General features: G+C 43.7%; 97 protein-coding genes, 9 tRNA genes, 3 rRNA genes and 2 other annotated features (1 of these 111 running past the window's edge). Of the genes, 100 read left to right on the top strand and 9 right to left on the bottom strand.

Features of this window, described 5'->3' with window-relative positions; translation table 11 throughout:
- The 21 genes from NSS87_RS24915 to NSS87_RS24815 all read left to right on the top strand — a co-directional run.
- On the top strand, nucleotides 1-269 hold the 3' portion of the coding sequence (locus NSS87_RS24915; RefSeq protein ID WP_076300707.1) for a CpsB/CapC family capsule biosynthesis tyrosine phosphatase. 514 nt of this gene lie to the left of the window's left edge; the window shows 269 of its 783 coding nt (coding positions 515-783); the start codon falls outside the window, past its left edge; its stop codon occupies nucleotides 267-269.
- Between the two features lie 136 nt (nucleotides 270-405).
- Nucleotides 406-2,385, top strand: coding sequence for an S-layer homology domain-containing protein (locus NSS87_RS24910; RefSeq protein ID WP_339243318.1), 1,980 nt, complete (start codon nucleotides 406-408; stop codon nucleotides 2,383-2,385).
- Between the two features lie 125 nt (nucleotides 2,386-2,510).
- A complete protein-coding gene (locus NSS87_RS24905) occupies nucleotides 2,511-3,290 on the top strand; it encodes a Wzz/FepE/Etk N-terminal domain-containing protein (RefSeq protein WP_339243317.1) in 780 nt (259 codons plus the stop codon).
- The gene (locus NSS87_RS24900) at nucleotides 3,271-3,957 is read left to right on the top strand and encodes a CpsD/CapB family tyrosine-protein kinase (RefSeq protein ID WP_339243316.1); all 687 of its coding nucleotides are present in this window, start codon (nucleotides 3,271-3,273) and stop codon (nucleotides 3,955-3,957) included. The genes NSS87_RS24905 and NSS87_RS24900 overlap by 20 nt, the downstream gene beginning before the upstream one ends.
- A 41-nt stretch (nucleotides 3,958-3,998) precedes the next feature.
- Complete coding sequence (locus NSS87_RS24895) at nucleotides 3,999-5,831, top strand: nucleoside-diphosphate sugar epimerase/dehydratase (protein ID WP_339243315.1); 1,833 nt, start codon at nucleotides 3,999-4,001, stop codon at nucleotides 5,829-5,831.
- 24 nt (nucleotides 5,832-5,855) lie between these two features.
- Entirely contained in the window at nucleotides 5,856-6,536 is a 681-nt protein-coding gene (locus tag NSS87_RS24890) for a hypothetical protein (protein WP_339243314.1), read from the top strand.
- Nucleotides 6,537-6,538: 2 nt separating this feature from the next.
- Nucleotides 6,539-7,543, top strand: a complete 1,005-nt coding sequence (locus NSS87_RS24885; RefSeq protein WP_339243313.1) for a stalk domain-containing protein — start codon at nucleotides 6,539-6,541, stop codon at nucleotides 7,541-7,543.
- 96 nt (nucleotides 7,544-7,639) lie between these two features.
- Nucleotides 7,640-8,266 (top strand): sugar transferase, encoded by a 627-nt coding sequence (locus NSS87_RS24880; RefSeq protein WP_076300713.1) that lies wholly within the window; start codon nucleotides 7,640-7,642, stop codon nucleotides 8,264-8,266.
- A 1-nt stretch (nucleotide 8,267) separates the two neighbouring features.
- Nucleotides 8,268-9,146 (top strand): NAD-dependent epimerase/dehydratase family protein, encoded by an 879-nt coding sequence (locus tag NSS87_RS24875; RefSeq protein ID WP_339243312.1) that lies wholly within the window; start codon nucleotides 8,268-8,270, stop codon nucleotides 9,144-9,146.
- Nucleotides 9,147-9,148: 2 nt separating this feature from the next.
- On the top strand, nucleotides 9,149-10,243 hold the full coding sequence (locus NSS87_RS24870) for a glycosyltransferase family 4 protein (RefSeq protein ID WP_076286470.1): 1,095 nt from the start codon (nucleotides 9,149-9,151) through the stop codon (nucleotides 10,241-10,243).
- 6 nt (nucleotides 10,244-10,249) lie between these two features.
- The gene (locus NSS87_RS24865; protein ID WP_339243311.1) at nucleotides 10,250-11,149 is read left to right on the top strand and encodes an ATP-grasp fold amidoligase family protein; all 900 of its coding nucleotides are present in this window, start codon (nucleotides 10,250-10,252) and stop codon (nucleotides 11,147-11,149) included.
- A gap of 5 nt (nucleotides 11,150-11,154) precedes the next feature.
- On the top strand, nucleotides 11,155-12,261 hold the full coding sequence (locus NSS87_RS24860; protein ID WP_339243310.1) for a glycosyltransferase family 1 protein: 1,107 nt from the start codon (nucleotides 11,155-11,157) through the stop codon (nucleotides 12,259-12,261).
- Nucleotides 12,262-12,274: 13 nt separating this feature from the next.
- The gene (locus NSS87_RS24855) at nucleotides 12,275-13,153 is read left to right on the top strand and encodes a glycosyltransferase family A protein (RefSeq protein ID WP_339243309.1); all 879 of its coding nucleotides are present in this window, start codon (nucleotides 12,275-12,277) and stop codon (nucleotides 13,151-13,153) included.
- 472 nt (nucleotides 13,154-13,625) lie between these two features.
- Nucleotides 13,626-14,720 carry a glycoside hydrolase family 99-like domain-containing protein gene (locus NSS87_RS24850; protein ID WP_339243307.1) on the top strand — a complete coding sequence of 365 codons (1,095 nt, stop codon included), beginning with the start codon at nucleotides 13,626-13,628 and terminating at the stop codon, nucleotides 14,718-14,720.
- Between the two features lie 152 nt (nucleotides 14,721-14,872).
- Nucleotides 14,873-16,294, top strand: coding sequence for a hypothetical protein (locus tag NSS87_RS24845; RefSeq protein ID WP_339243306.1), 1,422 nt, complete (start codon nucleotides 14,873-14,875; stop codon nucleotides 16,292-16,294).
- Nucleotides 16,295-16,311: 17 nt separating this feature from the next.
- Entirely contained in the window at nucleotides 16,312-17,667 is a 1,356-nt protein-coding gene (locus NSS87_RS24840; RefSeq protein WP_339243305.1) for a UDP-glucose/GDP-mannose dehydrogenase family protein, read from the top strand.
- A gap of 17 nt (nucleotides 17,668-17,684) precedes the next feature.
- A complete protein-coding gene (locus NSS87_RS24835) occupies nucleotides 17,685-18,710 on the top strand; it encodes an SDR family NAD(P)-dependent oxidoreductase (protein WP_339243304.1) in 1,026 nt (341 codons plus the stop codon).
- A 19-nt stretch (nucleotides 18,711-18,729) separates the two neighbouring features.
- A complete protein-coding gene (rfbA, locus tag NSS87_RS24830) occupies nucleotides 18,730-19,608 on the top strand; it encodes a glucose-1-phosphate thymidylyltransferase RfbA (RefSeq protein WP_339243303.1) in 879 nt (292 codons plus the stop codon).
- 20 nt (nucleotides 19,609-19,628) lie between these two features.
- Complete coding sequence (gene rfbC / locus NSS87_RS24825) at nucleotides 19,629-20,189, top strand: dTDP-4-dehydrorhamnose 3,5-epimerase (RefSeq protein WP_339243301.1); 561 nt, start codon at nucleotides 19,629-19,631, stop codon at nucleotides 20,187-20,189.
- Between the two features lie 29 nt (nucleotides 20,190-20,218).
- Nucleotides 20,219-21,214 (top strand): dTDP-glucose 4,6-dehydratase, encoded by a 996-nt coding sequence (gene rfbB / locus NSS87_RS24820; RefSeq protein WP_339243300.1) that lies wholly within the window; start codon nucleotides 20,219-20,221, stop codon nucleotides 21,212-21,214.
- Nucleotides 21,215-21,301: 87 nt separating this feature from the next.
- A complete protein-coding gene (locus NSS87_RS24815) occupies nucleotides 21,302-21,862 on the top strand; it encodes a YdcF family protein (protein WP_339248663.1) in 561 nt (186 codons plus the stop codon).
- A 1,222-nt stretch (nucleotides 21,863-23,084) separates the two neighbouring features.
- On the opposite strand, the gene NSS87_RS24810 is transcribed toward NSS87_RS24815, so the two are convergent.
- Complete coding sequence (locus tag NSS87_RS24810; protein WP_339243299.1) at nucleotides 23,085-24,320, bottom strand: acyltransferase; 1,236 nt, start codon at nucleotides 24,318-24,320, stop codon at nucleotides 23,085-23,087.
- A 2,134-nt stretch (nucleotides 24,321-26,454) separates the two neighbouring features.
- On the opposite strand from NSS87_RS24810, the gene hemA reads away from it, so the two are divergent.
- The 15 genes from hemA (at nucleotide 26,455) to NSS87_RS24735 (ending at nucleotide 47,923) form a co-directional block, all read left to right on the top strand.
- On the top strand, nucleotides 26,455-27,852 hold the full coding sequence (gene hemA / locus NSS87_RS24805; RefSeq protein ID WP_339243298.1) for a glutamyl-tRNA reductase: 1,398 nt from the start codon (nucleotides 26,455-26,457) through the stop codon (nucleotides 27,850-27,852).
- A gap of 5 nt (nucleotides 27,853-27,857) precedes the next feature.
- Nucleotides 27,858-28,685 (top strand): cytochrome c biogenesis protein CcsA, encoded by an 828-nt coding sequence (gene ccsA, locus NSS87_RS24800; protein ID WP_339248661.1) that lies wholly within the window; start codon nucleotides 27,858-27,860, stop codon nucleotides 28,683-28,685.
- A gap of 5 nt (nucleotides 28,686-28,690) precedes the next feature.
- A complete protein-coding gene (locus NSS87_RS24795) occupies nucleotides 28,691-29,338 on the top strand; it encodes an NAD(P)-dependent oxidoreductase (RefSeq protein ID WP_339243297.1) in 648 nt (215 codons plus the stop codon).
- Nucleotides 29,339-29,838: 500 nt separating this feature from the next.
- Nucleotides 29,839-30,792 carry a hydroxymethylbilane synthase gene (hemC, locus tag NSS87_RS24790; RefSeq protein WP_042191205.1) on the top strand — a complete coding sequence of 318 codons (954 nt, stop codon included), beginning with the start codon at nucleotides 29,839-29,841 and terminating at the stop codon, nucleotides 30,790-30,792.
- A gap of 5 nt (nucleotides 30,793-30,797) precedes the next feature.
- A complete protein-coding gene (cobA, locus tag NSS87_RS24785) occupies nucleotides 30,798-32,345 on the top strand; it encodes a uroporphyrinogen-III C-methyltransferase (RefSeq protein ID WP_339243296.1) in 1,548 nt (515 codons plus the stop codon).
- 222 nt (nucleotides 32,346-32,567) lie between these two features.
- Nucleotides 32,568-33,566, top strand: coding sequence for a porphobilinogen synthase (gene hemB / locus NSS87_RS24780; RefSeq protein ID WP_042191201.1), 999 nt, complete (start codon nucleotides 32,568-32,570; stop codon nucleotides 33,564-33,566).
- Nucleotides 33,567-33,608: 42 nt separating this feature from the next.
- Nucleotides 33,609-34,910 carry a glutamate-1-semialdehyde 2,1-aminomutase gene (hemL, locus tag NSS87_RS24775; protein WP_339243295.1) on the top strand — a complete coding sequence of 434 codons (1,302 nt, stop codon included), beginning with the start codon at nucleotides 33,609-33,611 and terminating at the stop codon, nucleotides 34,908-34,910.
- Nucleotides 34,907-35,842, top strand: coding sequence for an RluA family pseudouridine synthase (locus NSS87_RS24770; protein ID WP_339243294.1), 936 nt, complete (start codon nucleotides 34,907-34,909; stop codon nucleotides 35,840-35,842). Before hemL ends, NSS87_RS24770 begins: the two co-directional genes overlap by 4 nt.
- 361 nt (nucleotides 35,843-36,203) lie before the next feature.
- Nucleotides 36,204-37,574 carry a LysM peptidoglycan-binding domain-containing protein gene (locus NSS87_RS24765; RefSeq protein ID WP_339243293.1) on the top strand — a complete coding sequence of 457 codons (1,371 nt, stop codon included), beginning with the start codon at nucleotides 36,204-36,206 and terminating at the stop codon, nucleotides 37,572-37,574.
- A 341-nt stretch (nucleotides 37,575-37,915) separates the two neighbouring features.
- Nucleotides 37,916-38,199: a binding site (T-box leader), on the top strand.
- 155 nt (nucleotides 38,200-38,354) lie between these two features.
- Nucleotides 38,355-40,991 (top strand): valine--tRNA ligase, encoded by a 2,637-nt coding sequence (locus NSS87_RS24760; RefSeq protein ID WP_339248660.1) that lies wholly within the window; start codon nucleotides 38,355-38,357, stop codon nucleotides 40,989-40,991.
- Between the two features lie 5 nt (nucleotides 40,992-40,996).
- On the top strand, nucleotides 40,997-42,373 hold the full coding sequence (locus NSS87_RS24755; protein ID WP_339243292.1) for a folylpolyglutamate synthase/dihydrofolate synthase family protein: 1,377 nt from the start codon (nucleotides 40,997-40,999) through the stop codon (nucleotides 42,371-42,373).
- 6 nt (nucleotides 42,374-42,379) lie between these two features.
- Nucleotides 42,380-43,759 (top strand): UDP-N-acetylmuramate--L-alanine ligase, encoded by a 1,380-nt coding sequence (murC, locus tag NSS87_RS24750; protein ID WP_042191191.1) that lies wholly within the window; start codon nucleotides 42,380-42,382, stop codon nucleotides 43,757-43,759.
- 283 nt (nucleotides 43,760-44,042) lie between these two features.
- A complete protein-coding gene (locus NSS87_RS24745; protein WP_339243291.1) occupies nucleotides 44,043-45,209 on the top strand; it encodes a GGDEF domain-containing protein in 1,167 nt (388 codons plus the stop codon).
- Nucleotides 45,210-45,245: 36 nt separating this feature from the next.
- On the top strand, nucleotides 45,246-46,403 hold the full coding sequence (locus NSS87_RS24740; protein WP_339243290.1) for a GGDEF domain-containing protein: 1,158 nt from the start codon (nucleotides 45,246-45,248) through the stop codon (nucleotides 46,401-46,403).
- Nucleotides 46,404-46,738: 335 nt separating this feature from the next.
- Nucleotides 46,739-47,923 carry a glycosyltransferase gene (locus tag NSS87_RS24735; protein WP_339243289.1) on the top strand — a complete coding sequence of 395 codons (1,185 nt, stop codon included), beginning with the start codon at nucleotides 46,739-46,741 and terminating at the stop codon, nucleotides 47,921-47,923.
- A gap of 93 nt (nucleotides 47,924-48,016) precedes the next feature.
- Here the strand turns inward: NSS87_RS24735 and NSS87_RS24730 are convergent, their stop codons facing one another.
- Complete coding sequence (locus NSS87_RS24730) at nucleotides 48,017-49,003, bottom strand: diaminopimelate dehydrogenase (RefSeq protein ID WP_076286493.1); 987 nt, start codon at nucleotides 49,001-49,003, stop codon at nucleotides 48,017-48,019.
- Nucleotides 49,004-49,219: 216 nt separating this feature from the next.
- Here NSS87_RS24730 and NSS87_RS24725 point away from each other — a divergent pair, with 216 nt between their 5' ends.
- From NSS87_RS24725 to NSS87_RS24530, 40 genes are all read left to right on the top strand, one after another.
- Nucleotides 49,220-50,455, top strand: coding sequence for an SPOR domain-containing protein (locus NSS87_RS24725; protein ID WP_339243288.1), 1,236 nt, complete (start codon nucleotides 49,220-49,222; stop codon nucleotides 50,453-50,455).
- Nucleotides 50,456-50,695: 240 nt separating this feature from the next.
- On the top strand, nucleotides 50,696-50,941 hold the full coding sequence (locus NSS87_RS24720) for a DUF4321 domain-containing protein (RefSeq protein ID WP_042191180.1): 246 nt from the start codon (nucleotides 50,696-50,698) through the stop codon (nucleotides 50,939-50,941).
- A gap of 34 nt (nucleotides 50,942-50,975) precedes the next feature.
- Nucleotides 50,976-51,572: a Maf family protein gene (locus tag NSS87_RS24715; protein WP_339243287.1), complete on the top strand. Its 597-nt coding sequence runs from the start codon at nucleotides 50,976-50,978 to the stop codon at nucleotides 51,570-51,572.
- A 24-nt stretch (nucleotides 51,573-51,596) separates the two neighbouring features.
- Entirely contained in the window at nucleotides 51,597-52,286 is a 690-nt protein-coding gene (gene radC, locus NSS87_RS24710; RefSeq protein ID WP_042191176.1) for a DNA repair protein RadC, read from the top strand.
- Between the two features lie 39 nt (nucleotides 52,287-52,325).
- Nucleotides 52,326-53,360 carry a rod shape-determining protein gene (locus NSS87_RS24705; RefSeq protein WP_042191174.1) on the top strand — a complete coding sequence of 345 codons (1,035 nt, stop codon included), beginning with the start codon at nucleotides 52,326-52,328 and terminating at the stop codon, nucleotides 53,358-53,360.
- A 62-nt stretch (nucleotides 53,361-53,422) separates the two neighbouring features.
- The gene (gene mreC / locus NSS87_RS24700) at nucleotides 53,423-54,301 is read left to right on the top strand and encodes a rod shape-determining protein MreC (protein ID WP_042191173.1); all 879 of its coding nucleotides are present in this window, start codon (nucleotides 53,423-53,425) and stop codon (nucleotides 54,299-54,301) included.
- On the top strand, nucleotides 54,301-54,831 hold the full coding sequence (gene mreD, locus NSS87_RS24695; protein ID WP_081383060.1) for a rod shape-determining protein MreD: 531 nt from the start codon (nucleotides 54,301-54,303) through the stop codon (nucleotides 54,829-54,831). The genes mreC and mreD overlap by 1 nt, the downstream gene beginning before the upstream one ends.
- Before the next feature lie 80 nt (nucleotides 54,832-54,911).
- Nucleotides 54,912-55,571, top strand: coding sequence for a septum site-determining protein MinC (minC, locus tag NSS87_RS24690; protein ID WP_042191171.1), 660 nt, complete (start codon nucleotides 54,912-54,914; stop codon nucleotides 55,569-55,571).
- 5 nt (nucleotides 55,572-55,576) lie between these two features.
- The gene (minD, locus tag NSS87_RS24685) at nucleotides 55,577-56,371 is read left to right on the top strand and encodes a septum site-determining protein MinD (protein ID WP_042130573.1); all 795 of its coding nucleotides are present in this window, start codon (nucleotides 55,577-55,579) and stop codon (nucleotides 56,369-56,371) included.
- Nucleotides 56,372-56,548: 177 nt separating this feature from the next.
- A complete protein-coding gene (locus NSS87_RS24680; RefSeq protein WP_339243286.1) occupies nucleotides 56,549-57,412 on the top strand; it encodes a M23 family metallopeptidase in 864 nt (287 codons plus the stop codon).
- On the top strand, nucleotides 57,405-58,247 hold the full coding sequence (locus NSS87_RS24675) for a M50 family metallopeptidase (protein WP_339243285.1): 843 nt from the start codon (nucleotides 57,405-57,407) through the stop codon (nucleotides 58,245-58,247). The genes NSS87_RS24680 and NSS87_RS24675 overlap by 8 nt, the downstream gene beginning before the upstream one ends.
- Nucleotides 58,248-58,305: 58 nt before the next feature.
- Nucleotides 58,306-59,547 (top strand): Rne/Rng family ribonuclease, encoded by a 1,242-nt coding sequence (locus NSS87_RS24670; protein WP_042194404.1) that lies wholly within the window; start codon nucleotides 58,306-58,308, stop codon nucleotides 59,545-59,547.
- A 62-nt stretch (nucleotides 59,548-59,609) separates the two neighbouring features.
- Nucleotides 59,610-59,695: a sequence feature (ribosomal protein L21 leader region), on the top strand.
- 14 nt (nucleotides 59,696-59,709) lie between these two features.
- Complete coding sequence (gene rplU / locus NSS87_RS24665; RefSeq protein ID WP_042130566.1) at nucleotides 59,710-60,021, top strand: 50S ribosomal protein L21; 312 nt, start codon at nucleotides 59,710-59,712, stop codon at nucleotides 60,019-60,021.
- 12 nt (nucleotides 60,022-60,033) lie between these two features.
- Nucleotides 60,034-60,369 (top strand): ribosomal-processing cysteine protease Prp, encoded by a 336-nt coding sequence (locus NSS87_RS24660; protein ID WP_042191166.1) that lies wholly within the window; start codon nucleotides 60,034-60,036, stop codon nucleotides 60,367-60,369.
- A 17-nt stretch (nucleotides 60,370-60,386) separates the two neighbouring features.
- Nucleotides 60,387-60,698, top strand: coding sequence for a 50S ribosomal protein L27 (rpmA, locus tag NSS87_RS24655; RefSeq protein WP_042130564.1), 312 nt, complete (start codon nucleotides 60,387-60,389; stop codon nucleotides 60,696-60,698).
- A gap of 282 nt (nucleotides 60,699-60,980) precedes the next feature.
- The gene (locus NSS87_RS24650) at nucleotides 60,981-61,721 is read left to right on the top strand and encodes a Spo0B domain-containing protein (protein WP_076300740.1); all 741 of its coding nucleotides are present in this window, start codon (nucleotides 60,981-60,983) and stop codon (nucleotides 61,719-61,721) included.
- Nucleotides 61,722-61,736: 15 nt separating this feature from the next.
- Complete coding sequence (obgE, locus tag NSS87_RS24645) at nucleotides 61,737-63,047, top strand: GTPase ObgE (RefSeq protein ID WP_042191162.1); 1,311 nt, start codon at nucleotides 61,737-61,739, stop codon at nucleotides 63,045-63,047.
- Between the two features lie 212 nt (nucleotides 63,048-63,259).
- Nucleotides 63,260-64,579: an SPFH domain-containing protein gene (locus NSS87_RS24640; RefSeq protein WP_042191160.1), complete on the top strand. Its 1,320-nt coding sequence runs from the start codon at nucleotides 63,260-63,262 to the stop codon at nucleotides 64,577-64,579.
- Nucleotides 64,580-64,590: 11 nt separating this feature from the next.
- On the top strand, nucleotides 64,591-65,337 hold the full coding sequence (locus NSS87_RS24635) for a hypothetical protein (protein ID WP_339243284.1): 747 nt from the start codon (nucleotides 64,591-64,593) through the stop codon (nucleotides 65,335-65,337).
- Between the two features lie 14 nt (nucleotides 65,338-65,351).
- On the top strand, nucleotides 65,352-66,122 hold the full coding sequence (locus NSS87_RS24630) for a hypothetical protein (protein ID WP_339243283.1): 771 nt from the start codon (nucleotides 65,352-65,354) through the stop codon (nucleotides 66,120-66,122).
- A 54-nt stretch (nucleotides 66,123-66,176) separates the two neighbouring features.
- Nucleotides 66,177-67,538: a hypothetical protein gene (locus NSS87_RS24625; protein WP_339243282.1), complete on the top strand. Its 1,362-nt coding sequence runs from the start codon at nucleotides 66,177-66,179 to the stop codon at nucleotides 67,536-67,538.
- Nucleotides 67,539-67,696: 158 nt separating this feature from the next.
- A complete protein-coding gene (locus tag NSS87_RS24620; protein WP_042130552.1) occupies nucleotides 67,697-68,134 on the top strand; it encodes an ACT domain-containing protein in 438 nt (145 codons plus the stop codon).
- Between the two features lie 36 nt (nucleotides 68,135-68,170).
- Nucleotides 68,171-69,457, top strand: coding sequence for a homoserine dehydrogenase (locus NSS87_RS24615; protein ID WP_042191151.1), 1,287 nt, complete (start codon nucleotides 68,171-68,173; stop codon nucleotides 69,455-69,457).
- A gap of 59 nt (nucleotides 69,458-69,516) precedes the next feature.
- A complete protein-coding gene (gene thrB, locus NSS87_RS24610) occupies nucleotides 69,517-70,497 on the top strand; it encodes a homoserine kinase (protein ID WP_339243281.1) in 981 nt (326 codons plus the stop codon).
- Nucleotides 70,494-71,381 carry a prephenate dehydratase gene (gene pheA, locus NSS87_RS24605; protein ID WP_042191147.1) on the top strand — a complete coding sequence of 296 codons (888 nt, stop codon included), beginning with the start codon at nucleotides 70,494-70,496 and terminating at the stop codon, nucleotides 71,379-71,381. Before thrB ends, pheA begins: the two co-directional genes overlap by 4 nt.
- A gap of 4 nt (nucleotides 71,382-71,385) precedes the next feature.
- Nucleotides 71,386-72,267, top strand: coding sequence for a branched-chain-amino-acid transaminase (ilvE, locus tag NSS87_RS24600; RefSeq protein WP_042191145.1), 882 nt, complete (start codon nucleotides 71,386-71,388; stop codon nucleotides 72,265-72,267).
- Nucleotides 72,268-72,591: 324 nt separating this feature from the next.
- Complete coding sequence (locus NSS87_RS24595) at nucleotides 72,592-74,439, top strand: LysM peptidoglycan-binding domain-containing protein (protein ID WP_339243280.1); 1,848 nt, start codon at nucleotides 72,592-72,594, stop codon at nucleotides 74,437-74,439.
- A 447-nt stretch (nucleotides 74,440-74,886) separates the two neighbouring features.
- Nucleotides 74,887-76,444 (top strand): 16S ribosomal RNA (locus NSS87_RS24590).
- Between the two features lie 262 nt (nucleotides 76,445-76,706).
- Nucleotides 76,707-79,635, top strand: a 23S ribosomal RNA gene (locus NSS87_RS24585).
- Between the two features lie 214 nt (nucleotides 79,636-79,849).
- Nucleotides 79,850-79,966, top strand: a 5S ribosomal RNA gene (gene rrf / locus NSS87_RS24580).
- Together the 16S, 23S and 5S rRNA genes form the textbook arrangement of a ribosomal RNA operon.
- A 133-nt stretch (nucleotides 79,967-80,099) precedes the next feature.
- Nucleotides 80,100-80,639, top strand: a complete 540-nt coding sequence (locus NSS87_RS24575) for an AAA family ATPase (protein ID WP_042191143.1) — start codon at nucleotides 80,100-80,102, stop codon at nucleotides 80,637-80,639.
- 82 nt (nucleotides 80,640-80,721) lie between these two features.
- Nucleotides 80,722-80,796: transfer RNA gene (locus NSS87_RS24570), tRNA-Glu, on the top strand.
- Between the two features lie 88 nt (nucleotides 80,797-80,884).
- Nucleotides 80,885-80,960, top strand: a tRNA-Val gene (locus tag NSS87_RS24565).
- 43 nt (nucleotides 80,961-81,003) lie between these two features.
- Nucleotides 81,004-81,080 (top strand) — tRNA-Met (locus NSS87_RS24560).
- 26 nt (nucleotides 81,081-81,106) lie between these two features.
- Nucleotides 81,107-81,184: transfer RNA gene (locus NSS87_RS24555), tRNA-Asp, on the top strand.
- Nucleotides 81,185-81,199: 15 nt separating this feature from the next.
- Nucleotides 81,200-81,272, top strand: a tRNA-Lys gene (locus NSS87_RS24550).
- Between the two features lie 36 nt (nucleotides 81,273-81,308).
- Nucleotides 81,309-81,383 (top strand) — tRNA-Gly (locus NSS87_RS24545).
- Nucleotides 81,384-81,393: 10 nt separating this feature from the next.
- A tRNA-Arg gene (locus NSS87_RS24540) sits at nucleotides 81,394-81,470 on the top strand.
- A gap of 19 nt (nucleotides 81,471-81,489) precedes the next feature.
- Nucleotides 81,490-81,568 (top strand) — tRNA-Leu (locus NSS87_RS24535).
- A gap of 80 nt (nucleotides 81,569-81,648) precedes the next feature.
- Nucleotides 81,649-81,721: transfer RNA gene (locus tag NSS87_RS24530), tRNA-Lys, on the top strand.
- A gap of 119 nt (nucleotides 81,722-81,840) precedes the next feature.
- On the opposite strand, the gene NSS87_RS24525 is transcribed toward NSS87_RS24530, so the two are convergent.
- From NSS87_RS24525 to NSS87_RS24515, 3 genes are all read right to left on the bottom strand, one after another.
- The gene (locus NSS87_RS24525; RefSeq protein WP_339243279.1) at nucleotides 81,841-82,761 is read right to left on the bottom strand and encodes an aldo/keto reductase; all 921 of its coding nucleotides are present in this window, start codon (nucleotides 82,759-82,761) and stop codon (nucleotides 81,841-81,843) included.
- A 218-nt stretch (nucleotides 82,762-82,979) separates the two neighbouring features.
- Nucleotides 82,980-84,170, bottom strand: coding sequence for an enoyl-ACP reductase FabV (gene fabV, locus NSS87_RS24520; protein WP_076284851.1), 1,191 nt, complete (start codon nucleotides 84,168-84,170; stop codon nucleotides 82,980-82,982).
- A gap of 264 nt (nucleotides 84,171-84,434) precedes the next feature.
- Complete coding sequence (locus NSS87_RS24515) at nucleotides 84,435-85,370, bottom strand: aldo/keto reductase (RefSeq protein ID WP_076284850.1); 936 nt, start codon at nucleotides 85,368-85,370, stop codon at nucleotides 84,435-84,437.
- Nucleotides 85,371-85,554: 184 nt separating this feature from the next.
- Between NSS87_RS24515 and NSS87_RS24510 the strand changes: the two genes are divergently transcribed.
- From NSS87_RS24510 to yajC, 11 genes are all read left to right on the top strand, one after another.
- Nucleotides 85,555-86,529 carry an ornithine cyclodeaminase family protein gene (locus NSS87_RS24510; protein ID WP_339243278.1) on the top strand — a complete coding sequence of 325 codons (975 nt, stop codon included), beginning with the start codon at nucleotides 85,555-85,557 and terminating at the stop codon, nucleotides 86,527-86,529.
- Nucleotides 86,530-86,540: 11 nt separating this feature from the next.
- Nucleotides 86,541-87,704 carry a membrane dipeptidase gene (locus NSS87_RS24505; protein ID WP_339243277.1) on the top strand — a complete coding sequence of 388 codons (1,164 nt, stop codon included), beginning with the start codon at nucleotides 86,541-86,543 and terminating at the stop codon, nucleotides 87,702-87,704.
- A gap of 11 nt (nucleotides 87,705-87,715) precedes the next feature.
- Nucleotides 87,716-89,842 (top strand): CocE/NonD family hydrolase, encoded by a 2,127-nt coding sequence (locus NSS87_RS24500; RefSeq protein ID WP_339243276.1) that lies wholly within the window; start codon nucleotides 87,716-87,718, stop codon nucleotides 89,840-89,842.
- A 116-nt stretch (nucleotides 89,843-89,958) separates the two neighbouring features.
- Nucleotides 89,959-90,678, top strand: a complete 720-nt coding sequence (locus NSS87_RS24495) for a BofC C-terminal domain-containing protein (RefSeq protein ID WP_339243275.1) — start codon at nucleotides 89,959-89,961, stop codon at nucleotides 90,676-90,678.
- 254 nt (nucleotides 90,679-90,932) lie between these two features.
- Nucleotides 90,933-91,436 (top strand): crossover junction endodeoxyribonuclease RuvC, encoded by a 504-nt coding sequence (gene ruvC, locus NSS87_RS24490; RefSeq protein WP_036677679.1) that lies wholly within the window; start codon nucleotides 90,933-90,935, stop codon nucleotides 91,434-91,436.
- On the top strand, nucleotides 91,433-92,050 hold the full coding sequence (ruvA, locus tag NSS87_RS24485; RefSeq protein ID WP_042191130.1) for a Holliday junction branch migration protein RuvA: 618 nt from the start codon (nucleotides 91,433-91,435) through the stop codon (nucleotides 92,048-92,050). Before ruvC ends, ruvA begins: the two co-directional genes overlap by 4 nt.
- 36 nt (nucleotides 92,051-92,086) lie before the next feature.
- On the top strand, nucleotides 92,087-93,094 hold the full coding sequence (gene ruvB, locus NSS87_RS24480; protein ID WP_042191128.1) for a Holliday junction branch migration DNA helicase RuvB: 1,008 nt from the start codon (nucleotides 92,087-92,089) through the stop codon (nucleotides 93,092-93,094).
- 32 nt (nucleotides 93,095-93,126) lie between these two features.
- Nucleotides 93,127-95,229: a SpoIID/LytB domain-containing protein gene (locus NSS87_RS24475; protein WP_339243274.1), complete on the top strand. Its 2,103-nt coding sequence runs from the start codon at nucleotides 93,127-93,129 to the stop codon at nucleotides 95,227-95,229.
- A 9-nt stretch (nucleotides 95,230-95,238) separates the two neighbouring features.
- Nucleotides 95,239-96,267 (top strand): tRNA preQ1(34) S-adenosylmethionine ribosyltransferase-isomerase QueA, encoded by a 1,029-nt coding sequence (queA, locus tag NSS87_RS24470; RefSeq protein WP_042191125.1) that lies wholly within the window; start codon nucleotides 95,239-95,241, stop codon nucleotides 96,265-96,267.
- A 21-nt stretch (nucleotides 96,268-96,288) separates the two neighbouring features.
- On the top strand, nucleotides 96,289-97,425 hold the full coding sequence (gene tgt / locus NSS87_RS24465; protein ID WP_042130504.1) for a tRNA guanosine(34) transglycosylase Tgt: 1,137 nt from the start codon (nucleotides 96,289-96,291) through the stop codon (nucleotides 97,423-97,425).
- A 49-nt stretch (nucleotides 97,426-97,474) separates the two neighbouring features.
- The gene (yajC, locus tag NSS87_RS24460; RefSeq protein ID WP_042191123.1) at nucleotides 97,475-97,783 is read left to right on the top strand and encodes a preprotein translocase subunit YajC; all 309 of its coding nucleotides are present in this window, start codon (nucleotides 97,475-97,477) and stop codon (nucleotides 97,781-97,783) included.
- A gap of 94 nt (nucleotides 97,784-97,877) precedes the next feature.
- Here yajC and NSS87_RS24455 read toward each other — a convergent pair whose 3' ends face one another.
- Both NSS87_RS24455 and NSS87_RS24450 read right to left on the bottom strand, forming a co-directional pair.
- Nucleotides 97,878-98,717, bottom strand: coding sequence for a phosphatase PAP2 family protein (locus tag NSS87_RS24455; protein ID WP_339243273.1), 840 nt, complete (start codon nucleotides 98,715-98,717; stop codon nucleotides 97,878-97,880).
- A 95-nt stretch (nucleotides 98,718-98,812) separates the two neighbouring features.
- A complete protein-coding gene (locus tag NSS87_RS24450; RefSeq protein WP_339243272.1) occupies nucleotides 98,813-99,205 on the bottom strand; it encodes a TIGR04086 family membrane protein in 393 nt (130 codons plus the stop codon).
- A 225-nt stretch (nucleotides 99,206-99,430) separates the two neighbouring features.
- Here NSS87_RS24450 and NSS87_RS24445 point away from each other — a divergent pair, with 225 nt between their 5' ends.
- The gene (locus NSS87_RS24445; RefSeq protein WP_042191118.1) at nucleotides 99,431-100,195 is read left to right on the top strand and encodes a DUF421 domain-containing protein; all 765 of its coding nucleotides are present in this window, start codon (nucleotides 99,431-99,433) and stop codon (nucleotides 100,193-100,195) included.
- Nucleotides 100,196-100,200: 5 nt separating this feature from the next.
- Here the strand turns inward: NSS87_RS24445 and spoVB are convergent, their stop codons facing one another.
- Nucleotides 100,201-101,796 carry a stage V sporulation protein B gene (spoVB, locus tag NSS87_RS24440; RefSeq protein ID WP_339243271.1) on the bottom strand — a complete coding sequence of 532 codons (1,596 nt, stop codon included), beginning with the start codon at nucleotides 101,794-101,796 and terminating at the stop codon, nucleotides 100,201-100,203.
- Nucleotides 101,797-101,992: 196 nt separating this feature from the next.
- Between spoVB and NSS87_RS24435 the strand changes: the two genes are divergently transcribed.
- From NSS87_RS24435 to NSS87_RS24410, 6 genes are all read left to right on the top strand, one after another.
- A complete protein-coding gene (locus NSS87_RS24435) occupies nucleotides 101,993-102,244 on the top strand; it encodes a post-transcriptional regulator (RefSeq protein ID WP_042191115.1) in 252 nt (83 codons plus the stop codon).
- A 227-nt stretch (nucleotides 102,245-102,471) separates the two neighbouring features.
- The gene (gene secD / locus NSS87_RS24430; RefSeq protein ID WP_042191112.1) at nucleotides 102,472-103,722 is read left to right on the top strand and encodes a protein translocase subunit SecD; all 1,251 of its coding nucleotides are present in this window, start codon (nucleotides 102,472-102,474) and stop codon (nucleotides 103,720-103,722) included.
- Complete coding sequence (gene secF, locus NSS87_RS24425; RefSeq protein ID WP_042191110.1) at nucleotides 103,712-104,611, top strand: protein translocase subunit SecF; 900 nt, start codon at nucleotides 103,712-103,714, stop codon at nucleotides 104,609-104,611. The genes secD and secF overlap by 11 nt, the downstream gene beginning before the upstream one ends.
- Before the next feature lie 165 nt (nucleotides 104,612-104,776).
- Entirely contained in the window at nucleotides 104,777-105,727 is a 951-nt protein-coding gene (locus NSS87_RS24420; RefSeq protein WP_042191108.1) for a cation diffusion facilitator family transporter, read from the top strand.
- A gap of 29 nt (nucleotides 105,728-105,756) precedes the next feature.
- A complete protein-coding gene (gene recJ, locus NSS87_RS24415; RefSeq protein ID WP_042191106.1) occupies nucleotides 105,757-108,159 on the top strand; it encodes a single-stranded-DNA-specific exonuclease RecJ in 2,403 nt (800 codons plus the stop codon).
- 224 nt (nucleotides 108,160-108,383) lie between these two features.
- Entirely contained in the window at nucleotides 108,384-108,902 is a 519-nt protein-coding gene (locus tag NSS87_RS24410; RefSeq protein WP_042191103.1) for an adenine phosphoribosyltransferase, read from the top strand.
- Nucleotides 108,903-109,109: 207 nt separating this feature from the next.
- Here NSS87_RS24410 and uraA read toward each other — a convergent pair whose 3' ends face one another.
- Nucleotides 109,110-110,423, bottom strand: coding sequence for a uracil permease (gene uraA / locus NSS87_RS24405; RefSeq protein ID WP_042191101.1), 1,314 nt, complete (start codon nucleotides 110,421-110,423; stop codon nucleotides 109,110-109,112).
- Nucleotides 110,424-110,729: 306 nt separating this feature from the next.
- Here uraA and NSS87_RS24400 point away from each other — a divergent pair, with 306 nt between their 5' ends.
- The 6 genes from NSS87_RS24400 to NSS87_RS24375 all read left to right on the top strand — a co-directional run bounded on the left by NSS87_RS24400 (nucleotide 110,730) and on the right by NSS87_RS24375 (nucleotide 115,336).
- A complete protein-coding gene (locus NSS87_RS24400; protein WP_042194390.1) occupies nucleotides 110,730-112,910 on the top strand; it encodes a bifunctional (p)ppGpp synthetase/guanosine-3',5'-bis(diphosphate) 3'-pyrophosphohydrolase in 2,181 nt (726 codons plus the stop codon).
- Between the two features lie 21 nt (nucleotides 112,911-112,931).
- Nucleotides 112,932-113,375, top strand: a complete 444-nt coding sequence (gene dtd / locus NSS87_RS24395) for a D-aminoacyl-tRNA deacylase (protein ID WP_076284841.1) — start codon at nucleotides 112,932-112,934, stop codon at nucleotides 113,373-113,375.
- 162 nt (nucleotides 113,376-113,537) lie between these two features.
- Entirely contained in the window at nucleotides 113,538-113,693 is a 156-nt protein-coding gene (locus tag NSS87_RS24390; protein WP_179085778.1) for a hypothetical protein, read from the top strand.
- A gap of 148 nt (nucleotides 113,694-113,841) precedes the next feature.
- Entirely contained in the window at nucleotides 113,842-114,351 is a 510-nt protein-coding gene (locus NSS87_RS24385) for a type 1 glutamine amidotransferase domain-containing protein (protein WP_339243269.1), read from the top strand.
- A gap of 44 nt (nucleotides 114,352-114,395) precedes the next feature.
- Nucleotides 114,396-114,845: a hypothetical protein gene (locus tag NSS87_RS24380; protein WP_042191093.1), complete on the top strand. Its 450-nt coding sequence runs from the start codon at nucleotides 114,396-114,398 to the stop codon at nucleotides 114,843-114,845.
- 365 nt (nucleotides 114,846-115,210) lie between these two features.
- Complete coding sequence (locus NSS87_RS24375) at nucleotides 115,211-115,336, top strand: hypothetical protein (protein ID WP_256716317.1); 126 nt, start codon at nucleotides 115,211-115,213, stop codon at nucleotides 115,334-115,336.
- Nucleotides 115,337-115,343: the final 7 nt, after the last annotated feature.

Below are 115,343 nucleotides of genomic sequence, written 5' to 3'. Positions count from 1 at the left end.
GGAATAAACTTCAGAAGCTATCCCTGGAGTTATGTCGTAGAAATGCAGTACATGTGTTGGCCTCTGATGCACATGACAGTGTTCATCGTCCTTTTGGATTAAATGCTGCTTATGTGGTTTTAGAGAAACAATTAGGTCCTGAGATGCGCGACTATATGCGCGAGAACTCTCAGCAAATTGTGGCAAATGGAGAGGTTATTCGTGGTAATCACGTACAAAAAAGGGGGAATCGACACAAATTGTTTGGGATTTTTTCCCGAAAGGGCTGACTAATCTACCTAATAGTGGTAGAATGGGTTTTATTGGGTGAATCGTTGAAATACGTAATAGTGTAGACATAAGGTGAAATAGTATAGGACTATAGTAACAAAAGAATTTAAATACATATAAAGAGGTGGATATTTAGTGACTTTGAAAAAGAAACTAGTAGTATCAACATTGGCAGCAAGTATGGTAGCAGCATCCGTAGCGGGTCTTCCGTTGGGTAGCCTTGGAGCAGTGGGTACAGCATATGCTGCTACAGTTAGTAGTAGTACAGCAGTTAAGGATAAGGTTATTGCTGTTTACAAACAATTATCCGCAACAGATGCAGTCTATCTCTACAATTTGAAGACTGAGGTTGCAGCACTGAGTGAGGCAGAATTCGTAGAAATTTTTGCTCCAGTCTTGAACAAGCTTTCATTGGATGAAGTAGAAACAAAGACATCACTTAAATTGTTCCAAAGCGTTACTAGTGTAGTATATGATGTCTATGGAAACGATTTCTCTGGAATTCAAATTATTCGTAACGACGACAAAAACATTGCCCTGCTGAGCAAAATTGCAACTAAAGCGGGTGTGTCTGGTCTTACTGTAGATAGTGTTTCTGAATTCTTAATCAGTGTAGAAACAGAACTTCGTACACTGGTTAGCAGCAAGACAACTGCAGAGTTGTTGGAAATTCTCACATCTGAATCTGGTTACGATACTTTGTTGGATGAAGCTATTGCGAAAGTATTGAGCCACACTACAGGAGCAGGAGCTCTTACAGTAAGCCAAGCGTTGCAAAATCTTGGAGTTACTGCTGGTGATGTGAAGCAAACATTGAAGAACCTGAATAATACGATTAAATCCGCGAAGCCTGCGGCGAAGTCACTTGCACTTGCTTACGTTAAAGCTTATGGATTGGGCGATAATGGTAACGGCAACGGCAATGGTGGTAGCAATGGTGGGAATGGAAATGTTACAACTCCTGTAACTCCTGCTCCAACTCCAGGAATCTACGACGTATCCAAGCTAGTAAGTGTTGTTGACGGTAAAGCAACAGTAAAATTGGTAGATGCCGATGTAATTAAAGAATTGGATAAGCTAGTTGCAGCGAATTCTGGCAAAACAGGTCTTACTTTGACCCTGAATCTGGGAACGGTAAGCGCTGCTACAGTTGAAGTTCCGCTTTCCCAAGCAATTATTGAAGCTGCAAAAGCTAAAGGTGTTGCAAATATCGCGGTTACTTTCAATGGTGTAACAGTAACGATTCCTGTAAGTCAGTTCAGCACAGCTATTGCATTGACAGTAACTACCGCTAAACCAGAAGTTGTAACTTCTGTTACCAAACTGAAATTGGCTTCGGATGTTTACGAATTTGCACTTAGCGTGAACGGTGTAGCAACAAGTACATTTAAACAACCAATTACTATTAAACTTCCGCTTAAGAACATTGATGGTCTTGATAAAGAATTGCTGTCCGTTGCGAAGCTTGTATATGGCAGCCTGCAATTCCAAGGTGGTGTGCTTGACGGAGAGTTCATCGTAGAACCACGTGATACTTTCTCATCCTATGCAGTGCTTGAGAATAAAGTAAACTTTACGGATATTGCTAGTGTACAAGCATGGGCTGGCAAACAAATTCAAGTCGTAGCTGCAAAAGGCGCGATTGAAGGCGTAGGCGAAGGGAAATTCGCACCGAAGAGCAATGTGACTCGTGCAGAGTTCGCTAAAATGCTGATTCGTGCGCTTAATCTGGAGAACAATTCAGCTGTACAAAGCTTTAGCGATGTAAGTTCAACTGCTTGGTATGCACCATATGTAGCAGTTGCAGCAGAAAAAGGAATCATTACTGGCCGCAGTGCGGACAAGTTCGATCCTAATGCAACTATCACACGTGCAGAGATGGCAACTATGATCTCCCGCGCAGTGAAATCTATCAATCCAGCTGCAACAACGAATGTAACGGCAATTAGCCAATTCTCCGATGCTGCTAAGATTAGCGCATCTCTGAGAGATGGCGTAGCATTTGCAGCAGATCATAACTTGGTTATCGGAAATGCTGGTAAGTTCAACCCGAACGATACAGCAACTCGTGCTGAAGCAGCAGTAATTATCTACCGTACTATTAACTTCAAGTAAGTAAATTAAAAAGTATAGTATACAGCCTCCTCTCATGTAGGTGAGAGGGGGCAATTTTTTGCCAATAGGGAAGTGCTGTAATATAGTAACGAAATATTTCAGAAATAGCTTGGAGGTAATTACACTTGTCATCACAAGAATTGGATCTTCGCGATTATTTTCAGATCGTCAGGAAGAGACTATGGCTGATTGTTAGCATAGTTGTTTTGGTGTGCGGTGTTGCTGGTGTGTACAGTCTGTATATTAAGAATCCGGTGTATGAAGCATCCACTAAGATTATTGTTAACCAGACTCCGACTCAATCGACTGCAGCGCAGCTTGATTTGAACCAGATTAATACTAATATTCAATTGATTAATACGTATAAGGAAATTATTAAGACTCCAGCCATCCTTGATATTGTTACGAGAGATTATCCGCAGTTCAATATTACTGCAGAAGAGCTGTTGAAAAAGGTTAATGTGAGCTCCGTCAATAATACGCAGGTGATGACACTTGTCGTTCGAGATAATTCGTATCAGCGAGCCGCTGAAATCGTGAATGCCATTTCACTTGTATTCAAGGATGAGATTCCTAACCTATTTAACGTGGAGAACGTATCGATTCTAAATGAGGCCAAAGTAAATCCACTTGTCGATCCAAGACCGGTAGAACCGAATGTCTTAATGAATATGGCTATAGCTTTCATCGTTTCCTTGATGATTGGTTTAGGGATTGCTTTCTTGCTGGAATACATGGACGATACGCTGAAGACAGAAGCTGATATTGAGAAGTATCTTGGTTTGCCTACCATAGCTATGATTACAAGATTGGGGCAAGAAGAAAGCAAACAAGGTGCCGCACAAACTCAGAAACAATCATCCAGAAAGGCGGGGGACCTCGAACATGTCACAGCTTCCAAATAAACAACGCCATCTGATCACCGTTACGAACCCACGCTCTCCTGTCTCTGAAGCGTTTCGCGCATTGCGCACGAATATTGATTTTTCTTCTGTGGATCAGACTATTCAAGTGATTATGGTCACTTCATCCGGACCGGAAGAAGGTAAATCAACAGTTTCTGCTAATTTAGCTGCGGCTTATGCACAGGCAGATAAGAAGGTATTGTTGATTGACGCGGATTTGCGGAAACCGACAGCACATAAGACTTTTTCGCTTAGTAACCGTTTTGGGCTATCTTCACTACTGTCACAGCAGGCGGTTCTTGAGGATACTGTCCAAGATTCTGGTGTTTCCAATCTTTCCATCATGACCTCAGGACCGATTCCTCCAAATCCAGCAGAAATGATGGCTTCTAATCGGATGAGTACTCTTTTGCAGGACTTGCGCCAGCGTTATGATGTCATTCTTATTGATACTCCACCGTTATTGGCGGTTACAGATGCGCAGATCATGGCTTCAAAGAGTGATGGTGTCATTATGGTTGTCAGCTATGGCAAGGTAAAGCGGGATATTGCTGTAAAAGCTAAAGCTAATCTCGATCGTGTAGGTGCAAAAATGCTTGGCGTGGTTCTCAATAATGTAAAACGTAAAGCCAGCGAAGGTTACTATTACTACTACTATGGAAATTGATTTGTTCTTTAACAATAATGTTGTTTTTGGAGGCACTGAAAATGACAGCGAAATCTAGAGTAGTTCTTTTATTCTTTATTGACCTTGCAATCATCTGGTTCAGCATTATAACATCCTATTTGTTTCGGTATCCTAATCATCCTATCCAGGATTACGTTGTACAGATGCTGCAATTTGGTGTGATTGCAACGGTTGCGTTTGGTGGAAGTCTGATCTATTTCGGTTTATACCGAAGAATGTGGCAATATGCCAGCATTGGTGAGATCATATCCGTTTCAAAAGCGATTGTAGTAGGGTCATTACTCTCATTTGCAGCAGCATATTTTATATTGCCGGAACGAGTGCCCCTAGCAATTGAAGTTCGGACTATGGAGACTGTTCTTGTGTTAGTAGGTGGGGTTCGATTCTTGTGGAGAGTGCTCCATAATGATCGAATCAATTACAAAGACACTCAGACCCATACACTTATTGTAGGTGCAGGCGATTGCGGAATATTAATTGCTAGGGAAATGATGGGACCTTCTTTTGCTCATACCAAACTAGTAGGTTTCATTGATGATAGTATCAATAAATATCATATGTCGATACTGGGTGTGCCAGTCTTAGGCAATCGTTACGCGATTCCCGCTATTGTGAAAGAACGGGAAATTCATGAGATTATTATCGCTATGCCTTCCGTTTCACGTACTGAAATCTCTGAAATTATTAATCTTGCGAAGAAGACAGGGGCCAAGCTAAAGATTATACCGGCGCTTAACGATCTGATCGCGGGAAAAATATCAGTGAAGAAACTGCGAGATGTTAGCGTTGAAGATTTACTAGGTCGTGAACCGATTATAGCCGATTTGAACAGTATTCTAGGTTATGTACACCACAAGACTGTGTTAGTTACGGGGGCTGGTGGATCTATTGGTTCAGAACTCTGTCGGCAGATTGCCCCATTTGGTCCCGACAAGTTAATGTTACTTGGACACGGAGAGAACAGCATTTATATGATTGAAATGGAGCTTCGTAAGAAGTTTCCTGATCTGAATATTGTTACCGTAATCGCGGATGTACAGGACCGCAGTCGGATAATGGACGTATTCAGCAGCCATAAGCCACATGTTGTCTTTCATGCGGCAGCACATAAACACGTCCCATTGATGGAGCGAAACCCTTCCGAAGCCATTAAGAATAATGTCTTCGGAACAAGGAATGTTGCGGATTGTGCTGATAAATATGGTGCGGAGAGATTTGTAATGATCTCTTCAGATAAAGCGGTTAACCCAACGAGTGTGATGGGCGCAACTAAGCGTATTGCTGAAATGTATGTACAAAGTCTGCATACCACAAGTAGAACGAAGTTCTCAGCCGTGCGTTTTGGGAACGTGCTTGGTAGTCGTGGAAGTGTAATTCCGGCCTTTAAAGAGCAGATTGCTGCTGGTGGACCAGTCACTGTTACTCATCCGGAAATGGTCCGATATTTTATGACGATTCCAGAAGCTGTTCAGCTTGTAATCCAGTCGGGTTCTTTTGCCAAAGGTGGCGAAGTGTTCATTCTGGATATGGGAGAACCCGTAAAGATTCTAACGTTAGCGGAAGATTTGATTACACTCTCTGGTTATGAACCTTATAGGGATATTGATATTCAGTTCTCCGGTATTCGTGAGGGCGAGAAGTTATATGAAGAACTGTTAACAGATGAAGAAAATTTAGGCTCTACAGATCACGGGAGAATCTTTATCGGTAGACCTAATGTGATAAGTCTGAATCAGCTAGAATTGGAATTCAAACGCTTGGATCGTGTCCTTGCTGAAGAACCAGAAGTTATACGTGAAGTAATTAATCAGATTGTACCGATGCAGCCCGTTACTCAAGTTGCTATCAGCTAATTTATTCATAAAGGGGATACTTAAATGTTCAACAAACGATGGAAAAAGATCCTTTTATGGACGCTGTCAATCATTGTAGTTCTAGGTGTAGGTGGTGTGTTCGCTGCTAATTATGCTGTGGATAAGCTGATGAATTCAATGGCAGATGGTTTTGATCTGGAGTCTGAGGATCAAGTTAATGGTGGTCAAGATCAAGGAACTGCACCTGAAGATACAGTAGCAGATGGTAAGGTCGAACCTGTAGCTTCTGCAACACCTGTTCCATCTATAGATGATAAGGGAAGCAAAGATACTGGGGAAACTGGAAAAGATACAACAGCTTCTACTACTAGTGAACCTACGAAAGCTCCATCAACAGATTCGAAAGATACCTCTTCAGATGGCTATACAGCAGAGGTTTCAACAGATAAAGCTAAAGAAATTCAGGATAATGTAACGATGAAGGATAAAGCAGACGTAGCTGCTATTGTGCTCGGTCAACTAAGTGTATCTGATATTAATCGTCTAAAAGATTTGGCCAAAGGTGGCTTAACCATTGACGAGAAACGGGAAGCACGCAGTATCATCCTCGGTAAAGTATCCGAAGAACAGTACAATGAGCTTTCACAGGTTGCTAAGAAGTACGGTGTGAGTCAAGGGAAGACACGTGATCAAATTCTTAAAGAAGAAGAGCAATTAAAAGCGAAAGAAAAGGGAAGTGAATAAGTATGTCTAAAGCAACGCTACCAGTCATAGCTCTATCGTTAATAGCATCAATAGGGTTAGCACCCTTAACGGCATCCGCTCCTATTTCCGTATCAGCAGCAGCAGCGGTACCAAATGCAACAACTAAGGTAGCAACAGCTACGGTCCAAGTACAAAGTATGAATGTAAAGATGATTTTTGACGGTGTTAGTATTCAACCACCAGTAGGGCAGTACGTGTTTATGTATAACAATACAACCTATGTTCCATTACGGTTTATGTCGTATGCCTTGCAGAAGAGTGTAAGCTGGGATGCTAAGAACGTTAAGGTTACTGTAGCAGAGTCTAACAGCTCAGAACTAGTAGTGATTAAAGAGTATCTAATGAATGCAACAAACGGGAATAGTGCTTCAGCAGTATCTAAGAATCTTGTACTCAATCAAGTTAAGGCAAGTTATGTATTTAACGGTGCAACCAAGGCGTTACCTACGGGGCAATCCAGCTTTATCTTGAATGGCTCCTTATATGTACCCCTACGTTTTTTATCGGAATCTGTAGGTCATAACATTAGTTGGGATCAGAAGACGAAGACCATTACTGCTGCTTCTAAGGCGTATCAAGAGCAAGTTGGCACTAAGGATCCATCTCCAGTAGCGACACCAGTACCAACCGATTCAACAGGTGGTGCAGCAGGAGGTGCTGCCGGAACTGGAAAGGTATCGTATGAGACCATTACTAGTGAAGCGGAAGCCAAACTTACTGCGCTTAAAGATCAAAGCCAATCGACATTAATGAGTATTGCGTTAGAGTATCTCGGAGCAAAAGATGAAGCGAGTAAAAAGAGTATTAAGGCTAAAGGTGTACAACAACTTTCAGCGTTTACTGCTAGCTTCAATAGTATAGTTGCCGACACTGAACAAAAACTGAACAGTAATGGCTATAGTACGGCTATCATAAGTCAATATAGAAGTGAATTTGAATCGCAGCTTCAGTTGGGTAAAGATTTGGCTGAGGGAATGGCTAACTAAACAAGATAAGACGATAATCTCTATGTCTTTGACATAGAGATTATGTACATAGATTACATAGATAGAAAATAGTAACTTAAAGGATCAGGTGAATTTATGAGACCTTATGTTTACGTGAAACAAACCATTGATTTTCTGCTGGCTTTAATCGGAATGTTAGTGTTATGGCCGGTTTTCTTGATCATTGCGATTGCGATTAAGACAAGCTCAAAAGGCCCTATCTTATTTAAACAAAAGCGATTAGGTAAAAATAAATCGGAATTCTACATCCTTAAATTTAGAACCATGCGAACGGACACTCCTAATGATATGCCAACTCATCTATTGAAGGATCCGGATTTCTTTATTACTAAAGTAGGTAAGTTCCTAAGAAAAACAAGCTTGGACGAACTACCTCAGATTATTAATATCCTCAAAGGTGAAATGAGTATCGTTGGACCTCGCCCTGCGTTGTGGAATCAGTATGATTTGATAGCTGAACGTGATAAGTACGGGGCAAATGATATCAAACCTGGACTGACTGGGTGGGCACAGATTAATGGTCGGGATGAGCTAGAGATTGATATTAAGGCTAGGCTTGATGGGGAGTATGTTGCAGGTCTTTCTTTTATGTTTGATATAAAAGTATTTTTTATGACGATCCTAAGTGTTCTGAAATCGGATGGTGTAAAAGAAGGAACAACAAAACAGGAAGTGTCTTCTACTAAAGGGGTAACCTTATAAAATGAGCAAACGAAAGATATTAATTACTGGTAAAGGGAGTTACGTTGGTACCAATTTTATTAAGTGGCTGGAACAATGGCCAGATCAATATGAAGTTGTGGAGCTTTCGGTAAGAGGCACACAGTGGAAAGAACATGATTTCTCGATCTATGATGTAGTGCTCCATGTTGCCGGGATCGCTCATGTATCTACGGATCCAAGCATGGAGCAACAATATTATAAAATTAATCGCGATTTGGCGATTGAAGTTGCAGAAAAAGCAAAGAAAGAACATGTTAAGCAGTTTGTTTTTACTAGCAGCATTATCGTTTATGGCGATAGTAGCCATATTAACAAGAAACGGATCATAGATAGAAACACTATACCTCAACCATCTAATTTTTATGGGAATAGTAAGCTCCAAGCAGAGCTAGGGATCTCACTTTTAGAAAGTGATGATTTCAAAGTAGTTATAATTAGACCACCTATGATTTATGGTAAGGGTTCTAAAGGAAATTATCCAAAATTGGCGAGTTTTGCACGTAAATTACCACTATTTCCTGACATCGACAATGAAAGAAGTATGCTTCATATAGATAATCTTTGTGAATTTATTAAGCTGATGATTAAGAATAATGAACAAGGATTGTATTTTCCTCAGAATGCTGAGTATGTAAAAACAGCTGAAATGGTTAGATTAATCTCAGAGATTCATAAGGAAAATATAAAACTCATAAAAGTATTTAATCCATTACTTAGATGTATGGGGAATTTTGTAGGTACAGTGAATAAGGCATTCGGTAATTTAGTGTATGAGCAAAGTATGTCTACTTATAAAGAAAACTACAGGATCAGAGGTTTGAAAGAATCAATTGCAGTCACAGAAGTGGAGAAGAGTTAGAGATGAAAAAGGTTCTTATATTGGTTAATCATGATGTTGTTATTTATAATTTCAGACGAGAACTTGTCGAACGTCTCTTGCATGAAGGATATGAAGTCTATATATCCTCACCTTATGGTGAACGCATAGATGATTTAGTTGCTATGGGATGTGTGTACATTGAAGCTTCGATAGAACGTCATGGTACAAATGTGTTTAAGGAGTTAAAGCTAATCTCTTATTACAAGAGAATAATAAGAGATGTAAATCCTAAAATGGTCCTTTCATACACTATTAAACCAAATATTTATGGTGGAATGGCTTGTAAATCTCTGAATGTTCCATATATAGCTAATATTACAGGATTGGGTACAGCAGTAGAAAACGCAGGAATTATGCAGAAGATTACAATCAATCTTTATAAAATTGCTTTTAAGAAGATTAATTGTTTATTTTTTCAAAATACAGAGAATATGCAATTTTTTGTTGATAACAACATTGTGTTGGATAGACATAGATTAATCCCAGGTTCAGGTGTTAATCTAGAACATTTTCAGGTTTTAGATTATCCATCTGATGAAACGATAGAATTCGTATTTATTTCAAGAATTATGAAAGAAAAAGGTATTGATCAATATTTAGAGGCTGCAGAATACATAAGAAATAAGTATCCAAATACAAGGTTTCATGTATGTGGATTTTGTGAAGAGGCTTATGAGGAAAAGTTAAAACAAATGCAAGAAAAAGGGATTGTTTATTATCATGGAATGCAGCGCGATATTAGGATTATCCTAGAGAAAACGCACTGTACTATACATCCCACTTATTATCCAGAAGGAATGTCAAATGTACTACTCGAAAGTGCCGCTAGTGGCAGACCGGTAATCACAACGAATAGAAGTGGTTGTCGTGAAATTGTTGATGATGGAGTTAATGGATTTATTGTAGAGCAACAGAATAGTAAGGACTTGATTGAGAAGATAGAGTTATTTCTAGCTATCAGTTTAGAAGATAAAATTAAAATGGGAATGGCTGCTAGAAAAAAAGTTGAGAATGAGTTTGATAGACAAATTGTAATAAATGCCTATGTTGAAGAAATAAAAAGAGCACAGAGGTGATTTGGTTTGGATTACAAAAAAATTATAAAGAGTCAAGAAGCGCGAATTAAAATTTTACACTTACTGAGGAAAGTACCGGATTCAACAATGATCAAGCTACAATACAAAATGAAAATGCGAAGAAAACTCAATCTGAAAAACCCAATCCGTTATACTGAAAAACTTCAATGGTATAAGTTGAATTACAGAAATCCTTTGATGACACAATGTGCTGATAAATATAGTGTTAGAGAATATATCGAATCTAAAGGTTTAAATCATATTTTGAATAAGGTATATGCTATTTATAATACTGTTGATGAAATTAACATTGATACATTGCCACAAAAATTTGTAATGAAAACAACAAATGGGAGTGGGACTAATTTTTTTTGTAAAGATAAAACAACATTTTTACTTGAAGATACAAAGAGATCTTTAACTAAATGGATGAAGAGAGATAACTTTTCGTCTGGTCGTGAGTGGTCATATAAAAATATAGTACCGCGAATTATTGTTGAAGAATATTTAGAGGAAGAAAACAACTTTTTTGATGGAATCAATGATTACAAATTCCTTTGTTTCAATGGTAAAGCGGAGTATGTTGTACTTGATGTTGATCGGCAAGTAAATCATAAAAGAAATATTTATGATATAAATTGGAAGTATATAGATGTCAATACTGATCATGCGAGTTTTGGGGACAGTGTCCCAAAACCAGAGGGTTTGGATGAGATGTTGAGGATTGCAAATATACTTGCAGTTGATTTCCCTTGTGTGAGGGTAGATTTATATTGGGTTAATGGAAGAGTGTATTTTGGAGAATTAACATTCTATCCGTGGACAGGATATGTGAGCTTTACTCCTGATAAGTTTGACTACGAATTAGGTGAGAAGTTTATTCTGCCTGGAGTTAGAGAGGCATAAGATTAATGGAGAAAACCAGAATTTTACATGTTGTCACAAAAATGGATGCCGCTGGAATCGAGACTTTATTAATGAATTTTTATAGAAATATCAATAGGGATAAAATTCAATTTGATTTCTTGACTCACAGAAGTGAAAAAGGATTTTATGATAAAGAAATCATGGATCTTGGTGGGAAGATATATTCAATTCCCCCTATTAATCCTTTAAAGCATATGAATTATCTAAATGCGTTAGAGGTCTTTTTCAACCAACATAAGGAATATCGTGTAATTCAGTCACACATAAACACATATAGTATGTACCCACTACGTTCTGCGATGCGTTCAGGTATACCAGTTCGAATTGCACATAGTCATATCGCAAATGTCCCATTAGATCTAAAAACGCCTTTCAGAATCTATACACGCTCAAAGTTGAAAATGTACTCTACACACAACTTTGCGTGTTCCGAAATGGCAGGAAAATGGTTATATGGTACTTCTGCAATCACAATGAAAAACTTTAAGGTGATCAATAATTCAATAAATTCATTTGATTATAAATATAATGAAGAAATCGGAATTAGGGTTAAAAAAGAACTAGGATTGGTAGATAAGTTTGTAATAGGTCACATAGGCAGATTTAATAAACAAAAGAATCATGAGTTCTTAATAGATATTTTTTCGAAGGTACACTCTAAAAAAAATAATGCTGTTTTGTTGCTAGTTGGTGATGGAGAACTTCGCATTAAGATTGAGAAGAAAGCAATTGAGTTAGGATTACAAGATAATATTATTTTTTTAGGAGTTCGTTCTGACATATCAGAATTACTACAAGCAATGGATGTTTTTGTGTTTCCATCTGTATTTGAAGGATTAGGAATGGTTTTGATTGAAGCACAAGCAGCAGGGCTACACAGTATTGTGGCAGATACTATACCTAAAGAAGCGTTTATCACAAATTTAATCGAAAAATTATCGCTGAATTCGCCGGCGGAAATCTGGGCTGACAAAGTATTGAATTATTCTTACGGATATGAAAAGCAGGATACCTATGAAAAAATTAAAGTTAGTGGATATGATATCAGAGAAACGACTAAATGGTTAGAAGAATTTTATTTAAAGAATTGAAAGGAAGACAATTATGGTTGAAAATAAGCGGATTACTGTGTTTACCCCAACATATAACCGTGCTTATATATTAAACCGGTGTTATGAAAGTTTGAAAAGACAGACAAATAAGTTATTCATTTGGCTTATTATTGATGATGGATCTACTGATGATACTGAAGATCTTGTGAATAAATGGATTTCGGAGGGACTTATAGAAATAAAGTATTATAAACAGAATAATGGTGGGAAACAGAGAGCTCACAATAAAGGAGTTGAACTTTGTAATTCAGAGCTATTTATTTGTATGGATTCTGACGATTTTCTAGTCGATAATGCTATAGAAAGATTTATTAGTACCTGGGATAGTATTGATGATAAAAAGATAATTAGTGGTATTGTAGCGTTAAAGGGTATAAATAAAGGAATGCCAATAGGAACTTCAATGCCTCAAGAATTGAAACTAGCTCCTTTAAATGATTTATATGAAAAATATGGTTTTAAAGGTGATACAGCTTTGCTATTTCGTACGGATATTCTGAAACGGTTTCCATTTTTTGTTGCTGAAGGGGAAAAGTTTATCGGTGAAGGATATGTTTATCTTCAAATAGATCAACTCTACAATTTATTTATTCTGAATGAAATCGTTTATATATGTGAATACCTACCTGACGGCTATTCAAGTGATGTTAGGAAATTAACAAAAGATAATCCAAAGAGTTACATGGTTCTTAAGAGACAAGCAACATTTTTTTCTAAATCCTTTAAAACTAGGTTTGTGAATACAATCAAATATTTAATTGGTTGTATATTAAGTGAAGAGAAACACCCATTACGAAATGCACCATATAAGTGGATAGCAATCATTGCATTTCCATTAGCATTATTTCTAAGTTGGAAGTGGTATCGATAAAACAAAAGGGACAATATGAATATTTTTTTGAATTATGTTTTTAAAAGTTATATTCACAGTTAGGAAGTGCAATATATTACTTTTAGGGATTCACATAAGTTTTGTGTGCTTTTGACAAAAAAATTGTAACTTCCTGAAATTTCTTAGTTGCTTTTTTACTGAACTTAGGCCTTCTCGTGCAGGGGGATCTTTGATTGTAGTTTTGTGAAAAAAAGGATATAAACTTACATTCGGTGCTATCCAGCTTAGCTCAGCACGGATGAAATAATATTTTATTTAGAATCATAAGGAGATTTATTTGGGGGGCATTTGAAAGGTGCTGGAAATTTCAATTAAGGTGTACTCAGAAATTATTTTCTTGAAATCTTGACTTAAATATTTCTTACCTGCAGTATCCAACAAAACAGGGTAAAGTAAATGTTTTCATGAGTGCAGTTTATGGTATATATATGATGCTTAAGAAGGAGGAAAAATGAAGATAATATCTTTTTATTTGCCACAATATCATGAAGTTACAGAGAATAATGAGTGGTGGGGTAAAGGATTTACTGAATGGGTTAATGTGAAAAATAGCATTCCAAGATTTAAAGGACATCAGCAACCTAGAATTCCACTTAACAAAAACTATTATGATTTGACCGATTCCAAATCATTAAAATGGCAAGCTGATCTTGCGAAAGAATATGGAATTTATGGTTTTTGCTATTATCACTATTGGTTTGAAGGGCATTTGTTATTAGAAAAACCAGCGGAAATCATGTTACAGGACAAAAGTATTGAATTACCTTTTTGTTTTTGCTGGGCTAATCATACTTGGAGAAGAACTTGGGCTAATAAACATAAAACTGTTCTTTTAGAACAAACTTATGGAGATAAAGAGGACTGGGAAAATCATTTTAATTATTTTTTGCCATTCTTTAAAGATGATCGATATATAAAAAATAATGAAAAACCCATGCTTGTGATTTATAATCCATCATCTATTGACCGACTTGAAGAAATGCTTTCCTTATGGAATCAGTTAGCTCTTGAAAATGGCTTGAATGGGATCTCATACTCGTATCAAGAAAATGCATATGCGACTGTTGATACACCAACATCAAATATGTTTGATTATGGTATAGAATACCAACCATCTCGTGCTCTAGAAGTTATAAATAAATCATCAAGTTCTATTATTAAAAGAACAACTAATAGAATCGCTGATGCAATTCCTATCCTTCGGTCAAGGTGGACAACGCTTACCTATGATTACGATAAAGTATGGAAATGTATTCTTAACCAGCAACCCTTAAGTAATAAATCTATCCCCGGTGCTTTTGTTGATTGGGATGATTCACCTAGGCGTAAAAATAGGGGGAGTGTTAGTTTAGGAGTAACACCAGGAAAATTTAAAAAATACCTTTCTGAACAAATAAGACGAACCAAAGAAGTATATCAAAAAGATATGCTCTTTGTTTTTGCATGGAATGAATGGGGTGAAGGTGGTTATCTAGAACCTGATGAACTACATAATTACAAAATGTTAGAAGCAGTAAGAGAGGCCTTGCAAGAAAATGAAGAGTAAAGTGAATAAAAATCGACAAGTGTAATAATATATAACTTATTGCTACATAATGAAATCCTTAATGTATATTTTTGATTTCTTGTTGAAATGTTCTGTTAATCTGCTGTTTAAATATGCGTGGAAATAAATAAAAGAATGTTGAGGTTAAAGCATTGAATAGTAAAGTAGTTAATTTTTTGAGAAATTTTTCGTATGCTATAACTTCAAACTTGGTCTCCCTTATAGTTTCAACCTTAATGATATTAATAGTACCAAAGCTGATTGGAATTGAAGAATATGGCTACTGGCAATTGTATTTATTTTATTCTTCTTATGTTGGCTTTTTACATTTTGGCTGGAACGACGGCATCTATTTGCGATATGGGGGGAAGGAGTATACAGAATTAAATAAGCGGACGTTTTTCTCACAGTTCTACATGCTGCTTATAATGCAGCTTTTGATAGTTCTTATAATACTTTCTATCTCTGCGCTCCTTAATTTAAATACTGATAGGATATTTATTTTCCAAATGATAGCCTTATGTATGTTTTTTGGGAATATTAGGCTTATGTTGTTATATATTCTACAAGCCACAAATCGTATTAAAGAATATGCAAATATTATAATAATTGGAAGAATACTATATTGTTTTATAATTATCGTTTTTCTATTAGTTGGTGTGAGAGATTATAAATTAATGATAGAAGCTGATTTAATTGGAATAATAGTATCTCTGTTATATGCAATGTATATTTGTAGAGATATCGTATTTCGTGAAATCTCCAGCTTTTATTTTAGCTTTAGAGAGACTGTAGAAAACATTGAAGCTGGAATAAAGTTAATGTTTGCAAATATAGCAAGCATGCTAATTATAGGGGTAGTTAGGTTTGGTATAGAAAATTCATGGGATGTATCAACATTTGGGAAAGTATCCCTTACATTGAGTGTATCTAATCTTATGATGTTATTTATAAATGCAGTAGGAATAATTTTATTTCCGATTTTAAGGAGAACTGATGAAAAAAAATTGTCAGGAATATATTCAAACATGAGAACCATTTTAATGGTATTTTTGTTAGGTATACTGATAATTTATTACCCATTTAAGGTTGTCCTATCTGCTTGGCTACCTCATTATGGGGAAAGTTTAATATATATGGCAATTGTATTCCCAATGTGTGTTTACGAAGGGAAAATGTCCCTACTGATTAACACTTATCTAAAAACCTTGAGAAAAGAAAAGCTAATGTTAAAAGTCAATTTGATATCTCTAATTACTAGTGTAGTGATTACACTAATTACAACACTTGTATTCAAAGATTTGAATTTATCAATAATATCTATAGTTCTTCTCCTAGCATTTAGAAGTGTTATAGCAGAAATATATTTGTCCAAGATTTTGGGAGTAACTATCTACAAAGATATAGTTATGGAATTAGTTATAACCATGACATTTATATTATCAGGGTGGTTCCTGAATTCTTGGATTGCTGTTATTAGTTATGGAGTAGCTTACATAATATATCTGATCTTTAAACGTAAAGATATTATTAGCACTATAAAAACCATGAAAGAATTAGTAAGGACTCATTAAGAGGGAAGGGGAACTATATGTACAAGATAGCAGTAGCAGGAACCGGCTACGTCGGCTTAGTAGCAGGCGTATGCTTCGCTGAAGTAGGCCACCAAGTAACTTGTGTTGATATCGATGAAAACAAAGTTGAACTAATGAAATCTGGTGTTTCACCAATCTACGAAGCTGAATTAGAAGAACTCATGCAAAAGAATTATGCAGCAGGTAGACTTGAATATACTACCGATTATAAAAAAGCATATAGAGAAGCCGACGCGATATTTATAGGTGTTGGCACACCTGAGCAGCCTGATGGGTCTGCTAATCTTTCATACATTGCTACAGTAGCAAGACAAATAGCAGAAACAATAGAAAAAGATTGCCTTGTTGTAGTGAAATCTACTGTTCCGGTAGGTACTAATGATAAAGTGCAGCAGTTTATACATGATTTTTTACCTCGTGAAGGAGAGATACTTACTGGTAACGGTGATGGAGTAGGTAGAAACATCAGAGTAGAAGTAGCATCTAATCCAGAATTTTTGGCGCAAGGAACGGCTGTAAGAGACACTCTGCAAGCAGCAAGAATCATAATTGGAACTGAGAGCAAATGGGCAGAAGATATTCTTATGAAAATCTATGAGCCGTTTAATATCCCAGTTGTATCTGTTAAAAGAAGATCTGCAGAGATGATCAAATATGCATCTAACGATTTTCTTGCTCTCAAAATATCTTACATGAACGATATTGCTAATCTTTGCGAACTGGTAGGAGCAGATATTCAGGATGTATCAAGAGGAATGTCGTTTGATGAACGCATTGGAAGCAAGTTCTTAAATGCAGGTATTGGTTATGGAGGTAGCTGTTTTCCTAAGGATACGAAGGCATTAGAGTACTTAGCGAGACAAAATGGATATGAGCTTAAAACCGTTAAAGCAGCTATTGATGTCAATACTAGCCAAAAGACAATTCTTTTTAAAAAAGCATCTAAAAGACTTATCACCTTTAACGGTCTAAAAGTAGCAGTGCTAGGACTGACATTTAAACCTGGGACCGATGACTTAAGAGAAGCTGCTTCGCTAGAAAATATACCTTTGTTATTAAATCAGGGAGCTGAAATCTATGCTTTTGATCCTGTAGGAAAAGTGAATTTTTCTAAGGAGTACCCAGAAGGTAGGAACGGTAAGGGAAGTATCAAATATGTTGAGAGCATAAAAGAAGCTCTTGAAGATGCCAATGTCTGTTTTGTATTTACTGAGTGGGGAGAAATTAAAGCAATTGAGCCGGAAGTTTATAAAGATTTAATGAGAACGCCGTTGGTGTATGACGGCAGGAATTTGTATGGGGTTCAAGATATGAAAGAAGCTGGTGTGGAGTATTATTCCATCGGAAGATAGTTGAAGGGGCGAGCTATTTGAACGATATACCTGTAGATAACACGAAAACATTTTTAATTACTGGAGCAGCAGGCTTTATAGGATATTATTTATCTAAAAGGTTATTGGAGCAAGGTTGCCGAGTGATTGGTGTTGATAATATTAATGATTACTATGTTGTTAACCTCAAATACGCTCGCTTAGAGCAACTAGAGTTGTTTAGCCATTTTGAATTCATAAAAGTTGATATTTCAAACAAGGACATGATTACTAAGGTCTTTGAAGAATACAAACCGAACATAGTTGTAAATCTAGCAGCACAAGCAGGGGTACGATACTCTATAGAAAATCCTGATGTGTATATTCAAAGCAATATCGTAGGTTTCTTTAACATTCTTGAAGCTTGTAGAAATCATCTAGTTGACCATCTTGTATATGCTTCATCTAGTTCAGTTTATGGGTCTAATAAAAAGGTCCCTTTTGAAGAATCAGATGTTGTAGATCATCCGGAATCACTTTATGCAGCTACGAAAAAGTCGAATGAACTGATGGCGTATACTTATAGTCATCTTTATAAGATACCGACTACTGGTCTACGCTTTTTTACTGTGTACGGTCCAATGGGGCGTCCAGATATGGCTTATTTCGGATTTACCCAGAAATATTTTGCTGGTGAATCAATTAAAATATTTAATAATGGTGATTTCAAAAACGATCTTTATCGAGATTTTACATACGTAGACGACATTGTAGAGGGTATCGAGAGAATTCTAAGCAAAGCGCCGACAGAAACGGTTCCTCATAAGGTTTTTAATATTGGAAATAACAGCCCTGAAAAGTTAATGGTGTTTATTGAAACATTAGAAAAGTGTTTAAGCAAGGCTACTGGTAGAGAGGTGATATTTAATAAATCATTTGAACCTATTAAACCAGGGGATGTACCAGCAACATACGCATCTACAGATTTATTAGAGCAAGCTGTAGGGTTCAAGCCAAGAACCTCCATAGAGGAAGGCTTACAGAAATTCGCAAATTGGTATGTAGAGTATTATAAAGTGAAATAATATGAAGAGGTGAAAACGGATGAAAGGAATTATTCTTGCAGGCGGTAGCGGCACTCGCCTATTCCCATTAACAATGGTTACGAGTAAACAGCTACTCCCCGTTTACGATAAACCGATGATCTACTATCCTCTATCCACATTAATGCTAGCAGGTATTAAAGACATTCTAATTATCTCAACACCAGAGGATACACCTAGATTTGAAAGTCTACTAGGTGACGGTTCTCAATTCGGCATCTCATTACAATATATAGTTCAACCAAGTCCTGACGGTTTAGCTCAGGCTTTTATTTTGGGTGAATCTTTTATCGGTGATGATTCGGTTGCCATGATCCTTGGAGATAATATCTACTATGGAAATGGAATGCGAAAGATGTTGCAGCGTGCTTCTTCTAAAGAGCAAGGAGCAACAGTATTCGGATATCATGTACAAGATCCAGAGCGATTTGGTGTTGTGGAATTTAATGAAGATGGAAAAGTATTGAGCGTGGAAGAAAAACCGGCTCAGCCGAAATCTAACTATGCAATTACTGGTTTATATTTTTATGATAATAGAGTCATTGAGATTGCTAAGAATGTTAAGGTCTCTTCACGTGGGGAATTGGAGATTACCTCCATTAATGAAGCTTATTTAAATCTTGGTCAGCTTGATGTGGAACTTCTAGGTCGGGGATTTACCTGGTTAGATACCGGAACTCATCAAAGTCTTGTCGACGCAACTAATTTTGTACGGACTATTGAAGATCATCAAGGAATCAAGATCGCCGCTCCTGAGGAAATTGCATATATTAATGGATGGATTACCAAAGAACATTTGTGGAATTGCGGGGAGAAGTTGAGTAAGACTGGGTATGGTCAATATTTGATGAAGGTAGCTACAGGTAAAATACAATACTAATAACTGAAAGTGTGGCAGCGATGAAAATTACAGAAACCATATTGCAAGGCGTATTAGTCGTTGAGCCAGCTGTTTTTGGGGACCACCGAGGTTGGTTTATGGAGACATATAGTGGAGCTAAGTTCAAAGAGCACGGTATTGACATGGATTTTGTACAAGATAACCAATCTTACTCTGCGACTAAAGGAACATTACGTGGTTTGCATTATCAATTACATCCTAAAGCACAGACAAAGCTGGTTCGTTGTACACGTGGTGCTATTTTTGATGTAGCCGTAGATATCAGAAAAGGTAGTCCTTCTTATAGTAAATGGTTTGGCATTGAACTGAGTGCTGAGAATAAGAAGCAACTGCTTATTCCAAAAGGGTTCGCTCATGGATTCATGACGCTAACAGCAGACGTAGAGGTTCAGTATAAGTGCGATGAGCTTTATGCCCCAGAATGTGATGGGGGTATTCTGTGGAATGATCCTTCTATTGGCATCGAATGGCCTATTCATGTTACACCGGTACTGTCTGCCAAGGATGAGAAGGCGCCTTTATTAAAAGAGGCTAATTTGAACTTTACTTATGATAACTAATGTTAAACAAATAGATCGGGGTGCATTCATTGAGTAAGCAAAAGATGCTGGTTACGGGTGGTGCCGGATTTATTGGAGGCAACTTTGTACAGTATATGATAGATAAATATCCACATTATGATATTGTGAATTTGGATTTGCTAACTTATGCGGGTGACCTAACGAAGCATAAGGATATTGAGTCCAAATCGAATTATCGGTTCGTTCAAGCTGACATTGCTGATCGTGGGGCAATAATGTCTCTTTTTGAGTTGGAGAAATTTGATTATGTTGTCCATTTCGCTGCAGAGAGCCATGTGGATCGCTCAATTACTGATCCTGCGGTATTCGTTCGTACAAATGTTATGGGGACACAGGTACTACTGGATGCAGCTAAAAAATTCGGCATTACTAAATTCCTCCATGTCTCTACGGATGAAGTGTATGGCGAACTCGATTTCGATCCTACTGTATTTTTCACAGAGGAAACGCCTTTGCAGCCGAACAGTCCTTATAGTGCAAGTAAGACTGCGTCGGATTTGCTAGTGCGAGCTTATTATGAGACCTTTGGTTTACCAATGAACATAACGCGCTGCTCGAATAATTATGGGCCTTATCATTTCCCTGAAAAATTGATTCCACTAACGATCTCAAGAGTATTAAATGACGAGAAGGTCCCTGTCTATGGCGATGGAAAAAACATTCGTGATTGGCTCCATGTCTGGGATCACTGCGCGGCCATTGACCTTGTTGTACACCAAGGAGTAAGTGGTGAAGTTTACAACGTAGGTGGTCATAATGAGAGAACTAATCTTGAAGTAGTTAAGACGATTATTAGTACCTTAGGGAAATCTGATGGTTTGATTGAATTCGTAACAGATAGATTAGGACATGATAAACGCTACGCCATTGATCCAACAAAACTTGAGAATTTAGGTTGGAAGCCAACTTATACTTTTGAGACAGGAATTGCTCAGACAATCCAGTGGTATATTGATAATGCTGAATGGTGGCAACAAATCCTTAGTAACGAATCGCATAAGTGATCCATGAGTAACTTATCTATTAAGAAAAGAAAAGGTAAATTAATTAATAGGAAATTTCTCCTTTTCATATGCTTATTATTATTGATTATGTGGTTCTTCACCGCCGGTCGTTTTCTCACCCTAACCCAATATCCCAAGCATTCTGACGCCATAATCGTCCTCAGCGGAGGCCAAGGCCGTGTAGAAAAAGCAGCTGAATTATATAAAGCCGGCTACGCTCCTTATATAATTCTTTCCAATGCCAAAGAATCTGCGAGTTCATCAGGTGACATGCTCCAAACTGTCCTTAATCTCGGTATACCGCCGGATGTTATCTATACCGAAAATGCGGCGGAAAGCACCTATCAGAACGCAGATTTCACACTTCCTATAATGAAGGAACACGCTTTTCAATCTGCTATTGTCGTTTCCTCGGAATTTCACATGCGGCGGGTTAAGCTTCTTTTTGATCGTGTGTACAAAAAATCGGAGATTGAGCTGACGTATTTGGGTTCTTTATCAGGATATAATTCTAAACGCTGGTGGAGTGACCGAAAGAGTCGGGAAACTACGTTCAACGAGTATGTTAAAATGTTTGGTAACACCTTCGGTTACAATGGACCGGAGGCAAAAAGTACGCTTGATCAAATTAAGAACTGGTTTCGCTAGCCACGTTCATGTAGAGACAGTTTGTTATTCTTGAGGATTCCATATAGGTGCAAGCTGCTTAACTCGACGATATTATTTATCGGGTATTAGTATGTCCGTAGGGTTTCATCCTAGGAAATGTTTAGTGGATGTTTTTTTGAATTTTATCTAATCTTTTATTTAATGAAGTGAAACTATGAAATAACTAAACAACAGATTAATACGATACGAACAAGATTGTATTTGTAACTGAGAATTTATGTGTAATTGTAAGTAAAAGAAGTGTATGAATAAGAATAATTTGAAATGATGTTCCCGTAGAGATTAGATTAGGTATAGTTTAATTACAGTATCTAAATAAATTCTAATAAAGTCCGTTTGCTTGAATAGCAAACTTAGTAGTCCAGTAGCCTATTCCCAGTGAACAATATCTACTAAGACGAAAACACTTGCTCAGATCAGATTATCTTTGGCTAATAGTAAGAAGAAAATTGAAAATATGCCGATCAGAACAAGCTACTTACTTTCAGAAACAAATTTATGCACAGAAATTGAATGAACCACCAGAAATCGTATGAATGTAGAGGAATTAAGTTGTTTATGTGAAGGTTAATGCGATATAAGAATACAACTACGATCCAATTATGTCTAATTTTAGATAGCCGTCTTTTAAAAAATCCATCCAAGCCCTTCTTCTCAAATGATATGTATAGCTCGTATCCTGAACAAATTTAGAACATAGCAACATTTATAGCCCTAAAGGGCGAATTAGAAATGTGCAATATCAAATTTATTATTACAGTTCCCTAAATAATACTTGTCTTGAGTCAATAAAAGTAATGCCATGTGTGATACGGTTTTTTTATAAAAATTCAAAAGTTGTAATCCTAGGTGCTACAAGAATTCCTATAATACCAACATTAATGGGGAATACTATCACAACTTGAATAATTTATTGTTTTGTAATTATTTTCTATTTAGTTTAATTCTTATATTTCTAATATTAAAAAAGCCTGCAATTCGACAAAGCAATTTCATGAGATACTGATGGTTCATTTCTTGAATGAACAGGTACCGAGATTCTTCCCTTTGATAGCCATAAAAATACATAGCTAGATCCAACATTCAAGCTAAGGCATGCTTTGGAGTTTTCGTGGGGTGTTATAAATGTTGTTCACAATAAATGAGCCAGTATTGCGTGGCTCAGAATTATTAAATAAAGATTGTTAGTGAATAATTCTTTCTACTTTCTAATACTGTATCGAGTAGTCACTATTGTTTTAGAGTCGCTCCTATTTTTATTGTTAACTATTCTGTTTGCAAGAGATATAGAAGGAAATTCAATATATTTATAAAAAAGTATCGCTACAAATACTGAGATAATCGGTACAATTAATAGTAAAATTCCAAAGGGAACGTCATATTTGAAAAAATGAATTATAGATAATAAAACAATTATATGAACCAAGTAAAGACTATACGAAATTTTACCTAACCCTAACAGATATCGATTAAGTAGTATTTTCTTAAAAGTAGATGAACTCAACACCAAAGTGAAAAGAATGATTATACCAGTCATGATAATAAGATCCAGAATAAAAGTAGTTAAAGTTGTTTGAATAATATTCCCATTGTATTTATAGTATCCTAGTTTAGGGATTATCCACTCAGAACAATAGAGAGCCAATGAGACTGCTAAAATAGTGAATTTGTAGCTTGAATTCAATCTCTTTATCTTTGGTATAATTTGGTGACGATGTTTGGCAACAACTGCACCAATAATAAAAAAGTTAGTATAATATACAGTACTGCTTAATGAAGTAACAAGAAGGAATACCGCATCATTCTGTATAGTTCTGTATACCAAAACATTCGCTATACAAGCAAATAATGATAAAAAAATTCCTATAAGAAGACTTTTCCTCCAGGTATACTTAATTATGAAAAATATCAATATTGGAAATATGATCGATATCCTCATCTCATGTACTAAACTCCATGTTACGGTGTTTAGATTATGTACATGATAATCAAGCATTAATAAGGATGAAATAATAGTTTTTCCAGTTATTGAAGAGGACCACATACCATTGAACCAATCACTAAGATCACTAATATTACTAGGATTTAAAAGAAATAACAAACCTGCAGATAACGCAATAGATAATATATAAGGGATATAGATTCTACAAATCCTTTTTATTAGATATTGAGAATATTTGGGTGATCTTTGATTCAAAAAAGGCAAAGATAGTACAAACCCACTTAATACAAAAAAAAGTAAAACGGCTTCATGCCCACCCCATAAAACATGCAATGGGGAACTAGTAAGTACTTTTACTAAGTTGTTTTCAATACTCTCATGATAATGTGCAGCTAAAAATATAGGAGTTGCAATTAAAGTATGATGAATAACTACTGAGAATGATGCCAATCCACGTATTGAATCTAGCACTTCTATTCTTTGACCATTCGGCAACGCATTCAACCTCTTTTACTAAGTTTTCCTATTACTATAAACTAACCAAGACTATAATTGTAGGGGGTTCCTGAAAAATAATCCATCTGTTACTTGATGTTATTACATTTCCCTAAATTACCATCTGGTGGTATCATTTTATAATGTTAAATTAATTTCAAGGAGTGTTTAAATGTTTTTATTTTATACCTTTTCCTTATGTGTAATATTATCAGCGGGCTTCCAGCAAAACACTGTTTTTAAAAGTCGCTACGTTTCTAACTCATTATTAATTTTATTCTTGATACTGATAATGTGGGTAGTACCGAAAGGTTCTTTTTATGATGGTGATATGATAAACTACATAACCACTTTTCAGCGTATGAATAGCCTCTCACTATCGGATTCATTCAAAAATTTCACTTGGGAACCCCTATTCCTCTTGCTCCAATGGGTTCTTTCTCGATTCAGTAGTAGCATTGATACATATCTATTTGTCACCTTCGGACTTTACGCTACATTATTAATTGTGGCCTTGAAAAAGTTATTCGTCACATGGCAGCAGATATATATTTTTTTCGCCTATCTTAATTTCACGTTTTTCTACATCTACATTTTTGTAGGTAGCCGCCAAGGTTTTAGTATTATGTTCATGCTTATTGCTATAGGATTAATGCTTGCAGAAGAGAAAAAGTATAAGTTTTATTTATGCGCGATAGCATCAATTTTGTGCCATTATTCTGTTTTACCTGTAATACTATTCCTTGTTGCGTACAAAATGTTTAATATCAGCCTAAAGCCAGTTTTAGTTTTATGGATAGTATCAGCATTTTTATTCTTAACTAAGCAGAATACGATTCTGCTAAAAATACCGTTCATTTCTAAAATGGATTTCATAAGCTTATATACCTCAAACGTATTTGATTCATTTTCTGCCTCCACCTCTAATAATATTTTTTATTTTATCTTTAGTGCATTTTTCTTGATGTTGTCTATAATCCTATATAAAAAAATTAGTATGAGTGATGAAAAAAAGATAAAATATATTAAATTAATAACCTGCTATGCAGCATTTAACATATTCTATCTTTTGCTTGGTTACATAGCATTTTCTTATAGAGTTGCTATGTACTCCTGGTTTTTGGTTCCAATACTGGTGTACTACCCTATTCTTAATAATGAAAAGAAACAGACGTTGCTTCTTCCAATTTTAGTAACTGCAACTCTCATAATAGGATTAAGTACAACGATATTTGATTATTTCTTATGAACATTTAACCACCTTTCATTGTTATTAGATTTTGGTTTTTATTAGGTCTGAGTAGTTGTTTATCTTCGATCCAATCATTCGGCAACACATTTCTAGTTCTGGTGTTGCAGGGAGACTGCGCACCAAGAGAATACGAATTCTAATATAATAAATCCCTTCTTCACACTAAGATGGTTTGTTAATCTTAGTGTGACATTTCGGCTGAAAAACTCTGTAATCTAATCTTTAGTCGAGTTATTTGTGGAGGCGGTTGTAAATCAGTTGGTTTCATTGGCTGGTCGTTTACTCTTATCCCTGCCTTCACGTTGTGAATGACTTACAAGCTTGCAAAGCAATAGAATCCTAAACAACAGTACTTGTTGCCATTTGGAAGAAACCCTGGGGTATTGACTGTGTCCCTCCCACCAAATACTTTGAAAAAAATTATGAATGTTGCTAATGCAACTCCATGAGGAAGTAATTAAGTGTTTTTAGAGGGGAATTACCATCTCAAGCATAATGCGCTGGTTTTCACGATGGTTTAAAGGATTATAAGGAGAAGTAATAAGGTAAGTCAGAGTCTAAAGGTATTTAAAAAGGTCGAGATCCTTCCTAATGTTTATAGACCTTATATAGAACAGTTAGATGTGTAAACTCCCCTAGACTCACAACCTAATAATTAATCACAAAATAACCCATCCTAACCGTAGCGAACCTGCGGTTTTTTATTTATAATAATTATTATCTGGATTTCATAAAGCGTTCAAAAAATCTGTAAAAAGTCGTATTTTCGTGTGATATACTTAACACAGTGTTTTGAGATGTTGTGAAAGTGAATATTATGTAAAATATTCTTTAATATAACTGTACACAGTAATGAATAGAGACTAGGATGGTGAACTATCGATGCACATCGTCGTCGTTGGCCTGAATTATCGTACGGCTCCCGTGGAGGTTAGGGAACAGTTTGCTTTTGCGGAGAGTGATCTTCCGGCAGCGCTTCATCAATTGATGAAGACGAAGGGTGTGCTGGAAGGGGTCGTAGTAGCCACTTGCAACCGTACGGAAATTTATGTGGTCATGGACCGCCTTCATATGGGAGGGTATTTCCTCCGCGGTTTTATGGAGCAGTGGTTTGGAGTGAAAAATGAGCAATTTGCACAGCATATGTATATATATGAAGACGAGCAGGCGATTGCGCATTTGTTCCGCGTGACCTGCGGCCTGGATTCCATGGTGATTGGCGAGACGCAGATCCTGGGACAGGTGCGAAGTTCTTTTCTCACGGCTCAGGCTGAGGGTGTAACTGGAACTTGGTTCAATCGGCTATTTAAACAAGCGGTGACACTCGGCAAAAGAGCACATAGTGAAACGTCAATCGGCGAAAGCGCAGTATCTGTCAGTTATGCGGCAGTGGAGCTGGGCAAGCGGATTTTTGGCATGTTCACTGGTAAAAGAGTACTGATTCTGGGCGCCGGCAAAATGAGCGAGCTCACTGTAAAGCATCTATATAGTAGTGGTGCGGCTGAGGTGATTGTCGCTAACCGTACGCTGTCGCGTGCGATTGAACTGGCAGAGAAGTTCTCGGGTAAGCCAAGCACGATTGAAGATGCGCTAAAATCTCTTAATGAGGTAGATATCGTGATCAGCTCGACGGGAGCTGATGGGTATGTACTTTCGGCAGATCAGGTAGCGAATGCTATGAAGCGTCGCCCTTCGCGGCCGCTTTTTATGATTGATATAGCTGTACCCCGTGATATTGATCCTGCAGCGGCTAATGTGCCAGATGTTTTTTTGTATGATATTGACGATCTGGAGGGCATTGTGGAGAGTAACCTGGAAATGCGTCGGAGTGAAGCTGCGAAGATTGAAGTGATGATCGGTGAGGAAATGGATGAGTTCCAGCTGTGGCTTAAGACGCTTGGCGTGAGACCGGTAATTCGGGCGCTTCAAGATAAGTCGAATGCGATTCATGAGGAAACGATGGAGAGTCTGTTCAATAAGCTGCCTGAGCTGGACGAGCATCAGCGCAAGGTGATTCGTCGTTTGACCAAAAGCATTGTGAACCAGATGATGCATGATCCAATCAATGTAATTAAAGAGATGTCCGGTGGTAAGCAGGGGAATGAAGCTCTTGATTATTTCTCCAAAATCTTTGCGCTACAGGAACAGCTCGAATCTAATTCAGATGGCGGAGATTCCGCCCCGGTTAAGCAGTCTAGTTCCACAGAACGCACTGCCGGTAGCGGCGATTTTTCTGTGCCTAAGACGGTGCTTGCTCCGGCAGGCCTGTTGGGTAGGTGAGTGATATGCAACTGCTGAACGGAATATATGATGCCGCTCTGCTGCTATATGCCCTGAGCCTGCTGTTTGTTTTCTCGGATTGCCTTTATCGCAACCCGAGTGGGAAGCGGTTAGGCACGGGGCTTCTTGTTGTTGTGGCTCTTTTGCAAGCTGCAGGACTGGGGATTCGTTTCTCCCAGGAGAAGGGACTGCCCATTTTCACACCTTATGATTTCTTGTTCTGGTTTGCATTTAGTATTGTGCTGACTTCGCTTGCGGTGGCTTTTACACGTGGAGGCGAGTTTACGATTCTGCTGCTTAGTGTGGCTGGATTCTGTGTTTTTCTCCTAAATCGGGTGTGGCTGACGGCGGGGGGACATACGCTTGAGACTTGGAGCTCGGTGTATGGCTGGTTGACAATGCATGTGATTTTGGCCAATTTGAGCTTTGCTGCACTGACACTTGGGACGGTATTTGCAATATTGTACTTATTCCTGCACACCAGACTCAAAAGCAAGCAATGGAGTGACCGGATTCGTCGTTTACCGAACTTAGAGACTACAGATAAATATTCTTACACCGCTATTCTGGTGGGGACTCCTTTGCTGGCAATCTCTCTGGTGGTGGCTAGCTTATCTATTGTTTCTGAGGGACGGACACTATTATTGAAGGATTTAAAAGTACTAACGACACTTATTGGCCTTGGAATTTACATATTTTATATTATCTTTAAGAAATCCGGGCGGAAAAGTGGAGTAAGTATGGCTCGCTGGGCGATTTTAGGATATGCTTTTATTATCTTGAATTTTTTGTTGAATTCTTTATCTGGTTTTCACGGTTGGAGCGGGGAGTGAAGAGCATGACTCGGTATTTGCCCATAATGCTAGATTGTGAAAAGCAACAGGTTGTGGTTATTGGCGGTGGTGCCGTGGCTGAACGGAAGGTGAGTGGGCTACTGGAAGCTGGAGCGGTGGTTAAGATGATTAGTCCCTCTTTGACAGATACGCTTGCCTCTCTAGTGAAAAAGGGTCTCATGACCTGGCATGACCGCCCTTATGCTCCCGGAGATCTCCGTGGGGCCTTTCTCGTATATGCAGCCACTAACGATAGAACGGTTAATGAAGAGGTTGCGCAGGAGTCTAGGCGACTTGGCATTCATGTGAATGTGGCTAGCCATGCGGAAGCGGGGGATTTTATCACGCCCGGAGTTGTACGTAGGGGGCGTTTGACGGTAGCTGTATCTACTTCGGGTGCTGGTCCGTTTGCGGCTGCGAAGATTAAAAGTGTGCTTGAAGAGGCGCTGGATGCGGCGTATGAGCCATATTTGGATTTTGTACATACCATGCGAACCCGGATTAAGGAACAAGAATCTTCTGCTGAAGTTCGTGGCAGACTTTTGCGGAAGCTTGGGACGCTCGATGTGTTGAATGAAATGAGAAACGGTAGCTTTATCGCGTGGAGCCCGGAGGATATGGATGCTTGGATTGCTGATCATCGGGCGGAGTAAAAGTGCGCGTGGACACTGTGAAGATTACAAAATTAGGTTAGATTAATGATATGAATACGGCTAAAGTGGCTGAGATGGTCGAAAGAGCGGTATAAGTACCGTTGAATTGGGCTGGAGTGGCTGGAATGTCGAAAGAACGGTATAAGTACCGATGAAAATGGCTTAAGTAGCTGAAATGGTCGAAAGAGCGGTATAAATCCCGTTGAATTGGGCTGAAGTGGCTGAAATGATCGAAAAAGCGGTAAAAGTACCGTTGAAATGGGCTGAAGTAGCTGAAATGATCAAATAAGCGGTAAAAGTACCGTTGAATTGGGCTTGAGTGACTGGAATGGTCGAAAGAGCGGCAAAAATACCCCTAAATTGAGCTATAACGGACGAAGGAGCTAAATAAAGGGCACAAATGCCCTTTAATAGTGCGGAGTAGCTTTTGGTTAGTTTGGATTACTATATACGGTCTATGGTGAAGAGTAAGAGGCAGACGTAATCAGGAGGAATGGACAATGCGTAAGATTATTGTTGGGAGTAGACAGAGTGCGCTTGCGTTGACGCAGACAGGGCACGTGATTGCGGATCTGGAGCGACTGAGCGAGGAGCATGGTTTTGGATTCACTTTTGAGGTGAAAAAGATTGTTACCAAAGGGGACCGTATCCTAGATGTCACCTTGTCCAAGGTAGGCGGCAAAGGGTTGTTCGTGAAGGAAATCGAGCAAGCGATGCTGGACGAAGAAATCGACATGGCGGTGCACAGCATGAAGGACATGCCCTCCGAGCTGCCGGAGGGGCTGATCAACGGTGCTGTGCCGAAGCGCGTCGATCCGCGCGATGCACTGATCTCTAACGGAGGCGTCTCGCTAGACGAGTTGCCTCAGGGCGCACGCGTAGGCACAAGCAGCCTACGCCGCTCCAGCCAGCTAGCTGCGCTGCGGCCTGATCTGGTCATTGAGCCCGTGCGCGGCAACATTGACTCGCGGTTGGGCAAGCTGGAGAGCGGCGAATACGACGCGATCCTGCTTGCAGCAGCGGGGCTGTCGCGCATGGGCTGGCAGGATCGCGTCAGCGCCTACCTGCCGCCGGAAGTTTGCCTGCCCGCTGTAGGGCAGGGCGCACTCGGCATCGAGTGCCGCGCAGATGACGCCGACCTGCGGAAGCTGCTGGCGTTATATAACGACGCCGATACAGCGTTGACGGTGGCGGCGGAGCGCACGTTCCTTGGCGTGCTGAACGGCGGCTGCCAAGTGCCGATTGGTGCTCATGCGGTGCTTGACGCAGCCGCGGAAGCCACTACTGCGGAGCACAAAATAATCTCCTTAACCGGAATGGTGGGAACACCTGACGGTTCAACGATTTTGAAAGAAACTTGCACTGGGGTAGATCCAGTACAGCTCGGTGAAGAAGTCGCTAAGAAGCTGATCGCAAGAGGAGCGGAGAAGATACTGTCAGACGTTAGGGGATGAGGGGATTGACGGGGAAGGTTTATTTGGTAGGTGCAGGTCCCGGGGACGCAAAGCTGATTACTGTAAAAGGCCTCGAGTGTATTCGAAAAAGCGACGTGCTGGTGTATGATCGGCTGGCAAGTCCTAGATTGCTGAAATGCATGAAGCCCGGCGGCGAGAAGATTTATGTTGGTAAGCTGCCGGATCGCCACACGATGAAGCAGGAAGAGATTAATCAATTGTTAGTTGATCTGGCTTTACAGGGGAAAACAGTGGTGCGGCTGAAGGGTGGGGACCCTACGATTTTTGGCCGCGTAGGTGAAGAAGCGGAGCTGCTTCGCAAAAATGGGATCTATTACGAAATCGTACCGGGTATCACGTCGGCGATCAGCGTACCTGCTTATGCGGGTATACCTGTCACGCACCGCGATCATGCTTCTTCCCTGTCGATTATCACCGGACATGAGAGTCCAGATAAACTGGATCATTCCATTCATTGGGATAAAGTAACGAATGCCACGGGGACGTTAGTGTTCCTGATGGGCGTAGCTAAAATAGGATATATCAGCGCCCAGCTGATCAAGCATGGGCGTCCGCCAGAAACACCAGTGGCGCTGGTGCGCTGGGGTACTCGCGCAGATCAGGAGACACTGACGGGAACCCTCGCCGATATTGAGGCGAAGGTGAAGGCGGCGAATTTTCAGCCGCCGGCCGTCATCGTCGTTGGCGACGTGGTGCTGCAGCGTGAGCAGCTGAAGTGGGCCGAGGCGATGCCGTTATTCGGCAAACGCATCGTGGTGACACGGGCTCGGAGCCAAGCGAGCGAGCTGGTGGATATGATTGAGGAACTCGGCGGGGAACCCTACGAGTTCCCGGTGATCGAGACGATCATGCCGGAAGGCGCAGAGAAGAAGGAGAAGATTGTAGCGGCGTTTGGCGCGCTGGAATCGTACGACTGGGTATTCTTCACTAGCCCGAACGGCGTGGAGTTTTTTTGGCGCCACTTAGCGGAGCAGGGGGCGGACATTCGGGGGCTTCACCGCGCAAGGATTGCAGCGGTGGGGCCGGGTACAGCAGCCGCGCTGGCGCAGCGCGGGGTGATTGCTGAGGAGCTTCCGGCGAAGTTTCAGGCGGAGGGTCTGATTGAGAAGTTCGGTCCCCAGCTGCTGCCGGGGCAGAACGTGCTGTTGCCGCGCGGCGATCTGGGGCGCGACTGGCTGCCGGACAAGCTGAGAGAGCTTGGCCTTCAAGTCACAGACGTCGATACCTATGAGACGGTTGTGACGGGTGAGGATGACGACGAGCTGCTGAAGATGCTGGAGGAGGGGCGCGTTCACGCGGTGACTTTTACTAGTTCTTCAACGGTGCGCAATTTCATCCACATTCTTAAAAGAATGGGGCTCGAAGATCCACTCCCATTGCTAGCTAACGTGAAAATAGCCTGCATCGGGCCATTAACTGAGCAGACTGCCGTGGAAGCGGGGCTTACCCCGGGACTGCTACCTGAAGAAGCAACTATTAATAGTCTGGTGCAGGAACTCTGTCGCTGGAATGCGGAGACTAGGCTCAAGTAGTTTCATAGAGATAGGTGAGCAATAGCCCTATTAATATAAGTAACCTTAGACTGGTTGTAGTTTGTACAATAGAATCTCTTAAATTTAGAATCAATTCCAATTCTAAGTCTTTTCTATTGCACATTCTGCAATGAAATCAGATTGTTAACTAACTGGCAGTTAGACGGGCAAACTATAAATGTCCGTTGTGTCTATATATTTTATTTTCAGGAGGATGAACAAATGAGCTTTCCAATTACACGTCACCGTCGACTACGCGGTTCTGCTGGAATTCGTGGTATGGTGCGGGAGACAGTACTGAATGTGCTGGATTTTGTACAGCCTATATTTGTGACTTATGGAACAGGTGTGAAGAATGAGATTAGCTCGATGCCGGGCGTGTACCATTTTTCGCTGGATACTTTAAAAGCAGAAGTGGACGAGATTGCCGCACTAGGCATTCCGGCTGTACTGTTATTCGGGATTCCTGAAACGAAGGATGCAATCGGTTCTTCCGGTTTCGCAGAGGATGGAATTGTGCAAGAGGCTACTCGCTTGATCAAGCAGTGGTACCCTGAGCTGTTGGTCGTTGCAGATACCTGCCTTTGTGAATTTACGGATCACGGACATTGCGGGATGGTGCATACGCATACGGTAAACGGTGTGGTACACGGTGATGTCATCAACGATGCTTCGCTAGAGCTGTTGACCCGTACGGCGGTATCCCAAGCTAAAGCTGGAGCAGATATTATTGCACCTTCGAATATGATGGATGGATTCGTACACGCGATTCGTGCGGGACTAGATGAGAATGGCTTTGAACATGTGCCGATTATGTCGTATTCGGTCAAATATGCTTCGGCATTTTATGGCCCTTTCCGCGAAGCTGCGGATTCAGCGCCACAGTTCGGAAATCGCAAAACCTATCAAATGGACCCTGCCAATCTGCGCGAAGCGCTTCGTGAAGCAGAATCCGATGTGCTGGAAGGCGCAGATATGTTAATGGTGAAGCCGGCTCTGGCTTACTTGGACGTGATTCGTACGATCCGCGACCAGTTCGATTTGCCTCTTGTGGCTTACAATGTGAGTGGCGAATATTCCATGGTAAAAGCAGCAGCGCTACAAGGCTGGATTGACGAGCAAGCCGTTGTGCTGGAAATGCTGACTGGCATGAAACGGGCCGGAGCGGATATTATTATTACTTATTTCGCAAAAGATGCTGCGCGCTGGCTGCGTGGTTAATCTATACCTGTGTGACCAAGAACAGAATAGGAGTGAAGATAGATGAGTAATGAGCCAATGGCGCGTAAAGAGGAAGCGTCCCGCAAGGCTTTTGATGAAGCAAAACAATATATTCCCGGTGGGGTGAATAGCCCTGTACGGGCGTTCAAATCCGTAGGCTTGACTCCGATTTATGTGGATCATGGGATCGGCTCGCGTATTTATGATATCGACGGCAACAGCTTTATCGACTATGTATGCTCATGGGGACCGCTGATTATGGGTCATGCGCATCCTGAGGTTGTAAAGGCATTGCAGGAGACGGCGGTAAAAGGGACAAGCTTTGGTGCACCTACTTTACTTGAAACTGAAATGGCAAAAACGGTTGTCGAACGTGTAGCCTCTGTAGATATCGTACGTATGGTTAACTCCGGAACGGAAGCGACGATGAGTGCGATTCGTTTGGCACGTGGTTATACAGGACGCAGTAAAATTTTGAAGTTCGAAGGATCCTATCATGGTCACGCAGATAGTCTGCTTATTAAAGCGGGTTCCGGTGTAGCCACATTAGGTTTGCCGGACAGCCCAGGTGTTCCCGAAGGTGTGGCAGTAAATACAATTACAGTTCCATACAATGATTTGGAGTCCACTCAGATTGCTTTCGAACGTTTTGGCAGTGAGATTGCCGCAGTGATCGTAGAGCCGATTGCCGGCAACATGGGTGTTGTACCACCACTTCCGGGATTTCTGGAAGGACTTCGCAAGTTAACTTCAGACAATGGATCTTTGCTTATCTTTGATGAGGTAATGACAGGCTTCCGTGTCAATCGTGGCTGTGCTCAAGGCTTGTTCAACATTACTCCGGATATTACCTGCTTCGGCAAAGTTATCGGTGGAGGACTTCCAGTCGGCGCTTATGGCGGCAAAAGAGAGATTATGGAGCAAATCGCTCCTACGGGACCGATCTATCAGGCTGGCACACTTAGTGGTAATCCATTAGCGATGGCGGCAGGACTCACTACGCTGCAGCTACTGACATCGGAAGTTTATGATCGTCTGGAACAATTAGGGGCGCGTCTGGAGGCAGGCTTGAAAAAGAATGCAATCGAGACCGGTGTTCCGCTGACAATTAACCGCGTGGGCTCGATGGTCTGTCCGTTCTTCACGGAAGGACCAGTAACTAACTTTGAAACGGCCAAGACTAGCAACACGGATCTATTCCGTCGTTATTTTGGTCATATGCTGAGCCAAGGCATTAGCGTGCCACCTTCACAGTTTGAAGGCATGTTCGTGTCGGCTGCGCATAGTGAGCAGGATATTGATGATACCATTGAGGGCCACTATAATGCCCTGAAGGCCCTTTGAGTATTGGAGCCGGAGAAAGAACCGGTGGTGGAGCTTGGACTAGACGTGGGGAGTGGCTGGAAGTAACACCCGGCAAAATCATTACAGGAGCCGAGGATTCTGAAGCTGCAATTGATAAGTGGCTGCTGGAAACTGTAGGTATGCCTGAGAAGCTTCATCTGCGTCTGCGCCGCGAGGGGGGCATTCAGTGGAAGGGAGATCGACTGCGACTGGCACTTTTTCCGGATCGTGAAGCCGGCATTGAACCAGTATGGGAAGAGCTTGAAGTGTTGTATGAGGATGATTTTTGCTTGGTTGCGCACAAGCCGGCAGGCATGGCAGTTCATCCGGATGGCAGTGGCTTAGGTGTAACGCTGGATCATCTTGTAGCTGCGCATTATGTCGCCTCCGGTGATAGTGTAGCTGTAAGGCATATTCACCGACTGGACAAGGATACAACAGGTCCGGTGATGTACGCGAAGAATGAGTTCGCACAGCTTGTCCTAGACGAGAATATGCGTGACAAAAGCATCTCGCGGCTCTACGCCGCGATCGTCGAAGGCACAGTGCCGCCTACACTTAAAGTGATCGACGCGCCGATAGGACGCGATCGTCATCATGCGGCGCGGAGAAGAGTCTCACCCGGCGGACAGTCCGCCGTGACTCGAATCATCGGACGCGAAGCACTGCATGGCGGGAGCCTGGTGCATGTGCAGCTGGAGACCGGACGGACGCATCAGATTCGCGTCCATCTCAGCCATATGGGTCATCCCTTGTATGGGGATGCGCTATATGGCGGCCCGGTCTGGGCTTCCAGTGCCGCCGGCCGACATGCGCTCCATGGCGAGCTGCTGTCTTTCCGCCACCCTTGGAGCGGTGAACAACTGGAAGTAAGCGATCCGTGGCCGGAGGATATGCTTCAGCTGCGGGAGCTGCTGTCTGAAGCGCCTTGACGGCTTCGTTATAAACCTGAGAATCGTGGTATCAGCAAATGCTGGTATTACGGTTCTTTTTTTATCTATTTTTTCGTAGGGTATATAATTTTCTGTTTTTTCAGAAAGAAGCATCTATCTATGTCCTAATAGCAAAAGCAGCATATAATACTTTGTTCATGCGGAGTAGTTCATCTATTGGCCGGCAGATAGGTTTGAATGGTCCCTGAATTTATGAAATTAATAGCATCCTGTCCGGTTAGTGCCACCAAAGTTGTCATGCCTTTCTGTTTGAAGCATATACATGTGGGGAGTAACATTTTGGGCTTATGCTCTGGGCCTGTCTCAGGGTTAGATTATGCCAAGAAGGAGGACATATCCCGTGTTTGATCAGTCCCACGGCTTGCGGTTTGATATTTATGAACGCATTCACCTATCGGAAGAGCTTCCGGGAATAGCTGAGCTGGAGGAGGTTGAACTACTTCCGGAAATCCAGGTGATTCAGCGGGAGGATCGTGCCGAGTTATATGGTCAGCTGTTGCTTACCGGACTCTACCGGAGTGAAGATGACCGAACACAACGTCTGGAGCATGCTATTCCCGTAGAAATCACTGTTCCGCTTACACGCGTCAGCTCGATTGAAGATATCGGGGTGGAGATCGAGAATTTTGATATTGATCTGCTCACGATGCGCACAGTGAATATAACAGGCGTATTATCACTGCGGGGAATCGGTGGTGCGGAGCCTCAACCACAACCGGCCTGGCAGCAGGAAGAGTACACAGTTGCTTATTCCCCTCTCAGTGATGACAGGGTAATCGAAGCATCTGCAGAGAACCAAGAGCACGAAACTGATGCACTTTATGAAAATTCACAGTGGACCTTTGGCGAGGATGCATCGGAGGTTGCCGTAGAAGAACATGAGCATGCTGAAGCTAATGCAGACGCATCAGAGGCTCCACTGGTCTCAAGTGGAGCTGGTCATTCGTCCCCTATAGTGAATTTCTCATCCGCTCATGAGAAGGACAAGGGCGCGAAAGCTCGGACGCATAGTCTGGATTCGCAAACAGAGGATTCCAAAGCAGGAATAGCGGATTACTGGTTTAAAGCTGAGTCACAGAATGAAGCTGAGGCCACTCAGCTGAATCAAGTTAGCCTGGCGAGTCAAGCGGATCAGGAGCAAGAAGCTGAATATACTTTTGCTTCAAGAGAAACCGCTGTTCCAGCAGCTAATGCTGATGCGGATCAAGATATTGCCGTATTCGCTTCGGAAAACGAGGCCAATAATGAGCTTCATGCACAAGAAGAGAATGCTCAGCCGATTCACGAGAATACGAATGAAGTTTTTGTTTCTCAAGAGACTGTGCCACAGTCAGAGGAGAAGCAAGATCTTAAGATTGCGCTAGGAAGCAAGAAAGATGCTGAGGCTCCAGTCAAAGAACATCTCACCTTCTCTTCATTACTCAGCTCTAGTCGTTCTCGTAAAGAACAAGAGGCTCTCCTATCTGAAGGAAATGCATCGGCTGCAGCGATCATTCCAGAGGCCGGAAATAATACGGAGTGGAAGAGCAGATTCATTGCTGGAGCAGATGGCGCTAACCTATTCCGTAAGGTTCGCCTTTGCATCGTGCAGCGTGAAGAAACGCTGGATACAATCGCAGAGAAATATCAGCTAAGTGCGCGGGAGCTGGGAATGTATAATCGATTGTCTGGGCAGAGTGTAGAAGAAGGGCAAGTGTTGTACATTCCGTAATTGAATTACAATGCGTACTCATATGAATAGGTGAATCCCGATCTGATAGTAGATCGGGATTTTTGTCAAATATAAGAATATATAAGTTTCACGTTATACATTATCCTTATATTTCTCAAATAAACGCTTACCCTCCGTAAAAGGATGTCGAAGGCGTTTATTCTTGTGTGACCGGAGAACGTTAGAATGTGGGGTATCTAACCAACGCAGAGTGATGAATCGAATGAAAATTCGACATATGCACGCTATAAGTCGAAATTCCGCTTAAAGTCCCGCTGTAGAAGCCTATTCAGGTTGACTAGGGATGACTCAAAATGTATTATGGAGTAAGCAATATCTAAGTAAAGACTGGGAACGGGAAGAGTAGGCGGTCAGCCCTTCAGAGAGCGGAATGCAAGTGCTGTGACATTCCGTAGGATACAGCCACCGAAGTCGCCCCGGAGTCGCCCTTCTGAGCTTGTCTTCATGGATATGAAAGATAAGTTAGGATGTGGCCGGTAGCAGCCGTTATCTGTACGAGTGTCGCGCTAAGCTTCTGAACCGTAAGGTGAAAGAAGTGCAGGTTTATTTTTCATTGGCGCGAAACAAAGGTGGTACCGCGAAAGAATGGCCTTTCGTCCTTTGAGACGAGGGGTCTTTTTGTTTTTTAGAAACCAACTACAAGTAACCAAGTGGAGGTATCAAAGAATGGCTGACCAAAACAATCTAACAGCGGCAGAGTTGCCGAACTTGCAAGATACAGCGGCAGATGCTGCCGCTGCAAATGATTCTAAGAATGAAATGCCAACCACGTATGATCCGAAATCGGCAGAAACCAAGTGGTATTCCTATTGGACAGAGGGTGGATATTTCCGTGCAGGCGGGCGTCCAGATGCAAAAGCATACAGCATTGTAATCCCGCCACCAAACGTAACGGGAATGCTGCACATTGGTCATGCGCTTGATTTTACGCTTCAGGATATCCTGATTCGTACAAAACGGATGCAAGGCTTCGACACGTTGTGGCTACCAGGTACGGACCATGCCGGTATCGCAACGCAGACAAAGGTAGAGCAAAAGCTGCGTGAGCAGGGAATTTCTAGACATGATCTCGGCCGCGAGAAGTTCCTGGAGCAGGTGTGGGACTGGAAAGATAAATATGCGAACACCATTCATGAGCAGTGGGCTAAGATGGGGCTTTCCCTTGACTATTCCCGCGAACGTTTTACCCTGGATGAAGGGTTGTCGAAAGCTGTACGCGAGGTATTCGTTAAGCTCTATAATAAAGGCTTGATCTACCGCGGCAAACGCATTATCAACTGGGACCCGGCGGCTCGTACAGCATTGTCGGATATCGAGGTTGAATATAAAGAAGTTAATGGTCACTTGTATCATCTGCGTTACCCGCTCAAAGACGGTAGCGGATTTATTACAGTAGCGACCACACGTCCGGAGACCATGCTGGGTGATACAGCGGTTGCTGTTCATCCGGAAGATGATCGTTATAAAGATCTGATCGGCAAAACGTTGATCCTGCCGATTATTGGCCGTGAGATTCCGATTATCGCTGATGATTATGTAGACAAAGAGTTTGGTAGTGGTGCGGTTAAGATTACACCAGCTCATGATCCGAATGACTTCGAGATGGGTCAACGTCACAATTTACCGCAGATTAACGTAATGGATGAGAGCGGTACGATGAATGAAGAAGCAGGACCTTACCAAGGTCAAGACCGGAGTGTATGTCGTAAGGCCATTACTGCTGACCTGAAGGAGCAAGGTGTGCTGATCAATATCGAAGATCATGTGCATCAAGTAGGACACAGTGAACGCTCTGGAGCGGTTGTTGAGCCGTACTTGTCCACACAATGGTTTGTAAAGATGCAGCCACTGGCTGAAGCTGCCATCAATGCACAGAAGGATGGGAACGGGGTTAACTTTGTACCGGACCGTTTCGAGAGAACTTACCTGAACTGGATCGAGAACGTACGTGATTGGTGTATTTCCCGTCAGCTGTGGTGGGGACATCGTATTCCAGCATGGTATTCCGAGTCTACTGGTGAATTGGTTGTGGCAAATGACGAGGAAGAAGCGCGCCGGATCAGTGGTCTAACCGACTTGAAACAGGACGAAGATGTACTGGATACCTGGTTTAGCTCTAATCTGTGGCCTTTTGCCACACTAGGATGGCCAGATGAGAACAGTGCAGATTTCAAACGCTATTATCCGAACGATGTGCTCGTAACAGGCTACGATATTATTTATTTCTGGGTAGCGCGGATGATCTTCTCAGCTCTTGAATTTACCGGAGAAAAACCTTTCTCAGATGTATTGATGCATGGTTTGGTACGGGATTCCGAAGGTCAAAAAATGTCCAAATCACTCGGGAATGGCGTAGACCCCCTTGAAGTAATCGAGAAGTATGGCGCAGATGCAATGCGTTACATGATTTCTACCGGAAGTACAGCTGGACAGGATCTACGCTTCCGTTGGGAAAAGGTTGAGCAGGCACGTAATTTCGCCAATAAGATCTGGAATGCATCACGCTTCGCGTTGATGAATTTGGAAGGCGTAAGCTTTGAAAATATTGACATTTCGGGTGAGCTAAGTACTGCTGATCGCTGGATTTTGCACCGTCTGAACGAAACTTCTCGTGAGATTACGCGTCTAATTGACTCGTACGAGTTCGGTGAGACCGGTCGCCAGCTGTACAACTTCATTTGGGACGATCTATGTGACTGGTATATTGAGTTCGCGAAGCTGTCACTTTACGGATCAGACGCCGCGGCCAAAGCGAAGACACAGTCTGTACTTGCCTATGTACTAGACCGCACAATGCGCTTGATTCATCCGTTTATGCCGTTTATTTCGGAAGAAATCTGGCAGCACCTTCCGCATGAAGGGGAGACGATTACGCTGGCTGCATGGCCGGAGTATGATGCTGCTCTGGAGAATCCGCAAGCCGTAGCGGAAATGAACCTGCTGATGGATGTAATCCGGGCCGTTCGTAATATCCGGGCTGAAGTGAATGTACCGATGAGCAAAAAGGTTGAATTGATCATCAAAGCGGGTAATGAAGAGACGCTGAGTATTATCACCCGTAACGACAACTACATTGGACGCTTCTGTAATACGTCTTCCTTCGAAGCTGGCCTGAATCCAGAAACGCCGGATAAGGTAATGTCCGCTGTAGTAACAGGAGCAGAACTGCTTCTGCCATTGTCGGGACTCATTGATATTGAACAAGAAATCGCTCGTCTGGAAAAAGAAGTGCAGACGCTGAACAGCGAAGTAGAACGCGTAGAGAAAAAGCTGAGCAATCAAGGCTTCGTGGCCAAAGCTCCTGCTAAAGTTATCGAAGAGGAACGGGCGAAGCAGGCAGATTATTCTGCTAAACGTGAGAAAGTACTTGCCCGCATCGCAGAGCTGAGAGGATAAGAGACATGGATGACCTAAATCGGGGCGGAAGTACCGCCCCTCTTGCGACATACACCGAAGCGGTTGATTGGATCAAGAGCCTAATCCCTTTTGGGATACGGCCAGGTTTAGATAGAATCGAGATGTTGATGGACAAGCTGGGAAATCCGCACCGTCGGCTGAAGTTTATTCATGTGGCGGGTACGAACGGCAAAGGTTCAACTTGTGCTTTTTTGACTAGTGCACTTATACAAAGCGGCTATTCAGTAGGCACCTTTACATCTCCGTATATTACAAAGTTCACGAACAGGTTCCAATATAATAATACGGACATCTCTGAAGAAACGCTTGTCGAGCTGGTTAACCAATTACGTCCACTAGTCCAAGAAATTTCGGAAACGGAGTTTGGCTCACCTACGATGTTCGAGGTAACTACAGCTGTAGCCATTCTATTTTTTGCGGGCGTCTCTTGTCCTGATGTTGTCGTATGGGAGACCGGGCTTGGGGGAAGGCTGGATGTAACGAACATCGTGACTCCGATTGTTTCTGTGATTACTAATGTTGGTCATGATCACATGGATATTTTGGGAGATACGCTAGAGAAGATTGCAATGGAGAAAGCCGGAATTATTAAGACGGGCGTACCTGTTGTTAGCTGCGTAACTCAGCCGGAAGTCGTAGCGGTTCTGAAAGAGAAAGCAGCGGCTTGCCGCTCTACTCTTTATCTTGCCGGAGAAGATTTTAGCTATGAGGCTAATGAAATCCGTGAGGATGTGCAGACTTTTCATTTTAAGGGTCCCTTTCGTTCGCTTGAACTTGGGATTGTAATGAAAGGCGAGCACCAGATTAGCAATGCGGCAGCTGCCATGATGGTACTTGAGGTTCTGCGTCAGTATATGGCCTTTATGCTTGAGGATGAAGATGTGCTTGAAGGTTTGCGCCACGCATTCTGGGCTGGAAGGCTGGAAGAGGTAAGCAAGTCTCCAAGGATTGTACTGGACGGAGCACATAATCCGGAAGGTGCGGAGAGTCTTGCAAAAAGTCTGCCTCAGCTCTATCAATACGGTAAATTAAATTTACTTATGGGAATGCTGTCAAATAAGCATCATGAATCCTACTTTAAGCATATACTGCCTATAGTGGATACGCTCATCCTGACCGAACCGGATTTCCAGAACAAAATGGACGTGGAGAATCTGCAAGTTATCGCAGAAAGTCTGCGGGAGAAATATGCCAAGGAAAACTTGGCAATCATAGTAGAACATAATTGGGGAAAAGCGCTGCAGCTACTGAAGTCGATTACAGCGGAGGATGACCTTGCCGTCGTATCTGGTACGCTGTATTTAATCTCTGACGTACGCGGTACACTTTTGCAGCAACCCGATACTGAAAAAGGCTGGTGACGACTGTTGGATACTACTGAACGTGTGCATTTTATAGGGATCGGCGGCTACGGAATGAGCGCGATTGCCCGGGTAATGCTAGAAATGGGATATACAGTTACGGGCTCCGATGTGGCTGCCCAAGAATTAACGGATAAATTGATTGCTAAAGGTGCCAAGATTTATATCGGGCATACAGCAGAACAAGTAAAAGGTGCGGATCTAGTCGTATACTCTACGGCTTTGTCTAGTGATAATGTGGAATGGGTGGAAGCTGAGCGTCTTAAGATTCCAATTCTGCATCGTTCGCAAATGTTAGCCCGTTTATTGAATGAACGTAAAGGGGTAGCCGTTGCTGGAGCACACGGGAAAACTACCACCTCCTCCATGATTGCACTTGTGATGGAAGAGTGCGACGTTGATCCAACGTATATTATCGGTGGAGAGATTATGAATGTAGGTACGAATGCAAAGGCGGGACAAGGTGAGTTTGTAGTAGCGGAAGCGGATGAGAGTGATGGCTCTTTCCTGCACTATCACCCTTGGCTTGGGATCGTTACGAATGTTGAAGCGGATCACTTGGAAAATTACGACGGAGACTTTAACCGTCTTAAAGCTGCATACGTGCAGTTCATGAACCAAACGCGCGAAGATGGAACTGCTATAGTATGCGCTGATGACGAGAATGTGATCTCTCTTTTACCTGAAGTAACAGGTAAGGTGATTACTTATGGCATCAAGTCGAACACTGCAGATTATATTGCCACTGATATCGTTCTAGGCGATCGTCAGGTATCGTACACGATGAATCATAATGGAGAAGTGCTTGGACGGATTGAACTCTCTGTTCCCGGACAGTACAATCTTTATAATTCAATGGCAGCGGTAATCGCTTGTTTGAAATCAGGGATTTCTTTCGAGAAAATCGCTGAAGCGATTGTGAAATTCCATGGTGCGAAGCGCCGTTTTCAAGTGCTCGGAGAAGTCAATGACATTCTGGTCATTGATGATTATGCGCATCATCCTACAGAGATTCAGGCAACGATCAGTGCTGCCAAGGCAACAGGAAAACGGATTATTGCGGTATTCCAGCCTCAGCGCTATACACGTACTTTCTTCCTGTTAGATGCTTTCAGCCGTGCCTTTAGCGAAGCCGACGAAGTCATCATCACCGATATTTACTCTCCGGCTGGAGAGAAACAGATCGAAGGTGTTACTTCTGCGAAGCTGGTTGAGCTAATTGTTAAGAACAGTAATGCGGGCGCGAGACATCTGCCAACCAAAGAAGATGTTCTAGCTGATCTGACACCTCGTATTGCTCCAGGTGATCTGGTGATTACGATGGGCGCAGGCGATATCTGGAAGGTCGGATACGCACTGGCAGACGGGTTGAAGAAGAAGCATTAAGTTTACAAGTTGAGGCTAAATCGAGGATATTTATATTCTCTATTCAATAGCACTTCCCCAAAATTTCGTTCAGATAATCCTTGTGTTTATCTGAAGGGAGTTTAGAGGGAAGTGTTTTTTTTGGTATTGTTAACGTATTTACTGATATAGTTATAAAGTGCTATAGTGCTGTCAGAAGAGGATCGATTTTTCAACGTATATTTGGGATCCCCACAAAGTACCTGAATACGTTATCGAAGCAAAGCCGCACTTTGGGGGGATATTTTCGCATAGGTGGTGACGTATGAGCTCCCTGCTTGAAATTAGAACACTGATTTATTTGTTTATTTTCGGAAATTTATTTATATTGCTGCTTATAACCAATTATCGAAGTACCGCTGTTAAAGATACAGCCTCCACCTTGTTCATCCGATCAAAGGAAGTGCAGCTACTCTTTTGGTGTTCGGTTTTATTATGGGATTATCTCCCTCATGCGTTGTCCATTCCGCTTAGCAATGCTCTGATCCTTGGAGGGTGCTGTCTAGAAATTACAGCGTTACTGCTGATGATGGGAGTACTGGGGCCAAAAATAAAGCGATATTACATCATCCTTTCGGTATTGAGCATAATTAGTTTTAGTATCATCGCATTATTTTTTAATCATTCCAACTTGCGCATCGCTTGTACTTCACTTTGGTCTATACTATTTATAGTTTATCCAGCTTATCATCTAACTGTGAATAAAAAGGCTACCCCTCTTCAAAAAATATTAGGCGTATTATTTTATGTATTTGCAGCGATTATGCTGATGCGGGCGCTTGTTGCATTGATTTGGGAGCCCGAGATGAATGTGTTCTCAACAAATCTCACGCAATATTTGTATTATTTGGGGATGTATTTATTATTTATCGTAGGGGCTGCCGGTTATATTCTTCTCTCAAATGAGCATTCCTTCGTCAAACTAAAAAGAATAGCCAGTTATGATGATTTGACGGGGATCCTAAACCGTGGAGCATTTCTTCAGGAAGCGGAGATAAAGCTTAAAAAGGCATTTCGGGCGCAGGAGTACTTCTCATTTTTGCTATTGGATTTGGATTATTTTAAACAGGTCAACGATACTTATGGTCATGATACCGGTGACATTGTGCTGGAAGAGTTCGCATCGACGATTAAAGATAATCTCGGAAATGGCGATTTGTTTGGCAGACTAGGGGGCGAGGAATTCGCAGTCATACTCTGTGGGGTAGATGAGCAGAGCTGCGACCAGAAAGCTGAAGCGCTTCGTGAGGCGATAATGAATACTTCCACTAATAAGGTTCAACAGGGGTACACAGTTAGTATAGGTGTAATTACGATCATGCCAGATCAGGAGATTTCGATAAATAAGTTGTACAAGCTAAGCGACAAGGCATTATATCAGGCCAAACAAGAGGGAAGAAATAGAGTCATCAGATACCGATATGTATACTGAGAGTCAGGAATACTAGGGGAGGTGAACTTCACTTATATGCATCTGGATCTCCAGACACTGCTGGTGTGTCTCTTTTTGTGGCAATCGTTCACGGTGCTGCTTATCGTGGTGTATCGTTTGCGTTATCCGCAGGAACAGACTTCTTCATTGTTTATCACAGCAAAATATTTGCAACTAGCAGCCTTGATCCTCTTATTACTGAAGGATTTTATAGATACACCACTTAGTCTACCAATCATAGCACTTCTTGCATTGGCTGGAGGCACGCTCGAAAGCTTGGCGCTTCTAATGCTTCTCAGAGTATTCGGGAGCAAAGTGGAGAGATATTATTCTATATTATTCGGAGTATCCATTCTAGTTGTGGTGCTTATGTATTTGTTGATGCCTAAGGATCCTCTCTTTATTCCAGTCGCTTGTCTGGCTGGAGTTCTGATTATAGCCTATCCTGCTTATATACTATGTCTGAAGGTCATGGAGACTTCGCTACAAATAATAATAGGACTGCTATATTGTCTTGTCATCTTGTCGTTGGCGGGGAGAGCCTTAGAACCGCTGTATTCCGTATTAGGAATCAATACACAAGTTGCACAATTTCTTTATTTGTTTTTTTATCTCGGGATTTATTTGTATATGTTTCTAGGAACCGCGGGAATTATGCTCCTTTATAGAGAAGATTCCTTTGCAGAAATGGAGCGGGTAGCAACTTATGATGAGTTGACCGGTATTTTGAATCGCAGGTCGTTCGTTCTGCGTGCTCGGCCTTTAATAGCTGCTTCAGCGATGAAGAAGCTGCCCTATTCTTTTTTACTGCTGGATGTCGATCACTTTAAGAGCATAAATGATAATTACGGCCATAATACAGGTGACCAAGTCCTAACTGATTTGGCGTCTAAAATAGAGCAACAGCTTGGTCATGGTGATCTGATCGGAAGATTTGGGGGAGAAGAGTTCGCAGTGCTCCTGCACAGAGCCGATGAGAAGAGTAGTGATGTTATTGCTGAAGGAATGCGCACAGCTGTTATAGGTTCAATGATTCATGGCGTACCGCTGCACTACACGATAAGTATTGGAGTCATTACGATAGAATCGGGTGAACGTTTTTCTCTAAATAATCTCTACAAACTTTGTGATAATGCATTGTATCAAGCTAAGAAAAAGGGTCGGAACTGCGTTGTTAGAAGCTATGAAATATAAAAGTGTCTTCCTTTCGTCATTAGATGAGGAAGACACTTTTTTGTTTGCATAGGGAATAGTTCAGAATACCTAACGAGTATAAAATTTTGGAATAGAAAATTCATGTTCATGTATTACTGGAAAAGTAGTTTTTTTGCTTGAATCTTCAAAAAAATAGCGATATATATAGGTTTATCGCAATGATTTTCGAATAAAGCATGAAAATATATAAAAATTTTAAAGGTTTCCCTATAAATCGACAAAAATTTTATGTGAAATGAGTTACTATTGAACTGCATCTAAAGTTGCAGTGATAAGTAGAGAGAATTTATATAAAAATTCAAGGAGCCAGAGTCATGCGAGAAAGAATGCTGTTCCTTTCAGCACAGAATCAAAGCGCAGAGGATCTAGAAGGAGAAATGAGAACAGGGAGTATTCTCGAGATTTTGCTAGGGAAATTTGATATTGATTTGCTGACGTATGCCAGTACGCACAAGGATATGTCTACAAATGATGGAACTGCACTAACGGTTCATTACATTAACGGGTGCATTACCTCGTGGAGATCTATGCTGCGTCCCTTACATATATTACGGAATTTCACTAATCGGAGTCATGCGGAGAAAGACATGAAGAGTACCATCATGGAACTTTGTAGATCGAATAATTACAGACATGTATTTATATCGCATAGCTTGCTGGGAAATTGCATTGATATGGTTCGTAATCTGCTTCCTGAGGCCAGTGTTATTACAGATACGTATCGTTTTGAGAGCGGGCTTGCCGTTGGAAAAGAAATTGGGAAGCCGAGCAGCAGTAATCCTTATTATAAACTAAATGAGGCTTTGGTTCGGCGGAATAAGCGGAGACTAATGAATAAAACGGGTGTACTCTTGGCCACCTCGGAATGGGATGCCCTTTCATTCAAATCTCTATCCTTTGCGGATGCCCGTAAAGTTCATGTTGTTCCTCATTTCATAAAAATGAATGAATACGACGCTTTTACTGAGCCTGTTGCAAAAGAAAATTCAATGGTTCTGCACTGGAATATGAACACCAGACAGGGGATTAAGGCTGCTCAAAACTTCTTTAAGAAAAGCTACCCTTTGATTAAAGAACAAGTGCCTGATATCAAGTGTTACATCACCAGTCATGAGGTTCATATGGATGTATTGTCGCTTGTAAAGGATGATGTATCAGTTATTATCACTGGACCTTTGAAACCGTCTGCTGATTATATACGTCGTGCTAAAGCGGTTCTTGTGCCGATCCTTGAAGGTTGTGAAGTCTCCAGAAATATTCTGGAATCATGGGCACTCAAAACGCCGGTGGTTACAAGTTCTATAGTATGCGAGCGATTGAACTGTGAGCATAACCGTAATATTTTGCTTGCTAATACCTCAGTTGATGTTGTTGCTAGCGTAATAACGTTGTTAAAGAATCCTGAGATGGCAACGATTATTGCTGATCGGGCGCATCGCACATTGTTGAAGGATTACGAAGTGAATTATGTGAAGAATAAGATTCTTAGTCTTGTGTAAAAGGTACGCCCGAGAAGGCTCTGCCTGCAGTATATAAAAAACCCGCGAGGACGTTTTAGGGTCCTACGCGGTTTTTTTCATTTTTGTATGATTTTACAGCAGGTTGCGGCGTAATTCTTCTGGAGATTTCGGAGACAACATTCCAAGTGGAATATCGAATACTGTACGCGCTCCACTCTGTCCTTCTTGACTCATACGCTGAGCGGCTCTGGCATAGGCCACGAGAACACTAGCTGTAAATTCTGGATTGCTCTCCAGCTTCAGGCCGAATTCAACAATCTGCTTCGTACCTTCCCCTGTTACACCACTGCGAATAACAAACCCGCCGTGCGGAATTCCGCTATGCTGAGCTGCCAATTCTTCTTCAGTGATGAAAGTAACCGTAGTATCATAATCTGCAAAATAGTTCGGCATGTTCACGATTTCTGCACGAATGCGTTCTTGATCTGCTCCTGCCTCAGCCACTACAAAACACTCTCTAAGGTGTTTTTGGCGAGTGGTAAGCTCTGGTGTTTCACCAGCGCGAATGGCCTCAATAACCTCTTGTACTGGAACGGTATATTGTACACCAGCTTTAACTCCATCTACTCTGCGGATCGCATCGGAGTGGCCTTGGCTAACGCCTTTGCCCCAGAAGGTGTATTCTTTACCTTGTGGAAGAATAGCTTCAGCGAGCAGACGATTCATTGAGAATAAGCCTGGATCCCAACCAGTAGAAATTACGCTGAGTGTTCCACCTTGTTTAGCTGCGGCGTCAACGGTCTCGTAGAACTCGGGGATTTTGGCATGAGTATCAAAGCTGTCCACGGTATTAAACATCCGGGCAATGGCTGGTGTTTGTTCTGGCAGATCGGTAGCCGATCCTCCGCATAGAATCATAACATCCACTTTACCCTTATATTGTTCGACGGCAGAGATATGTTCGAACTTCACACCGGCTTCTCCGGCTTCCAGTTGTCCAGGTTCTCTGCGCGTAAAGATCGCAACTAGCTCAATATCTTCACTTTGGTTGATAGCCTTACGTACACCTTTTCCTAAATTTCCGTAGCCTACAATAGCTGCTTGAATTTTTTGTTTCAGAAGAAGCCCTCCTAATCAGTAGTGAACTAAAGCATCATTTCTAGCTTACCTAGTATAGTGTACACTTTTAGCTCTTTTTATATAGTATATAAAAGGTACATGTAATGTAAACTGAATCTGCATAATCTTTCATAATTCCTATGGCTTAAAAATAGCATATCTCTCTATTGTCTATCATATATTTACTTATAGATTAGATGAGGTGAGGTGTAACTGTTGAATAACGGAAGAATGACATTCCGATTTGACGTGAACAAGGACGAGCCTAAACCAAAGCCTAAAGTGGTGGAGCGCTGGTCAAATGGCGGATTGGGCACAGCTGAAGAGTACGCTGAGGGACTGCGTCAAGAGGTAGGTCCAGCACAGCAAACATGGCTTTATGAGCCTGATTTTCGTTCCACGCATGAGGCACCACCGGAAGATTCCTATGACTATTACTCGGGTACTGTAGATCCACGCCAGGAAGAATGGGACGAACAGGATAAGGATTTTAGATATACACAGCAATCGTACCTTCTGTCAGATATGGTTTCGGATAGCAGGGATAAATTAGAGAATGTATCCTCTGGCAGTTACGGAGGCTCTTATCATACTCGACGTCCTTCGTATTGGTGGAAATTAGCTCTTTCTGTTACGGGAGCCATCGGCACAGGGGTACTGCTTGGTTATGCTGCACTTTCTTTCTTTTACGGAGGGAATATGGACAGCAGCTCTGGAAATGGGACAGCAGACATGGCGGCTACTTCAGTGCAGTCCAGTGGAGCTAAAGATCCGGCAGGTGTAGGTACATCAGGATTACCAGTGACGGGTACTGAAAATGCAGGGAAGAACACCATCCCAGTTCAAGTAGCTGCGCAAAGCTATTATCTGCTGCAGTACGGAGTATTCAGTACACCTGCAGGCGCTGAAGAGGCTCGCCAGGAGCTGTTAACTGCAGGTTTGGCCGCGGGTATGGATCCTGCCGACGGCAATCGTGTGTATGCTGGAATATCATCCGACCGTGAACAGGCCAAGCTACTTAGCAGCGGACTAAAGAATCAGGGTATTGAGCTGTATGTGAGAGAGGTGGCACTTCCCGGGGCTGAACAGCTTGTCTATACCGGTAATGCAGAGGAAGTGAAGGACTATTTCTCCGTGAGTGGGCAGCTGCTCAGTGAACTAAGCAGTCAATCTGCTTCTTTACTTAGCGCTGGCCAAACTAGTACGACAGCAAATACCCCCGCTATGAGTGATCTCCATCTGCAATGGAGTGAAGCAGTAAAAGTGCTGGAACAAGGCGTATCTCCTGAAGCCAAAAGCATTTGCGCAGCGTTAGAGAAATCAATGAGCCAAGGGATATCAGCCTGGAGTGAATATAACAAGAACAAGGCTCAGGGTCTACTTTGGGAAGTGCAAGAATCGATGCTGAGCTTTTTGACTAGCCAGAAACAGCTGCTAACTGCAATGAATTAACTGATAGATTGTTGACATTAAAGACAGCGAGCCTCCAGATGTGGGGGCTTGCTGTTTGGGCGCGAAAGAGGAAATTATCCCTATATAACTTAAACTATAATTGATACGGAGGATGGTATCGCTCCGCAACTTTTAGTGCAAATGGTGGTAAACATTACCGTAAGGGATTTTACGTTTGTATTGATCACAATTTCACCGTATAATAATTAGGGTGTCAAAAAATGGCGAGGGAAGACTGAGATGAAGAAGAAAAATGTAGGAACACTGCTGTTATTTCTAATTCTAGGCTGGCTGGCTGGAGCCTGGATCGCCAAGCTGCTGCAGCCGGTAAAGGCTCTTTCTTTTCTAACAACATCGACTGTGCTTAAGTGGTCTCCGCGAGCCGATTTGGACATCATAACCTATGACATCACTATTCATTTGAAATTGTGCATGCTAAGTCTCGTCGGTATTATTACAGCTGTATGGCTGTACCGAAGACTGTAACTCTCGTTACTGATCAAGAAGGGACGTTTACAACGTGGACAACTCACAACACATTATTTTAGCCTCAGGTTCACCGCGTCGACGAGAGCTTTTGTCTTTACTGGGCTTGCCTTTTGAGGTCATTACCAGCGAAGCGGACGAAAGCACACCACCGGAGCTTACGCCGGAGCAAATCGTGCGCAGTTTGGCTCTGCGAAAAGCAGAGGCTGTAGTGGCTGCAGCAGGAGAGCGTAACGCAGTAATTATTGGTAGTGATACGATTGTTGTACTAGATAACACTGTGCTAGGCAAACCGGTGGACGAGCTGGACAGTAAATCGATGCTTACCAGACTTCAGGGCCGGAATCATAAGGTATACACGGGTGTAGCCTGTATTGGACTTCCGCATGGAAAGACTATAGTGGAGCACCGTGTTACTTCCGTAACGATGAGAGCAATGACGGAGAATGAAATTATTGCTTATATAGCTACGGGAGAGCCCGCTGATAAGGCTGGCTCTTATGCGATACAAGGGCTTGGCTCCACCTTGGTGGAACGAATTGAAGGCTGTTATTTCAATGTTGTCGGATTGCCGCTGTCGCTTCTTGGCGAAATGCTGTCCGAGTTCGGTATAACTGTATTGAACCGGTAGGAAGCTTGGGAAAGAGGGATAGGGATGGAGTCGCAATCAGTAATGCTGCGGGACCTCCCCCATGAAGAACGACCAAGAGAGCGCATGATGCATTATGGGGCGGAATCATTAAGTCAAGCGGAGTTGTTAGCCATTCTGCTGCGTACGGGAACACGCCGTGAATCGGCTATTCATATTGCACAGCAGATGCTGGGGAAAATCGGTGGCCTGCGTGGGCTAGTTGACCTTAGCATCGAAGAACTGACCGAAATCAAAGGTATCGGCCCTGCCAAGGCCGTGCAACTAAAAGCAGGCATCGAACTTGGAAGGCGCCTTGCGAACTCCAGGTTTAACATGCCGGTCATTATCCGTTGTCCTGAGGACGCTGCGGAGATACTGACTGAGCAATTGCGTTATCTGCAGAAGGAGCATTTTGTCTGCTTGTTTCTGAATACGAAGAATCATGTGATAGGACAAGAAACGTTGTCTATGGGCAGTCTTAATGCTTCGATTGTTCATCCTCGTGAGGTATTCCGAGCAGCTATAAAATGTAGTAGTGCCTCTATCATATGCGCACATAATCATCCTAGTGGTGATCCAACGCCTAGTCCGGAGGATATCTCCTTGACCTCAAGACTGCTTCAGGCAGGCGAGATTGTCGGGATTGACGTGTTAGATCATCTAATTATCGGTGATAGCAGCTTTGTAAGCTTGAAAGAAAAAGGACACATGTAATATAAATGTGAAGATTTACTTAGGAAAAGGAGAATTAGCATGTTGGGTAGTTTTACGAAAGATTTAGGAATTGACTTGGGGACAGCGAATACGCTTGTCTATGTACGCGGTAAGGGGATCGTTGTAAGAGAGCCTTCCGTTGTAGCCATTAACACTGACACTAAGACGATTGAAGCCGTGGGTGAATCCGCTAAAAAGATGATCGGTCGTACACCGGGAAACATTCGTGCGATCCGTCCGATGAAGGATGGCGTTATCGCTGATTTTGACACAACGGCTACGATGATAAAATATTTTATTCGTCAAGCACAGAAACAACGTTCTATGTTCCAACGTCACCCTAATGTAATGGTCTGCGTACCATCCGGCATTACTGCTGTAGAGCAACGTGCCGTAGAAGATGCTACTAGACAAGCTGGTGCTCGCGAAGCTTACATTATCGAGGAACCTTTTGCTGCAGCGATTGGTGCAGATCTACCGGTATGGGAGCCAACAGGAAGTATGGTTGTTGATATCGGCGGAGGTACTACTGAAGTTGCTGTAATTTCACTCGGCGGTATTGTTACTAGTCGTTCCGTACGTGTTGCGGGTGATGAAGCGGATGAGTCCATCATTCAGTACATCAAACGTCAGTACAATCTGATGATTGGTGAACGTACTTCGGAACAGCTTAAAATGGATGTAGGTTCTGCCTTGCCACTTGAGAAAGCTGAGACTATGGAAATTCGCGGACGCGATCTCGTTACAGGCCTCCCAAAGACTCTTACAATTACTTCTGATGAGATCTGTGAAGCATTGTCCGATACAGTGAGTTCTATTATTGAAGCTGTTAAAGTAACTTTGGAAAAATGTCCACCGGAGCTCGCAGCAGATATTATGGATCGCGGAATTGTCTTGACAGGTGGAGGCGCCTTGCTTCGTAACTTGGATAAACTGCTTGCGCGTGAAACTGGAATGCCAGTTATTGTCGCTGAAAACCCTCTGGATTGTGTAGCGATTGGAACAGGAAAGGCGCTTGATAATATCCATTTGTTCAAGAGTCGCAGCAGTTCCAGTCTTCGCTCTAAGAGATAAGCCTATGTATTGCCACTTGTGTACGTCAACCCCTGTTATGGGAGAAATACTGTTGTTAGAGGGTGTTGAAACTGTTTAAACTCTTAAGCAATAAACGTCTGTTTATTCTGTTGATTACACTGGTGCTGTTCATTGTGGTGATGGGCTTCAGCTTGGCATCAAGGAGTTCCTTGTCCTGGCCGGAGAACTTTCTTAGAGATACTACTGGTTTCGTGCAAAAAATGTTCTACAAGCCCGCTGGATATGTAGCGGGCTTGTTTGAAGATATCGGAAATCTGAAAGATCTTTCTAAGGAAAATGAGCAGCTGAAGATTCTAGCCGCCCAATATGCACGTGATAAAGCGCAATACAATTTCATTCAGGTAGAAAATGAGCAGTTAAAGGAACAGTTGAAGTTCACGAAAGCTCAGGAGGAATTGTATAAATATCAATACCATATTGCACAGGTGGTTAGTCAGACAACAGAACCAAGCAATAGTACGATTGTAATCGATTTAGGTGCTAAAGATGGCGTTAGACCAAATATGTCTGTGATCTCGGTTGATGGATTAGTAGGTGTTATTAGTCAAGTCAGCAATTTCACCTCTACGGTGAAGCTGATGACCATGATGGATACGAATGACCCTAATTCTCAGCCGCCTATTGCGGCAACCGCTATTAACAAAGAGGGCAAAACCTTTGGTATGATTGAAAGCTATGATCCGAAGACAAACAAGTTATTGATGAACAAGATCCCGCCAGGTGATCCTATTGCGCCGAAGGATGTTATCGTTTCTTCTGGTATTGGGGGATTGTATCCGCGAGGATTGACCATCGGTACAGTTGAAAGCGTTGAGGTTGGTGAATTTGGATTAACCTCCACAGCAGTGATTAAGCCTTCAGCAGAATTTCAAGACTGGAAGCAGCTGATTGTTGTTTTTACGGAGGAGCGTGCTGAATAGTGAATATGCGCAGATCTGTTCTTGTTCTGTTACTGTTCCTCTTGTTCATTCTGGAGGGAACCATTCTGCCTTGGCTGATTCCAGATGTATGGCAGATGCGAATTATTCCGAATCTTGTGTTCGTTGTGCTATTGTTCGTGGCTGTATATCATCATCGTCATACAGCGCTTATACTGGGCCTAACTTTCGGACTATTACATGATGTCGTTTTTTATGGCAGAATTCTAGGAGCACATTCTTTTGCGATGGGTCTGTCGGCTTATTTAATCGGCCTTCTGTTTCAGATTCCGCGTGCTCCACTGCCTCTTATGATGACTGTGATTCTGCTCGGAAGCTTGCTAGAGGATAGTGTGTTATTTGGTATTTATAGTGTATTCAATCTCAATCAGGAGCCTTATAGCTGGGCTATTTTGAATCATATGCTACCAACGATGCTCTTTCATTTTGCTATTGCTCTGATCCTCTACATACCGTTACGACGCCAGCTTGAGCTGATCAAGAAAGAGAAGAGTACGGAAGAAGCGGCATAAAGAAGCTTCTATTTTCTTTCTTAATAAAGCAGGAATTTAAGGGGCCCGGCACGAATGAATGAGGATAGGGGGCCAGGCATATGACAGTAAAATCCAAGCATGTAAGGATTAAGGGCATCAAGGATGGCCTGATATTCCTGCTAGACGACAAGTGTCCCTTCGAAGATCTTCTGAGCGAGCTTCGCTATAAGCTGGAGCACAGCCATCAAAATATTTTGACTGGACCGATTGTCCATGTAGATATTAAGCTGGGCAATCGTCCCGTAACTGAGGAAGATAAGGAAGCTGTGCTGGAGATTCTGAAGGGACAGGGAAATCTACTGATTCGTTCCATAGAGGCGCTTCCAGTGCCCGGCAGTGAGGATAATGACGCGTTGTTTCTTATGAGCGGGATTCTTCGTTCCGGTCAGGTGCTGCACCATGATGGAAATCTTTTATATCTGGGGGATGTGAACCCAGGAGGAACTATTACCTGTTCAGGCGATATCTATATTCTAGGATCACTTAGAGGTATGGCGCATGCTGGAGTAGATGGAAATGAAGAGGCGATTATCGCTGCTTCATTAATGTCTCCGACACAACTGCGAATTGCTGATATTATCAGTCGTCCTCCCGATGAGTGGGAAACCCGAGAAAGCAGTATGGAGTTTGCATATTTAACGAACGGAGCTATGCAAATCGATAAAATTCATAATTTAGTCAAAGTACGTCAGGATTTAAATGTGTTTAAAGGGGTGTAGCCTCCATGGGAGAAGCGATAGTCGTAACCTCGGGCAAAGGCGGAGTTGGCAAAACAACCACAACAGCCAATATTGGAACCGCACTTGCACTGCAGGGTAAAAAAGTATGTCTCGTCGATACCGACATTGGACTGCGTAATCTGGATGTAGTAATGGGGCTTGAGAATCGTATTATTTATGATCTTGTGGATGTAGCGGAGGGTCGTTGTCGCCTAAATCAAGCACTCGTTAAAGACAAACGCTTTGATGAGTTGTATATGTTGCCCGCAGCTCAAACGAAGGATAAAACGTCCGTCACTCCTGAACAAGTAAAAGATATTATTCTCGAACTGAAGAAGGAATATGAATATATTTTGATTGATTGTCCAGCAGGGATTGAACATGGCTTCCGCAATGCGATTGCCGGTGCGGATAAAGCGATCGTGGTTACCACACCAGAGCATGCTGCTGTGCGGGATGCGGATCGTATTATCGGACTGCTTGAGCAGTCACATGTGGAATCGCCAAAGCTGGTGGTAAATCGTATTCGCCCAGGTCTTGTGAAGTCTGGGGATATGCTTGATATTGAGGATATTTTACAGGTGTTGAATATTGATCTTATCGGAATTGTTCCGGATGATGAACTGGTCATTAAGGCCGCAAATAGTGGAGAGCCTACAGTTATGAATCCCGATTCGTCAGCAGCTATTGCCTACCGCAATATTGCTCGTAGAATTTTAGGCGATGCTGTGCCGCTAATGCAGCTTGATCGGAAACCGGGAGCATTTAAGAAGTTCAAGAAATTTTTCGGTATGGCTTAATTCTGCACCAAGCAATCTTACTATAGAAGCATTAACGGTCCCACCACTAGAGAAATCTATGGGTGGGATTTATTTATTTAGTGGTATTTAAGTGCTCCACCTTGGGCGGGCTTGTTCTAAAGAGACTTCCGTGCTTCATAAAATGGAAGTAAAACAAGCCCGTCCGGAGGGATAAACATGGATCTCAAATCAGATATCAAGAATCGCCGCAAGGAGCGTATCCGTAGTTTGCTGGAGGAAATCCCGAATATAGAAACAGCAGAGGTGCCTCCGTTATTCGTTATGCCCGAAAAGAGTACGAGCTTCAAGGAGTGGGGTACCAGGTTTAAGGAAAATGAGGAGCAATCATCTATAGAGCCTGATCCGGAAGTGATGTGGAAAGAGAGACGGGGTGGCTGGGAGGAACCAGGAGGAGGAGGTTCTAAATTTTCTTCCGGTTTTATTCGACGGGTTATAGCCAGTGTGCTTGTGTTTGGAGCGGTGTGGGGAGTTTTTACAGTTCACCAGCCATGGTCCTATAAAGTCCAAGCCTTTATTAGTGATGCCTTGAGTAATGACATGGATTTCACAGCAGTGCGGGTCTGGTATGAGGAGAATTTTAATGGTGCACCGGCGTTCATACCGATATTTGGTGACAAAGACGAACCTGCTCAAAAGGCAGCAGCTCAACATGAGCTTAGTGCTCCGGTAGCTGGAAGCATTGTGGAGCCCTTTGCCTCCACGCTAAAAGGTGTAGAAATTATGCCTCAAATCGATTCAACCTCAAATGTGACGGTGAAGAGTATAGACATGGGACGTGTTCTTTCCATTTCCAAAGAATTGGACGGTGGCATTCGAATTGCAGTTCAACATTCTGGAGGAATCACAGCAGAATACGGACATTTAAATGGCACTAAGCTGGAGATTGATGACTGGATTCAGAGTGGAGATGAACTCGGGTGGATGCTGGAGAAAGAGGGCTCCTCAGCTCCAACGCTATTCTTTGCAGTGATGAAAGACAAGACTTATATTGATCCTACAGAAGTGGTATCGTTTGATTAGGATCTTAGGGATCGATCTGTCACTACATCCATTGTTCGTAATCATTATGTTGTTCTCTGTACTCACAGGACAATTTCTGGAGTTGCTAACTTTATTTACGATCGTCCTCATTCATGAAATGGGACATGTGGTGGCTGCCCTTTTAGTTGGTGTTACAGTCAAATCGGTTCAGCTTCTTCCGTTTGGCGGAGTTGCGGTTATTGAGGATCATGGGCGGCTCACCGCTAGTCGTGAGATTGGTATTGCACTTGCCGGTCCGCTGCAAAATGGAATCATGATTGTTATGGCTCTTGGGCTTCAGCAAGCAGGTTATGGTAATCAGGAATTTTTAGTCTATTTTATAAATGCTAATGCCATTATTGCGCTCTTTAATCTTTTGCCTGTTCTGCCACTTGACGGAGGCAAAGTACTTCAGGCTACAGTTAGTTTATTTCTTCCTTATTACTATACTTTGCTATGGAGCGGACGAGTGAGTGTTGCTGCAAGCATTTTTGTGATTGTTTATGCGCTATTGCCTCTTGGAGCGGGCGGAGGCTTGAGGCTGAATATGGTTATGATCGGTGCTTTTTTATTGTATTCAAATCTCACGGATCATCGGAATTTACCGTACCGATTTGTTGCATTTTTGATGAATAGGGAGGCGGTTTATGAGTATCATTTGCGGACAGGAAGTGTGGCTCGTCCAATTGTTGCCTTATCTGCGAAACCTTTAGATGATATATTGCGTCTATTTAAACGTAATCAATATCATTTTATCTATGTATTAAACGGCGAAGGAAATGTTGTTGCTGTTGTGCCGGAACAGCGCTTAATATCTACCTACTTCGGAATGTAGTGTATTTATGCAGAGCGTGAGAAGGGATGAATGAATGAACGAAACCAGAGGTGAAGCCATGAAACAGATGATCGTTCACTGCACGCAGCACATTACCCGAATGGCTCTTCTGGAGAACGGAAGGCTTGTGGAGTACGCGGCTGAACGCGATCAGCAGCAAGGGCTGGTCGGAAGTTATTATAAAGGCCGTGTGATTAACGTACTTCCAGGTATGCAGGCTGCTTTTGTTGACATTGGACAGAAGAAGAATGCTTTTTTATATGTTGATGATGTATTGCACCCTCATTTGGATAGACAGCCGGATGTGAAGCCTTCTATCGAGACGCTTTTGCAGCCGGGTCAGGATATTGTTGTACAAGTAAGAAAAGAGCCTAGTGGCGGCAAAGGTGCTCGTGTAACGACCCATTATACATTGCCCGGTCGCTGGATGGTGTACATGCCTTTTGCCGATTATGTTGGGGTATCCAAAAAAATAAGTCGCGATGCAGAACGTAGCCGGCTCAAAGGAATTGGTGAACGTCTGCGAATGAAAGAAGAGGGGGTTATTATGCGGACCGTCTCTCAGGATGAGCCGCATGAAGCAGTGGAAGGTGACCTTTCATTTTTACGTGCGCAATGGGATAACATTACACGTCGGGCACAAACTGCAGAAGCCCCAGCTCTACTTCATCGTGATCTTAGTATTGTTCAGCGCTTTATAAGAGATGCGTTTAATCCACAGCGTGATCAGCTGATTATAGATTCTCCAGTTGCAGTTAAAGAAGCCAAGGCATTTCTGGATGACATGGCACCTGATGGGTACAAGCCTGTGAGTTTATATAACGGACCGGAGTCCATTTTTACAGCTTATGGGGTTCAGGAACAGCTGCACAAGAGCTTCAGTCGCAAGATCACGCTGGAGGGCGGAGCGACAATGATCTGGGATGAGACGGAGGCGCTCACCGTTATTGACGTGAACACCGCGCAATACATTGGAGGAGCATCCCTTGAAGAGACGGTGACGAATACTAATTTGCTTGCAGCAGAGGAGATTGGTCGTCTGATCCGTTTGCGAGATACGGGCGGAATTATTATTGTTGATTTTATTGATATGGAAGAAGAAATACACCGTAAAATGGTTACCGAGCGGCTGGAGAAAGTGATCTGCAAGGATCGAACCAAAACCCATATTCTCGGTTGGACAAGACTTGGACTCCTCGAGATGACCCGGAAGAAGGCAAGACATGATTCAGCCAGCTTCGCACCTATCCTTTGTCAGTGCTGCGGAGGGACTGGGAAAGTTGGAGAATGGATGGAATGAGTTGACGATGGGCGATAAGTATGATAATATCTTCAAGTATGTGTTTGATTGATTCGGTCCTGCACATGCTGTAACCGCTCCGATCGGGTACATAAGTGCAGTTCCCACGGGAATCTGCCACCTAGACTAGGCGAGTCTGAGACATGAGGAGGTGCAAGTAAAATGTATGCAATTATCGAAACTGGCGGTAAACAATACAAAGTCCAAGAGGGCGATGTTTTGTTCATTGAGAAGTTGGAAGCTGAAGACGGCGCAAGTGTAACTTTTGACCGTGTATTGGCTGTTTCTAACGAAGGTGGTCTGACTGCAGGAACTCCGCTCGTAAGCGGCGCGTCTGTAACAGCTAAAGTCGAGAAACATGGTAAAGGCGCTAAGGTTGTAGTTTACAAATACAAACCTAAGAAGAACTACCACAAGAAACAAGGCCATCGTCAACCGTACACGAAAGTAACTATCGAGAAGATTCAAGCGTAAGAAGGTGCGTGAATGATTAACGTACGGATTACACGATCTTCGGATCTAGGAACTATCGTTGGCTTTGAGGTAAAAGGGCATGCGGGTTATGCAAAGCGTGGCGAAGATATCGTATGTGCCGGAGTTTCGGCCGTAACGGTTGGAACCGTCAATTCGATTGAGACTTTGACCGGAATCTCCATGGATACATCCATGAAGAACGGATTCCTAAGTGGAACATTAGGTTCCATTGATGATTTCGATACTTCCGCGAAGGTGCAATTGCTGCTTGAATCCATGGTCGTGATGCTAAATGATATCGCAGAATCATACGGAAAGTATCTTCAAATAGAGCAAGTAAATATTTAAAGAAGGAGGTTGACAACATGTTGAAATTGAATCTTCAATTGTTCGCATCGAAAAAAGGTGTAGGTTCCACAAAAAACGGACGGGATTCCCATTCCAAACGTCTTGGCGTGAAACGTGCTGACGGTCAAGCAGTAACCGGCGGTAACATCTTGGTTCGTCAACGCGGAACAAAAATTCACCCAGGCACTAACGTAGGCATCGGTAAAGATGATACGTTGTTCGCATTGGTGGATGGCGTAGTGAAGTTCGAACGTTGGGGCCGCGATCGCAAAAAAGTGAGCGTATACCCAGTTGATGTCGCTCCGGTAGCAGCGGCACTGGAAGCGTAAGCTTACGGAACCATATTTGCATGTAGAAGCCTCCGGCATGAGTGCCGGAGGCTTTTTTGTAGAATATTCAGAAGCGTTTATGGATACCTCTTTGAGCACTTTAGAAATGTATACCTTCAGAGTTTTAAGAAAACATAAACATCCTTAGACATATGTGAAATCTAACGGTTATCTCTGGTGAACTACAGGGAACTGCTGTGTTATACTAGGAAATGGTAATTGATGAGGGTAATAATCTAAACGAAGTCATGAATTTTGCGAACTGAGGGACGGGGAGAAAGAATGAAATCCTGGAAAAGTGCAATCTGGGCAGTCATGTTATCCGTAATGCTTCCTTTAGGACTCGTGTATTGGCATACCTCCCTTTTGACGTGTCTGTTGCTGGGAATTTGGGTAGCAGCAACGGTTGCTTTCAGTTTGATTTGGAATCAGCGTCATTGGGAACGGGAACTGCGTATACAAGAGAACACTCTGCAACAGGCGGCGATTCGGACACTGAATCATCATCGTCATGATTGGATGAATGATTTGCAGATTCTTTACGGATATATTCAGCTTGGAAAGCCTGATAAATCCGTGGAGTGTGTGGAAAGAATAAAGGAACGCATAGCGCTTGATAGTCGTATCGCTAAGCTGGGCATTCCTTCATTGGTCTTCTATATCCAATCTTTCCGAACTTACCGGACTAGTCTGGAACTGGAAGTTCAAGTGGAGGAAGGATTGCAACTGGAGGAGAAGCTAAACCGGGAAGCAGGAGATGAGCTGACTTCAGTGATCATGCAGACCGTACGAGCTTATCAATATAACGGACTGGCTCCTCAGGGTGAAACGCGCAAGCTGCGTCTTGGCTTTATTCAGGATGGAGGAGACATTCTTATCTCCTTCGAAGGTGAGGGAGAGCATGGCAATCCCGAGCAGCTCAAAGGGCAAATTTATAATATAGTACAAGGGAAAATCATGAAAGCGGAGCAGTTTAAGCCCAGCAAGGCTTATGTAGAGCTGCGTTTGCCGCTTGAAATGTGAGGAAGGTGAACATTAATGTTCGTAGATAAAGCTAAGATTTATGTTAAGGGCGGAGACGGCGGGGATGGTATCGTTGCGTTTCGCCGGGAAAAGTATGTACCGGATGGTGGTCCAGCAGGTGGTGACGGTGGCCGTGGTGGCGACGTTATCTTCCGCGTAGATGAGGGCTTGCGTACGCTGATGGATTTCCGTTATCAACGCCATTTTAAAGCGGACAAAGGGATTAAAGGACGTAACAGAAGTCAGCATGGGGCGAACGCTGATCATATGATCGTGCGGATTCCACCTGGAACCATGTTAATTGACGATGATACTCAAGAGATCATCGCCGATTTGACTCGTCATGGTCAGCAAGTTGTTGTTGCCCGTGGGGGTCGTGGGGGTCGTGGGAATGCTCGTTTTGCAACAGCAGCTAATAAGGCTCCAGAGCTAGCAGAGAACGGCGAAGAAGGTCAAGAGCGGTATATTGTTATGGAACTTAAGGTTATGGCTGATGTGGGACTTGTAGGCTTCCCGAGTGTGGGCAAATCTACGCTACTGTCGGTCGTATCCGCAGCTCAACCAAAGATTGGTGCATACCATTTCACTACGATTACACCGAACTTAGGTGTAGTAGATGTTGGGGATGGACGAAGCTTTGTAATGGCGGATCTGCCAGGATTAATTGAGGGAGCTAGTGAAGGCATAGGGCTTGGTCATGAATTCCTGCGTCACGTTGAACGTACACGGATCATTATTCACGTAGTGGATATGTCTGGTTCAGAGGGGCGTGATCCCTTCGAGGATTGGGTTCTCATTAATGACGAGCTGAAGCAATATAATGCGGCTCTAATTGATCGTCCTCAAATCGTGGCCGCGAATAAAATGGATATGCCAGAGTCAGAGGAGAATCTCATCGCTTTCCGAGAACGCGTAGCTGAGCTGCGTCCGGATCTTGAGGTTATGCCAATCTCCTCGCTTACCCGTCAGGGTGTTCAGGAACTGTTATATCGTGCAACGGATATTCTTGATAGTATTCCGGTGGCACCGGTAGTTGAAGAAGTATCAGGAACAACTGAACGTAAGGTTTATAAGCTGGAAGCGGAAGATAATAACTCGTTCACCATTACACGTGATAATGAAACATATGTGGTCAACAGCCCTCGTATCGAGAAAATGTTGAAACGTATGCAGCTTAGCACACATGATGCGATTCTAAAGCTCGCCCGGACATTGCGACATATGGGTGTAGATGCAGAGCTTCGTAAACGTGGGGCTGTAGAGGGGACTATTGTCCGTATTGGTGAGTTCGAATTCGAGTTCGTAGAGAATAGCAGTTACTATTAATATTTGGCTGATTACAAAGCGCGACTTATGTTCTCCTGTAAAGGAAGACACAAGCCGCGCTTTTTTTATTTCCATATCGAGTATATTTTTTTCGTGAAAAGAACCCAAATCACGATATATATCGTATACAATTAATATCGAAATACACAATTTCCCATCCGGGAACGCATACGTTATTCATATATCATAGATGATGAAAGAGGGAATAGCAGATGGCAATTATAGAAGTGGTGAAGTACGACGGTCCTCCGGGGATTTTCGCATGGAAATATCCTAACCAAGAGCTAGGGACATGGACTCAGCTAATCGTTAATGAATCTCAGGAAGCGATCCTATTCAAGGGCGGACAAGCGCTTGATTCCTTTACGGCAGGGCGGCACACCCTGAGCACCGCCAATATTCCTATTTTATCTAATATCGTCAATCTTCCTTTCGGTGGGAAGTCGCCGTTCACAGCAGAAGTATGGTATGTGAACAAGACCAATTCGATGAATGTTAAATGGGGAACCAGCGCACCTTTACAACTCCAGGATCCTAAATACAAAATTATGATTTCTGTTCGTTCCTTCGGACAGTTTGGTGTAAAGGTTGATAACCCGCGCAAATTTTTGTTGCAGCTTGTTGGAACGCTTCCTCAGTTTGATCACGATACGCTCGTGAATTATTTCCGCGGCTTGCTTATGTCGAATATAAATGAACTGATCTCATCCTACCTTGTACATAAGCAAATTAGTATACTGGAGATTAATGCCTATGTTGCAGAGATCTCAAAGCATATCCAGGGGCGGCTAGCATCAACTTTTCTGGATAATGGACTTGAGCTGAATAATTTCTATATTGATTCCATTAATATTCCTGATGATGATCCGGCAACGATTCGATTAAAGGAAGCTTTAGCTAAAAAAGCAGAAATGGATATTATCGGCTTCAACTATCAACAGGAGCGTGGCTTTAACACGATGGAAAAAGCAGCAGGTAATCCTGGCAATCTTGGAGTAGGCATGATGAACACCGGGATGGGGCTTGGACTTGGTATGGGATTCGCTGGACCGGCTATGGATATGGTGAATCGTATGACCCGAGGGATGAGTTTTGATTCAGGGACTACAGTTGTGCGCCAAGAGCGCTCCTGTTCGAAGTGTGGGGTTATGAATTCTGTTGAGGGAAGGTTCTGCAGTGGCTGTGGGCATGCTCTGGAGAGCATTCAGCAAAGCGCATCGTCCGGAAACAAGATCAATTGTTTGGAATGTGGTCATGAATTGAAAGCAGGAGCCAAGTTCTGTCCTGGTTGTGGCAATCCTTATCGTGCTTGTCCAACCTGTGGAGCAGATAATCCTGAGGGTGCATCTTCCTGTGTCTCTTGTGGAAAAGAAATGCCTAAAGCCTGTGGTAAATGTGGAGAAATGGTATCACCAGGGGTGAAATTCTGTCCTCACTGTGGAGATAGCTTGGTTATTAAATGCGGAGGTTGTGGGCATGAGCTGAAGCCTGGACAGAAATTTTGTGCAGAGTGTGGAACAAAAGCAGGCTGAAGGAGGACGTTATGAACAAGGGCAAAAGCTATATTCGTATCATCACCATTATTTATGTGGCTGCTATAATACTAACGGTGTTCTCCTTTATAGGGTTAGGCTTCTCTGAATCACTGTTTCGATTCGTGATTTCGCTAGTTGCTGTTCTGCTGGCGGAGAGTGTGGTGTATGGCTATTGTATTTTTTGGCTCCGTACTGCAGGTAGTGTGCAGCGGACCTCACCCGTTCTTCTCAGCGGTGCATTCATCACGGGGATTTATGCGGTTGGAGTATTCGCATCGGCTATTGTCTTTGATTGGCTACTGGAGTTGTCCCCTCTGTGGTATGCTGCCGTTCAACTGCTGATTCTTTTGATTGGTGGAATCACACTGGCTGTGATCGGGATTTATGGATGGAATGCCGGAACAGAAGAACAGCAAATACAGAGGTCCTTGCAAGCTTTTCGGCAGCATCAGAGTGAAATAAACGAGATCAGTGCGCTGGCAAGCAGCTGGAAGAATCCTGAAACTGAACAGCTTGTACAAGTGCTCAATAAGTTACGAGATCAATTCAAGTTCAGTGATCCTGTATCAGATCCATCTTTATATGCTACTGAGGATATCATGCATCAGCAGATCTCCCTGTTGCATGATCATGTGAAGCTTCTGCTCATGACAAATGAGCCACATGAGAACTGGCAAGCTGAAATCAACGAAATGGCCGACAGTATTAAAGCTACACTAGAGCGGCGAAATCGGGAATTAGCGGCACTTAAATAGGAGGAAATAACTACATGAACAGATTGAACATACAAGAGCCGTCACCGACCCCAGCGGGGAGTGCAGCGGTTCCTCTGATTAAATTAGACCGGACTGGGTTTGATTATGTCATTCTTGCAGCAGCTTATCTATTCACACCCATTGGACTCGTTCTTGCATTGTTACGTTTGATGCTAACTCATTATAAAAATCATCGGAGACCCACCAATCTAAATCTGATCATGCATGTATTTATCGGAGGATTTGTTGAACTCTCTGTTGCAATGTTTGTGGATACCATGAGTGGAAACACTGGAACTTCCGAATTATTAACGATCCAGATTTTCCTTGCAGTCATATTTTTGATTCCGGCACTTATTCTTGCGAGTGTGACAGCAAAAGCTAAATATACACTTTCAAAGCTTAACACTTCTTATATAGAGCTGATTCAAAATAAAAATATCCGATATGTCGGCAGTATATCTGAACGGATAGGTCAAAGTGATAGCGATGTACGGAGAGATGTCCAGTATCTAAAGAATAAAGGATTATTGGATATTGATATTGTACTTTCCGAGGGGCGTCAGACGCCAGATCCATCCATGGCAACACCTAATCTTGTACATCCTGGAAGGACTTCAGGCTTCGGAGCCCAAGCTTCGGGACAGCCGATTCATTCTCAACCGCAGTCCTCACCGCTGCTGCCTAAGTCCATCCGTTGTCCGGGCTGCGGAGCACAGAACACGGTTCAGCCTAGTCAGTCAAAGAGCTGTGAATACTGTGGCACGATGATATCGTACAGTTAATGCCAAGGTTCTCCCTGAGCATTGTAGATATAACTTAACTAGGGGAGATAGAAGATGAGTAAATTGGATATACGAAGGCAGCCACCAACAACAGGCAAACCGATATATAAGCACGAATATGAGCGGACGGCGTTTGATTATACGACTATTGTGTTTGCGTATGTATTTGCTCCGGTTGGCTTTATATTGGCTACCATTCGGTTATTATCTACACATTCCAAGAGACAGCGCAAAGCAAGCAATATTAACCTGTTTTATCATGCGTTTATGGGTGCCTTTGTAGAATTGGCGATCTATTTCATTATTAGCAAGCTACTCGGTCAAATCGATTATGTCGCACTCTTGATCAGGCTGGTGATTATCTACGCATTGTTTAGGATTCCCGCCATCAAATTGTCGGTTAGGGCCGTAGGATGGAGAGAGGGATTCACCTATCTTTGCAATGACTATATCGCATTGGTTCTTGTGGACGGCATAAGGCATATCGGCAGCCTATCCGATATTCGCGGATTCAGTGAAGAGAACGTCCGCGAGGTTTTGGAATATTTAAAAGATCAGGGAGTACTTTCTCCAGATATTGTTTATTATGAAGGACGTGTAGACAATCCATTTGTAAAATTGCCGCCGAAGCTTATTTATTCCAAACGGGCACAAGCACTGGTGCGTGCGCCTGAGAATAACCTTCGCTACCGTAATAAGCGAGACCGGACAGTGTTTGATCGAATTATCATGGCGATTGCCTATTTGTTTGCTCCGTTTGGGTTTGTACTTGCGATGCTTCGTTTTGTAAGCACTCATTATAAGAATGAGCGGAAATCATTTAACTACAAATTACTCTATCATGTATGTATGGGAGCTTTTATGGAACTTGCCGTCCTCTTCGCCGTGGGGACCTACAAAGGGGATTTTAAGTGGTTCACTTTATTGATCATTCTGGTGGTCCTCTACTTGATCTTTATAATTCCGGCGGACAGCTTTGCAGGGAGGGCTACCTTCGCAACAGAAAACTTTGATTTTCTGTGCAAGAAGTATCTCATGCTGATCATAGTGGATGATGTTAGACATATTGGTAATTTAGCTGATATCACGAAACAAAGTGAAGATGATGTACGTAGAGACCTACGGTATTTGGTGAGATGGGGGTTACTTGCTTCTGATCTTGTCTATTATGAAGGACGTGTTAAGCTCTTAGATAAACAACCGCCCAATCTTGTACATCCTGACCGGGCAAAGCCCTCCGCGGCATCAGAGAACCAGCCATCATCTGGGCGGCAGTCATTACCGGAGAATAGGCCTAATCCACCTGTCCAACTGCCGAAATCCATCGTTTGTCCGAGTTGCGGTGCTAAGAGTAGAGTACTTCCTGGGCAGGATAAAATCTGTGACTATTGCGGGACGACGATTCCATACAGTTAGCGTACATACGATTGCCTGCTGCCCCCGGGAATCCGGGGGTTTTGCTGCACCGAACTCCCTGGCCTCAGAGTATACATATAAAGTTATTGCATTTTATAAGTCTTTTCCGATATAATGTCCACTAAGAAAACACAAAAGTCTTTGAGGTGAGGACGTTCGTGAAAGAACGCTATTATTTGGTCCGTGAGGACATATTACCTGATGCCGTACTTAAGACTATGCAGGTCAAACAATTGCTTGAGGCCGGGGATGCGAAGACCGTACATGAGGGTGTAGAACAGGTAGGATTAAGCCGGAGCGCTTTTTATAAATACAAGGATGGCATTCACCTGATCCATCAGCTCGAACGTGAGCGAATTGTTACGATCTCCATGGATTTGGAACATGAATCGGGGATGCTCTCCAAGGTTCTAGGATCTGTGGCGGGGCATGGGGCTAACGTGCTGACGATTCACCAGAGTATTCCCCTACAAGGACGAGCGAATGTGGTGATTTCCGTGGAAATCTCACATTTGAATGAGGAGCTCGGAGAGATGCTTGATAGTCTGAAGAATATTCCGGGAGTGAAGCGCGCCCTAATCGTTGGACAGGGATAGAGAAATTATATACGTAAAACTTTTAGGAGGATACTGATGAAGCCGGTTAAAGTAGGATTGCTGGGTCTGGGAACAGTTGGTACAGGTGTAGTTCGTATCGTGGAAGGAAATCAGGAGGATTTGAGCAGTCAAGTAGGCTCTCCAATACTCATTGAGCGCATAGCGGTGAATAATTCCAATAAGCTACGTGATATTGAGGTCGACCCTGCCAAAATAACAACAGATCCATGGGATGTTATTCGTGACCCTGAGATCGATGTAATCGTTGAAGTGATGGGTGGTATCGATGGAACAAAGGAATATATTCTTGAAGCTTTGGACCGCGGTAAACATGTCGTAACTGCGAATAAGGACTTGATGGCGCTGCACGGTTCGGAGATTCTGGCTAAGGCGCAAGAGAAGCAATGTGATGTCTTTTATGAGGCTAGTGTTGCAGGTGGTATTCCGATTATTCGGACGCTTATCGAAGGCTTTTCTTCAGATAAGATCATGAAGATTATAGGTATTGTGAATGGAACAACTAATTACATACTAACCAAAATGAGCCAAGAAGGCGCATCCTACAATGATGTGTTAAAAGAAGCGCAGGATTTAGGATATGCAGAGGCTGATCCAACTTCCGATGTTGAAGGTCTGGATGCTGCCCGCAAAATGGCGATTCTCGGGACCCTAGGCTTCCGTACTAACGTGGAGCTACATGACGTCAGTGTGAGCGGGATTTCAGAAGTGAGTAAAGCCGATATTGCCTTTGCAAAGCGTCTCGGATACGAAATCAAGCTGCTAGGCATTGCTGAACGTCAGGATGAGGAATTCAGTATCAGTGTTCAACCGACATTGATTCGAGCAAGTCATCCACTTGCATCTGTAAATGGTGTCTTCAATGCAGTTTATGTGTATGGTGAGGCAGTAGGAGAGACAATGTTCTACGGTGCGGGCGCGGGTGCAATGCCAACGGCAACTTCGGTAGTAGCTGACTTGGTAGCCATTATTAAGAACCTCAAGCTGGGTGTTAATGGATTGAAGCAAAAAGTACCTTATAAGCAGAAGAAGCTTAAGAGTGATGAGGATATCTTTTATAAAAACTTCCTACTTTTACACGTTGATGATAAAGCAGGCGTATTGGCCAAGATTACTCAGGTGTTTGCCGAGTATGACGTGAGTCTTGATTCGGTAGTTCAGCAAGCCAATCCAAATAATCCTGATGCGGAGATTATTATTGTTACCCATAACGCCAGCAAAGCAAGTATGAATAAAGTGCTGCGCCACTTTAATGAACTGAAAGTCATCCACCGGATCAAGAGTCACTACCGTGTGGAAGGTTAGCACTGTAGATGGACTATACTTTCTATATTTAAACAATGAGTAAGGAGATTGCACCTGTTATGAGTACTTATGGAGTAGCAAGGGTTAAAGTACCTGCTAGTACTGCCAATCTTGGTCCGGGCTTCGATACTCTTGGCATGGCATTGCCGCTGTATGCCTGGATTGAGATGGAGGAAGCAGAGGAGACAGTTTTTCATCTATATGGTGACGAGATGAAGGGAGTGGCTCGGGATAAGAGTAATTTACTCTATAAGGTCGCTCAAATGGTATTTGCAGAGGCTGGCGTTACGGTGCCTGAAATATCTATTTCGATGTACTCTGAGATTCCGCTTACGCGTGGACTCGGCAGCAGTGCCTCGGCCATCATTGGGGGCATGGTCGCAGCTAATACGATGATCGGCTCTCCGCTCGATGATGCCAAGCTGTTTGATATGGCTACCCAGCTTGAGAAGCATCCTGACAATGTAGGAGCTTCCTTATTTGGTGGCATCATTACCGCAGTGTGGGACGGTGATCATGCGGATTACGTTCGCCTTGATCCACCTCAAGACCTTGAGGTTCTCGTGGTTATTCCTGAATTCGAGCTGGAAACCACAAAAGCACGGGGAGTGCTTCCAACAGAAATCTCAGTTAGTGATGCTGTGTACAACATCAGCAGAACCTCTTTAATGACAGCCTCGTTTGCATCAGGTCGGCTTGACCTGATCAGTAGAGCGATGCAGGATCGTCTGCATCAGCCCTATCGTGCAGCGCTTATTCCAGGCATGGAGAAGCTGCTCGCGGAAGCACCTAACCATGGTGCTTTAGGAATCGCACTTAGCGGTGCCGGTCCTACCCTGCTGTGTTTAGTTGATCGCCATGAGACTCGTAAGCGAGAGCTTGAGGCTTTCCTGATGAATACGATGCAAGAACACGGCATCTCTGCTCAGACTTGCTGGCTGATGCCTTGTACTTCAGGTGTTACATCAGAGCTTCTTGAAAGAAACGAGATGCAAAACGTATCATTTTTGGATATGATAAAAGGAGAAGTACGGTTATGAAATCAATAGCGGTATTGCCGCAGGGCTCGGTATCTCACGAAGCGCTGCTGCATTTGTTTAACGGCGAGCCTGTAAAAATTGTGCATCACAAGCTAATTTCCGATGTCTTTCTCTCTACGGCTGGTGGCACCACTGATTACAGCGTTATCCCGATTGAGAATACTATTGAAGGCTCAGTTAGTCTACATATTGATTGGCTCATTAATGAGGTCGATCTGCCTATGCAGGCTGAATGGATCTTTCCATCGATACAGAATCTCATCGGTCACCCGCTGGAATTCAGAGATACGAACGGCAATAAGGATTTCACTAAAATTAAAAAAATCCTTTCGCATCCTGTTGCAATGGCACAATGCATGCAATTTGTTCGGAAGCATGCACCTTGGGCTGAACTGGAGTCGGTCGGAAGTACCTCTGAAGCTGTTGAAATCGTTAAGAACAATCCTGACAAGGGCTGGGCTGCGATTGGTACTGCTCTTGGCGCAGCAACTCATGGGCTGGAGATTGTTGATCGGAAAGTTACAGATCACAACAACAACTACACGCGATTTGTCCTTGTCGGTCCGCAGAAGGTTGATCTTCCACGGAGCAGCAATGGTGTAAAGACGAGTGTCCTAGTTACGCTGCCGGAGGATTTCCCCGGTGCTTTGCATCAGGTCCTCGCTGCCTTTTCTTGGCGGAAGCTGAATTTATCGCGTATTGAATCACGACCAACGAAAAAGAAGTTGGGTACTTATTATTTTTATATTGATGTGCTGGAACCGATAGAATCAGTCCTGCTACCAGGAGCGATTGAAGAGATTAGCGCTTTAGGCTGTCAGGTTCGGATTCTGGGCTCGTATCCCACATACACCTATGAGGAAGAGAAAGCGGAGGTGCAGTAAATTCATGGCTGAACAATGGATCTATCTGGATGGACAACACGTAACTAAGGAAAATGCAAAGGTATCCGTTTTTGATCACGGTTTTTTGTATGGAGACGGCATATTTGAAGGTATTCGTATCTACAATGGTAATATTTTTAAATGTAAAGAGCATTTGGACAGACTATATGATTCGGCGAAGTCGATCATGCTGGACATTCCGCTCACTTATGACGAGATGCTGGAAGCTATGGCTGAAACGATCCGCCTTAACGACATGCGTAACGGTTATATTCGACTGATCGTATCCCGTGGTCCTGGTAACTTGGGTCTTGATCCACGCCGTTGCCCTAAAGCCAGCGTAATCATTATCGTTGAACAATTAGCTATTTACCCAGAGCAAGCGTACATTAATGGGCTTCGTGCTGTTTCTGTATCCCAACGTCGTAATATTCCGGATGCACTGAATCCGAAGATTAAATCGCTTAACTATCTCAACAATATCCTAGTGAAAATCCAGTCCAATCTGGCAGAAGCCGATGAAGCAATCATGATGAATGCTCAAGGATATGTTACTGAAGGATCTGGAGATAATATTTTCATCATCAAAAATGGTGTGGTCTTCACTCCTCCATGCTATTTGGGAGCGCTTGAAGGAATCACACGTCTGGCGATCATCGAGTTATGTGAGAAATTGGGTATTAAGCTAAAAGAAGAACCATTCACTATGCATGATGTTTACATAGCGGATGAGGTATTCTTCACAGGTACTGCTGCTGAAGTTATTGCTGCGCGTGAAATTGACGGCCGAATCATTGGTGAAGGACAAGCGGGTCCAATCACTTTGAAATTGCTTGAAGAGTTCCGCAATGTTGTTGACAAAGATGGTTACAAGGTTTGGGAATAACATTTAATCGTACAATTTGCTCTTTACATGCTAGTCGAGTAATGAGTATTGAATAGGCATTAGATATCCTTTCATGCATATGAAGAAGATGGCCGGAGGTCTCTGGTACATCTTTTCATGTCTCATGAAAGGATTTTTTTTATTTCAGGGATGTCATTCGCCCATGGGCTGCATAAGATGTAGTAACGAAGGAGGCGGCTGTACCGCATATAACTCTGTAAGAGAGCAATGTTCCATCCAAAGGGTGTTTGCTTTCAAAGCCAGTTTTGCTGTGTAGCTGTAAGAAAGCAATACTCCACAAAACTTTTAGGAGGTTAATGCTACGTGAAAATACACATTGTCAAACAAGGCGATAGTCTGTATGCATTATCGCAAAAGTACGGAGTGCCGTTACAAAAAATTATTGAAGCTAATCCACAGATCAGTAATCCGAATGTGCTGGCACTTGGTGAAAAAGTAAAAATACCTACGGCTCCTGTATCCGTACCGGATAACAGTGAAGTTTACTACAAGCATACAGTCAAACAAGGAGATACCTTATGGAAATTATCTAAGGCGTGGGGAATCCCTTTAAAAGATATGGTTGAAGCAAACCCCCAGCTGAAGAATCCGAATGTACTGATGTTAGGGGAAGTAGTCAACATTCCTAAAAAGACATCAAACGCTTCACCCGTACAGCCAGGCTACATGCCTTCTAATGCTTCTGAGAAAACACAAGTTGGCGGGAAGGAATATACGGGTCCAAAAGAACAGCCAGTAGCTGAGGTAGTTCCTGCACCAAAACCGGAAACTAAACCAGAGGTCAAACCAGAAACTAAACCGGAAGCAAAAGCAGAAAATAAACCAGAGGCAAAAGCAGAAAATAAACCAGAAGCTAAAGCGGAAACTAAACCTGCACCTAAATCATCGCCAAATATCTCGCCTTTGTACAATTCTGCACCACACCCATCGATGAACATGGCCCCTATTAATAATCAAAATGCTGCACCTAATCCTGCGCCGAATATGCAAATGGAAGTTGCTCCTGTGCAAGAAATTGAAATGCAGAGCTTATTTGTTCAGATTACAGTTCCAAATCAAGAGCCTGTAGCACATCATGAGTCACCAAAAGCTGAGATGAAGCCAATGGCTTGCAAAGAGGAAAAGGCAGATGCTTGTGACAACATGGGATATCCAGGACTTGGAGGAAATCCTTATCTCTATGATTCTTATCAAAATAGCCCAAATATGAACATGAATTGGGCACCAAGTTATGTTCAACCGGCGTCATATGGACCTGAATGCATGTCTCCATACTACTTTTCAGAAAATATGTATTCACCTAATATGAGTCCAGAACAATGGAATCCGAATGCTGCACCTAATGTGAGTCCAGAACAATGGAATCCGAATTCTGCGCCTAATGTGAGCCCAGAACAATACATGAGTCCAGAACAATGGAATCCGAATGCTGCGTCTAACATGAGTCCAGAACAATGGAATCCGAACGCTTGGCCTAATATGAGTCCGGAACAATGGAATCCGAACGCTTGGCCTAATATGAGTCCGGAACAATGGAATCCGAATGCTGCGCCTAACGTGAGTCCAGAACAATGGAATCCAAATGCTGCACCTAACAATATGGAGGCTAATGTTTCAGGGATGAACCCGATGTATGGGATGTCACCGAACCTTCCTTGGCCAACTACTTGTGGGTGTGGGGGAATGCATGTTCAACCCTATTCATATGAAATGCCCGTATATAATACCTATCCTGCATATGGAAACCCAAATGCATTCTCTGCTTATGGAGCGGGAACACCTAATCAGGGAATAGTTCCAGCATCTCCTCTTGGAGCTTTTGGCGGGCCGATAATGTCGAGTATTCCGTCTAATCCGCAGTATCCAGGTATTGGTAATTATTCACAGCATAATCGGGTTCCGGAAATCCAAGATCCTGAAACGTTTGTACAGGACACTCCCGAAGTTGCTAGAACAGTGAGTGAGGAATCTACTTCTGGTGCTTCTCTCAAGAGCAAGGGAACTGCAACGAAGGAAACGGCATCAAAAGCAAAGACCTCGAGTCAAAGCAGCAGTAAGAAAAACAAAACAGCTGTGAAGTCTCAACGTTCAAATTCTGGTGGTCGTACAGAGAGCTCAAAGAAACGCAGAAATCCGTGGATTTCTAATTAATACAGTTCTAAACTAACATCCAATCTCTATTTAACGTGTAGGTTCTGATTATTAGAATCTGCACGTTTTTTATGAGAAGATGGGAACGAGAAGTAGGACTGAGGCGAAAGTACTTATTTATGTTTTTTGAATTTAGGGGTTGTTTTTAGAGTGGGTTATATGTTACATTATAAATCCAGTCGCAAAGAGGAGATATAAACTTTCGGTTGGTGAATGTTAATCCGGATGAAATTACAAAAGACTTTGAAAAAAAAAGTGTTGCAATTCATCGGAAAACATGATATATTATGAAAGTTGCTGCTGAGACATTAAACGGCACCAACGAGAACTTGATCTTTGAAAACTGAACAACGAGTGAGTAGGAAATCACGAAAGTGAAATTCCAAAATTAGAGAATTAATTTTCTCGTCAGATGTTTCAAAATGAGCATATCGCTCTTTTCAATACTAATTGGAGAGTTTGATCCTGGCTCAGGACGAACGCTGGCGGCGTGCCTAATACATGCAAGTCGAGCGGAGTTATTTTGAAAGCTTGCTTTCAAAGTAACTTAGCGGCGGACGGGTGAGTAACACGTAGGCAACCTGCCCCTTAGACTGGGATAACTACCGGAAACGGTAGCTAATACCGGATAATTTCTTTTTTCTCCTGAAGAAAGAATGAAAGACGGAGCAATCTGTCACTGAGGGATGGGCCTGCGGCGCATTAGCTAGTTGGTGGGGTAACGGCCCACCAAGGCGACGATGCGTAGCCGACCTGAGAGGGTGAACGGCCACACTGGGACTGAGACACGGCCCAGACTCCTACGGGAGGCAGCAGTAGGGAATCTTCCGCAATGGACGAAAGTCTGACGGAGCAACGCCGCGTGAGTGATGAAGGTTTTCGGATCGTAAAGCTCTGTTGCCAGGGAAGAACGTCCGGTAGAGTAACTGCTATCGGAGTGACGGTACCTGAGAAGAAAGCCCCGGCTAACTACGTGCCAGCAGCCGCGGTAATACGTAGGGGGCAAGCGTTGTCCGGAATTATTGGGCGTAAAGCGCGCGCAGGCGGTCATTTAAGTCTGGTGTTTAAACCTTGGGCTCAACCTGAGGTCGCACTGGAAACTGGGTGACTTGAGTACAGAAGAGGAAAGTGGAATTCCACGTGTAGCGGTGAAATGCGTAGATATGTGGAGGAACACCAGTGGCGAAGGCGACTTTCTGGGCTGTAACTGACGCTGAGGCGCGAAAGCGTGGGGAGCAAACAGGATTAGATACCCTGGTAGTCCACGCCGTAAACGATGAGTGCTAGGTGTTAGGGGTTTCGATACCCTTGGTGCCGAAGTTAACACAGTAAGCACTCCGCCTGGGGAGTACGGTCGCAAGACTGAAACTCAAAGGAATTGACGGGGACCCGCACAAGCAGTGGAGTATGTGGTTTAATTCGAAGCAACGCGAAGAACCTTACCAGGTCTTGACATCCCTCTGAATCCACTAGAGATAGTGGCGGCCTTCGGGACAGAGGAGACAGGTGGTGCATGGTTGTCGTCAGCTCGTGTCGTGAGATGTTGGGTTAAGTCCCGCAACGAGCGCAACCCTTAACTTTAGTTGCCAGCAGGTTAAGCTGGGCACTCTAGAGTGACTGCCGGTGACAAACCGGAGGAAGGTGGGGATGACGTCAAATCATCATGCCCCTTATGACCTGGGCTACACACGTACTACAATGGCCGGTACAACGGGAAGCGAAACCGCGAGGTGAAGCCAATCCCATCAAAGCCGGTCTCAGTTCGGATTGCAGGCTGCAACTCGCCTGCATGAAGTCGGAATTGCTAGTAATCGCGGATCAGCATGCCGCGGTGAATACGTTCCCGGGTCTTGTACACACCGCCCGTCACACCACGAGAGTTTACAACACCCGAAGTCGGTGGGGTAACCCGCAAGGGAGCCAGCCGCCGAAGGTGGGGTAGATGATTGGGGTGAAGTCGTAACAAGGTAGCCGTATCGGAAGGTGCGGCTGGATCACCTCCTTTCTATGGAGAATCGTCTTCTGCAATGAAGACATTCAAATCGGAAGTTAAACTTCCAAATCTCAGGTTTAGGCCTGTTACTCACTCGTTGCTCAGTTTTGAGAGTTTAAGCTCTCAAGCAAGACTTGATCCTTGAAAACTGGATACCGAAACGAATTTGCGTTTTAGAACATCTTTTAGCAACTTGTGCAAACAAGTAAATGTTATTAGTGAGATGATTCCAAAAGAGATGTCATTGTATGATATTTTCCTGCGGAAAAATCAAGGTTAAGCTAATAAGAGCACACGGAGGATGCCTAGGCGCCAGGAGCCGACGAAGGACGTGGCGAACAACGAAACTGCCTCGGGGAGCTGTAAGCAAGCTTTGATCCGGGGGTGTCCGAATGGGGAAACCCAGCTGTGGTAATTCGCAGTTACTCATCTCTGAACACATAGGAGATGTAGAGGCAGACCAGGGGAACTGAAACATCTAAGTACCCTGAGGAAGAGAAAACAATAGTGATTCCGTCAGTAGCGGCGAGCGAACGCGGAACAGCCTAAACCTAAGAGCTTGCTCTTAGGGGTTGTGGGACGTCTCACATGGAGTTACAAAGGAATATGGTAGGTGAAGAGGTCTGGAAAGGCCCGCGATAGAGGTAAAAGCCCTGTAACCTAAACTGTGTTCTCTCCGAGACGGATCCCGAGTAGTGCGGGGCACGTGAAACCCCGTATGAATCCAGCAGGACCATCTGCTAAGGCTAAATACTACCTGGCGACCGATAGTGAAACAGTACCGTGAGGGAAAGGTGAAAAGCACCCCGGAAGGGGAGTGAAATAGAACCTGAAACCGTGTGCTTACAAAAAGTCAGAGCCCTATTAATGGGTGATGGCGTGCCTTTTGTAGAATGAACCGGCGAGTTACGTTTAACATGCAAGGTTAAGTCGAGAAGACGGAGCCGCAGCGAAAGCGAGTCTGAATAGGGCGATTGAGTATGTGGACGTAGACCCGAAACCGTGTGATCTACCCCTGTCCAGGGTGAAGGTGCGGTAACACGCACTGGAGGCCCGAACCCACGCATGTTGAAAAATGCGGGGATGAGGTGGGGGTAGCGGAGAAATTCCAATCGAACTCGGAGATAGCTGGTTCTCCCCGAAATAGCTTTAGGGCTAGCCTCGGTATAAGAGTAGTGGAGGTAGAGCACTGATTGGGTGCGGGGTCCGCAAGGATTACCAAGCTCAGTCAAACTCCGAATGCCATATACTTATTGCCGGGAGTCAGACAGTGAGTGCTAAGATCCATTGTCAAAAGGGAAACAGCCCAGACCATCAGCTAAGGTCCCCAAGTGTGTGTTAAGTGGGAAAGGATGTGGAGTTGCACAGACAACCAGGATGTTGGCTTAGAAGCAGCCACCATTGAAAGAGTGCGTAATAGCTCACTGGTCGAGTGACTCTGCGCCGAAAATGTAACGGGGCTAAACACACCACCGAAGCTATGGCTAGATACGTATGTATCTGGGGTAGGGGAGCGTTGTATGTGGGTTGAAGGTGTACCGTAAGGAGCGCTGGACAGCATACAAGTGAGAATGCCGGTATGAGTAACGAAAAGATCAGTGAGAATCTGATCCGCCGAAAGCCCAAGGTTTCCTGAGGAAGGCTCGTCCGCTCAGGGTAAGTCGGGACCTAAGGCGAGGCCGAAAGGCGTAGTCGAAGGACAACAGTTTGAAATTACTGTACCACCGTAATCCGCTATGAGCGATGGGGTGACGCAGGAGGGTAGTGACGCGGACTGATGGATATGTCCGTCTAAGCAGTGAGGCTGATGTGTAGGCAAATCCGCACATCATTAAGGCTGGGCTGTGATGGGGAGCGAAAATTACAGTAGCGAAGGTCATGATCTCACACTGCCAAGAAAAGCCTCTAGCCAGGAGAAGGTGCCCGTACCGCAAACCGACACAGGTAGGCGAGAAGAGAATTCTAAGGCGCGCGGAAGAACTCTCGTTAAGGAACTCGGCAAAATGACCCCGTAACTTCGGGAGAAGGGGTGCCCCGGTAGTGTGAATAGCACGAGGGGGCCGCAGTGAAAAGGCCCAAGCGACTGTTTAGCAAAAACACAGGTCTGTGCGAAGCCGCAAGGCGAAGTATACGGGCTGACGCCTGCCCGGTGCTGGAAGGTTAAGGGGAGTGGTTAGGGGTAACCCGAAGCTATGAACCGAAGCCCCAGTAAACGGCGGCCGTAACTATAACGGTCCTAAGGTAGCGAAATTCCTTGTCAGGTAAATTCTGACCCGCACGAATGGCGTAACGACTTGGGCGCTGTCTCAACGAGAGATCCGGTGAAATTTTAATACCTGTGAAGATGCAGGTTACCCGCGACAAGACGGAAAGACCCCATGGAGCTTTACTGCAGCTTGATATTGAATTTGGGTACGATCTGTACAGGATAGGTGGGAGCCGTAGAAATCGGAGCGCAAGCTTCGGTGGAGGCGCCGTTGGGATACCACCCTGATCGTATCTAGGTTCTAACCTAGTACCCTAATCGGGTACGGGGACCGTGTCAGGCGGGCAGTTTGACTGGGGCGGTCGCCTCCTAAAGAGTAACGGAGGCGTTCCAAGGTTCCCTCAGAATGGTTGGAAATCATTCGAAGAGTGCAAAGGCATAAGGGAGCTTGACTGCGAGACCTACAAGTCGAGCAGGGACGAAAGTCGGACTTAGTGATCCGGTGGTACCGCATGGAAGGGCCATCGCTCAACGGATAAAAGCTACCCTGGGGATAACAGGCTTATCTCCCCCAAGAGTCCACATCGACGGGGAGGTTTGGCACCTCGATGTCGGCTCATCGCATCCTGGGGCTGAAGTAGGTCCCAAGGGTTGGGCTGTTCGCCCATTAAAGCGGTACGCGAGCTGGGTTCAGAACGTCGTGAGACAGTTCGGTCCCTATCTGTCGTGGGCGCAGGAAATTTGAGAGGAGCTGTCCTTAGTACGAGAGGACCGGGATGGACGTACCGCTGGTGCACCAGTTGTTTCGCCAGAAGCATGGCTGGGTAGCTACGTACGGACGGGATAAGCGCTGAAAGCATCTAAGCGTGAAGCCCCCCTCAAGATGAGATTTCCCAATTAGTAAGACCCCTTGAAGACGACGAGGTAGATAGGTTGGAGGTGGAAGTGCAGTAATGCATGGAGCTGACCAATACTAATCGGTCGAGGGCTTATCCTAAAAATACCCCAAAAAGTGAAGAAAAGGCTGTGAAGCTAATTCCGAGTACTTTCCGGGGGCCCCGTAAGAAGGGCAAACGCAAATTCAATTCGGATTCAGTTTTCAGGAATCAAGTTCTAAACCATATGGTCCTAGTGGCTGTATGTTGATGAATTTGTTTTCAGCATTTGGCGATGCTGAGACCTGAATAATGCATTTGTACCGCAAATGCCCGTTTGGTGGCGATAGCGGAGGGGTTCCACGCGTACCCATCCCGAACACGACCGTTAAGCCCTCCAGCGCCGATGGTACTTGGACCGAAGGGTCCTGGGAGAGTAGGACGTTGCCAAGCACGCAAGACCGCTGTTGAGTAATCGACAGTGGTCTTTTTGTTGTGCATTGTAGAGTGAATTTGCTTGTAAGGGTTTTTATGATAAAGTGGTTTAATAGAGTCACTAATAGATTATTCATGGGGGATAAAGATCTTGATTATATGGATCAATGGAGCTTTTGGTGCGGGGAAGACAGAAACTGCATATGAATTACATCGCAGACTTCCTGATTCTTTTGTATACGATCCAGAGAATGTAGGGTATTACATAAGAGCAAACATTCCCGATGTGATGACAAAAAGTGACTTTCAGAACTATTATCTTTGGCGTGAAATTAACCATTCCATGTTAAAATACATAGCTAGCGAATATAGGGGAACGATTATCGTACCTATGACCATAGTCAACCCAGAATATTGGATGGACATTGCTGGAAATCTAATAAATGAGGGATTAGAGGTTCATCATTTTACTTTGTGTGCCTCACGAGAGACGCTGCTCAAGAGATTGGGTGGTAGAGGTGAAGGGAATGACTCATGGGCCGTTCAACAGATCGACAGATGCCTCACAGGGCTTAATAAGGACGTATTTAAAGACCATTTAGACACAAATAACCTGACTACTCTAGGAGTCGTAAAGATGATAGCTAGTAAGCTTGATATCACTTTAACGCCTATTATAGAAGAAAAGTGAAAATATATTAATTTAGGTATTGCTATACTTAGAAATACATGATATAATCTTTTTTGTTGTCAAAACATTTTGTTTTCAATACGGCCCGTTGGTCAAGGGGTTAAGACACCTCCCTTTCACGGAGGTAACATGGGTTCGAATCCCATACGGGTCACCAATTTCTTTAAAACGTAATTGTTCTTCTGAAATAAAATGTTGCATTACAGGTTGGATTATGTTATGATAATTGAGTTGCTTCTTTACATGGAGGCTTAGCTCAGCTGGGAGAGCATCTGCCTTACAAGCAGAGGGTCGGGGGTTCGATCCCCTCAGCCTCCACCATGAAGCTTTCTTATGGTAATGAATAGCTAAATATTTTTAATGACGCGGGGTGGAGCAGCCCGGTAGCTCGTCGGGCTCATAACCCGAAGGCCGCAGGTTCAAATCCTGCCCCCGCAACCAATTTTCATCAAGCAATTATATCTTTTGGAACCGTGGTGTAGTTGGCCTAACATGCCTGCCTGTCACGCAGGAGATCGCGAGTTCGAATCTCGTCGGTTCCGCCATTTTTCTTGCTTCATGAGCCATTAGCTCAGTTGGTAGAGCACCTGACTTTTAATCAGGGTGTCGAAGGTTCGAGTCCTTCATGGCTCACTTCTTAAGTGAGTCGGACACTAATACATACCGTGTGCGGACGTGGCTCAGCGGTAGAGCATCGCCTTGCCAAGGCGAGGGTCGCGGGTTCGATTCCCGTCGTCCGCTCCATATAAATTTTGCGCCCTTAGCTCAGCTGGATAGAGCGTTTGACTACGAATCAAAAGGCCGGGAGTTCGAATCTCTCAGGGCGCGCCATATTTTAACTTCATACTTTGCCGGCGTGGCGGAATGGCAGACGCGCTCGACTCAAAATCGAGAGGGAAACCGTGGAGGTTCGAGTCCTCTCGCCGGTATCAATTAGCAAGCGAAGCTCTTATGCGTTAAGCTAAGGGCTTTTGCTTTTCAAGTATAGTAAGGTAAATCATTATATTGTGGACTCTTAGCTCAGTTGGTAGAGCAGTAGACTCTTAATCTATTTGTCCAGGGTTCGAGCCCCTGAGAGTCCATTCCTAAAAGAAACGGCAGAGATGCCGTTTCTTTTTTTTATAAAAGTTATACGGTTTCAATCATAGTCACAAAAAAAGCCACGAAGTGCGATATTAGCGTACTTCGTGGCTTTTGATATTTATGGAAGGATATTACCCGCAGCGCGGTAAATTTCATACCATTCTGGTCTGGTGAGTGTAATATCGGATGCTTTGGCAATATCCCGCAATCGCTGCGTATTGGTTGTACCTACAACAGGCTGCATATTTGCCGGATGTCTGAGAATCCAGGCAATGGCAATAGCAGTATTGGTAACCTCTTTTTCAGCTGCTAAGCGGTTAATGACCTCGTTCAATTCAGGGAACTTGTCGTTGTCCAAGAATACACCTTCAAAAAAGCCATATTGGAAAGGCGACCATGGCTGAATGGTCATGTCGTGTAGACGGCTGTATTCTAAGATCCCGCCATCATGAACAACCGAACCGGAGTTGGTCATATTCACATTGAAGCCGGTATCAATCATACCCGTAAACATAATGCTCAATTGCAGCTGGTTGAACAGCAGCGGTTGCTTTACATTTTTCTTAAGTAGCTCGATTTGTAACGGGTTCTGGTTGCTGACACCAAAATGCTTGACCAATCCCTTACTCTCCAGAATGTCAAAAGCCTCAGCCACTTCTTCCGGCTCGAACAGCGTGTCAGGACGGTGAAGCAAGAGCACATCGATATAATCGGTCTTCAAGCGTTTTAGGCTACCCTCCACGGATTGTAGGATATGCTCTTTGGAAAAATCAAAATAGCCCTTGCGGATTCCGCATTTGGTTTGGATCAGCATTTTATCACGCATACCAGGATTGTTCTGAAGTACCCCTGCGAATACCTCTTCAGCTTTGCCGTCCGCATAAATGTCGGCATGATCAAAGAAGTCTATTCCGAGCTCCAACGCACTATGTACATGTGTATCAGCCTCTTTTGCAGACAAATCCGCAATCCGCATACAGCCCAGCGAAATTTGGGATACGTCAAGTACACAATTCGCTACACTAATTTTCTTAACCATGAGTGATTCACTCCTTAGAATGTAAGTTAGAACTTGCAGTATTCTATCAAACCATATCACAAAGTGGGAGGCTAAGCCAATATGCCCTACGACGTATAGGTAGGTTGTAAGCAAAGTGCAAAAAAAGAGGCCGCCACATCAGTAGACTTCACTACTTTTGCAGACAACCTCTTTGTTTATACATCCAGAATTAGCATATGGATGTATTCAGAATCATATTAATACATATTCGGAATGTCGACATTAGGATCAATATCTGCTTCATAGTCTACGCCATCTGTTCTAAAGCCAAACAGATTGAAGAAATCTTGGCGGTAGCCTTCAAGATCAGCCAGCTCACCTGCATTATCAGTTGTCAGCTCGTCCCAACGTTTCATAACCTCTGTCTGGACATCCTCACGCATTTCCCAGTCGTCAATGCGGATCAAGCAGCTTCCGTCAGCAGTAGCCTTGCCTTCACCGTATAGGTGCTCAGAGAACAAGCGATACATTTGTTCAATACAGTTCTCGTGCAGGCCTTTTTCCTTCATCACTTCATAAAGTGCAGAGATATAAAGGGGTACTACAGGAATAGCTGAGCTGGACTGAGTTACGAGCGCCTTATTAACGGATACAAAGGCACGTCCGCCTTTTGATGAAAGAAGGTCATTCATTTGGATCGCAGTCTGTTCCAGATCGTGCTTGGCTTGGCCAATTGTTCCGTCCCGATAGATAGGGTGAGTGATTTCAGGCCCGATGTAGGAGTAAGCAACGGTAGTAGCACCATCTGCAAGGACATCAGCTGCTTGAAGCTGATCGATCCACATTCTCCAGTCTTCGCCGCCCATTACAGCGATGGTCTGACGTACTTCCTCTTCATTAGCAGGCTCAATGGTGGTCATGGATACTTCGCCTGTATGGAAGTTCAAGGTTTTATTCGAATAAGCTGTTCCCACTGGTTTAATAACGGAGGAGAAGGTTTCTCCTGTTACCGGATGGGTACGACGAGGTGAAGCGACACTATAAATAACTAAATCGATGGTGCCATATTCAGCTTTAATCAATGCAATGGTCTTCTCTTTAATCGCATCAGAGAAGGCATCGCCAACTATGCTGTGTGATTTAAGTCCAAGCTCTGCTGCTTGTTGTTCAAAGGCAGCGGAGTTGTACCAGCCTGCAGATGCGGTGCGCTGACCTTCCGCAGCCTTATCGAAGAACACACCAATGGTATTGGCGCCAGCACCAAAAGCAGCTGAAATTCTAGAAGCCAGTCCGTATCCGGTAGAGGCACCGATGACAAGTACATTCGCAGGTCCCTCAATTTTCTTTTGCGCTTTTACATATTCAATTTGTTGTTCTATTTGTTTGGCGCATCCCTCTGGATGGGCTGTTGTGCATATAAATCCGCGTGTTTTAGGTTGAATAATCATCAAGGAATTCCCCTTTGTATAAAAATTTAAGTCTACTGATACACAGAGAAAGTATAGCAAACAATATTTACTAATACAAAGAATTTAGGATATTCGATAAGAATCCGCTGCCCTGTATTTTTGTTTGTTGGCTAGCTGCGCTATCGAGTCTTGATCATTTATTAAGGCTTGCGGACTCCAGTGACGCTATTCCTTTGAAAAGGGGCTGCCCCAGTAGCCATTTCATGACTTCAAGGACAACCCCTTTTACATTATAAGGCGCTATTACGCCTTAAAGATTGAATCAATCGCTTTGATCTCATCTGGTGTCAGCTGAACTTTCAGAGTCTGGAGATTCGATACGATCTGTTCCGGACGTTTAGCTCCGGGAATAAGTGCGTCGATGGAAGGTACGGTCAAATACCAGGCTAGCACCACATGTGCGACTTCAACACCTTTGGCATCGGCAATTTGGCGAACCTTGTCCACCTTCTCCAGGTTTTTGGCAAAGGTCGCTCCTTGAAACATTGGGTTGTTCTTTCTATTGTCGCTGAACGTATCGCCTTGCTTATACTTGCCGCCAAGAAGGCCGGACGCGAGTGGGAAGTAAGGAACGAAAGAAATGCCAAGCTCCTGCGTGTAAGGGAGCAGTTCTTTTTCTGCATCACGGTGCAGCAGGTTGTAATGGGATTGGAGAACATCCACATGCCCGTCCTTATTGGCTTCTCTCAGCTGTTCAATGGAGAAGTTGGAGACCCCAATCGCTTTGATCTTTCCTTCATCCTTCAGCTTCTTAAGCTCGCCAACAGCTTCATCCTTAGGAGTGCTTTCATCAGGGAAATGAATATAGTAAAGATCGATATAATCGGTCTGGAGGCGTTTCAAGCTGTCTTCCACAGACTGTCTTAGAAAAGCTGGAGAGTTGTCGATCGTAACCTTATCGCCAGTAATCTTGTGAGCGCCCTTAGTAGCAATAACCACATTGTCACGGCCGCCTCTTTCTCTCAGCACTTCTCCAATAAGTTCCTCGGATCTACCTGGACCATAGATAAAGGCGGTATCAATGAAATTGATCCCATGGTCAAGAGCGTTGCGAACGATGTCTTTACCAGTCTCATCATTTAAGCCGGGAAATAAATTATGCCCACCAACAGCATTGGCACCCAGTCCGAGAGGGAGTACCTGCAAATTTGTTCTACCTAAAGTTATTTTACTAGACATAATCAATCATCAGCTCCTTAAAATAGAATATGAACTATATTAAGTATAGCTAATAGCCCGTGGTAAGACAAATTGCTGATTTCCAGCTTTATACATGAATATTTAAAGCGTATAAGTTATGATATAAAGAATAATTTTGCGTTCCCACATTTGTTGACACAATGAAGTAAAGGAGGTTTGTCTTATGCTAGTTATTAATCAAAATGAAGTGGCTGAGCTATTAGCAATGGAGTCTTGCATCACAGTGATGGAATCCGTTTTGAAGGACTTGTCCGCAGGACAAGCCATACAGAGCTTAAGACAAGTACTCCCGCTGCACCAAGGCAATCTGATTGGCTTAATGCCGGGCTTTTTGCAGAGTGAAGAAGTAGCAGGTGCCAAAATCATCAGTGTGTTTCCAAGCAACCATGGCTCAGGTTTACCTTCCCATCAAGGGCTTGTTACGTTATTCGATTCTTCTACCGGTGTTCTGAAAGCTGTAGTAGATGGACAGAAGATTACCGCAATTCGCACAGCAGCTGTTAGCGCAGTAGCCACTCGTTATCTGGCTAGAGAAGATGCAGAGGTACTTGCCATTCTAGGTACCGGCGAGCAAGCCAAAAGTCATCTGGAAGCGATGCTACTGGTTCGATCGATTCGTGAGGTCAGAGTTTGGAGTAGGGCACTTGCAAAGGCAAGAGATTTCCAAGCAGAAATGAGCCGTAAATATGGTGTGGATATCCTTGTGGCTGAGACTATTCAAGAGGCAGTTAATCCAGCAGATATCATTTGTACCGTAACAGCATCCACAGAGCCTGTACTCGAAGGAGAATGGCTGAAGCCTGGAGTACATATCAATGCGGTTGGAGCCTGCAGAGCAGCGGATCGTGAGCTGGATTCGGAGACCGTACGGTTAGCTAAGTTATATGTAGACCGATTGGAATCCGCGCATAATGAATCTGGGGATTATTTAATTCCGCTGAACGAAGGCGTGATTACTTCAGGTCATATTATCGGTGAAATCGGTGAACTGATCAGCGGGAATATTGAGGGCAGAGCTACAGCTGATGAGATCACTCTTTTTAAAGGACTAGGACTTGCAATAGAGGATTTAGCAGCAGCCAACTTCATTTATAATGAAGCTGTTAAATTACAAAAAGGCATTGAAATTGCATTCTAAGGAGCGACCACATGATGAGCACATATGAAGGTTTGTATGATTTCAAGTTGACGGAGCAAGACGAAGAGCGGGCCGTACATTTGCATGAGCAGAACATTAATATTGATTTGCTATTTCAAGGTCCCTTATCTCCAAACGCAATTCCAGAGTCTGTGTCTAAAAAAATAAAAGAGCTGTGTGAGCCCTATAAAGATGAGCCGATGATATATAGCAGCATGCCAGCAAAAATGATCACAAAGCTGTTGGCCAGCGGTGAGATCCCCGAGTATAAAAGTGAATGGTATAAATCGGGAATTACCGCGGGTAACCGGGAACTTCACTTAGAATCTTTAGAAAGCATGGTCACTAGCATGGCTGAAGTTCAGCTTCAGTTCGACTCCGCAGATTGGTTAGTAAAAGCATTAACCGCAGAGGACATTCGTTCAGCCAAGCGCAATGGGCATAAAGCGGGTATTATCACGGCACAAGAAACAGATGGCCTAGGTACTAATCTGGACCTATTAGATGTGTTACATAATTTTGGCTTAAGAATTTTACAATTAACTTATAACAATCAGAATCAGGTCGGTGCAGGTTGTGCAGAACAGTCGAACGCTGGGATTACGAATTATGGAAAAAGATTCATTGAGCGTTTGAACAAGCTCGGGATCATTGTAGATACGGGACATTGCGGAAAACAGACCACGCTTGATGCTTGCCAGTATTCTAAGACTCCGGTCATTGCTTCACACACGGGTGTAGAGGCTATCTATCCACATATGCGCTGTAAAAGTGATGAAGAGATTATCGCGATAGCGAAGACGGGTGGAGTTATCGGTATTTTTGCTATGCCGTGGTTTGTTCATGAAGATCCTAACCATACGACCATTGATCATGTGCTGGATCATATCGAATATGTGATTCGGCTTGTAGGCGTGGATCATGTCGGGATTGGAACGGATTGGCCGATGAGCGATGTGATCTGGTCATTGGTTTATTTTAAAGAACATATCGCACCTAAGCTAGGATTTGCCAAAGGAGACGGACCTTCTACTGAAACCGTTGCTGGGCTTGAAAAATATAGCTATTTTATCAACTTTACTAGAGGTCTAGTGGCTCGCGGTTATAAGGATGAGGATATTGCAAAGATTATGGGTGGCAACTGGCTGCGCGTGTTTGAAGAAATTTGGGGATAGGGGATAAATAGATGACAACATACTTGAACACAACTACATTTAACTTCTACTGTTCTGGCATTTATTCAGGGAAAATACATTTTACGGAACAACAAATTATGCTCGCTAAGGTTGATCCACGCAGACGAACACAAATGCAATACAATGCGCTGGATACCCAGTTCAAGACCGTTCTTCCATTTCAAAAAATCCACGAACACATGGACGCTTACGCTAAAGCAGAATGGGTCAATGATGAGGTAGTTCTAAGTAATGGTGATCTTTATCAAAAGCATATTCAGTATCAGGCTGTATTGGATGGCCGTGAGCTTACTTCACAAGTATGGGCGCTACGAAAAGAGACGGCACTGGATATTGTGACCTTGGATGGTGAGATTATTGCCTTTCTTACGCCGAATCGGTATGGCATCGAGCTGATTGTTAAAGCAGGATATGAGAAGCTGACGCCTCTGGTTGTTTATGATGATCCCCTTTTGTCCAAGCCAGAGTATGGTGTAAATGATTTGGGTACGGATCTGATTCCGATGCGTGATGGCGTGAGACTGGCTACGGATGTGTTTCTTCCTGAGGGCATTCAGCCGGGAACCAAGCTGCCGACGATTCTTGTGAGAACCTGCTATGACCGTAACGGGAAAAAAGAGATTTTTATGAGATGGGCTAACAAAGGTTATGCAGTGGTGTCACAGGACGTAAGAGGTCGGGCGGATTCGGAGGGGGAGTTGATCCCTTTTTATAATGAACGGGATGATGGCTACGATACGATCGATTGGATTATCGCGCAGGATTGGTCAGATGGCAATGTTGGAATGTGGGGCGCGTCCTATCTCGGCTTTGTGGTTGTCTCGGCGGCGACCAGTGGGCACCCTAATTTGAAGGCTGTTGTGGATGAAGTGAATGTTGGCTCACCGTTTGTAGATACAGCGCGTAAGGGTGGGACGCTTTGCTCTTGGCCACTCTTGTCTTGGACGCTTGCACAATCTGTGGGTACCCGGACGGATTTTGATATTTTTGGGGGCATTACGGTGAACCCAGAAGCGGCCGTCGATGCGAGACCGATTAAGGAGATTCCACAGCAAATGATCGGCAAAGCATCAGGACCATGGGATTTGTGGAGCCAGCATCCGGAGTATGATGATTTCTGGAGAAACTGTACCTTTACGGAACGTGGGGATCAAGTGCAGGTCCCTATGTATGTGATCTCAGGCTGGTATGATGGCGACAGCCCTGGCGTATCGGAGACTTGGAGAATGCTGACTGAACATGATGTGCCAAATCGTAAAATCCGTCTGGGTGCATGGGAGCATGGGCCAAACCGAGCCAGAGATTATGAGGGAGTAAGCTTCGGCAATGATGCAGTCGTCTATGATTATGATGTTTCTGTACTGCGCTGGTTCGACCGCTTCCTCAAAGGCATTCCGAACGGAATAGATCAGGAGCCTAGAGCCTCTTATTATGTCGTTGGTGAGAATCAGTGGAGAACGTCGGAGGATTGGACACCAGTTGAAGCTACAACTACGCCGTTTTATCTTTCCAGTGCTGGCCGTGCTAATTCAGGACAAGGAGACGGGAAGCTGCTCACAGCGCCAGAGGAACACTCTCCAGAAGATACTTATGTCTATAACCCAAATGATCCTATGAATGATAGCGGTGAGCGGGAGCCTGAAAATTTGCGGAAATATGAGCTCCGAAATGATATTCTTGTGTACACTAGTGAGGTGTTGACGGAAGAATTGACTATTGCTGGCGAATTGTCTGCTGTCATCTACGCCGCTAGCACAGGTAAGGATACGGATTGGGTAGTTACGCTTAGTGATGTGAATGAACATGGAGACTCTATCCGGTTATCTAACTATATTGTCAGAGCTAAATATCGTCATGGGTTTGATGCACCAGAACTGCTCACGCCAAGGCAAGTGGAGGAATACGATATTTTCATGCCGAATATTGCTCACAGATTTGCGGTAGGACACCGAATTCGTTTTTCGATTACCTCTTCCAGTAAATTCGTTGCTTTCCCGAATACGAATACTGGTGGTAACCCGTATGAAGATTCAGAGGCGATTACAGTGCTGCAGACTGTTTACCATAATAGTAAATATCCAAGCCATGTGAAGCTGCCGGTTATTCCTAACGCTTGAACGGTACTGCAAGGTCAACCTTGCAATTAGGATAAAATAGCGATTATTCACAGAAAAGCGCATAAATGATCCCTTCTCAGGTCACAATAGGGAAAAACCAGAATGAAGGGATTAACGTGTCGCGCATAAAAAAACAACTTTGGCAGCGATGGAGACGTTGGAAAAAGGCGCTTTGGGTAGGGGCAGCTTGTTTAGCTCTTACTGTACTGGCATGGCGCAGTATGCAGGTACCTGAGGAAATCAGTGGACTGCTGACGGATTCTAGTTGGACGGATAGTGCTGAAAGCGAGTTGGCCGCAGCTGTATTTAAAGTAGGCGTGGACAGCGGTGAGGAGAAAGAGAAGGGCACCATAAAAAACGAACAACTGTTGCAGACGATCGCTCAAAGCGGACTCAGCAGAACCGTTCATTTAAAAATATCGTATGTATCTGGGGAAGAAGTTCAGACATTGCCAGGTGTAAAGAGCCCGCTTCAGCTTAAAAAGATAATTCACGAACACCCCGCATGGAGCGGCTTCATCAGCAGTGATGGAGATTTGTGGCTGGAACAAAAAGTGAATGATCTATCGACCCTAACGAAAAAAGAAGCCTATATCGGGGTCGATGCATTTGGAAATTTGAAATTGTTTAAAGGCCCTCCGGTACAGGAAAAGGTTCTGAAGACCTTTTTTCAAATGGATATGGGTTCCTTGAAATCCTCCCTGCCGGAAAGTATTTGGAAAGAGCTTCATGAGGGCATTCGTGTACAAGATATTGAAGAGTACAACAGCGTATTGTCCACCTTCAGTGACTATGCGCGTGAGGCTGCCGAACATGTCATGCAGAATAAGCAATAGCATCCTTAAGCATATCAGCTGTCCTAAAGTCATTATTAATGGCTATAGGGCAGCTTTTTTTTGCAAATATAAGAAAGTTTGAGGTTCTCATTGTAGGCCTAAAGTTGTCATTTCGCATCAGAGGGTAAACTTTTTTTCTCCCGGAAGGGGTATTTTTGCTATAATGGTTTGAAGGAATACATATGTTCGCTTCGTAGCGGAGTAATGGATGAAAACGGTGGAATAAACTGCCTGTTATAGAGGAGAGATCGTGCTTGCGCATTTTGGGAATTGATCCAGGGCTGGCGATTGTCGGTTTTGGCTTTGTGGATAAGGAAGGTCATAAGTTGACCCCGGTCCAATATGGTTGTATCCAGACTGAGGCTCACACGCCTGAGGAAGAACGTCTGCTGCATGTCTATGAAGGCATGGGTCAGCTCATTGATAAATATAAACCTGATGCTGTAGCGATAGAGAAGTTGTTCTTCGCACGTAATGTTACCACAGCATTGCCAGTAGCACAGGCCCGCGGAGTGACGATATTAGCTGCTGTACAGCGTGGCTTACCCGTCTCGGAATATACACCTATGATGGTGAAGCAGGCTGTAGTTGGTTATGGTAAGGCAGAGAAACGGCAGGTACAGGAAATGGTGAAGCTGCTACTGAAATTATCGGCGATCCCTAAACCGGATGATGTAGCGGATGCACTCGCGGTAGCGGTATGTCATGCCCATTCGAGCAGTCTTAATTCTAAATTAAATGAGGTATTGCGAAAATGATAGATTTCTTAAGAGGACCCGTCGTTCATTTAGAGTCGGAATATGTGGTGCTGGATGTGCAGGGCGTAGGATATCGGGTGTTCTGCCCGAACCCTTATGCATTTGCTAAAGTAGAAGGACCTGTAACGATCTATATTCATTATCAAACACGTGAGGATGCGACGCTTCTGTTCGGGTTCCCGACTCGGGAGGAGCAAAAATTGTTCCGCAAGTTGATTGAGGTATCTGGGATCGGTCCGAAGGTTGCACTCGGAATACTGACAGGTGGAACTCCAGATCAGTTGATCTCGGCAATTTACCAAGAGAATATAACCTTCTTAACGAAACTGCCGGGCATTGGCAAGAAGACGGCGCAGCGGATGATCCTAGATTTGAAGGACAAGCTGGACGGACTCAGTATGGCTTCCATGCAAACGGGATTATTTGCAGTTCCAATGGAAGAAGCATCGGATGGGTTAGCTTGGCAAGAGGCTAGGGATGCCCTTAAGGGATTGGGTTATACCGAAAGTGAATTGGACCGTGTGTGGCTCGCTATGAAAAAAGAGGGCGCAGAGACAGGGACTGTAGATGTGTTGATGAAGAAAGCACTTGGGCTATTATATATTGCTAAGTAAAGCCGAACACATCCTTGAAGAAAGGGAGCGATAGGAATGGATGACCGGATTATATCCGCTAATTTGATGATGGACGAGCAAGCCGTAGAATTAAGTTTACGCCCTCGTTATCTGGGAGAATATATCGGACAGAATCAGGTAAAAGAAAACCTGAAAATATATATCGAAGCGGCCAAAATGAGAAGTGAAGCGCTGGATCATGTGCTGCTCTACGGGCCTCCAGGTCTCGGTAAAACAACACTCGCAAACATTATCGCCAATGAGCTGGGTGTGAATTTACGAACAACTTCCGGTCCTGCTATAGAGCGGCCGGGAGATTTAGCCGCCCTGCTGACGAACCTGCAGGAAGGCGACGTGCTGTTCATCGATGAAATTCACCGCTTACACCGGACGGTGGAGGAGGTTATGTATCCGGCGATGGAGGACTTCGCGCTGGACATCATGATCGGCAAAGGGCCAAGTGCCCGTTCGGTACGCTTGGATTTGCCGCCTTTCACACTTATAGGTGCTACCACCCGTGCTGGCCTGCTGTCAGCGCCACTACGTGATCGTTTCGGAGTGGTCAGCCGCTTGGAGTTCTATACCATAGATGAGCTAAGCTTCATTGTTGCTCGAAATGCAGATCTTTTAGGGATTGAGATTGTCGGAGATGCGGCGGAAGAGATAGCGCTTCGTTCCCGTGGAACGCCGCGGATTGCGAACCGACTATTGAAGCGAGTCCGTGATTTTGCTCAAGTGCGCGGCGATGGGATTATAACCCCTGAGATTTCTGGGGAAGCCCTGAAGATGCTACAAGTGGATCCACGTGGGCTGGACAGCATCGACCACAAGATGTTAAGAGCGATGATCTCAAGCTTTCGTGGCGGTCCTGTAGGACTGGATACGATTGCTGCTACAATTGGTGAGGAGAGTCAGACGATTGAGGATGTTTATGAGCCCTACCTGCTGCAGATAGGATTCTTGCAGCGGAGCCCTCGTGGAAGAATTGTAACCCCGGCCGCTTATCATCACTTAGGCCTTCCGCTCCCTCCGGAGCAGCATTGAGTCAGTAACTACATTTAAAAGGAGGATGCTGGATGAAGCATACGAAGATGAAATGGAGAAGAATAGCTCCACTAAGCAAAGGATTGCTAGCAGCTGCGATTGCTGTGGGAAGTCTCTTGATCCCTGCGGGTGCCAGTCATGCCGATTCTAATAGTACGATAAGAGTTGCCCTTTATGCCGATATTGGTAGTAAATATAAATCTACCGTGCCAGTAGTAACTATGTTATCGACACAAAGCTTCACTTTGATGTCAAACCAACCAGGGAGCACTCCTTTGTTATCGGTGCCTGCCCAGAGCAGAATTCGTGTTAGTGTGGATGGTTATAGAGTAAAGGTAATGGAGACTTCAAGCTGGAAAACAGCTGCCGATGCGGCTAAAAAGCTTCAGTCCACCTCTGATAAGCCTCAAATTTATATGATTTCTAGAAATGGAACCAATGTATATCAATTGTATACAGGTGTCTATGCCAGTGAAGCTGCTGCCAAGGATGGGCTTACCCGTGTAGTAAAGGCAGGACTCGGCATTACTGCTGATCAAACCCCTGCGGTGAAAGGGGACAAGCATTTATCGGCGGGTCGCTATTCTTCGGAACAAGAAGCTGATACTGCTCTGAGTAGTATTACAGCTGCTGGTTTTGATGCCTGGAAGGTGTTTCTCTCAGGAAGTGATGGCAGTGCTCAGTTTGAGGTATGGGTAGGCGAAGCTGCGAACGACAAAGATTTGGGTGCTGTTCAGACCGCAGTGTCTGCAGCATTGCCACAGCTTGCTATGTCTGCTGCAACTTCACCTGGGTTAATCATGCGTCTGGATGCTGGGCTGGACCTTAGCAGCGAGACACAGGCTAATCATTATATGGTTTCCGGAAATGAAGCTAAATTTTTGGCCGTTGGCAGTGAGGCTGGAATTCAGCTCGAAGAAAGATCCAAGCGTACCTACCGTGGAAATATGGAACTAAGTAATTTGAGAGGTTCCCTAGCGGTTATCAATGAAGTGCCACTGGAACAATATTTGTATGCAGTGGTTGGAGGAGAGGTTTCCTCCAGCTGGCCGGATGAAGCTCTAAAGGCTCAGGCTGTCGCGGCCCGAAGCTATGCAATGGCGCAAGGCAACCGTTTCGAAGTAGCGAATGTAGTAGATTCTACATTGAGTCAGGTATATAACGGAATCGGATCAGAGGCTCCAGTTATTATTAAGGCAGTGGATGCTACTGCCGGTGAAGTATTGATGAGCGGTGGTAAAGTTATAGAGGCTGTGTTCTCCTCGAACAGTGGCGGAGTAACCTCTGATCCATCAGAGGTATGGGGCAATGGTGGAGATGCATTTGCCAGCGTTCCCAGCAAAGAGGATGTCGCAGCTACCGCGACCGCTAAGAAGTGGTATTATTTACTGCTCGCTAATGGCACCTCTGGATACGCACGTGAGGATAACATTAAATTGACAGGAAATAAAACTGCAGCGGGACTGGATATAGCGACAGCCACCACTAAAGATGTCAATGTACGCCCGCTTCCTGCTGTTGAAAGTAGTGTAAGTGCGGTAGGTAAGCTGAATCCAGGCGAGAATGCTGTTGTTCTAGACAAAGTCTATGAGTCCGGTAGTTATAGCTGGATCAAAGGGCCATACACCTCTGCCGACCTTCTAAAAAGCTTGCAGGGTAAAACAACTAGCGCGCTTCCTTCTAGCATCCTTAATCTGCAGGTCACTCAGCGCGGCCCTTCTGGAAGAGCGATTCAGGTGAAAGCAAATGGTCAGGCACTGGATGTGAAATATCCTGATATGTTCCGTTCTGCGTTCAATGGATTGCCAAGTACATTGTTTGATATTGTACCAGCCGGAAGTTATACTGTATTAGGCGCTGACGGTGCTACCAGCACGATTGGAAGTTCACAGAGCGCAGGTGTACTCTCTGCATCAGGTAAGGTTAATGTGAACGGTAGTGGAACTGTAGTGATGGGTGGGGATTCCTCAGCCAGAGCGATTACTAACAGTTCGGGCTTTCTGTTCATTGGCCAAGGATACGGTCATGGTCTAGGCATGTCGCAATGGGGCGTGAAAGGCATGGCTGACAGCGGGTATGATTACAAGCAGATATTGCAACACTATTATCAGAACGTTACTATAGTTAAGGAATGAAGACAGACCATGAATGTAGACGCATATGATTTTCATTTACCGGAAGAATTAATTGCCCAGACACCACTCTCTGACCGTAGCTCTTCTAGACTGCTCTTAGTAAATAAGGAGGATGGGGAGCTGGCTCACCGGCATTTTACCGATATTATTAATTATTTTCAACCGGGAGATACGCTTGTTCTGAATGATACGAGAGTCATTCCTGCCAGATTGTTTGGGGCTAAAGAAGATACGGGGGCTAAAGCTGAAGTGCTTCTCCTTAAGAATCTGGGAGACGATCGTTGGGAAGCTCTTGTAAAGCCAGGTAAAAAACTCAAGACAGGAGCGGTTATCATCTTTAGTGATGAGCTTCGTGCTGTTATTGAGGACGAGGCTGATATGGGTGGACGAACGCTTCGGTTCATTTATCAGGGTATTTTTCAGGAGATTCTGGACAGGCTGGGAACAATGCCACTGCCTCCTTATATTAAGGAAACACTCGATGATCGGGAACGATATCAGACCGTTTATGCTAAGCATGAGGGATCAGCTGCTGCTCCTACAGCAGGGCTTCATTTTACCAAAGAACTGTTGGATCAGATTGAAGCCAAGGGTGTGAATATTGCTTATATTACACTTCATGTAGGTCTCGGAACGTTCCGTCCGATGTCTGTTGAGAAGGTTGAAGAGCATGTTATGCATTCAGAGTATTTTGTAATGTCTCAAGAAACAGCAGATACTATAAATGCTACTAAGGAACAAGGTGGTCGCATTATAGCGGTAGGGACAACTTCTTGTCGGACACTTGAAACAGTCGGAAGACAATGCGAAGGCGGTCCACTAGTGGAATGTAGTGGCTGGACGGATATTTTCATCTATCCGGGCTATAAGTTTAGTGTAGTTAATGCGTTAATTACTAATTTTCATTTGCCGAAGTCTACTTTGGTGATGTTGGTTAGTGCTTTGGCAGGTCGGGAACATATTCTAGCTGCTTATGAAGAAGCGATAGAGCAGAAATACCGGTTTTTTAGCTTTGGAGATGCAATGTTTATTTACTAAGGTAAGAGGATGGGTTAACTTATGGCAGCAATTACTTATGAGCACATCAAAACGTGCAAACAATCCGGAGCAAGACTTGGAAGAGTCCATACTCCACATGGTGTGATTGAGACACCTGCATTTATGCCAGTCGGCACACAAGCTACAGTCAAGACAATGAGTCCTGAAGAACTGAAAGAGATGGATGCTCATATTATTTTGAGCAATACGTACCATTTGTTCCTGAGACCGGGCCATGATATTGTTCGTGAAGCAGGCGGACTGCACAAGTTCATGAACTGGGACCGTCCCATTCTAACGGATAGCGGCGGATTTCAAGTATTCTCGCTTAGTGACATGCGCAAGATTACCGAAGAAGGCGTTCATTTCCGTTCCCATCTAAATGGGGATAAGAAGTTCTTGTCTCCTGAAGTAGCTATGGAAGTTCAGAACGCACTTGGCTCTGATATCATGATGGCATTCGATGAGTGTCCTCCATTCCCAGCGGAATATGACTACGTGAAAAAATCATTGGAGCGTACAACACGCTGGGCAGAACGTTGCCTGAAAAGTCATGCTCGCCCGAATGATCAAGGGCTGTTCGCTATCGTTCAAGGAGGTATGTATGAGGATCTTCGCCGTCAGAGCGCGGCAGATTTGACTTCCATGGATTTCCCGGGGTATGCTATTGGAGGGCTCAGCGTCGGAGAGTCCAAGCAGCTAATGTATGAAGTGCTGGATTATACAGTTCCCCTGCTGCCACAAGGCAAACCTCGCTATTTGATGGGCGTTGGTTCACCGGATGCGCTGTTGGAAGGTTCAATCCGGGGAGTGGACATGTTCGACTGTGTTCTGCCTACCCGTATTGCTCGTAATGGAACAACGATGACCAGTCAGGGAAGACTCGTTGTACGCAACGCAAAGTATGCCCGCGATTTTGGGCCGCTTGATCCGGAGTGCAACTGCTATACATGCCGGAATTATTCCCGCGCTTATTTGCGCCATCTAATCAAAGCCGATGAAACCTTCGGACTTAGATTGACGACATACCATAACTTGCACTTCCTGTTGGATTTGATGCGTAAAGTGCGCGAAGCCATCAAGGAAGATCGGCTGCTTGATTTTCGCGATGAGTTTTTTGCTAAATACGGATTATATGATAATCTTAAAGGCTTCTAAAGCTTCGTTGAGGTCCATGTTTTAATGTGCTTTGAAAGGGGGGAGAAATATGTTTCAATATGCAGCAGCAACAGGCGGAGGTAGTATACTGGGTCTTGTAGGTCCATTCGTACTTATGTTTGTAGTATTCTACTTCTTGCTGATTCGTCCGCAACAGAAGAAGACCAAAACACGTAATGCAATGTTGAAGTCTCTGAAAAAGGGCGATAAAATCGTTACTATTGGTGGTCTTCACGGTACGATCATGGAGATTTCCGATGATATCGTGGTTCTACGGGTCAATGATGTAACTAAACTGACCTTTGATCGCGGTTCCATTAGTCACTCCGTTGCCACGGACGTGGAGGAGAAAGTATAGTTTCGTTATTTAAAAGTACATAAAAAGCGGTGTCTTCTCATTAAGAGAATGACACCGCTTTTTTGATGTTCATCTTTCATCGTGATCTATGGGTTTAACGCATATCCGTTATTCGGCTGCGAACGGTGAGCGATTCTTCACGTCCCCGTAAGGTTAATTTGGCAAGCTGTACACCAACTGTTGAAGCTAGGACTGCTAGCAGAGTGCCGCCTATCATATCTGTAAGCCAATGAATGCCCAGATAGAATATACCAAAGACGATTACGACTGCGGAAATACTCGTAATGACCATCCACCGGCGGTTTCCTGAACGGAATGCCAGTAATGCCATCGTAACGGAAATGGACGTATGTAGACTCGGGAAGCAGTTGTTGAGACCGGATAGAGGGCGGTACTCTTCTTCAAACTTCGGAAATACATCCAGCATAGTAAATCTAACGCCTGCAGGTACATAGGACCATACCTCATTTACAGGGAAGTATAGGTAGAATGGAATTGCTACAGCATAGTTAATGATAATAGCATAGCAGGTAGCGTACAGCATCACACGGTTCTTATCTAACAGATAGACACCTAGAGAAGCTGCTAGTACAGATTGAAGCATAAAAATGTAGAAGAAAACTATGATAGGCGTTAGCCATGGACTATAGAATATATCCTGAACAGCTTGGACAAAATGCCCCTCTAGCCCAAATATAAATGATGTATAGTCTGAGGTAAGATGCATTTTTTCTTCAATTTGTAGTTCGTATTTATTCAAGACCAGTACACCAAACATGCCTACCATCAGTAGCAAAAACTTGTAGGATCGCAGCATCTCTTTTCCGATTTCAACTAATGCCATGATTGGATTTCGACGAGCGCCAATCCATACTAATATCACTACTAATGCAACTGTGTACAAAACAATATGATTCATTGATTGGTAAAACAAAGCATTCGAAGCCTCCTTGATTCTCTTTATGAAGTCAGATGATCACAGTTTAACATATTTCCAAGGAATGTTTCGAATTTTATGGAATAATAATTTTAGCTTTTCTGTAAATTAACCCCAAATATTCCGCCAAGTGCACCAATTGCTGCTGCAGCTAGAACCCAAAGAAGGTCAACACCAGAGGGTGAGCTATCCAGTGCCAAAAATCCAATTAACAGAACGATAATCCCGTAAAAGATTCCTGTAAGACTTCCTTGATACCAGCCTTTGTTCGTGGCTCTGCGACCGGCGGTTAGTCCTCCGAATGCTGCGGCTATGCCGTGCACTATATAAGTGTACATTGAGAGATCCTGCTCCTTCAGACCGCTGCCCCATAATAAAAGAGAGAGGACAAACGCGCCAAGCAGCATCCAAAGGAATGATCGACATAGGCCAGACAATACAGGATTGGCTATTCTCCATGAGAACAGGCGCCGGATTAAATACATGGTACAACCTCCTAAAGTTTTTTTAGAAAAATAATCTACATAAGTTATTATTCATTGTATGGGAAGGCTTGCCCCAATAGTACAAGAATGGGCATTGTAGCCTTTTTACCATTAATTAATATGTGAGCTTCCGAATGTTCCCTGTGCTGAGCGGTCAGAATAGGGTTACATTAATCCGCCCGAGAAAACAAGTCTGCGGGTGAGAGTGGAGGGGAGCGAAGCTATATGTCCCAGCATATCACTACCCATATTTTCTTGACCGTGCTGATGTATTTCTTCATATTCCTGTGCATGCGTATCATGGGGAAGAGGGAAATCGGTAAGCTATCTGTATTTGATCTAACGATCTCAATTATGATTGCTGAGATTGCTGTTTTTGTGATTGAGGATATTAATCGCCCGATTTACGAAGGTCTGGTTCCGATGGCCACACTGGTTATCATTCAAGTTGTGGTTGCTCAGCTCAGTCTTAAGAGTAGAAAGATTCGGCTGTTAATGGACGGTAAACCGAGCATACTTATTTCTGGAGGCAAGCTGCACCGGGGAGAGATGCGTAAACAAAGGTACAATATTGATGATCTATTGCAGCAATTGCGTGGTCAGAACATCGCTAGTCCTGCTGATGTGGAATTTGCGATTCTGGAGCCAAGTGGACAGCTTACCGTTTTCGAGAAAGACAAAGGACTTTCATCTTCCAATCAAACAGGCAATAGCAGTTCAGTTGCTGAGAATAATAAGACCGATGAGGATGCAGATGTAAGCAGTCAGAAAGTTAAACTGCCAAAGAACAAAATCAGATATGAAGGGCTTCCTATTCCATTGATTATGGATGGAAAGGTCCAGGATCATAATTTAGAAATGATAGGAAAAACAAGGTTCTGGCTAAGAACACAGATCCGCCAAAAGGGAGTATCAGATTTTCGGGATGTATTTCTTTGCTCCATAGACCATAAAGGCCGAGTTTATGTTGACCGTTTGGACAATCGATAACCATTCTAAAGCCAACGCTTAATGAAAGGCAGTCGATCCAAATCACGAAGGGAAATAAGGCCAGCTAATAGACTGAGACCGAAATACAGGGCCATTCCTATCGCAGAGGCAAATAAAAATTGAATCCATTGTGCTTCTGCAATGGGAATGGAGATGTATACATAACGCACGCCTGCTCCCATAATGATCATTGCACATAAGGTCTTAATGGTATCGGTTATTCGTAAGGATAATGAAATTAGACTGACTACGCTGTACCCGTGCAGTAGAGTAACAAGAACGCTGTTCACAATAATGGCGATGATTGCGCCGTAGATTCCGTATTCTGGTTGTGAAGCTAATAAAACAATCAGAATGATTTTGACTACTGCCCCAATAAGAGTATTGATGAGTGCCCTTCCTGGTCTGTCCATAGCTTGAAGTGCAGCTTGTAAGGGGGCTTGAACATAGATGAACAAAGCGAAAGGGGCCATTAGTTTTAGCATAGGAGCGGTGTCCGGATTTCCGTATAACAAGTTGCATAGTGGGACTGCCAGTACATACATAAGAACAGCAAAGGGAGCCCCTGTTACAAGAGCGAGTCGAAGAGCTTGGTGCATTCGTTTGTGAATGGTAGGCAAGTCCTTTCTCGCGGCAGCCTCGGATAAGGAGGGAACCAAAGACACTGCGAGAGAGGAAGTTAACGCACCGGGAAGCAACAGTAAGGGGATAACCATTCCCTGTAAAGACCCATATTGAGCAGTCGCGGCGGCTGTTGCGATTCCGGCTAGTGCAAGACTACGTACGGTAATTATAGATTCCAATAGATAGGAAAAAGAACCGACAAGCCGGCTTGCCGTAACAGGAATTGATACACCTAATAAACGCCGTAGTATGGGGGAAGTTGATTGTACGGCATCTGGATCAGGAGTTATAACTTCCTTCTCAATCGTTTGCTGTTCTTGGATGGGGGGTGTTTTTTTATCCTTTTTCGTGATGACATAATATTGCCACAGAATGGCTAACATTCCGCCAATCTCTCCCACCGTTACGCCTAGCATCGCCCCTGCAGCTGCAAAAGCGATACCTTTAGGTAACAGCAGCCAAGAGAACCACAGCATAAAAAATATTCGCACGATAGACTCAAAAACTGAAGAAAGTGCGGAAGGAATCATGTTCTGCCTACCTTGAAAATAACCGCGGTATATTGCAGATACAGCAACAATTGCAATCATTGGGATCATGGCAATAAAAGTATAATAAACTCTGTGGTCTGTTAAGATCACATTGGAGACCCATGAAGCACTGACTAGCGCAACAATGGTAAAGAAGATTCCTAGTCCGACACTAAGAGTAAGGCCAGTCCGTAAAATTTGCCGCGATTTCTCAGGGCGGTTCTCTCCCTCTGCTTCCGCTACCATCTTTGCAATTGCTAGGGGAAGTCCGCCTGTAATAACAGTAGCCAGCACGATAAAGAAAGGGTACGCGAGCTGATATAGACCCACACCTTCTGCTCCAATGATGCGTGGCAAAGCAATTCGGGGTATAAATCCAAGCATTCGATTAATGATGCCGGCGGCAAGCAAGATTAAAGTTCCTTGTATAAAGCTCTGTTTCCTCAAAGGTCACGCCTTCTTCCCCAAATGAAATGAAACGCTGGCCAACTTGTCTATTCTTATGGATATGCTATACCCCTATCCCGGCATGCCTTGTTTTAGTAGTTGTAACTTTTTGTGACGGAAGGAGGAAAGCAGAGAACTTGGGTCGAATACCTATGGTAAGCATACGAACACGAGCGATCTTTGGAGGTGTCATCACGTGGAATCGGAACAGTGGAATCATGATCAACATAGTGAAGAAATCGAAGCCATGTGCCGCAGCAAAGCTGAAGAATTCCGGCTCCTCGGCTATGAGTATGTAACCAGCAAGGATATTTGGGATTGTATCAGTCGTAATTATGATAAGGACGGAATGCCTCCCTTACATAAGCTGGTAAATGATATTTATTCCTTAAAAGCCAATAGTTACATGACTTATTTGACTCTTGCAGCTTATCGGGGGTTGAACTGAACAATACACATCTCGCTTCTTTTCTTTGCGAAAAGCCTTATAAAGCAGTAAAGTAAGAGAATAATAATAACTTCACATCTCCTATATAAACGGATGTCTTGCTGATATGTGCAGGGGCGGCCGTTTCTTTGTGTGAGTATAGCTATGACTATGCTGTGAATTGACGGTCATTTCACGTGTAGCTATAATAGGAATATTGAGTGAATGAAAGGGGAACTAGCTAGAGCATGAAGAGACTAATGGGCTTTATTATTACCGTGCTCGTTTTGACAGGCGTCATGGCATTTACTACTCCTGGACTGCTGGACAAGGTTAGACTTGGTCTTGACCTGAAAGGCGGATTTGAGATTTTGTACCATGCAGAGCCTATGGAAGCGGGAGCAGCGTTGTCCCGAGCTTCACTGTTGAAAACAGCAGAAAGTTTGGAAAAACGGGCCAATGCGCTCGGAACCAGTGAACCAGAGGTTACAACTGAAGGTACTGACCGTATTCGTCTGAAAATTGCAGGCGTTACTGATGAAGCCGAGGTTCGTAAGAAGATGAAGGAGCCTGCAGTTCTGACTTTCCGTAGTGCTGCTGAAGGTGACGCTGAAGGTACTTACAGCAAGATCGAACTGGTAGGTAGTGATTTTGTTGAAGGTGCGGCAGAGGTTGGACGGGATAACCTGAATCAGCCAATCATCAGTATCAAAATAAAGGACAAGGATAAATTCGCAGAGATTACCAAACGCCTCTTAGGAAAGAATCTCGCAATTTATTTGGATGAGAACAAACTATCTGATCCTACGGTACAAGCAGTACTTACCGATGGTAGTGCGTCTATTTCCGGTCAGTATACAATTAAAGAAGCACGTGAACTGGCTGACACTATTAATCTTGGTGCGTTGCCACTGAAACTTACTGAGAAATACTCCCAAAGTGTGGGTGCAACACTTGGTAAACAATCGCTTGATCAAACGATCAAAGCCGGTCTTTTGGGTTCTTTGATTATTCTTATCTTCATGATCGGTATGTATCGCTTGCCAGGTCTCTTGGCTAGTTTTGCGCTGATCTTGCATACATGGCTGCTAATTGTAGTCTTTGTCTTAGCTGACTTCACATTGACGTTGCCTGGTATAGCCGCATTTATTCTGGGTATAGGGATGGCCGTCGATGCCAATATCATTACAAATGAACGGATAAGAGAAGAAATGCGCAGTGGTAAAAGTGTACTTTCCTCTGTTAAAGCAGGTAATAAATCCTCTTTCCGGACAGTAATGGACTCCAATGTCACAACTGTTATTGTGGCAGGTGTCATGTTCGCCTTCGGTACAGGTGCAGTCAAAGGTTTCGCATTGGTACTGATCGTGGAAATCGTTCTGAGTATCGCTACGAATCTTTATTTCTCCCACTGGTTGCTTAGCCAGCTTGTTAAAGCCGGTAAGCTGAACAAACCGAAGAGTTTCGGTGTTAAGGAGAGTGATATTCGTGCGCTTTAAGAAAGAGCTTGATTTCGTACATTTGAGTAAATTTTTCTATGTTTTTTCTATCGCCCTTACAGTGGCAGGTTTGATTTTCCTAGCAACCTTTGGATTGAATTACAGCGTTGATTTCAAAGCAGGATCTAATGTTGATATCTCTCTGTCTAAGAATTTGACATTGGAAGAGGTTAATTCAGCAGTTGAAAAAACTGGGATTTCAAGTGAGCCAAGCATTACGATAGGAAGTGAACGGGTTAACGTTCGTTATGATCAAGTGCTCGATGAGCAACAAGATGAAGCTCTTAAAGCAGAGATCTTGAAGCTGGACGAAAAAGCATCGTTTGAGATTAACACCGTGGATACTGAAATGTCTAAAGAACTTGCACGCAATGCGATCTATGCGGTTCTCATTTCTTGTCTAGGGATTATCATTTATGTAAGTATTCGTTTTGAATGGCGGTTTGCATTGGCAGCTATTGTTTCATTGATCCATGATGCCTTTATGGTCGTTGCAATCTTCTCCATCTTCCGCTTGGAAGTGGATTTGACGTTTATTATTGCGGTGCTTACGATTATCGGTTATTCCATCAATGATACGATCGTTATCTTTGACCGTATCCGTGAGAATTTGCGTTTTGGTAAACAAAAAACCTATGAGGATTTAAAAGAGCTTGTGAATAAGAGTGTGGCTCAAACGCTTATGCGTTCTCTTTACACAGCATTTACCGTATTTATTGCGGCGTTCTTCCTGTTGATTCTTGGAGGCGAGTCCATCAAGATGTTCTCGCTTGCGATGGTTATCGGATTGCTATTCGGAGCGTACTCCTCTATCTTTATTGCAAGTCCGGTCTGGCTACTGCTTAAGAAGCGTGAAAAGATAAAGGTAAAGAACCCGGCTAAAGGGTAATGTCTCTAGAGAAATAACATGGCTACACTTGAATGAAAAAAACATCAACTTTATAATTTAAGAAAGCCGCGTCAAATGCGACGCGGCTTTCGAAATCTTTGGGGTAGTATGTCATGTGTATTGTATCATCATGAGATTACTTGCTAGTGGTAAGGGGGGCCTCGTATGAATAAAGAACGATCACCGCAAAGCAAGACGGTTGCTTGGACAGGGATCATCAGCGATGTTACTTTGGCAGTAGCTAAGGGGAGTTTTGGCTATATTTCAGGTAGCAAGGCTTTAATGGGCGATGCATTATATTCTGGAGCAGATGCTGCAGCTAAATTGGCGGATATTCTCCCATGGCGCTCTGAACAAAGCAGAAAGAGCAAGCAGCGGATAGAAGAGCGACGAGGGAATAAGGAGCCGCTTTTAGCTATACTTTTTTCGGTATTAATTCTTATGGGGGGGCTGCAAATCGCCTTCTCTGCAATCCGTGACTTAACCGAGGGACAGTCATCCACTCGCGGAGAACTTGCACTTGTAACTGTCTTACTATCTATTGTACTTAAAGAAGCTGTATTTCAATATCAATATCGGTACTTTAAAAAAATAGGTGATGGCAGTCATGCTGCTTATGCCAATAGTCATCGTTTCAGTTTGTATACTTCTATCACAGTATTAGTTGGGATATCGTTATCAATGGGGGGTACCTATTGGCATCCTCTACTCTATATGGACCCTATTGCTGCACTTTTAACAGGATGCTTAATTCTACGTAAAGGTTATTTGCTCATTGTTAATACTGTTAGTGTTAAGAATGCGCAGGAGCTACCTTCTGAGGAGGCAGCTAATTTTATTGAAACCGTACAACGTGTTCATGGTGTTATTCGTGTAGAACATTTGAAGGCACTTGAGCAAGGGAATTATGTGAATCTGCAAGTGAAGATCAGTGTAAATCCGCGTATTACGGTGATGGAAGCACAGGATATTTCGGAATGTGCAAGAAAGTTGCTGCAGCACAGGTTTGTTCATGTTGGTGAGGTACATATGGACGTAGTTCCTTATGATCCTGGCTATCCATACAAAAGTAATTATGAATTGGTGGATAATGATATTCCGACGCTGCTTCAGTAGTTCGCAAGGTGAGAGAAAGGTGAGCGCTATTGCTTTATTCAAAAACAAGATGGCAATCTCCGGCAGCCGATCCCGACGTCGTAAGGGATATGGCCCGGAGCCTTTCTATTTCTCCGCTCTTATCCTCACTATTAGTGACTAGAGGAATTGATACGCCACATGAGGCTCTATCGTTCATGGATGGCGGTGTGGAAGCTCCGCATGATCCGTTCCTTCTAAAAGGAATGGCCGAAGCGGTTCCCAGAATTAGAAAGGCTTTAAAAGAAGAAGAACATATTCTGATTTACGGTGATTACGACGCCGATGGTGTGTCCAGTACAGCATTAATGATTCATTTGCTGCGTTACTTAGGCGCTTCCTTTGATATTTATATCCCGCACCGTTCTAATGAGGGCTATGGGCTGCATAATCATGCTTTGGATTGGGCTTTACAGCAGGGTGTATCCTTGATCATTACTGTAGATACTGGCATTAGCGCCTATCATCAGATTGCTTACGCTAATGAACTCGGGATTGATGTGATTGTTACGGATCACCATGAGCCACCAGAGCTTCTCCCAGAGGCTTATACGTTGATTAATCCGAAGCTGCCCGACTGCCCCTACCCGTTCAAAGGATTGGCAGGTGTAGGTGTAGCTTATAAGCTCGCCCAGGCTATGCTAGGGGAGGAAACTCCCGAAGAATGGGCAGAGATAGCTGCTATCGGTACTGTAGCGGATTTAATGCCGCTGCTGGGTGAGAATCGTGAGATTGTTCGAAACGGCTTGGTGAGTATGCGAAATTCTCGATTCCCAGGTATTCGTGCCTTACTCGATGTTAGCGGCGTAACCATGAGTACTGTGAGCGCGGTTAATATCGCTTTTGGAATGGCGCCTCGTATCAATGCGAGTGGTCGTCTGGATCATGCTGGACGGGCAGTGGCGTTGCTTACAACCGAGCATACTGATGAGGCAGAGCAACTGGCTGGGGAGCTTGATCTGCTTAATAAAGAACGCCAATTGGTCGTAGAAAGAATTGTAGTGGAGGCCACTGCAAAACTGGAGCAGATGACTCAGGGTGGAGAAATACCAGACATCATAGTCCTTGCTGAACAAGGTTGGAATGTGGGTGTGGTAGGCATAGTGGCTTCCAAACTGCTGGAGCGTTACTATCGACCTGTAATTATTCTGGATATTCATCCGGAGACCGGCATGTGCAAAGGTTCTGCCCGCTCTATTCCTGGACTTGATATATATGCGGCCTTATCCTCTTGTTCTAACTTAATGGATCATTTCGGTGGTCATCCAGCAGCTGCGGGAATGAGTCTGCATCGGGACGGCTTAGAAGCCTTCGCTGCGGCATTAAATGAATACGCTGCTACTGTGTTAACACCGGAGCATTTCGTTCCTGTTACTTCTGCTGATGCAGAAGTGTCGATTTCCGATTTGTCCCTACAGACCGCGCTTGAATTGGAAAGGCTTGCACCTTTCGGGATGTCGAATCCATTGCCAAAGTTCATCATTCGCGGGGCTACAGTGAAAGAGACACGCACCATGGGGCAAGACGGAAAACACTTGAAGATCGTCTTGCAACAGGGTAAGAGTACGATCGAAGCCTTGGCTTTTGGTAAAGGGGATTTGGCTAAGCTGCTCCCTGTGGGCACCCCGATCAATGTGCTGGCTGAACTGTCGATCAACGAATGGAATGGCTCGAGGAAACCACAGCTGATGCTACAGGATTTATCAGTTCAGGATGCTCAATTATTTGATCTTCGTGGTGCTGCTGACGCTGTACGGCAGGCTGCACATATTAGAGAGCTGCTGCTTCCCTATAGCGGTGCTGGCCCATATCGTGCTGCAGCAGTGTTTCAGAGTGGACGTATGTCTTCACAGACTGAATTGATAGGAATGTCCTTCTGGGTATATGATAAAGAAGCTGGCATTAGCGCCGCTATTAAGGATGATTCGATTCAGGAATCAGGGCATGTCTCACTGTTATGTTTACTGGATATGCCAGAGACTCCTGAACAACTAGACGCGTTACTGAAGGCTTTTCCTAATGCTGATAATATTGCGTTATTGCATTCTATAAAGGATGGCCGAGAACGACTTATCATTCCGACACGGGATCATTTTAAAATACTCTATAAACTGCTGGCTTCGATCACTGCTGTTGCAACGCCAGAACATGAAGTGCTGCTGCGGCTAAGTCGACAATCCTCATTAAGTATTCGAATGCTTAGTAATATGCTAGATGTGTTCGAGGAGCTGGATTTTATCGAAAGAAGTCACGGAAGTGTGACCTTTATTACGCAGCCTACAGCTAAAAGCCTTACAGCATCAAGACATTTTGTCAGACTGGGGCAGATGGCGGAAATGGAGCAGTACTTCATGGAAGGTAGCTTGTCTGAACTGCAGGATTGGATGTTATCACGCCGTTTAGGCGTATCATAAAGACTAAACAAAACAAAGCAGACGCTTACGAAGCAAGTTTTGCCGAACCGGACTCAAAGTAGCATATGCTAACAAAACAAAGCAGACGCTTACGAAGTAAGTTTTGCCGAACCGAACTCAAAGTAGCATATGCTAACAAAACAAAGCAGACGCTTACGAAGTAAGTTTTGTCGAACCGAACTCAAAGTAGCATATGCTAACAAAACTTTTAGGAGATGAAAAATTTGGATTTTAAAGATAGTATTCGCGTGATTCCTGATTTCCCAAAAGAAGGTATTAGTTTTAAAGATATCACCACCTTGTTAAAAGACGGTGATGCATATCGCCAAGCGATTGATGCCTTGAAAGCTCTTGTATCCCACTTAGAAATCGATGTGATCGCTGGACCGGAAGCACGTGGTTTTGTAGTTGGTGCACCTCTTGCTTATGCATTGGGCGTAGGCTTTGTGCCTATTCGAAAGAGTGGTAAACTGCCGTATGAGACTATCGAGGTTGGATATGATCTTGAATATGGTAAAGACACACTTGCTGTTCACACGGATGCCATTAAGCCTGGACAAAATGTATTGATTGCTGATGATTTGTTAGCAACAGGAGGTACTATAGCTACTTCAGTTAACCTTGTGGAGCAGCTTGGTGGTAAAGTGGTAGGCGCAGCGTTTTTGATTGAATTGGTTGAGCTTGCTGGACGTAATAAGCTTTCTGGAATTGAAGTTATTACATTAGTTGATTACGAAGATTAATACGATAAACTTGTCTTTTCCCGGGAAATAAATTGGGATTTATGTATCGAATAATGTGGAAAAGTGCAAACAACAGCAATTCTCTGTTACTACTAGCGGAGGGTTGCTGTTTTTCGATTTTTTGGTCAAAAGAGATACGAAAAAAGACTGTCCAATCCATAAAATGGATCTGGAGCAGTCTTTTTGAATTATTAATTCATAAATAAATTAGTGAGCAGCTTTATCGCTTTCTCCACCTTCATTAGACAGTCCAAGAACTTCAATGAGTTTGAAGAATAGGGCTAGAACGATACCAACAATCGTAGCTAGAGCCATACCACTGAGTTTTACGCTACCCATAGTAAGGGTTGTACCACTGATTCCGACAACAAGCACCAACGTAGCCATAATCATGTTAGTGGCTTTGGAAAAATCAACTTTTTGCTCTACGAAGATTCGCAGACCGGATGCGGCAATTACACCGAACAAAAGTAGTGATACGCCGCCCATTACAGGTGTGGGGATGTTAGCGATAACGGAGGAGAAAGTTCCGGAGAACGATAGCAGAATCGCAATCACTGCTGCGCCACCGATCACATATACAGAATAAACTTTAGTTAATGCCATAACCCCGATATTCTCACCGTAGGTTGTATTTGGAGTAGAACCGATAAAACCGGAGATAATTGTAGATATCCCGTTCCCCATCAGGGAGCGGTCAAGTCCAGGATCTTTAGCCAAGTCTCTGCCAACAATATTGCTGGTTACAAGTAAGTGTCCGATATGTTCAACGATTACTACTAGCGATACTGGGATGATAGTCAGGATTACATTCCAATCGAAGGATGGAGTAACAATGGTAGGGTGCGCTAAAAAATTCGCATTAGATATTGCAGCTGTATCCACCATTTTCATAATATAAGCTAAACCATAACCAGTTACGATACCGATGAGGATGTGAATGATTTTTGGGAAACCGCGGAAGAGTACAGCTCCAATTACGGTTACGCCCAGTGTCACCATAGAAAGTGTGATTGCTTTGCCATCTGGAGTCCAGTCTGCAACTGCAACACCTTCAGGGGCAATAAGTCCTGCCATTCGCGCGGCAACAGGCACAAGTTCAAGTCCGATCGTTGCTACGATAGCTCCCATTACTGCTGGAGGGAAGACAACATCGATCCATTTTGTTCCTGCATAACGGATGATCAAAGCAACGAGCACAAAGATAACACCTGTGATGATGAAAGCGCCCAAAGCAAGCGAGTACCCTTTCATATGATCATCTTTATGATCAGCAAGCACTGATAATACGGGTGCGATAAATGCAAAGCTGGAGCCAAGGTAGGCAGGTATTTTACCACGGCAAATCCAAATGTATAGCAGTGTGCCGATACCGTTCATCAGCAAAATCATGCCAGGGTCAACCCCGAACAAGTTAGGCACTAGCACTGTACTGCCAAACATGGCGAACAAATGCTGTAGGCTTAACAGAAAACCGGGGCCCCATGGAAGTTTTTCATTAACTTGAATTTCGCGTTGCAATGGAGTTCACTCCTCTTTCTTAATGGATATGATGTTGTCCAGCGAAAATCCGCCTTTACTAGATTAAATAGAACTGGACATTTTTACAACAACATTTTCACAAGTGTTATTAATTTGTCCGATTTTCATAACTTTTACTTCTTGAATACCATGAGATGGCAAGTGTTGACGTAATCCCTCGTAAGCGTCATAATTATAGACAACTTTGAACAAGAGCGTAAGTTGCTTGCGAAATGATTGGAACCTGCAGATTTCAGAATGATTGCGGGTTCATTTTATTATAGAAAGGAAACGGATACGACGAGAATGGGCATAGAGCGATTAATTGATAAGGCTGGCGCCTATATAAAAGATAAAGATCTTCTCCGCATCCGGGAAGCTTATGAATTTGCCGATCAGGCTCATCACGGGCAGATCCGCAAGTCGGGGGAGCCATACATTCTGCATCCGCTGGCGGTGGCAGATATTGTCGTCAATATGCAAATGGATGTTATATCTATTGTTGCGGCGCTTTTGCATGATGTTGTGGAAGATACGACGGTCTCATTGGAACAAATCCGCGCGAAATTTGGCGATACCTGCGCGATGCTTGTCGATGGCTTAACTAAGCTGGAACGCATCCGTTTTCGCTCAAAGGAAGAGCAGCAGAACGAGAATTACCGTAAGATGTTTATTGCGATGGCGCAGGATATCCGGGTCATCGTTATCAAACTAGCGGATCGCCTGCATAATATGCGTACGTTAAAGTATCAATCTGAAGAGAGCCAGCGACGTATTTCTTATGAAACGCTGGAGATTTTCTGTCCTGTAGCTGATCGTTTGGGGATTTCCGCGATTAAGTGGGAGATGGAGGATATTGCGCTTCGTTACTTGAATCCGCAGCAGTATTATCGCATTGCTAATCTAGTGCATAAGAAGCGGGCTGAACGTGAGCAATTTATCGACAGCGTAATTGGCCGTATTCGTGCCAAGCTGGATGAAATGGGCATTGAAGGTGATCTTTCAGGTCGTCCGAAGCATATCTACAGTGTCTATAACAAAATGAGTACGAAAAACAAACAGTTTAATGAGATCTATGACCTGCTGGCCATCCGTATCATTGTGGATAATATCAAGGATTGTTATGCAACCCTCGGAATTATTCATACCCTTTGGAAGCCAATGCCAGGTCGATTTAAAGATTATATAGCTATGCCCAAAGCCAATATGTATCAATCTTTGCATACTACAGTGGTAGGTCCTGGCGGAGAGCCAACCGAAGTGCAAATTCGCACTTGGGAAATGCATCGCACGGCTGAATTCGGGATAGCAGCACACTGGGCATACAAAGAAGGAACCAGCAATAATGTGAATCCTGAGAATCGGATGCCTTTTTTTCGCGAAATATTGGAGCTTCAGCATGAGGCCAAGGATGCCGAAGAGTTCGTAAAATCACTCAAAATGGACTTTTTCTCGGATCTTGTGTTCGTGTTTACGCCTAAAGGCGAGGTTATTGAGCTTCCTGCGGGTTCTGTACCACTTGATTTTGCATTCCGTATTCATACGGAAGTGGGTAATCGTACGATTGGTTCTAAGGTGAACGGGCGGATCGTACCGTTGGATCACAAGTTGAAGACGGGCGATATTGTAGAGATACTGACATCGAAGCATTCGTACGGACCAAGCCGCGACTGGCTCAAGATTGCTCAATCCTCACATGCGCGAAGCAAAATTAAGCAATGGTTCAAAAAAGAAAAACGTGAGGAAAATGTCGAAAAAGGTCGCGAAGCGATTGAACGTGAGCTGAAGCGTCTGAATGTCGAGGTTTCTGAATGGATTTCTGATGATAAGCTTTTAGAAGCAGCGAAGAAATTTGCTTTTAACGATGTTGAGGATATGCTATCTGCCGTTGGATTTGGTGGGATTACCGCTTCGCAGATTGCTTCCCGTTTGACGGAAAAGCTGCGCAAAGAGCAGGAAGAAGCTGCTAATCATTTAGAGCTTACTTCAGAGATGAAGGAGATCAAGTCTTCCGGCGAAAAACGTAATCAACCGACCAATGGTGTTAGTGTAAAGGGAATTGAAAATTTACTTGTCCGTTTTGCACGATGCTGTAATCCGGTACCGGGTGACGACATTGTAGGGTATGTTACACGGGGCCGGGGTGTATCTGTACATCGCCAGGATTGTCCTAACATTCCGAGTGAAGGTGACGGAGAAGAAGCAGCAAGGGTGATTGAAGTGGAATGGGAAGGTACGATGGAAGCAAACTACAGTGTGGATATTGAGATTACAGGTCATGATCGTAATGGACTGCTCAATGAAGTGCTGCAGGCAGTTTCCGAGAGTAAAACGAACATTTCTGCAGTCACTGGGCGCTCTGACAAGAATAAAATGGCAATGATTCATATGACCATTCTCATTCGTAACACGGAACATCTGCAATCCGTTGTAGATAAAGTGAAACGAGTCAAGGATGTATATACAGTGAATCGGATCATGCAATAGGGCAAGGAGCGGAGTAGTACGATGAGAGTTGTAGTACAGCGTTGTAAGGACGCCAAAGTAACCGTGGATAAGGCAGTGACCGGAGAAATTGGCAAAGGCTTAATGCTGCTAGTTGGCGTTACGCATGAGGATACAGAAAAGGATGCCAAATATTTGGCGGATAAAATAGCAGGACTACGAATTTTTGAAGATGATGCTGGTAAAATGAACTACAGTGTCACAGAGACTGAGGGAGCGATTCTTTCAGTATCCCAGTTTACTTTATACGGGGATTGTCGTAAGGGGAGACGGCCAAATTTCATGGGAGCAGCAGCTCCCGCGGAGGCCGAGCGACTTTATGATTACTTTAACCAAGAGCTTAGAGCTGGCGGCCTTCAAGTGGAGACGGGTGTATTTGGAGCAATGATGGATGTGTCGCTGACCAATTGGGGCCCGGTTACTCTCATTTTAGATAGCCGCAGTTAATGAAAAAAAAAGATGTCGAAAATTGCTTCTAGCGGAGCTAACTTTCGACATCTTTTTTTATTGTGGATGAGCAGTGAGTAAGATACTTGTGCGGATAGAGCCTCTTGGAGCTGGATAAACTAAAGGTAGACAGTTATCCCGCACGATGCAAGGAGCTTAGTAATGAGACATTCACAGAAGGCATGGGTATGGAGAAGTATCCCGGCACTAGCGACAGGGAGTCCTGTAGAAGCCTATGCATTAGCCAAAAAGACGGAAGATGAAATTGAATCTCAAGTGATCAAAGGAAGAAGCCGTAATCTCTTACCGCGTACCTGAAATGGGTGGTGGAGGCGGCTTTTTGATGCGGTTAACCGGGGATATTTTCTGATTAGAGGTTAGAAATCATTGTGAGAAGGGTAATAGACGACAAGAAAGATAAATAAGTACCTATTCATTTGCACAAGCAGAGAGGAGAACTTATCACATGAGTAATGTTGCATTTTTACTAGCTAATGATTTTGAAGATTCTGAGATGAAGGTCCCTTACGATGAAGTTATAAAGGCAGGACATCAAGCTGACATTATTGGTTTAAAGAAGGGTGAGACCTTACTAGGCAAAAAGAAGGAAGTCTCCTACGCAGCCGATAAAGCCATAGCTGACGTTCAAGCAGGTAATTATGACGCGATAGTAATTCCTGGAGGTTCTTCCCCAGAAAATTTACGGCAAAATGCAGATGTTTTGAAGTTTGTGAAAGAAGCAAACGAAGCTGGTAAGCCTATCGCTTCTATTTGCCACGGACCCCAAATTCTGATCAGTGCAGACTTGCTTAAAGGACGTACCATCACCTGTTATCCTCCGTTGAAAGATGATGTTGTGAACGCTGGTGCGGAGTTTAAAGATGAAGAAGTGGTAGTTGATCGTAATTACATTACTTCGCGTACCCCGAAAGATGAGCCTGCCTTCGTTCGTGAAATATTGAAGGTCCTGCAATAGCAATTTATAACACTGAGTCTTATAATCTAAAGGAGGTAATGATAATGACCAGAAAAATCCAAGCATATTTTAGAACGGAAAATGAAGCAGAAGGTGCTAAAATAGCATTGATTAGTTACAAGGTAGATGGCTTGGAGGTATGGCCACTCACGGACCCTATTGGGGAAGATCGTAGAATTCTGTTTCCGATAGCCCCGTTTAGCAATACGACGTTAGCCGCAGGTACAGTAGGGACGCTTGGAACGGGTAGCACTCCGGCAGCTGGAGCTATGTTGGCCCCTGGTGTTGCCGCCTCCGAAACGCGTGATGAGCCTGAGACCCATTATAGCGTGGATGAAGACCAGGTTAGTGCGGATGTAGCAGATGGAGAGCTCGAGGATGGGGATTTAAGTGAACTTCGTTATGTGATGGACCTAAGTGTCGCAGAAGAGAATTATAATGAGGTTGTGGAAACCCTTCGGGGCAAAGGAGCATTTGTAGAGCAATTCGATTAACAACAATCTATTAAAATAAACCGCTTTCATGAATGTAATATAATCGTAATATTACATACATGTTTCCTTAATATAGCGTGTTTATAATAAAGGCATGACCCCCTTTTTAATAATATATGATGATGGACCTGCAGCATTTGGCTGCAGGTCATTTTTTTGTAACGGTTGAAGTTAAAGGTCAAAAGTTGAAAGTTGTCGAATTTTTTATTCATCTTCGCATTTCCTGCCTTGACTTTAGCGCAGTAGTTCAGTAGAATTTAAAAATATACGATTTTATCATATGGTTTTGATGACGGGAACAAGTAATTCGAGGACCCACAACTCCAGAGAGGAATCCCCTGTAGATTCAGATGATATCCAGTACAATGGATGATCTATCGTTTCTGCTTGGCTGCAAGGATTCTGTTGATGAGCGAATGAATGACCTCCCCGAGAACGTACGGCGAAAGTGGGCAATGTATATTGCCGCTATCAGTAGCCGTTATGCGTAGGCGGGCG

It is taken from the genome of Paenibacillus sp. FSL F4-0243 (assembly GCF_037963295.1).
Classification (GTDB): Bacteria; Bacillota; Bacilli; order Paenibacillales; family Paenibacillaceae; genus Paenibacillus_AQ.
This window is presented reverse-complemented; position numbering and strand designations above follow the sequence as displayed.

Excerpts from the sequence above, each read along its gene's own strand:
- rpmA (WP_042130564.1), top strand. The coding sequence starts at position 60,387 with ATGTTGAAATTGAATCTTCAATTGTTCGCATCGAAAAAAGGTGTAGGT.
- fabV (WP_076284851.1), bottom strand. The coding sequence starts at position 84,170 with ATGATTATTCAACCTAAAACACGCGGATTTATATGCACAACAGCCCAT.
- dtd (WP_076284841.1), top strand. The coding sequence starts at position 112,932 with ATGAGAGTTGTAGTACAGCGTTGTAAGGACGCCAAAGTAACCGTGGAT.
- NSS87_RS24660 (WP_042191166.1), top strand. The coding sequence starts at position 60,034 with ATGATTAACGTACGGATTACACGATCTTCGGATCTAGGAACTATCGTT.
- ccsA (WP_339248661.1), top strand. The coding sequence starts at position 27,858 with ATGCAACTGCTGAACGGAATATATGATGCCGCTCTGCTGCTATATGCC.
- hemA (WP_339243298.1), top strand. The coding sequence starts at position 26,455 with ATGCACATCGTCGTCGTTGGCCTGAATTATCGTACGGCTCCCGTGGAG.
- NSS87_RS24450 (WP_339243272.1), bottom strand. The coding sequence starts at position 99,205 with ATGTATTTAATCCGGCGCCTGTTCTCATGGAGAATAGCCAATCCTGTA.
- NSS87_RS24385 (WP_339243269.1), top strand. The coding sequence starts at position 113,842 with ATGAGTAATGTTGCATTTTTACTAGCTAATGATTTTGAAGATTCTGAG.
- NSS87_RS24635 (WP_339243284.1), top strand. The coding sequence starts at position 64,591 with ATGAACAAGGGCAAAAGCTATATTCGTATCATCACCATTATTTATGTG.
- thrB (WP_339243281.1), top strand. The coding sequence starts at position 69,517 with ATGAGTACTTATGGAGTAGCAAGGGTTAAAGTACCTGCTAGTACTGCC.
- NSS87_RS24500 (WP_339243276.1), top strand. The coding sequence starts at position 87,716 with ATGACAACATACTTGAACACAACTACATTTAACTTCTACTGTTCTGGC.
- yajC (WP_042191123.1), top strand. The coding sequence starts at position 97,475 with ATGTTTCAATATGCAGCAGCAACAGGCGGAGGTAGTATACTGGGTCTT.
- NSS87_RS24740 (WP_339243290.1), top strand. The coding sequence starts at position 45,246 with ATGCATCTGGATCTCCAGACACTGCTGGTGTGTCTCTTTTTGTGGCAA.
- NSS87_RS24815 (WP_339248663.1), top strand. The coding sequence starts at position 21,302 with ATGTGGTTCTTCACCGCCGGTCGTTTTCTCACCCTAACCCAATATCCC.
- NSS87_RS24640 (WP_042191160.1), top strand. The coding sequence starts at position 63,260 with ATGGCAATTATAGAAGTGGTGAAGTACGACGGTCCTCCGGGGATTTTC.
- hemC (WP_042191205.1), top strand. The coding sequence starts at position 29,839 with ATGCGTAAGATTATTGTTGGGAGTAGACAGAGTGCGCTTGCGTTGACG.
- obgE (WP_042191162.1), top strand. The coding sequence starts at position 61,737 with ATGTTCGTAGATAAAGCTAAGATTTATGTTAAGGGCGGAGACGGCGGG.
- rplU (WP_042130566.1), top strand. The coding sequence starts at position 59,710 with ATGTATGCAATTATCGAAACTGGCGGTAAACAATACAAAGTCCAAGAG.
- NSS87_RS24670 (WP_042194404.1), top strand. The coding sequence starts at position 58,306 with ATGAAACAGATGATCGTTCACTGCACGCAGCACATTACCCGAATGGCT.
- tgt (WP_042130504.1), top strand. The coding sequence starts at position 96,289 with ATGGCAGCAATTACTTATGAGCACATCAAAACGTGCAAACAATCCGGA.
- NSS87_RS24445 (WP_042191118.1), top strand. The coding sequence starts at position 99,431 with ATGTCCCAGCATATCACTACCCATATTTTCTTGACCGTGCTGATGTAT.
- minD (WP_042130573.1), top strand. The coding sequence starts at position 55,577 with ATGGGAGAAGCGATAGTCGTAACCTCGGGCAAAGGCGGAGTTGGCAAA.
- NSS87_RS24855 (WP_339243309.1), top strand. The coding sequence starts at position 12,275 with ATGGTTGAAAATAAGCGGATTACTGTGTTTACCCCAACATATAACCGT.
- NSS87_RS24880 (WP_076300713.1), top strand. The coding sequence starts at position 7,640 with ATGAGACCTTATGTTTACGTGAAACAAACCATTGATTTTCTGCTGGCT.
- NSS87_RS24615 (WP_042191151.1), top strand. The coding sequence starts at position 68,171 with ATGAAGCCGGTTAAAGTAGGATTGCTGGGTCTGGGAACAGTTGGTACA.
- rfbA (WP_339243303.1), top strand. The coding sequence starts at position 18,730 with ATGAAAGGAATTATTCTTGCAGGCGGTAGCGGCACTCGCCTATTCCCA.
- ilvE (WP_042191145.1), top strand. The coding sequence starts at position 71,386 with ATGGCTGAACAATGGATCTATCTGGATGGACAACACGTAACTAAGGAA.
- NSS87_RS24375 (WP_256716317.1), top strand. The coding sequence starts at position 115,211 with ATGGATGATCTATCGTTTCTGCTTGGCTGCAAGGATTCTGTTGATGAG.
- NSS87_RS24850 (WP_339243307.1), top strand. The coding sequence starts at position 13,626 with ATGAAGATAATATCTTTTTATTTGCCACAATATCATGAAGTTACAGAG.
- NSS87_RS24760 (WP_339248660.1), top strand. The coding sequence starts at position 38,355 with ATGCCAACCACGTATGATCCGAAATCGGCAGAAACCAAGTGGTATTCC.
- queA (WP_042191125.1), top strand. The coding sequence starts at position 95,239 with ATGAATGTAGACGCATATGATTTTCATTTACCGGAAGAATTAATTGCC.
- NSS87_RS24510 (WP_339243278.1), top strand. The coding sequence starts at position 85,555 with ATGCTAGTTATTAATCAAAATGAAGTGGCTGAGCTATTAGCAATGGAG.
- NSS87_RS24625 (WP_339243282.1), top strand. The coding sequence starts at position 66,177 with ATGAGTAAATTGGATATACGAAGGCAGCCACCAACAACAGGCAAACCG.
- NSS87_RS24870 (WP_076286470.1), top strand. The coding sequence starts at position 9,149 with ATGAAAAAGGTTCTTATATTGGTTAATCATGATGTTGTTATTTATAAT.
- NSS87_RS24475 (WP_339243274.1), top strand. The coding sequence starts at position 93,127 with ATGAAGCATACGAAGATGAAATGGAGAAGAATAGCTCCACTAAGCAAA.
- NSS87_RS24840 (WP_339243305.1), top strand. The coding sequence starts at position 16,312 with ATGTACAAGATAGCAGTAGCAGGAACCGGCTACGTCGGCTTAGTAGCA.
- NSS87_RS24630 (WP_339243283.1), top strand. The coding sequence starts at position 65,352 with ATGAACAGATTGAACATACAAGAGCCGTCACCGACCCCAGCGGGGAGT.
- NSS87_RS24900 (WP_339243316.1), top strand. The coding sequence starts at position 3,271 with ATGTCACAGCTTCCAAATAAACAACGCCATCTGATCACCGTTACGAAC.
- NSS87_RS24875 (WP_339243312.1), top strand. The coding sequence starts at position 8,268 with ATGAGCAAACGAAAGATATTAATTACTGGTAAAGGGAGTTACGTTGGT.
- rfbC (WP_339243301.1), top strand. The coding sequence starts at position 19,629 with ATGAAAATTACAGAAACCATATTGCAAGGCGTATTAGTCGTTGAGCCA.
- NSS87_RS24720 (WP_042191180.1), top strand. The coding sequence starts at position 50,696 with ATGAAGAAGAAAAATGTAGGAACACTGCTGTTATTTCTAATTCTAGGC.
- NSS87_RS24400 (WP_042194390.1), top strand. The coding sequence starts at position 110,730 with ATGGGCATAGAGCGATTAATTGATAAGGCTGGCGCCTATATAAAAGAT.
- ruvA (WP_042191130.1), top strand. The coding sequence starts at position 91,433 with ATGATAGATTTCTTAAGAGGACCCGTCGTTCATTTAGAGTCGGAATAT.
- NSS87_RS24680 (WP_339243286.1), top strand. The coding sequence starts at position 56,549 with ATGGATCTCAAATCAGATATCAAGAATCGCCGCAAGGAGCGTATCCGT.
- NSS87_RS24515 (WP_076284850.1), bottom strand. The coding sequence starts at position 85,370 with ATGTCTAGTAAAATAACTTTAGGTAGAACAAATTTGCAGGTACTCCCT.
- NSS87_RS24650 (WP_076300740.1), top strand. The coding sequence starts at position 60,981 with ATGAAATCCTGGAAAAGTGCAATCTGGGCAGTCATGTTATCCGTAATG.
- NSS87_RS24705 (WP_042191174.1), top strand. The coding sequence starts at position 52,326 with ATGTTGGGTAGTTTTACGAAAGATTTAGGAATTGACTTGGGGACAGCG.
- radC (WP_042191176.1), top strand. The coding sequence starts at position 51,597 with ATGGAGTCGCAATCAGTAATGCTGCGGGACCTCCCCCATGAAGAACGA.
- NSS87_RS24505 (WP_339243277.1), top strand. The coding sequence starts at position 86,541 with ATGATGAGCACATATGAAGGTTTGTATGATTTCAAGTTGACGGAGCAA.
- NSS87_RS24795 (WP_339243297.1), top strand. The coding sequence starts at position 28,691 with ATGACTCGGTATTTGCCCATAATGCTAGATTGTGAAAAGCAACAGGTT.
- minC (WP_042191171.1), top strand. The coding sequence starts at position 54,912 with ATGACAGTAAAATCCAAGCATGTAAGGATTAAGGGCATCAAGGATGGC.
- NSS87_RS24390 (WP_179085778.1), top strand. The coding sequence starts at position 113,538 with ATGAGACATTCACAGAAGGCATGGGTATGGAGAAGTATCCCGGCACTA.
- NSS87_RS24420 (WP_042191108.1), top strand. The coding sequence starts at position 104,777 with ATGAATAAAGAACGATCACCGCAAAGCAAGACGGTTGCTTGGACAGGG.
- ruvB (WP_042191128.1), top strand. The coding sequence starts at position 92,087 with ATGGATGACCGGATTATATCCGCTAATTTGATGATGGACGAGCAAGCC.
- NSS87_RS24525 (WP_339243279.1), bottom strand. The coding sequence starts at position 82,761 with ATGGTTAAGAAAATTAGTGTAGCGAATTGTGTACTTGACGTATCCCAA.
- secD (WP_042191112.1), top strand. The coding sequence starts at position 102,472 with ATGAAGAGACTAATGGGCTTTATTATTACCGTGCTCGTTTTGACAGGC.
- pheA (WP_042191147.1), top strand. The coding sequence starts at position 70,494 with ATGAAATCAATAGCGGTATTGCCGCAGGGCTCGGTATCTCACGAAGCG.
- NSS87_RS24755 (WP_339243292.1), top strand. The coding sequence starts at position 40,997 with ATGGATGACCTAAATCGGGGCGGAAGTACCGCCCCTCTTGCGACATAC.
- NSS87_RS24860 (WP_339243310.1), top strand. The coding sequence starts at position 11,155 with ATGGAGAAAACCAGAATTTTACATGTTGTCACAAAAATGGATGCCGCT.
- NSS87_RS24745 (WP_339243291.1), top strand. The coding sequence starts at position 44,043 with ATGAGCTCCCTGCTTGAAATTAGAACACTGATTTATTTGTTTATTTTC.
- hemB (WP_042191201.1), top strand. The coding sequence starts at position 32,568 with ATGAGCTTTCCAATTACACGTCACCGTCGACTACGCGGTTCTGCTGGA.
- NSS87_RS24735 (WP_339243289.1), top strand. The coding sequence starts at position 46,739 with ATGCGAGAAAGAATGCTGTTCCTTTCAGCACAGAATCAAAGCGCAGAG.
- NSS87_RS24380 (WP_042191093.1), top strand. The coding sequence starts at position 114,396 with ATGACCAGAAAAATCCAAGCATATTTTAGAACGGAAAATGAAGCAGAA.
- NSS87_RS24890 (WP_339243314.1), top strand. The coding sequence starts at position 5,856 with ATGTTCAACAAACGATGGAAAAAGATCCTTTTATGGACGCTGTCAATC.
- NSS87_RS24895 (WP_339243315.1), top strand. The coding sequence starts at position 3,999 with ATGACAGCGAAATCTAGAGTAGTTCTTTTATTCTTTATTGACCTTGCA.
- NSS87_RS24885 (WP_339243313.1), top strand. The coding sequence starts at position 6,539 with ATGTCTAAAGCAACGCTACCAGTCATAGCTCTATCGTTAATAGCATCA.
- hemL (WP_339243295.1), top strand. The coding sequence starts at position 33,609 with ATGAGTAATGAGCCAATGGCGCGTAAAGAGGAAGCGTCCCGCAAGGCT.